Genomic DNA, 113,768 nt, shown 5'->3' on the forward strand with positions numbered 1-113,768 from the left:
TGACGAAGTTCTCGTTCACCGGAGTGTCGGCGTCGCACACCGAGGCCTTCAGTGGTTCACCGGATCGGAACTGGTCTGCGGTGGCCGTCACCGACGTGCGCACCGTCTGCCCGGCGATGGAGACGATGGGGCCGTCGAAGCAGTCGACGGTGATCTCGCGATCGCCGTCGTACGGTGCGCCGATCGGTTCACCACCGGACAGTGGTGTCACTTCTGCGAAGCCGGGCGGCTGAGACTGGATGAAACCCAGAGAGTTTCGGTCCAACACCCCGTCCCAGTCCACGATCGACAGGACGATCCTGTCCGTCACCTGCGGTGCCAGCTCGAGGGTCGTCGAGCCGTCGGTGTCGACGTCGCGCACCATCGGCCCGTTGCCGAGGTTGACCGCGACCCGAGTGGGATGGGCCGGGAGTGCACCCAGGCTCGGGCTGAGCTCGAGCCCGTCCACCAGTGTGGGAGCTGGCAATTCGATGGTCAGGGTCGGGTTGGTCCCTGCTCGGTCGGTGATCGACTTCTCCGGCGCTGTCCAGGACGTGCGCGGATCGCCGTCGGTCGCCGCGAACGCCGAGCCGTGCAGGTCCGCGACGTCGGACGCCCCGCCGGCCAACGGCCGCCCCGGTTGCGCGAGCAGCGCTTCGAGTTCGGGGGACTGCCGCGTACGCACCGTCAGATCGGGGATCACCGCGGTGCCCATCGGCACGTCGATCGTGCGTGAGAAGCGCCCGAGTTCCTCGGGTGACTTGGACAGTCCACTGCTGCAACGGATTCGATCCTCTGTGTCGAGGCACCCGGAGCGGCCTGGGAATTCCTGGCCCAGTTCCCAGGCGTCGACGCTCGCCCCGGCGGGAGTCTCGGGCAGCACCGCGCGGTGCACGATCGGTACCTGCTTCGGGTTGTCCCGGTCGGAGTAGTCGTCCACCGACACCTCGCTGATGCCGAACTGGCTGCCTCGGGTTCCGTCGACCGTCGACTTCGCGGTGATGCGCAGCCACGGCGTCTCACCGCCCGGCAGTGACACCGTCATCGGCTCACCCGGCTCGTCGACGCGCGCCGCCGTCGAGCCGTTCGGGGTGGTGATCTCCACCCATTTCACCGGGTCGCCGATCGTCCCGGGGCTGGTGCGCATGTGCAAGAGCCCGCCGCGCACGGGAGTATCGAAGTCGAGTTGAAGCCATTGCCCCACAGCACGTTCGATGCCGTTGCTGATCCAGCTGGTGGCCAGGTCGCCGTCCACCGCGGCGGCGACACCGCTGCCGGGAGCGCTGCCGCCGATCTGGGTGGCGTCCGACGCCGAGCTAGACGCCGTCAGGGTCGCGCCCTCCCATTCGGCGTCGACGGTCTTCGCCCCGTACACCGGGTAGTCGGGAACCTCGTTGAGCGAACGCCGTGGCTCGTCGGCGGCCCGCAGGGCAGAACTGTGATTGTCGACCTGGCCGAAGTCGGTCTCACGGTTCATCGGGGTGTCGGTCACCGTCACCGAGTCCACGGCAATGCCGGCCGCGGCCGCATCCGAAGCCAGCAGAGTGGGGCCTGACGGCACCGGATTGCGAATCCCGTTGTTCCGCAACTCGTTCGAGCGCAGAATGGACTCCGGCCCACCCTGAACCACCGGGACACGATCGAGATCGACGGTGTAGGGGCCGGACGCGGGAATGCCCGCCGAATCACGCACCGAATAGATTTCCACAGCCGGATACGGCGGTCGAAGATCGCCGTCGAGCACAACGCCGTCGACCTGACCGGGGGCCACGTCCTCACCGAATTCGGCCACCTTCTCGAGTCCCGCGGAACCGTCGAGCACCTGGTGCACCGATGCCGGACGGGTGGACCGGGAGTTCTCGGGATCGAGGTCGTTGCGCACGACGACGTAGCTGATGCCCTGGCCCAGAAGGGTATCGGCCAATCCGGCCGACGGCCGACCGTCGGCGAAGAGTCGTTGCACGGAGTCCAGTGCCCGGATGGCACCCGGCGGGGTGAGGGGTACGGCGTCGCGGACGGCCCAGGGCGTGGTGGCCAGAGCCTGCAGCGGTTCGTCTCGGGTCAATCCCCAGGTCTGCAGAGCGAACGGTGCGCCCGGCACGATCAGGGCCCGCTGCGCGTCGGAACCGTCGGGACTCGATCCCGACGCATTCTCGGTGAGCCAATCCGCCGCGTCGTGCCAGTACTGCGGAACGGCCTCGTACGCACCGCGGGGCGCGAGCTTGCCCGTCCACGCCAGCGAGGTGGACAGCGTCAAGGCGACGAGCACCAACGCGGTCACCGCCATCATCGGGTGCTTCTCGGGATGCGCGACGGCCGTTTTCCACTGCGATCGCGGCGCGGAACCCGGCAGCGGTACCCGGGCCAACAGATGAGCCAGCCCGAGCACCAACGGAATTCGAATGACCGGCTCTAGTTTGTGGATGTTGCGTAGCGGTGCGCCTGCAGAATCGAGAAACACTCGAACGGCGGCAGCGAACGGGCCGTCCAGATCGCCGACGAACCCGGCACCGAGGCCGACAAGACCGATGAACAGCATGATCGTCAACCGACCGCGGGCGGGCATGGACCGCATCGCCAGGCCCGCGATTCCAGCGGCCGCGATCAAGCCCGTTGCGATGACGGCCGCCGGCTGCGTCACCAGAACGGCACCGGCCACTCGCTCGGGAGAGACGAACGGCGTCCAGCTGCCGGTACCGCGCAGCACTTCCGTCAGTGACGTCCACTGCGTGGTGGTGCCGGAGGATTCGATGTAGTCGAGAAACGGCGGAGAGACCTTGCCCAGCAACAGCAGTGGAACGATCCACCACAGCGTCGCAAGCACCAGAAAGCCCGACCACCAGGCACCGAAGACGAACCACCGCTTGTTCGGCCGATGCGTGAGTATCCAGAACACGGCGACCAGAACGGCGGCGGCGGTGGCGACGGCGTTGACCGCGCCCATCAGGGCCACCGCCAGTGCAGACTGCGCGGCCGAGCGCCGAACCGTCTGTTTCGCATCGTCGCCGGCGAGATACCGCACCATCGGGACCAGCACCCACGGTGCCAGCATCATCGGCATCGTCTCGGAGGAGATCGACGCGAGGGTGGTGATCACTCGCGGAGACAGAACGAAGGCCGTCGCTGCGATCAGACGGGAACTACGGCTGCCGACACCGAGAGCTTCGGCGAGCCGCACGATTCCCCAGAACCCGGCGATGAGCAGCAGCGCCCACCAGATGCGTTGAGTGATCCACGGCGGGATCGACAGCAGATCACCGCCGGCGAAGAACGCACCGTGGGGGAAGAAGTAGCCGTAGGCCTGGTTCTGCACCTGGCCGAGCGGGGCTGCGCTGTTCCATTGATGGGAGGCGCGTTCGAGAAATCCGAGAGGGTTCTGTGCCAGGTCGTACTTGGTGTCGGCAACGGTGAAGCCGGGGACCTGCAGAAAGGTGAGGAGGAACGCCAGGATCGAGACGCCGAGAAGCCACTTGCGGCCGAGCGGCTCGGCCGAGATCACCGATTCACGAGAGCGACCAGCGTCAGCGGCTGCCGTACTCAACCTGGTTCAGCAAGGACGAGTCGGCGTTTCCGGAGCGATCGATATCCGGACGAGAGTTGTCGGCTGCAGCTGCGGTGACTCCGAAGACGACGCCCGCACCCAGTACGGCTCCGACGACGGCGGCAATGACACCCGGGACAGCAAACTTCATCTCGGTTCTCCAGTCAGTCGGCTCAGAACGGTAGCGGGCGAGGTGGACCCCCACGCGGGCATCACGGTATCACCTGCGTCACGGAAAACAGCCGTCGGACGCTCTACTTGCCGGGCGGAACGATCAGGACGGGTCGATGGCTGTGCCGAAGAACGTGCTCGGCCACCGAACTCTGGAGCAGCGCACGTAGACCGGTGGTGCCTCGCGTACCGGTGACGATGATGTCGACGTTCATCTCGTCGGCTTTTTCCACGATCGCGGCCCAGATGGCGGTGGTGCATTCGGTGCACTGACCCTCCACTTTCAGGCCTGCGGCCTCGGCCAGCGCGACGCCTTCGCTGTTGGTCACTTTCGCGTCGGTGAGCGCCACGTCCTCGGCCTCGTCGTCGGGCACCCATTCGGGCTGCATCACACCGGAGAGGCCGGACATGCGGGCGGCCTGACGCACCATCGGCTCCCATGCGGTGACGACGATCGCGCGTGAGGTGGTGAGAAACCGTCCGGCATAGTCGATGGCGCGTTTGGCGTTGTCGGATCCGTCGTAGGCAATGAGTATGAGGTCTGCGGTCACGGTCGATCTCCTCCTCATGTCGCGTTCGTCCAGATTACCCTCACCCCTCGTCGGATCGATGTGGGTTTCGGTCGGTCGGAGTGCAACGAAGGCGCATCGATCCGGACCCCGGGTCGGCAGCGACACCGACGATCTGGGCTACCGTCGTATTCCATGCGACTTCGGTTTTCGGTTCGGTCCGCTGCGGTGATGACCGTCGGTGTCGGCTTGTTGGTCTCGTGCTCCACCGAGTCTGCGCCGGTCGCGTCGACGCAGACGGCACCGGCTGCTCCGACGACGACTGCAGTCGACACGACGGTGCCGCAACCGGTACCGCCCGTCGACGGCTGCGTTGCGTTCGTCGACGGATTGTCGGAGCGGCAGCGGCTGGCTCAGTTGCTCACCGTCGGGGTCACCGGAACTGCGGACGCGGTGCAGATCATGTCCACCGAGCAGGTCGGCGGCATCTTCGTCGGCAGTTGGACCGACGAGTCGATGCTCGGCAATCGAGAAGTACCGCAGGTGCTGGCCGCCTCCGCGGTGGCTCCGATGGTCACGATCGACGAGGAAGGTGGACGGGTCTCGCGGGTCGCGGATCTGCTGGGTGCCGCACCGTCGGCGCGGGAACTGGCGCAGACGGTGTCGGTGGACGAGGCGTATTCGATGGCGTTGACGCGCGGCCAGGGGTTGAAGGATCTCGGTGTCACCGTCGACTTCGCTCCGGTGGTCGACGTGAGCGGTCAGCCCGACGATTCCGTCATCGGCGATCGGTCGTTCTCCGACGATCCGCAGGCCGTCATCGACTACGCGGGGGCGTACGCGCGGGGTCTGGAGGACGCGGGTGTGAAGCCCGTCATCAAGCATTTTCCCGGGCACGGTTCGGGTTCGGGCGACTCGCACACCGGCGCGGTGACGACCCCGTCGCTCGACGAGTTGAAAACCAAGGATCTGTTACCGTTCGCGGCCCTGAACAACACCGGCGTCGGTGTCATGGTCGGGCATCTGGATGTGCCCGGACTGACCGAGCCGGGGGTGCCGGCGAGTATCAGCCCGGCGGCGATGGCATTGTTGCGCGATGGCGTCGGATACGGTGCCGCGCCGTTCGACGGCCCCATCTTCACCGACGACCTCAGCGGCATGGCGGCTATCACGGCCAGGCTCGGGATCGTCGACGCGGTCGAGGCGGCGTTGGTCGCGGGAGCCGATGTGGCGCTGTGGCTCACCACCGATCAGGTGCCCGCGGTGTTGGACAATCTCGAGGACGCGGTGGCGACGGGACGTCTGCCGGCGGCTCAGGTGGACGAGGCCGCTGCTACGGTTGCTCGGTTCAAGGGGGCGTGCGGGTCCTGATTGTGCGGTACTGGACCTTACTGTGGAGTAAGGTCTAGTAGTTCGTACGTATTGGAGGATCCATGGCTGGTGGCACGAAGAGATTGCCCCGCGCCGTCCGTGAGCAGCAGATGCTCGACGCGGCGGTGGATGTGTTCTCCGACAACGGTTTTCACGAGACATCGATGGATTCGATCGCCAAGAAGGCGGCCATCTCCAAACCGATGCTCTATCTGTACTACGGGTCCAAGGACGAGTTGTTCGCAGCCTGCATCCACCGCGAGGGCGTCAAGTTCGTCGAGGCCCTGACTCCAGCCGCAGATCCGACGCTGACGCCGCGCGAGCAGTTGCGCAAGGCCCTGATCGGTTTCCTCGGATTCGTCGGCGAGAACCGCAAGTCGTGGATGGTGCTCTACCGTCAGGCCATCGGTCAGCAGGCATTCGCCTCACAGGTGCAGAGCAGCCGAGATCGGTTGATCGAGTTGACGGCCGGCTTGCTCGCGATGAGTACGAGAGATCCGGAGCAGTCCCAGAATTTCGGGCTGATGGCCGTCGCGTTGGTCGGGGCGGGCGAGGCTGTGGCCGACAGAGTGGCAGGCGGCGAAATCGAGGTCGACGCGGCCGCCGACCTACTGGAAAACCTGGCCTGGCGCGGCTTGGCCGGAAAGAAGACCGCCACCACCTGAGCTCCGCGACCAACTCGAAGTTGTGGACGGAAATCCGGAGAAATCCGTCCACAACTTCGAGTTCGAGGGTGAGGCGGTTACCGCAGGGTTCCCGTCAGATGCGGGTAGCCCTTCTTCGGGTTCTTCAGCGACAGGTCCCAGCCGGTGCCGACGGCTTCGGCGTAGGCGTTCACCGTCGCGGGCAGGATGATCGGCTTGCCGAAGCGGATGCTGTAGTTCACAGCCTCCGGAATTCGGCCCTCGACGGTCTGCAGCACGGCTGCCGCGCTCCACATTCCGTGCGCGATGGTCTTCGGGAACCCGAATGCCTTTGCGCCCAGCGAGGATACGTGAATCGGGTTGCGGTCTCCGGAGATGGCCGCGTACCGGCTGATGATCCGCTGGTCGACGCGCAGTGTGCGGGTCGGGGGCGGCGGAACCTCGTCGGCCGGCGGTGCCTCGCGGGGGCCACCGGACAGTGACGTCTTCTGCAGGCTCAGGAAGCTCGAGGTCTGCTTCCAGACCAGTTCGCGTCCTACCTTGACCTCACTGATCAGGTCGACGAGCAACCCCTTGCGGTGCTCGCGCAGATTCTCCGCGTGCACTCGCACGTCCAGCGGCTCGGACGCGGAGATGCCACGGTACTGCTCGATGACGTTCTCGGCGTGTACCGAACCGATGGCGGCGAACGGAAAGCCCTTGGACACCATCAATTTCATCACCGTCGGGAAGACGAGGGTGAAGGGATAGGTCACCGGGAGCTGATCGCCGAATCGCAGCCCCGTCGCCCGGCAGTACCCGGCGAGGTTGTCGGGGTCCACTCGCAGACCCTTGAGCTCGTACACCGTGCTGGGAACCGAGGACGACCTGGATCCGAAGAACGGCAGTGCGCCCAGCGCTGCCGAGGTGTAGATGTCGGAGGTCTTCGGCTGCGCGGTGAGCGTGACGGTGCTCATGCGCCGAGAAGGCTCTGGCCGCACACGCGCACGACCTGGCCGGTGACGGCGTTGGATGCGGGAGAAGCGAAGTACGAGACCAACTCTGCGACGTCGACGGTCTCGCCGCCCTGCAGCAGCGAGCTCATGCGTCGTCCGGCCTCGCGGGTGGCGAACGGAATCGCAGCCGTCATCGCGGTCTCGATGAACCCGGGAGCGACGGCGTTGATGGTGATGTTCTTCTTCGCCAGCACCGGTGCGGACGCGTGCACCAGGCCGATGACGCCTGCCTTGGACGTGCCGTAGTTGGTCTGGCCGCGGTTGCCCGCGATGCCGGCGATGGAGGAGACGTCGACGACGCGGCCGCCTTCCTTCAGTGCACCCGACTTGACTAGCTCATCCGTGATGCGCTGCGGCGCAGCGAGATTGACACCGATGACGGAGTTCCAGCGGCTCTCGTCCATGTTGGCGAGTGTCTTGTCGCGGGTGATGCCTGCGTTGTGCACGATGATGTCTGCGCCGCCGTGACGTTCGAGGAGGTGCTTCGAGAGCACCTCTCCGGCGTCGGGCGAGGTGACGTCGAGCGCGAGCGAGGTGCCGCCCACCTTGTTGGCCGTCTGCGAGAGTGCTTCTCCGGCAGCGGGAATGTCGGCTGCGATGACGGTGGCTCCGTCGCGGGCGAGGACCTCGGCGATGGTGGCACCGATACCGCGTGCGGCTCCGGTGACGACGGCTACCTTGCCTGCGAGCGGCTTGTCCCACGAGGCCGGGGCCTGCGAGTCCGCGTCACCCACGGTGATGACCTGGCCGTCGACGAACGCGGACTTGGCCGAGAGCAGGAAGCGGAGGGTGGATTCGAGTCCGGACAAGCCGGTCGACGCCTTGGGGGAGATGTAGACGAGCTGCGCCGTGGCTCCGCGCTTGACCTCTTTGCCGACGCTGCGGGTGAAGCCTTCGAGAGCGCGCTGAGCGACGTGCTCGTCGACACTCGAGGTCTCCTCCGGCGTCGTACCGATGACGACGACGCGCGCCGACGGTGCCAGGTTGCGGATGACCGGCTGGAAGAACTGGAACAGCTGCTCCAGCTCGGCGACGTTGCCGATGCCGGTGGCGTCGAACACCAGTCCGCCGTGCTTGTCGTCGTGCGGCTGCGACTGCGGGTAGTCCGAGAGCAGCTCACGCAGGGGCTCGACGAGGCGACCGCTACCGCCGATCAGGACCGGTCCGGCCAGCGGCGGCTCGCCCGCCTTGTAGCGGCGCAGCTTCTCGGGCTGCGGCAGGCCGGCCTGCTTGGCGATGAAGGCTCCCGGCGCGGACGCGAGGAACGTTGAGTAGAGATCTGGGGCTCCCTTGGAGGCTGCCACTGTCGTACCTTTCATTCAGCGCTGCTCGCTCGAGGAGCGAGGCGCACGACCGGGTGTCGACAACCAACTTACTCGCCAGTAAGATGAAACTCCACCAGGGCCTTATTCGACGATGTTTGGAGACGTCAGTGACAAGCAAGCAGCTACGACCGGTCGCAATCGTCGGTGGCAACCGCATTCCGTTCGCGCGCTCGGACAAGAAGTACGCGCTGGCGTCCAACCAGGACATGCTCACCGCGACCATCGACGGGCTGGTCTCGCGATTCGGATTGCAGGGCGAGCGCCTGGGCCTCGTCGCCGCCGGTGCCGTGCTCAAGCACTCCCGCGACTTCAACCTCACTCGCGAGGTCGTACTCGGTAGTGCACTGAGCCCGTACACCCCGGCCTTCGACATCCAGCAGGCCTGCGGCACCGGCCTCCAGTCGATCATCGCCGTCGGCGACGCCATCGCGTCGGGCCGTATCGATGCCGGCATCGGTGGTGGTGTCGACACCACGTCCGACGCTCCGATCGGCGTCAACGACGAACTGCGCGAGTTCCTGCTCTCCCTGAACCGGGCCAAGAGCACCACCGACCGCATCAAGCTGCTCGGCAACGTTCGTCCCGGCATGCTCGGCATCGAGATCCCGCGCAACGGTGAGCCGCGAACCGGCCTGTCGATGGGTGACCACGCCGCCATCACGGCCAAGGAATTCGGCATCCGCCGCGAGGACCAGGACGAACTGGCCGCAGCGAGCCACCACAACATGGCAGCGGCCTACGATCGCGGCTTCTTCGACGACCTGGTGACGCCGTTCCTCGGACTCACTCGCGACGACAACCTGCGTCCGGGATCGACCGTGGAGAAGCTCGCGACGCTCAAGCCGGTCTTCGGAACCAAGCTGGGCGACGCCACCATGACGGCAGGCAACTCGACGCCGCTGACCGACGGTGCGTCGGCTGCGCTGCTGTCGAGCGACGAGTGGGCTGCCGAGCGCAACCTGCCGGTGCTGGCGCACCTTGTCGATTCCGAGACCGCCGCCGTCGATTACGTCCACGGCAACAGCTCGTTCAAGGACGGTCTGCTGATGGCACCGACCTACGCGATTCCGCGTCTGCTCGCACGCAACGGCCTGACGTTGCAGGATTTCGACTACTACGAGATCCACGAGGCGTTCGCCTCGGTGGTGCTCGCAACTCTGCAGGCTTTCGAGAGCGACGCGTACTGCAAGGAGCGTCTCGGCCTCGACGGCGCTCTCGGTTCCATCGACCGCAGCAAGCTCAACGTCAACGGATCCTCGCTCGCGGCGGGCCACCCGTTCGCCGCGACCGGTGGACGCATCGTGGCTTCACTGGCGAAGATGTTGGCCGAGAAGGGCTCGGGCCGTGGCCTGATCTCGATCTGCGCGGCCGGTGGCCAGGGCGTCACCGCCATCATCGAGCGCTGATCACTGCAGCTTCGGCTGCTCTCCGACCGGGGGTCATAGGGTCGGTGGATCCGGTAATCGAGGGGTTTTCGGATCTGCCGACCACAACGTGGGAAAGGGCACGCAGAGTTCGCTCTGCGTGCCCTTTCACGTGTGATCAGCCCGGTATGCCGCTTTCCGGTGGTGTGGACTCCTCGCCGGTGTATTCCTCCACCGCCGAATCCCCGATGTCGGTCTGCAGCACCGGAGTCAGGTACTCGGGCACGCCTCCCTGGATCTGGAAGACACTGGCACCGGAGATTCCGAGGTGGCTCGAATCGGAGTATCGGAACGGGGCCAACTGCGGTCCCTCGAAGTCCATTCCGCCTTCCTGGATGGCTGCGACGATGCCCTCACGGGTGGGATTCTCGCCTGCCGCCTGGAGGGCTTGTACGAAGGCGTATGCCTGGCTCAGTCCGTAGATGCGGTAGTTGGTCAACGGGTCACCGGTTCCGTTCTCGGCCCAGACCTTCTGCCACAGTTGGGTCCACGGATTCTCCGGAGAGTCGACGCCCGGGATGTATTCCAGCGAGATCATCCCTTCGAGCGATTGCGCGCCGTCGGTGACCGCGCCCTGAGAGAACCGTCCGAGCAGAGAACCGACGAGGTCGACGTCGGATCCGATGGAGCTGTAGAACCACTCGGGGTCGTAGTTGAGTCGCATCGCGGTCAGCTGGCTCAGTGCGGTGTAGGAGGGGACGTTGAAGCCGAGGACCAGATCCGCTCCGGCACCCTGCAGAGCAGCGATCTGTGGTGCGACGTCGGTGTTGCCCGAGGTGTAGCGCACGACCTCGACGATCTGATCGTCGAGATACTGGCGCACTGCGGCCTCGCTGTCCCGGCCGAGGTCGTCGTCCTGGAGGAAGAGTCCGACCTTGGCGTCGGGCCGGTTCTTGGTAACCCAGTCGCCGATGATCTTGCCCTCGACCTGGTAGTCGGGCTGCCACCCGAAGGTGTTCGGGTACTTCTCCGGATCGTTGCCCCACATGATCGCACCGGAGGAGACGAACAGGTCGGGCACACCTTCCTCGTTGAGGAAGTCGATGACGGCGCTGTGGGTCGCGGTGCCGAGTCCGCCGACGACGGCGAACACCTCGTCCTGGAGAACCAGTTCGTTGACGACCTGGGTCGTGGTCGTCGGATCGTAGGAGTCGTCCCGAACCACGTACTCGATCTGTCGGCCGTTGATGCCACCTGCGGCATTGACGTAGTCGAAGTAGGCCTGTGCGCCCGTGGGGATTTCGCTGTATCCGGGCGCTGCGACCCCGGTCAACGGAAAGTGGGCACCGATCTTCACCGAGGTGTCGGTGATGCCGACCGTCGACCCTTCCGAGGATTCCGTCGTCTCTTCTCGGCCACCTGCACCGCACGCCGCGGCCAACGACACGACGGCGACGAGCGCGGTCGTTCTGAAAGCCACCGATCCGAACTTTTTCATTTCATTCCTTTTCTCGTTGTACGTAACTTGCGATACGTGCCCACCAAACCCAGTGGGGCGAACAGGATGACGAGGACGGTGAAGATTCCGGTCACCAGTGGTGCGAGTTCTGCCGATTGCAGACTGCTCAGACCCAGATCGAGCCCGAAGTTGGTGACCACCGGCGGGATGTAGGTCAGCAGAACCGCCCCGATCAACGCGCCGGAAAGGGTTCCCAGCCCGCCGATGACGACGGCGGAGAGCAAGGTCAGCGAGAGAGTCAGCGTGAATCCGCTCGGTGCCGCGATTCGTGCCGACATCGCCAGGACTGCACCGCCCGCTCCCGCACAGGCCGCACTGACCACGAACGCGAGAATGCGTGCGCGGCCGAGATCGATTCCGGACAACTCGGCGGCCACTTCGTCGTCCCGGACGGCCCGCCAGCGACGGCCGATTCGGCTCGACGAGACGTTCGCCAACAGGAAGAACACGAGCACCAGCAGTATCCAGCTGACATAGGCGACGAATTTGGTTCCGCTGAGCTCGTTTCCGGTGACGAAGAACATCATGTCGTCGATCAGCTCGGGCACCTTCGGTGCCGGTACGACGAGTCCTTGTTCGCCGCCGAGGTAGTCCGAGAAGTACAGGGCGAGGCCCGGTACCGCGACAGCGAGCGCCAGAGTCGCGCCGGCCAGGTACGGCCCGTGCAGTCGGGCGGCCGCCACACCGACCACGACACCCACCACCGCCGAGATCACGGTGGCGGCGAGCAGGACGAGGGGGACCGACCATCCCGAATCGTTGGCCCGCAACATCAATGCCGCGGTGTACGCACCGACCGCCATGAATGCGCCGTGCCCGAGTGACAGCTGGCCGCTCAGCCCGGTCAGCACCGTCAGGCCGCCGGCCGCGATGGCGAGGTAGGCCACCGAGGTGAGTTGGCTCTGACGGAAGGTGCTCAGGGATTCGAGCGCGAGGACGATGACGACCAGCCCGATGACGGCACCGAGCACGTGGCGTCGAACCGGTGTTGCGGTGAGGCGAGTGAGAGTCGCGTTCATGTCACACCCTCCTGGCCGCGGAGCTGGCGAACAACCCGCTCGGTCGCAACAGAAGAACGACGATCAGGATCACCAATGCTGCGCTGGAGACCAGATCCTGACCGAGGTAACCACTGACGAAACTCAGCCCTACGCCCATCAGCAGGCCACCGACGACTGCGCCCGCCGGGCTGTCCAGTCCGCCGAGAACCGCTGCGACGAAACCGAACACGACGATCGAGTCCATGTAGCCCGGGTGCACCAGCGAGCCGCCTGCGATGAGCAGTCCGGCCAGCGAACCGACCACTGCGGCCAGCGCCCAACCGAGAGTGAGCATTCGACTCACGCGCACGCCGAGGAGTTTGGCGACCTCCTGCTCGAAGGCGCTCGCACGCATCTTCAGTCCCAGATCGGTGAACCGGAAGAGCAGGATCAGCAATCCCAGGACCACGAGGACGGCGAGGATCTTGAAGATGTCGTACCCGGTCAACGCCACGTTCACGTCGCCGATCCGCTGGCCGGTGAGGCCGAACGGCGCAGGGAACGAACGGAATTGGTTGCCGAAGACGATGGCGGCCACCGCGTGGATGATGATGAACAACCCGAGCGTGAGAATGACCGGGTTGATGTGCGACGAGCTGTCGACGAATCGGATGACGAGTCGCTCCGTCAAGGCTCCCAGGAGCAGGCCGCACAGGAGCGCGACCCCGAATCCGATCCAGTACGAGTAGCCGGCGTCGATGACGACCAGTGCCACGTACGTGGTGATCATGGCCATCGGGGCCTGTGCGAAGTTGACGATGCGGGTCGATCGCCAGATGAGTACGAGGGCGAGCGCGAACGCGGCGTAGATCATGCCTGTGGTCACGCCGTTGATGAGGATGGTGAGCAGTTGTTGCACTGTGGCTGGCGTCCTTTCGGCTTGCTCTAGAACCCGAGGTAGGCGTGTCGGAGGGCGTCGTCCCCGGCCAAGGTGTCGGCGGGGCCTTCCACCGCGACCTTGCCCAGATCGAGTACGACGGCATGTTCGGCGATCGACAGAGCGCTGCGGGCGTTCTGTTCGACGAGTACGACGGTCATCGACTCGGAGTCGACGAGTCCGCGCAACGTCTCGAATATCTGCGCAGCGACCTTCGGCGCGAGTCCGAGTGACGGCTCGTCGAGCAGAAGTACCGACGGTGTCGCCATCAGCGCCCGGCCGATCACGAGCATCTGCCGCTCGCCGCCGGACAGGGTGTGCGCCGAGGATGTTCGACGACCGGTCAGGGGCGGAAACATGTCGTAGATGCGGTCGAGGGTGACGGCGTCGTGACTTCGGTTGCGTCCCATCGCGCCGAGTCGAAGATTCTCGTCGACGGTCAACTCGGCGATCACGCCCCGACCCTCGGGAACGTGCGCAAGACCTTTGCGGGACATCCGATCCGGTGCAACGCCGACGATGTCGACGCCGGCGAGTTCGATCCTCCCCGATACCGGTTTCAGCAACCCCGAGATGGTGCGCAGCAGGGTCGTCTTCCCTGCTCCGTTCGCGCCGAGCACGGCGGTGACAGCTCCCGCCGTGACGGTCATCGACACCGAGTCGAGGGCGGTGACCGGTCCGTATCGAACGGTCAGATCGGTGATCGTCAGGTGCGCCGCGTCAGTCTTCATGTGCCACTTCGTTTCCGAGATAAGCAGCGAGCACGGCCGGATCCTCGCGAATTTCGTCGGGCGTTCCCTGAGCGATCACCTTGCCGAAATCGAGCACGTAGATCCGGTCGCACACACTCATGACCAGATCCATGTGATGCTCGACGAGCATGACCGATGTTGCGGGTCTTTCCGGTTCGGAGCCGGTGGATGCCGCAGGGGTGGGGCCTGCGGAACGACCCGTCGACGTTGCGAGCGCACGGATCTCGTCGCCGAGTTCGCTCATCTCGTCACTGGACAGTCCCGAGGCGGGTTCGTCGAGCAGGAGCAGTGTCGGTTCGCTCACCAGGGCGCGTGCCAGTGCGACGCGTTTACGCACCGCGTACGGCAGGCTCGGTGGCAATCGGTGCGCGTAGTCGTCGATTCGCAGGCGTTCGAGGGTGGCCATTGCGGTCGAGCGGACCGCGGCATCGTCGGATGCACTCGACGGCAGGCCGAGCAGGCCCGCGAGGATTCCGGTGTGCGCTGTTCGATCTGCACCGACCATGACGTTGTCGAGAACTGTCATCCGATCGAACAGTCCGAGTCCCTGCAGTGTTCGGCTCATACCGAGTCGGGGGAGGTCGTGGGGCCGTAGTCGAGTCAGCGTGTCGCCGTGTCGTCCGAGTGTTCCCGATTGCGGTCGGACGAGTCCGCACGCAACGTTGAACAGCGTCGTCTTGCCTGCGCCGTTGGGTCCGATGACGCCGAGGACTTCGCCGGGTCGCACCTCGAGACTGACTCCGGACAGCGCGACGATTCCGCCGAACGACACTTCGATGTCCGTCATGGTGAGGACCGGGTCCAACGTGTCGAGAGAGTTCAAGTGATCCACCTCACAATCTGTTGCGTTCACTATGGTGCGTTTCGCACAACGGGCGATATGGGCGCTGCGCACAGAATATTTGGGTCCCTGGGCACCAGTAACGGTCAAATCGACCTGCGATGTGGGCTCAGTGCGCAAAACTGTGCAGGTGGGAGCTCCCGATGGTCGACGCGGATCCGCGCGTTCGGCTGCCCGGGGAGCGGTGACGGACGCAGACCAGGAGCAGATTCGCCGTGCTTGGGCAGCCCTGACGTCACGGGCGGATTCGATCGCGGACTCCATCACGCTCGCATTGATCGAGCAGGAACCCGGCTACCTGGCCAGTTCCACTCCGGACATCGCGGGCGAGATTCGTCGCAGCACTCGCGAGCACATCAACCAGGGGCTCCGCACCCTGTCGGGGCTGACCGCCGCGGGTGACAACGCGCGCGAGGTATGGCGCCGTACCGGCAGAGAGCGTGCGCGCCAGGGGATTCCGATGGAGTTGGTGCTCAAGGCGTACACGCTGGGGAGTCGGACGCTGTGGGAGGAGCTGATGCTCGAGCGCGAGCAGTGCCGCACCAGCATCGACGAGCATCTGCTGCTCGTGGCCGGGCAACAGCTGTGGCGCGCGCTCGACAGCCAGTACGAAACACTCGTCGAGGCATACCGGCAGGAAAGCGCCCGGATGCAGCAGCGCGATCTCGCCAACGTGCTGGTGATACTCGACGGCCTTCGATCGGGGCGGGGCGGTGATCCAGCGTTCGTCATGGAAGCGCGTGCCACCCTTGGCCTTTCGGCATCACAGCAAATTGCGTGTGTCGTCGGTCCGCTCGACGATCAAGGGTCGCCGCCGCTCCCGGCACCGGAAGACGCGATGGATCAGATCGGTGCGGTCTCGCATTGGAACACCAGGGACGGCCACCAGTTCGCGCTCGTCGCACTCGGAACGGGATCGTGGCACTCCGTCGTCGACGCACTCGCTGCTCGGGCCGTCGGGCCCGTGGGGGTCGCGCATTCGCCGGAGGGCCTGTCGTCGTTCGCTGCGGCGTATCGCCTCGCGGCATTGACGGCCGAGACCATCACCGAAGACAGTGGCGTGGCGTTGGCGACGGACCGACTGCCCCGCGTGATCATGGCGGCCGATGATCGATCGTCGGAATTGCTGGTCCGCCATGCTCTGGGAAAGCTGTGGACGCACCCGGAGCCGCACCGAGGAACTCTGCTCGACACCCTGGCGCACATGCTCGCGTCGGACGGCTCGCCCACCAACGCCGCCAAGGCGCTCTACTGCCACCGCAACACCGTGATCTACCGGGTCCACCGAATCGAGGAGTTGACCGGTCAGGATCTGACCGATCCGCGAGATCGGCTTCTCCTCACTCTCGCGCTGGTCAGAACCGGACATTGGGCCCGGGCCGTCGGGCAAGGGGACAGCTCGACGACCCCTGGATCATTCAACCGAATGAAATGACGAGACAATTTCGCGGTCGTTGTAACGGCGTGCCGCAGTGGGCCTATATTCCCAGTGGCTCCGTGCTGCTGCCTGACCCCCGACCCGGCAGCAGCACGGGGCCTTTGCTCGTCTCTGTGCCGATGGTCTCCGAAGTGAGCGGCACCGTTCGGTTTGCGTAAGCTCGTGCGAGGGGTACGCCGGGCAGAAGGGCGGAACACAACCAACGGTGGTCCTGGAAGGGTCGAACGTGAGCGAGGGCAACAGTAGGTCGGGTGACGCGCCCAACGGTGCCGAACCGAAACCCGACGTACCGCCGTACGACGCTCCCACCGAGGTCTTCGGTGCGATCCGCGACGAGACCGACGGTCCGAAGCATTCCTCCGAGGCGGAGCAGCCTTCCGACGCGACATCCGATGTCGTCGATCCGGGGTCGGACGATACCGAGTCGGTTGACGCCGAGTCCGTCGATGCTGAGTCGGTCGATCCAGGTTCGGTCGATGCAGACACAGTGGCCGCAGATCCGGTCGTCGACGAGGCCGAGTCCACCGACGCCGATGACGTCGTTCCCGGGGACGCCGCGCCCGACCAGACCCCGGCCCCGCAACCGCCGCCCGCAGCCGACGAATCGCCGACCGTCGCGCAGTCAATCGTTCCTGCGGAGCCTCTTACTGCTGCAGAAGCTGGTGCTCCTCCCGAGACCGTTGTTTCTCCCGAATCGGAGTCGCCGGCCGGACCACCTGTGATTCCGCCGGAGGACGGCTCGCCGCAGGCCGCCGACGGGTCCGGATTCGTGCCGCCGTGGCGGAAGATCGCGATCGGGACCGGCGCGGTGGTCGCCGTTCTCACGCTGCTGTACGCGGCGGATTGGATCACCTCCAGCGACCGAGTGCCCCGCGGCGTCACAGTCGCCGGGATCGAGGTCGGCGGCAAGAGTCACCCCGACGCCGAAGCCCTGTTGCGCTCGGAGCTGGGTGCGCGCGCCGAGCAGCCTGTGTCGGTCGACGTCGGCGATCGACAGGTCGAGATACTCCCGGCCGCCGCCGGCCTCGGTGTGGACTGGAACGCGACGCTCGACCGAGCCGGATCGCAGCCGATCAATCCGATCACTCGGCTGACGTCGTTGTTCGGTAGCCGCGAGATCGGCGTCGTGTCGACCACGGACGAGCAAGCGCTCACCGCTGCCGTCGACGGACTGCGCGTCGAGACCGACCGAGATCCTGTCGAGGGCGACGTGGTGTTCGACGGCAGCACACCGATTGCCGTCGCGGCGCTGTCCGGCCGGGTGCTCGACGCCGACGGCACGCGTCGAAACCTGCAGGCCGAATGGGCCTCGGGCGCAACGGAAGCGGCCTACGAAACAACACCCGTCACGGTGACTCAGGACGCCGTGGATCGCGCCTTCGCCGACATCGCCGTTCCTGCGGTCGAGGCACCGGTGACCGTAGCGGGCCGGCAGAACGTCGACGCGATCCTTCCGACGGATCGTGTGGGCGAGGTTCTGCGTTTCGACCCGGACGGCCAGGGCGGACTGACTCCGATCTACGACACCGACGTCGCCACAGGCATTCTCGCGCCGCAACTCGTGCGCACCGAGACGCCGCCGAAGGACGCGTCGTTCACTTTCTCCGGTGGTGCCCCGACCGTCGTTCCCGGAGAGATGGGCGAGCTGGTCGAGTGGCGCAAGACTCTCGAACAATTGCCCGCGTTGCTGTCCGCCGACGGACCGCGCACCACCGAGGCGATCTACGAACCGGCCCCGCCCGCTCTCACCACCGAGGCCGCTCAGAACCTCGGGGTGCGAGAAGTGATCGCCGAGTACACCACCGGCGGGTTCGAGTACGCGTCGGGCGTCAATATCGGGCTGACGGCGCAGATCGTGAACGGTGCGCTCGTGAAGCCGAAAGAGACGTTCTCGCTCAACGGGTACACCGGTCCGCGAGGAAGCGCGCAGGGTTTCGTGGAGTCGGGGATCATCGACAACGGTCGACCCGATCGCGCAATCGGCGGCGGCATCAGCCAATTCGCGACGACGCTCTACAACGCGTCGTACTTCGCCGGTATGGAAGACACCGATCACACCGAACACAGCTACTACATCAGCCGATACCCCGAGGCGCGCGAAGCGACGGTCTTCGAAGGTGCCATCGACCTGAAGTTCACCAACCCGAACGACACCGGCGTGGTCATCGAATCGTTCGCCGACTCGTCCAGCGTCACCGTCCGACTGTGGGGAACGAAAACGGTCGACGTCGAATCGATCACCGGTTCGCGAACCAATTTCACCTCACCGAATACGGTGACATTGCCTGCAGGCGCAGGCTGCGTCGCGTCTGGCGGGGGCCAGGGATTCACCGCCAGCGATACCAGGGTGATCAGCGATGCAGCGTCGGGAAGGGAAATTTCACGGAACACCAGAACGGTGAAGTACGACCCGATCCCCATCGTGCGGTGCGTTCAGCCTGATCGCCCGGACCCCGCTCCGGCACCCGCAGCGGACCCAGCTCCGGAACCGGACGAAGACGAGTGATGCCGCAACCGCGCGCCGACGGTTCGAATCATGGCGATTCGGACTGTGGCGTCGCCGCCCGATCGGGTGTTTGCTTGCACTAGGTGTTCGCTCGTCAGAATTGCGCCCACGCGGGGGTGCACCACTAGATCGGAAGGGGAGCTTCGTCCAATGTCGCTCACACGTACCGTCCTCGATCAGCAGACGCTTCGCGAGGCGTACGCGCAGTTCCCGAGCGGCGTCGTCGCAATCGCCGCGAAGATCGACGGTGTCATGGTGGGTTTGGCGGCCAGCAGCTTCGTCTCGGTGTCCATCGACCCGCCGCTCGTCGCGGTGTGTATCCAGAACACATCGACGACCTGGCCGAAACTCGAATTGGCACCCAACATAGGTGTCAGCGTTCTCGGCGAGGCACACAACGACGCCGTCCGTACCCTGGCCGCCAAGACCGGTGACCGTTTCGCCGGCCTCGATCTCACCGTCACCGACGGGGGCGCAGCCTTCATCGTCGGTGCCACCGCCTGGCTGGACACCACCATCGAACAGCAGATCCCCGCGGGCGACCACGCAATAGTGTTGCTGCGCATACATTCCCTGGACGTGCAAAGCGAAGTGAACCCAATCGTGTTCCACGGCAGCAAGTTTCGCAAACTGCAGCAATAGTCCTTCGTTTCGCTCGGCCTAGTGGGTTCGGCCTCGCTGTTCTCGCCTCTGCAATTCGCAAACGCGTGCGCATTTGCCGAACGCGCGCGAATTGGTGGCCTGATCGGGGGCTATTGTGCGCGCATCTGACGACTGCGCGCGCGTTTGTTGTGGTCGGCCCCGCGGGTTCGGCCTCGCTGGCCCTGGGTTGCGTACCTGTTCACCTCGGGATTTCGCAAACGCGCGCGCGTTTGCCGAACGCGCGCGAATTGGTGGCCTGATCGGGGGCTATTGTGCGCGCGTCTGACGAATGCGTGCGCGTTTGTTGTGGTCGGCCCCGGGGATTCGGCCTTGCTGGCCCCGGGTTGCGTACCTGTTCGCCTTGGGATTTCGCAAAACGCGCGCGCGTTTACGAGACCAACGGTGGGGCAAACTGGTACCCCCGTACCTGTATTCATCCACAGGTCCGTACTTGTGCACAGGTGGCTACTTTTCTTCTCGAGACGTCGCGCGCGTAGTCGAAACTCGCAGAATGAAGGATGACCGAATGGTGCGACGCTCGGAGGCGCTCGCCGATGGCCACGCCGATCACGAGTTGCGGGCGCTGTACGAACGCGGGGGCTGGGAGCGTCTGGTGAACGGCGTCTACGTTCCGTCGTCCAGGCTTGCCGGCCTCTCGGAGCAGGGACGGCATCGGCTGTTGATCGACGCCGTACTTCCTACAATTGCCGAGGGCAGCGCCGCCAGTCATCGATCTGCAGCACTGCTGCACGAATTACCCTTACCCGCAGGGGGATTCGACAAGGTGCACGTCACTCGACATCGCCGCGGCGGAGGTCGCACGAACGCAGCGGTGATCGTGCACTGTGCGCCGTGGGTGCCGTACGCGACCGTCGACGGAATTTCCGTGACCTCGCTGGCGCGGACGGTTGTCGACCTTGCTCGTACCGAGCCCCTTGTGTCGGCGGTGATTGCCGGTGACGCGGCTCTGAAGCGCTGCGATCCACAGGAGTTCGACGCGGAGTTGCAGCGTGCTCGGGGATGGAAAGGTGTGGCGCAGGCGCGGCGAGCCGTCTCTCTCATGGACGGGCGAAGCGAAAACCCTGGCGAATCTCAGAGTCGAATCATTCTGCGCGAGAACGGATTCGCTGTGGAGTCGCAGGTGGAGATCCTGGATCCGGATGGGCGGGCGCTGGCGCGAATCGACTGGCTGGTCAATGGCGTTGTTGTGTGCGAATTCGATGGTAAAGCCAAGTACACCAAGTACCTACGGGAGGATGAGAACCCCGGCGACGTAGTGTTCAGGGAGAAGGTGCGGGAGGACGCCGTACGCGATCTCGGCTATCCCGTGGTGCGCTGGACCTGGGCAGACCTGGCGAATCCGGCGGAGGTGGTGGCACGCGTTGCTCGAGCCGTGGAGCGGGCCGCTGCCCTGCCGCCACCGCGAGGGAGCGTGCGGAGTACGCCGACTGGCCGGCAAACGCGCGCGCTTTTGCTGAACGCGCGCGAAATTGCCTGAGGATCCTGCAGAATTCGCGTGCATCTGACGAATGCGCGAGCGTTTGCGTCAGCCGGGACCCGTAACTCCGCAACCCGGACGAACGCGCGCGCGTTTGCGGCAGCCGGGACCCGCAACTGCGCAACCCTGACAAACGCGCGCGCTTTTGCTGAACGCGCGCGAAATTGCCTCAGGATCCTGCAGAATTCGCGTGCATCTGACGAATGCGCGCGCGTTTGCGGCAACCGGGCCCCACCCCACCATCCCCACCTCATGGCAACGGCCGCACCCGAGAACAGGTGCGGCCGTTGACGATGTCAGGCAATCAGAATGCTGCTTCGTCGAGTTCCATGATGTCGTTGTCGATGTTGGTGAGGATTGCTCGGGTGGAGGTGAGCTGCGGGAGGATGTTCTTGGCGAAGAACGAGGCCACGGCGACCTTGCCTTCGTAGAACGCCTTGTCCTTGCCCTCTGCACCGTTGTCGAGTGCGGCGATGGCGATTTCGGACTGACGCAGCAGCAGCCAGCCGATGAGCAGGTCACCGAAGCCCATGAGGAAGCGCACCGATGCCAGGCCGACCTTGTACAGCTCGGTGGGTTGGTCCTGTGCGCCCATGAGGTGCTGGGTCATCGAGGTGACGATGGCCTGCACGTCTTCGAGTGCGGTGGCGAGCAGTGCGCGCTCGGCCTTGAGTCGGCCGTTGCCTGCTTCGCTGTCGATGAACGACTTGATCTGTCCGGCAACGTGAGCGAGAGCCACGCCGCGGTCGCGGGCGATCTTGCGGAAGAAGAAGTCCTGCGCCTGGATGGCGGTGGTTCCCTCGTACAGCGAGTCGATCTTGGCGTCACGGATGTACTGCTCGAGCGGGTAGTCCTGGAGGAAGCCGGAGCCGCCCAGGGTCTGCAGGGACTCCGCGAGTACCTGGTAGGCGATTTCGGAGCCGACGCCCTTGACGATGGGCAGCAGGAGGTCGTTGACGCGGTACGCGATGTCGGTGTCTGCGTCCGAGACCTGCTTGGCGGTGATCGGATCCTGGTGTGCGGCGGTGTAGAGGTATACCGCGCGCAGGCCCTCCGAGTACGCCTTCTGCATCATGAGGCTGCGACGCACGTCGGGGTGGTGGGTGATGGTGACGCGAGGGGCGGTCTTGTCGGTCATCTGCGTCAGGTCAGCGCCCTGGACGCGCTCCTTGGCGTACTCGAGTGCGTTGAGGTAGCCGGTGGAGAGAGTGCCGATTGCCTTGGTGCCGACCATCATTCGAGCGTGCTCGATGACGTCGAACATCTGCGCGATGCCCTTGTGGACCTCGCCGACGAGCCAGCCCTTGGCGGGGACGCCATGGCCACCGAAGGTGAGCTCGCAGGTGGCGGAGGCCTTGAGGCCCATCTTGTGCTCGACGCCGGTGACGAATGCGCCGTTGCGCTCGCCCAGTTCGCCCTTCTCGAAGTCGAAGAGGATGGACGGTACGAAGAACAGGCTCAGGCCCTTGGTGCCCGGTCCGGCACCCTCGGGACGCGCGAGCACGAGGTGGAAGATGTTCTCGAACAGGTCGTCGGAGACAGCCGAGGTGATGAAGCGCTTGACGCCTTCGATGTGCCACGAGCCGTCGTCCTGCTTGATGGCCTTGGTGCGGCCTGCGCCGACGTCGGATCCGGCGTCGGGCTCGGTGAGCACCATGGTGGCACCCCAGCCGCGCTCGACGATGACCTTGGCCCATTCCTTCTGCTCATCGGTTCCGTTGTGGAACAGGATGTTCGCGAAGCCGGGGCCTGCGGAGTACATGAATGCTGCGGGCTGCGAGCCGAGGAGCATCTCGTTGATGCCCCACAGGAGGTTGCGAGGGGCTGCCATGCCGCCGACTTCTTCGTCGAGGCCGACACGCCACCACTCACCGTCGTAGAGCGCCTTGAACGACTTCTTGAAGGAGTCGGGCAGCTTCAGGCTGTGGGTTTCGGGGTCGAACACGGGCGGGTTGCGGTCGGCGTCCGCGAAGGACTCGGCCAGCGGTCCCTCGGCCAGGCGAACGACCTCGCGCAGCATGTCGCGGGCAACTTCGCCGTCCATGTCGCCGAAGTTGTCGCCTTCGAGGGTCTCGTCGAGTCCGAAGAGCTCGAAGAGGTTGAACTCGAGGTCCCGAAGGTTGCTCTTGTAATGGCCCATTGCTCGTTCGCTCTCCAGTCGGTGGTGCGGTCTCGTAAGTACCGCCCAAGTTAGCTACTCGTCGGTAACATAGGGGATGTTACCCCCGATCCGCTGTGCTGCCAAGGGGAGACCTACTCGCCAGTAGCAGTGCGTCCACGGCTGTGCCCTCGCTCACGTCGCGGTAGCGGTTCTCGGCAGTGACGATGGTCAATCGCGAGTCGATATCCGCCGTCAAATCCTCAGGCGTATAGAGGATTTCGGATTCCTGTGGTCCACCGGTGCCGGTCTCGATGTTGTCGGTGTGGTGCCCGAGAATCATGAGGATTCCGTCAGGTTTCAGCGCCGAAATTGCGGCGGACACGACCGTGCGACGTGCCTCCGGGGGCAAGTGGAGGTACAACATGAGAACCAGGTCATAGTTCGGTTCGGTTGACAATTGCGTCACATCGGCGTGCACCCAGGTCAGGCGCTCGCGCACCGACCGAGGTGCCGAGGCGGCGACACGGCTGGCCCTGTCCAGTGCCGTCGAGGAGAAGTCGACGGCGTCGACGGTCCAGCCGCGGGTGGCCAACCAGATGGCGTTTCGGCCCTGACCGGACGCGAGATCGAGTGCCCGACCACGCTTCAGCGTCGTCGCGACTTCCACCAGCGTTGCGTTCGGTGCCTCGCCGTACACGAGTTCTCGGCCTTCGTACTTGCGATCCCAGTCTGCGGCGTCCACCCGGGGAAGCCTAGTGGGGGTTTCTACAGCGTCGCGCGCAGCAGCAGCACGTTGTAGTTCTGGTAGACCGTCGCCAGGAAGTACAGGTCGCGGCCGGTCGAGTAGGGGTGGATGTACGGCGCGTAGATGGAGCTGACCTCGCGGGTGTCGACCAGAACCTCCGGCGCGCTCCACGGCCCGACGGGCGACGGCGAGCGTCGCAGCACGATCGAGTTGGCGTTGTCGGTGGTCAGCATCAGGTACTGACCGAGGGTCGCGTTGTACGCGACGGAGAGTTCGCCGACGCCCCCGACGATGGGTGCGGCTGCCGCCGGGTCGCCCTTCTTCCAGTCCTGGCCGGTCCAGTACTCGTACTCGCCGAGCCTGGCGATGTCCTGCTCCTTGACGCGAGCCACGTGACCGAGATTGAAGCGGCCTGGCGGGGTGCCGTACTGGTAGACGTAGCCGCCGTCCTTCAGGTACGCGCTCTGCTGGAAGTTGCGATCGCCGCCGACGCTCGGCCGCTGGGTCTCGGGTAGCGCTGCCCAGTTCTCCCCGTTGTCGTTCGACACTGCCAGGCCGGAGAAGTTGGTGTCCCAGGTTCCTGCGGGTCCCCAGTTCTTCACCGACATCAGGTTCAGGTACTGGCTGTCGCCGACGGCCACTCCTGCCGTCGGGATTCGACTGATCTCGACGAACGGAATCTTGGGGCTGGGGACGACCTCTTTGGTCTGGCCGATCGGGTCGAGTACGACGCTGTCGAAGTTCATGCCGTCGGCGAGGTTTCGGTCGTTGCTCCGCACGATGGCGTTGCTGCGCCACGACCACAGGCTGCCCTGCAGCAGGTTGGGTACGCCGAGTCCGGCGGTATCGCCGAAAGCCGTCAGCACCTCGCCGCGGCCGTTGTCCCACATGATGCCGAGGTCGGTGCCGATCATGTTGACGTTCTGGGTGTTGTTGGGGCTCGACATCCCGGTCACCTGAGCGACGGCTTGTGTGCGGCCGTTCAGTTGCGGCAGCCCGAACGTGCCGTTGAGGCCGGCGATGGGATTGACCGCGTTGGGATTGGCAAGTGCATTGGGGCCGGTGACCAGCAGCGATGTGGCCACGGAAATGACGGCAATGGTCAACATTCTCGAACCCACGCGACTCACGACGTTCTCCCCATTTCGATTCTCTCCCCGACAACCGGGAAGAACCATATCAGCGGTTTGTTCGAGAGGTAATAAGACGAGGTATCCGCTGTTTCGGGAAATCGGGCGATTGCACCTCGGTGTCGTAATCTGGACAACGTGAGTGATCTGCCCGATTCCCGGCTGGCGAGGGATTTGTCCGTCAGCGCGATGCGGCTGAATCGGAGACTCCGGCTGCGCCATTCCAGCGACAGATTGCCCGTCGCTCACCTGTCGATTCTGACGACGTTGCTCCGTGAGGGACCGATGACGACGGGCGAGTTGGCGGCGCGGGAGCGAATCAAGCCACCGTCGGTGTCCAGGTCGTCGCACGCCTTGGTCGAGTCGGGGCTGATCTGCCGGGAGCCCCATCCGACGGATGGCAGGCAGGTGGTTCTGCGGTTGACCGATGCCGGGACTGCGACTGCGCGTCAGGAGGTCGCAGCTCGGGAGATCGCGCTCGCAGAGCAACTGGACGAGTTGACGCCGCAGCAGCGGGAGACACTGGCCGCGGCGGCCCGTATTCTGACGGAGATCGTCGAACGGGTCGACTGACCGTCAGTTCTCGTGGTGAACTTCGTGATCGAGAGCCTCGACGTCCCATTCGATGGTGGACCCCAATTCTTCGGAGTCGCCCCGGCGCGCGACGCGGCCGAGGACGGTCGCGACGACTGTCGCGATCACCATCCATACGGCTACGCCTATCAACAACCCGGTCATGTCACACTTTCTAGCACCTGTGTCTGTGAAATCGCCGTGAAACGGTGGTTCGGATTTGTTGCGATTCGATATTGGTTGTTTACGGTCCGGCAATTCGGGCAGATCGAACGTGCTGTTCCACAACGGATGTGGAGATTTGGTGAAACCGGCCGAGCTCGGGTGGAAACAGACCTCTCGGAACGGATCGAAACCGGATCAATTACCCATTGCCATGACAGCAATACGGAATCTGCTGTTCGGTGCGCACAATTGTGCCACCGGGTCGAGATCGGACTCGAAGTCGACATCGCGCAATTCGGGGAGCATCGTGATCGACGCTCCTGCGGCGGTCAGAGCATCGAGCGTGTCGGTGCCCGTCGAGGGCGCAGACATGGGCACGTCGAGCAGGGACCGTGCCAGGTCGGGGTCACGCAGGCCCAGCGCCCACCAGCCACCGTCCTCGGCCGAGCCCAGTACGTCACTGCTGCCCAGTCGCGCCGCCGCGTCGGAGAGCAGTCGCGCCGTGACCTGGGGGGTGTCCATACCGATCTGCAGTACGGCACCGGAGGTGGCTGCGTCGGCGTGTGCATTCGCCAGTCGTTCGCCCAACCCGTCGCCGCGCTGTGCAATCACGGCGAACGACGCCAGAGCACGGGTGAGTTCGTCCGCGCGGGCGGCGTCGGCGAGGGAGCCGGTGAGGGCCACGACACGACGGTCGACGTCGGCGGCCGCAACGGCGTCGAGGGTGTCCAGCAGCGAGGCTGCGGCCAGCTCGGCGGCAGCTTCGTCGCCGATCGTGGCGGCGAGGCGTGTCTTGGCCAGCCCGGGAACGGGGGCTTTGGCGACGACGAGAGCGGTGACGGTCACGAGAGCACCTTCCAGAAATCTCGCACGGCGACGATCGTCCCCTTCACCGAGCCGGAGACCTTGGACGTACCTGCTGTCCGTGGCCGGTAGACCACGTCGTGTTCGACGACGGTCCAGCCGGCTTCGGCCGCCAGTACGAGCAACTGCAGCGGGTAGCCCGAGCGTCGGTCGGTGACGTCGAGGTCTAGCAGTGCCTGACGGCGTACTGCGCGGATCGCTCCCAGGTCGTGCACTGGCAGCTTGTACTTGGTGCGAAGTCGAAGTGCGAGAACGGCATTGCCGATCCTGGCGTGCAGGGGCGAGCTTCCCCTGTCCGGTCGGCGGCGACCGACGGCGAGGTCCGCGTGATCCAGGGCCGCCACGAGGGTCGGCAGGTCGAGTGGATCCATCGAACCGTCACCGTCGAGGACGCAGACGATGTCGGTGTCGGCCGCGACGACGCCTGCATGAACTGCTGCACCGTAACCGGGCACCGATTCGGAGACCACCGTTGCTCCGTGGGCAGCGGCGACGGCGGCGGTGGCGTCGGTCGAGTTGTTGTCCACCACGATCGTCAGGTAGCCCGCCGGGACCGAATCGAGCACTGCCGGAAGCGATTCGGCCTCGTTCATGCAGGGGATGACGACTGTGACGGACTTCGGTTCAGACACGGGGCGGTCCCGTGCCTTCGGCGTCGCGCAGCGGTGCGTCGGCGAAGGCGGTGAGACCGTCCCTCGGCATGATCGTCGCGCGGAATCCCAGGGTCTGTTCGGCCAACGCGGAACTGGCGACGATGTGCCGTACGTCGCCCGCCCTGTAGCGTCCGGTGATCTCGGGCGTCGGCCCGCCGCGTGCGTCGGCGAGGATGGTGGCGACCTCACCGATGGTGATCGGTTGTCCCGAGCAGACATTGAGGGCGGTGAAGCCGTCCAGCTCCGCCTCGATCGATGCGATGTTCGCGGCCGCCACGTCGTGCACGTGCACGAAATCGCGGGCCTGCTTGCCGTCCTCGTAGACCGTCGGGGCCCGACCGAGCTCGAGCGAAGACCGGAACATCGCCGCCACACCGGAGTACGGGGTGTTTCGCGGCATGTGCGGTCCGTACACGTTGTGGTACCGCAGTGCGATCACCGAGCCGCCCGTGGCGACCGCCCATGCGGAGGCGTAGTTCTCCTGTGCCAGCTTGCTCGCGGCGTAGGTACTTCTGGGCTCGAGCGTCGAATCCTCCTCGACCAGAAGCCAATCGAGAGGCTCGCCTGATATCGGGTCGCGATTGTCGAACAGTCCCGCGTCGAGGTCGGCTCGGGTGCGGGGCCGAGGAATCACCGTCTCACCGGACGAGTTGAGATACCGCCCTTCGCCGTAGACGACCATCGACGACGCGAGAACCAGGCGCGAACACCCCGCCTCGTACATTGCCGCGAGCAGAACCGCCGTCCCGTAGTCGTTGTGACTGGCGTAGGCCGGGGCATCTGCGGCATCGACGCCCGCTCCGACGACTGCGGCCTGGTGACACACGACGTCCACCCCGCGCAATACGTCGACGAGCGAGTCCTTGTCGCGCACATCGAGATCGATGATCCCGTCGGCTCGCGCTCCTGGGCCGTGAGCCGACTCCAGCATGGCGTCGACGGCGACGATCTCGAGATCGGAATCGCGGGCGGCGTCGAGAATGTGGCCACCGATGAATCCGGCTGCGCCGGTGAGCAGTACCCGCGTCATGGCAGTTCGATCGGCAGCGTGAGGCCGGTGTGCACTCGACACGTCGGGCAGTCACCGGTGGGAGCGTCGCGGACGGCCGAGCGCACCAGTGCTTTGAGCGGCTCGATGTTCTTCTGGAATTCGGCGAACACGTCCACTGCCTTGACGCCCTGGCCGGACTCGATCCCTGCGTCGAGGTCGGTCACCAATGCGATCGGCGCGTAGCAGAGTTCGAGTTCGCGAGCCAGGACCGCCTCGGGGTGGCCGGTCATGTTCACCAGCGTCCAACCCTGGCGGGCGAACCATTGGCTCTCGGCGCGCGTGGAGAACCGAGGACCTTCGACGACGACCATGACGCCGCCGTCGATCGCCGAGTCCTGGACAGCGGACTTCCTCAACGTGGGGCAGTAGGGGTCTGCGAATTCGACGTGTATTCCGCCTTCGTCGAAGTAGGTCTGCGCACGCCCGGAGGTTCGGTCGACGAGTTGATCGGGGATCACGACTGTCCCCGGACCGTATTCGGACACCAGGGATCCGACCGCGCATGGGGCGAACACTCGGCTCACCCCGAGCATCCGCAGCGCCCACATGTTGGCGCGATACGGCAACGTGTGCGGTGAGTACTCGTGATTCCGGCCGTGTCTGGGCAGAAACGCGACTCGCCGACCTTCGACCTCACCCAACGTGATCGGGGCGCTCGGAGCGCCGTAGGGGGTGTCGAGCACGACCTCCTCGGCATCGTCGGCGAAGAACGAATAGAAGCCGCTGCCGCCGATGACGGCTATCTCGGCCCGTCCCTTCGCGTCGTTGTTCATCTGCTCATCCTCCATCACCGTCGGTCGATATGCTGGTCCGAAGTCGTGGTCGCCTCGAGTCCGCAGGGAGAAAAGACTATCCGTTACTGGAGAGAAGCCGTCGCCGGCACGTTGGCCGTCGTGCTCGTCGTGGTCGCGTTCGTCGTTCCGTACCTGGGCAACGAACTCGTCACTCCCATCATCAACAGAACTCCGCAGCAGGTGCGTGATTTCGCCGATGCGGCACCGCTGTTCGGCTTCCGTGAGATTCACGTGGGATGGGGGACTCCCGTCGCCGTTCTGATCGCCGTGGCCACCGTGTTGTGGGGGCCGACGGTGGCACGTCGACTGTCGTGGACGCGACTGCTGTTCCTCGTGTGGGGTGCGTCGGCGGCCTGGACGATGTCGCTGGCGATGGTGGACGGTTGGAAGCGCGGCTTCGTCGACCGGCTGGCGTCGACGGACGAGTACCTGCACGAGGTGCCCGGTGTCACCGACATTCCGGCCACGCTCCGCGGGTTCTCCGAGCGGATCCTGGACTACCAGGCCGATTCGTGGACGACGCATGTGTCGGGTCATCCACCGGGCGCATTGCTCACCTTCGTGTGGCTCGATCGTCTCGGCCTCGGCGGTGGAGCCTGGGCGGCGACGCTGTGCGTGCTGGTCGGTACGAGTGCCGCCGTCGCGCTGGTGCTGACACTGAAGGTGCTCGGTGACGAGAACATCGCGCGGCGTGCAGCACCGTTCGTGGCGATCGCCCCGGCGGCGATCTGGATCGCCGTCTCGGCGGATGCGTTCTATGCCGGTGTTGCCGCGTGGGGCGTTGCGTTGCTGGCGATCTCCACGAAGCGGTACCTGTGGCCGGCGTCGATCGGTGCTGGAGTGCTGCTCGGTTTCGGTATCTACCTCAACTACGGGCTGGTGCTGATGGGCCTGCCTGCGGTCGCGGTGTTGATTGCCGGGCGGAGGATTCTGCCGTTGGTGGGCGCGCTGATCGGTGCACTGATCGTCGCGGGGATCTTCACGGCGTACGGATTCTGGTGGTACGACGGCTACTTGCTGGTGCAGGAGCGCTACTACCAGGGCATCGCGAAGGACCGTCCGTTCGAGTACTGGGGTTGGGCGAATTTCGCGGCGCTGTTCTGTGCGCTGGGTGTTGCTGTGCCCGCGGCGTTCCCACGGATTCTCACCCGGCTCGAACCGATCAATCTGTTGGTGATCGGCGGTGTCGCTGCGGTGGTGATGGCGGATCTGAGTCAGTTGAGCAAGGCCGAGACCGAGAGAATCTGGTTGCCCTTCGCAATGTGGATGCTGATCGCGCCCGCTGTGTTGCCGATCAGGACGCATCGCTTCTGGTTGGCGCTGCAGGTGATCGGTGCATTGGCGATCAATCATCTGCTGTTCACGAACTGGTGAGCGGAGCCAGCGTCATCTGAGCGAACCAGCGCCCGTCGATCGGTGCCACGTCGACCACTCGAAGGCCGGCGGCATTGGCGAGATCCGCTGTGGCGTCGGCGCTGACGCTCGACCAGGCGAACCAATCGCCGACCATGGTGTCGGTTTCCCACCGAACGGTGCGGTGACGAATTCCTGTGTCGCTGGGCGCGTCCACTTCCGCGATGACGGCTCCGTGGGGTGCGAGCAGGTCGGCCGCCCGGCGGAGCAGACGCACCGGGTCGCCCCCGATGCCGATGTTGCCGTCCGCGAGGAGGACACACGACCAGTTGCCGGTGTCGGGCAGTGGCTCGAACAGGTCGCGGAGAACGGCGTTGCCGCCGCGCCCGATGGTCAGATCGACTGCTGTTCGGGATGTGTCGACACCGAGTGCCGAGACGCCGCGTCGCGCAAGTGCTTCGGTGAGTCGACCCGGCCCGCAGCCGAGATCGATGGTGGGGCCGGTACATCGGCTGAGCATGGCGTGATCCGCGCGGCGATCCTCGGCTGACGAGGCGCTGCCGCCCATCCACCGCGCGGTGGGAAGTTGCTCCCTGCTGCCGTCGGAATCGCCTATCCAGCAGGGTAGTCCGGCTGCTGCGCGGTTGAAGAGTGTATCGGCGGTGACGCTCATGCTCGGCTCCGTACGAGAGTCCATCGGATGAAGTAGGCGGCGGCGCTCACGGTGAACAACACCGCGGTCAGCGCGAGCCAACGTCCGAGAAAGGGTTCCTGGGTCAAACCGGTTGCGGCCCGATAGGATTCCGCACCCTGGGAGAGTATCCCGGGGAAGAACATCAGAAACGTCAGTGCTGTCCCGAGAGCGGGAACGCGAACGTAGTTCACCGGTGACACGGCCAGGTGGCGGCTCGGAATGCTGGTGAGGAGCCGATCGGCCAGTGAGTAGAGCGGGAACAGTACTGCGTCGTGCAGCAGTACCGATCCGAAGAACCACACGAGAACGGATTTCCACCACACGTCGCTGTTCCACAGAGTCTGCGGCCCTGCGAGTGTGACGACGTAGCCGACGAGGGCGAACGAGAGCAGCAGACCGACCGCATGCAGCGGGTGCCCGCCGTAGATCTTCGTGAACGCTCTCATCGGTCGGCTCCTGGTCCTGCGATGCAAACACCCGTGCGCGAGAGCCACCGTCGTCGACGGTGACGCCTCGCGCACGGGGTCAGGAAACTGTTATGCAGCGGTGTTGATGGTGATGGTCGCAACGCCCACGAGCAGTCCCGGGGTCACAGCATCGGTGTTGAAGGTGCTGTTGAGCAGTCCGGCAGCGGTCTCCGAGATCTTCACCTGGGTGCCCTGCAGGATTGCAGTGTTGTCGGGTCCGGTAGCGAGCGGCTGCAGGGTGCGGCCGTCGAGATCGAACAGCACTGCGTCTGCGGCTGCTTCTTCGCCGTTGACCAAGACGTCACCGGTGAGGAGCGACGTGCCGGGGTCGATGTCGAAGTTGGTGAGCTCGACGACGGTCTCGCCTGCGGTCAGCGAAAGGCCGCTGCCGTCGTGGTTGATCTCGCCCTGGACGTAGGGATCGACGGTGCCAGGCTCCCAGTACTTGACGTCTCCGCCGGTGATCGGGAAGCGGATGGATCCGTCTGCGAGAGTGGCGGTTCCGACGACACCGGGCGTGAGGCCCAGGGTGGTCAGTGCACCGGTGAAGCCGGGATCGAGCGCAACTGCGGTGTCGACACCGGTGAGGTTGTCGACCTCGGCTGCGGGCTCGGGGGTGCTCTCCACTGCTTCTGCTGCCGAAGAGGTGGCTGCGTCGACAGTGTCGGACGCTTCCTCGCTGGAGCATGCGGCAAGCGGGACGATGGTGAGTGCACCGATTGCGGTGGCGGCCAAAGCTTTACGAACAGTGAACATGTCGGTCAACCTTCCGTGCTCGTCTCTCGAGCGTTGTGGGTCATTCGGCGCTGCTTGCCGAGCGGATGGGTTCCATCTCGATCCCCTGCAAGGGAGCGTGTCCACCTGTTACCCGACAAACCGGACTGCCAAACCGGAAATTTTCCGAAGGTTCACTCGCGGATCAACGAAGGATCAAGTCCGCTGCTCGTTCGCCGATCACCACCGACGGCGCGTGCGTGTGTCCGCGGATGATGCTCGGCATGATCGACGCGTCGGCGACGCGAAGGCGGTCGACGCCCCGTACCCGCAACTCGGCATCGACGACACTGTCGGCGTCGTTGCCCATACGGGCAGTGCCCACGGGGTGATACAGCGTGTGCGCATTCTGCTCGAGAGCCTCGGTGAGCAGGTCCGCCGGGGAGATGTTCGACGCCACCCTCGGGCGTACGACGTCGCCGAGCAGTCCCTTCAGAGCGGGTGTTTCGGAGATCGCGATGCATGCCCGAAGGCCTTCGATCATCGCCCGGCGGTCGAGGCCCTCCGGATCGCCGAGGTAGTGCGGTTCGACGATGGGCTTGGCCGTCGGGTCGGACGACCGGAGGGTGATCTCGCCGCGGCTCTCCGGTTTGAGGAGCACCGTTCCGATGACGGCGGCATGGGAGTCCTGCGCGATGAGTCCCTCGTCGAAGAAGGGTGCAGGGCCGAAGATGACTTCGAGATCGGGCAGGGCGAGGTCCTCGCGGCTCTTGACGAAACCGTAGGCCTCGGCGACGTTGGAGGTCAGCATGCCGCGTCGGCGTGCGAGGTAGTTGACCAGCTCCGGGATCTTCTCGGCGTGGAAGAGCGAGTCGGTTTCGGTCTTCCAGCCGATGAGTGCGGCCAGATGGTCGATCAGGTTCTGTCCGACTCCGGGTGAGTGATGCCGGACCGCGATGCCGTGCGACTTCAGCTGTTCCTGGTCGCCGATGCCCGAGAGCATCAGCAGTTGCGGGGTGTTGATCGCTCCGCCGGACAGTACGACTTCTTTGCGTGCACGAACGGTGTGTACTGCGCCGCCCGAGGTGTATTCGACGCCCACCGCGGCACTGCCCTCGAAGAGGACGCGAGTGGCCTGCGCATCGGTGAGGATGGTGAGGTTCTTGCGCTTCTTAGCCGGTCGTAGGTACGCATCGGCGGTGCTCCACCGTGCGCCGCGCTTCTGGTTGACCATCGTGCGGCTGAAGCCCCTGGGTTCGGGCAGGTTTGCCGTCTCCACCGGATAACCGGCCTCCTCGACGGCGTCGAGGAAGGACGACGTCAGGGCACGGGGACTGCGCTGGTGCGAAACGACGAGCGGGCCGTCCGTACCGGAGTCGAGTTCGGTTGTCCCCTCGATGTTCTCGATCTTGCGGAAGTAGCCGACGAGGTTGCGGAACGACCAGGAGTCGTCGGAGACTGCCGCCCAGTCGTCGTAGTCTGCGGCGAATCCGCGCACCCACATCATGGCATTCATGGACGACGAGCCACCGAGCATCTTGCCGCGCGGCCAGTAGATGCTGCGATCGCGCAGTTCCGGTTGCGGTTCGGTGAGGTAGTCCCAATCGACCTCGCTGCGAAAGAGTTTGGAGAATGCAGCGGGAATGTGGGCGAACTTGTTCTTGTCCTCGGGGCCGGCCTCGAGCAGGATCACCTCGTTGCGTGGGTCTGCGCTGAGGCGATTGGCCACCACCGCGCCTGCCGAACCTGCGCCCACCACGATGTAGTCGGCCGTCGTGCGCTGAGAGCTCATGATTGTCCTTCGATCGTCGTCGACGCTGGGTTCTACCCGCGCAGGGCGGAGGCGAAAATTGCCGGCAGCTTGGACCAGGACGGTGCGCCCGCGAATGCGGTGAGCAGCTTGCCGGTCGATGCTGCGGTCTTGTTGGTGACGAACCACGGTGGCTTCGGCGAGATGGAGAGTTCGCCGTTGACCAGCGAGCGCGGCAGTGGCCGGAAAGGCCCGCGCACCACTGTTCGCTCGGCCCCGTCGATCAGTAATGCGTTGTGCACGACGCCGATTCCGCTCTGCACGTCGTCGACGGTGTGGCCGGGGAATGCGCCCCAGGTGGCCGCTGCGGTGAGGAATCCGATGGCCGTCCAGGCGTTGACGGCGATGGTGCCGTACCGGAGGTCGGCGAGCATGGTGTCGAACTTCTCCCCGAGTCCCTTGATGGTGCCGGGGGTGCCGATGATGTTGATGCCGAGTGTTCCGGTGAATTCCTCGTTCGCGGCCTGTACCGCCTTGGCGGCGAATGCTGCTCCGCTGTAAGGCAATTCGATGATACCCATGACCGGTGCGAAGTACTCGGTCTGCAGCAGCGGTGCGTATTCGCCGGGGTTCAGATCGGTGATGAGCACGCGGCCGCCGCGTTCACCGAGGCGTTCGGCGGACGGGTAGGTGGCGGTGGCGTCGGACACTCGCTTGTCGCTGCCGGGGTAGTAGGGCGTTCGTGCCGGAGCGCGGTCGAGGGCGGCGCGCAGGGCGGCGACGAATTGGTCGCGCTGCTTCCATTCCGAGGACAGTACGACGACCTGCGAAGCGACACAGTTGTATCCACTGTTGTGCAGGCGTTGGGTGGCGATGTGTTCGGCCTGGAACTCGATGTCGGCTCGGCTCCACTCACCGGGCAGAACGATGGTGGGCGAGACTCCGCCGAGTTCGCTGGAGATCTCCTTGGTGAGGATCGGGTCGTTGGCCGCCTTGCGCGCAGCTCCGTCCGGGCCGGGACCGAAGACGATCGCGTCGTGCGTGATGGCGCTGCCGGTCATGTGGACGTGGTCGACGGACGAGTGCTGGACCAGGTAGGTGCCCACGTCGGCTCCTCCGGTGAGCAGACGCAGTGCGCCGATGTCGACGAGCGGGGCGAGGATCTTCTCGAACACGGGCAGCAGCGGATCCATGATGGGGTTGAGCTTGAGTGCGACGACCCGGTTGAACGCGATCAGTTCGTACAACGCGTCCAGCGGCGCGATCGAGGTGATGTTGCCTGCGCCGAGAACCACTCCGATGCCTGCGGTGCGGGTGGGATCGAGCTGGGCGAGACCCGCGGTCCGCTGTGCGGTTGCACGGTCGATTCCGGGCTTCAGCCACACCTCGGCGCTGAACCCGTTGAGCAGGAGTCGCTCGAAGATGTTGAGGGGCAGCACCGACACCGTCGTGCGCCCACCGGGTGCCGTGCCGAACTTCGCACCGGCCAGTGGGCTGGTGCCTGCTTCGAGCGCCGCGAGTGTGTGCGCCACGGTGCCGAGTCCGTTGAGGAACGAGTACGGACCCGACAGCCATTCTTCTCCGACGAGGCTGGACGAGGCGTCGAGTCCCTTGATCGACGTTGCCGCCGTCACCCACTCCTGCGCGTGAGCTGTGGTCAGCGCATGCACACGTTCGAGGAGCGCTCGGCGTTCGGCCAGGGTGAGGCGTTCCCAGTTCTTCTCTCCCGCGGACAGATCGGCGAGTGCGGAGTCGACTGCCTCGGTTGGTCCCGTCGTCGGTACGGATTGCAGGTGTGGGGTGACGTCGCTGGTCAACTTCTCGGCTCCACTCGTCGTTCGGGTACACGGCTTCACTGTGATTGTGGTCGCACTCGGGCGCGGGACGCTATGGGCCGGGGGCCTCAATCGGATGCGACAGTTTGTGCCACCGCACAATTTCGCTGTGGCGTGGCTTACACGGGTACGGCTAGAGTTCGGTCATGACCGCGACCGAGTTCGATGTGCATCCGTCACCGACCGATCTGGCCGCGACGATGCTCGACGGCGTCGACGATCTCGCGACCGAGCTGGTGCGACGCATCCTGGGGGCCGAGCACGCCTACCTCGAATCGACGCTGCTCACCACCGAGCAGCTCTACGAGGCGTCGCGGAGCAATCTGGCCTCGATGTTGGGCAAGCTGTCCGGTCGTGCTCCCATGCGGCTCGAGTCGGCGCGGGACGCGGGCCGGCTCAAGGCCGAGCAGGGGGTACCGCTGGCTGCCCTGCTGCACGCCTTTCGGCTGGGCGGCAGGTTGGTCTGGGACGAGTTGATGGAACGCTCGGACGGCCGGGCGAGTCATGCGCTGCTGGACATGGCCGCTCAGGTCTGGGCGTTGGTCGACGTGTACTCCGACGAGGCAGCGGAAGCCTATCGAGAGAGCGCCGACATGCGTGCGCGCGAAAGCGCCGAAGCTCGTGGACGCCTCATCCGCGTGCTCTTCGCCGATCACGGCGCGAATCCGACTGCGGCGGCGGACGCGTTGCGAACGTTCCGCATTCCCGACCACGGCTACTTCGCGGTGGTCTCGCAGGAGCCGTTGACCGCAGCGATGGGGATCGACGGATTGATCGCCCGCCTCCGTACCGCGGGTGCCGAATCGGTGTGGGACGCCGAGGTGGACGGTACCGTCGGGCTCATCTGTGCCGCAACGGAATCGGAGATCGACTCCGCTGTGGTCACGCTGAGCGAGCTGTGTCCGGGGCGGGTCGGGGTGAGCTCGGTGTTCCGGTCGCCGTCGGGTATCGGTGACGCCGTCGGCCAGGCCCGGCTGGCGCGGTCGTGCACCTCGGGCGAGGCATCACCGCCCGCACCGGTGCGCTACGACTCGGTGCCGGTGCCGCTGCTGCTGGTCCGCGATCCGAAATCGGGCCGGATCGCCTCCCGTCAGATACTCGGCGATCTGCTGGCGTTGCCGCGAGCCGAACGGCAGAGCCTGCTCGATACTCTCGACGCCTGGTTCTCCTGCGGCGGTTCCACCCGCGATGCCGCCGAATCGCTGCACTACCACCGGAACACGGTGTTGTATCGGCTACGTCGAATCGCCGAGCTCACCGGTCGCGACTTTCGTGATCCGATCCAGGCCGCCGAACTGTACGTCGGGCTCAGGGCGTATCAGCTCCTGACCTGAGGATCAGTGGCTGGCGAGGACGACGTCGAGGATTCCGGCTCCCAGCGGCACCGGTACGCAGGTCGGGGGACGCGCGTTCGCCGGGTCGAGGGCGTTGAGCGCCAGCCGCAGCGCGGTGGGATCGTAGGTGAACGTGAAGTGCGCTACCTCGGTATCGGGGCACACGTCCTGCACCACGATGTTGTGCGCTCCCGGATCTCGAAGCAGCGCATTGGTGTACGGCTGAATCACTTCGTCGACCCGTGTTGCGATGGAGGTGTACTCCACCCCGGGCACGGTGTCGCCGCCGGCGTTGAGCCGATCGAGAAAGTCGGATCCGGCCATCAGTTGGGCGAGGCCAGGACCGAATTCGCTTGCCAGGACACCGGTTGCACCCGGCACCGCCTGCACGACGGGCGCTACTCCGTACATGGTGCCGCCGTACGTCGGCGATGCGATTCCCACCCATCGATCGACGACGTCGGCGCCGCCCAGTCTGTTGACGAAGTATCGAGCCACCGCGGCACCCTGGGAGTAGCCGACCACGTCGACTGCGGCGGCACCGGTTGCCTGGAGTATCGACGACGTCATCGCCTTCAGTTGCGCTGCACTGTCTTCGATGACGCCGTACCCGTTGGATCTGCCGTCCGGCGACGTGCCGTAGTTGATGGCGAAGACACAGAAGCCTGCTGCTTTCAGGATCGGCGCGAAGCCTGCCCAGTCGGCGTACGCGGTGGCATCGGTGCCGTGCACCAGGACGACAGGATTCGGGTGGGCTGCGGTGGGTGTGCAGCTCATGTCGTTGGCTCCGGGCGGGGCGGCGTCGCGGTTCGATGCCGAGTAGCGGATGGCATCGGCGTGGTCGGGTTGCTCGGGGGCGGCGGCGATGGGCATCACGGGCCCGGCGTGTGCGGAAGGCGCAAGCAGTGCGGTGGCAGCGGCGATGACGAGGGTGATCAGACTCCGCCGTGGCCCGCGCATGAACAGACGATATTCCCCTGACTGTGGAATGTCCCTATGACGAGACGACGTCGCTGAGAAAAGTCACAAGAATTGTTCTGCCGTCGAAACCGTGCCGATTGCGCACACCGCACGGGGCCCAGCCGTGGTGGCTGGGCCCCGTGTGGACAGGAAGTGCTGCTCTGCAGGTCAGAGGCGACTCACGCGTAGCCAGTCGACACTCATCGTCTGCGGGTACGGCGTGCTGTTCGGTGTCTTGCCGACCCAGTTGTTGCCGACGGCGACGTTGAAGAGGATGTAGTGCGGCCACGAGCCCGAGAACGCTTTCCAGTTGCCGCCCTTCGCCTCGTACTGGGCCTGGGTGAGGGAGAACCGAGCGACTCCGTCGACGAACCAGGTGATGCTGTTGGGCAACCAGTCGATTCGGTATGTGTGGAATCCGTTGTTGACCGGATTCATACTTCCGCCGGTCTTCGTATCTTGATTGGAGTTCCACTTGGAGGGGCCGTGCAAATTGAATGACGGCCCGTACAGCCCGGGAATTTCGACGATGTCCACTTCCCCTTGGCTGGGCCATGAATATTCGCCACCGGGTTGGAGACCGAGGGTCCAGAATGCGGGTAGCAGACCCTGGGCGCTCGGCATTTTGATCGATGCTTCGATGCGCACCGGCGGCGTCACCGATTGCTTGCCCATGCTGACCACGCGGGCGCTGGTGAAGTTGTACGGTGCCCGCTTGCGGTCGGGTGCGTTCTCCCGACGCGCGGTGATGTTCAGTGAGCCGTTGAACTGGTTGGCGTTGTTCCAGGAATCTGTATAGTACTGCTGCTCACCGGAACTCGCGCCCCAGCGGCCGGTCTGAAATCCCCATTTGGCGGGGTCGGGTCCACCGTATCCGTTGAATTGATCCTCCCACAGAAGGGTTCCGGCTCCGCCTTGGGTTCTCGGAGGTGTGGCCAGTGACGGGGCGGCGGTCGCCGACGAGACGGCCACGGCCATCGTCGTCAGGGTGACCGCGACAATTGTCGAAAGTGATCGCATGAGGGGGATTCCTGTCAGGTCATTTGTCGGTGAAAAGATGTCGACATTTGATTTCTAGCACGGCGAAGAAGGCGGAAGAAGTTTCTTCGGAAATGCAGGAATTCTTGCGAATACAATGAATGAATTCGCACATGCTACCGGTCGGTAGCAAGGGTATCGACCAATATTGAGCGGTGGTCGGTTTGTTTCAGGAGTGACCGCAGTGACTGTGCAGCGTCTGTGAGTTCAGCGATACGGACGAGACGGGAGCAAATCGGATGGGCAGGAGTGGAGCCTGCAGGAACGACCAGGATGGGCAGGAGTGGAGCCTGCAGGAACGACCGGGATGGGCAGGAGTGGAGCCTGCAGGAGGACGGCCCGAGGTGGGCGGTCGGTGGAGCCGGTGACGGGAATCGAACCCGCCTCTCAACCTTGGGAAGGTCGCGTTCTACCAATGAACTACACCGGCGTGTGGTGCGGATGTCAGGTTATCAGGATGGTCAGATGTCGATGCGCACGCCGTGGAGGAGTTCGAGTGCGTCGTCGGCCGGCACCGGTTTGGAGAACAGGTATCCCTGCGCGCGGGTGCATCCCAGTTCGATCAGGGTTCTTCTGGCGCTCTGTGTTTCGACGCCTTCGGCGATGATGGTCAGCCCGAAGGCGCGGGCGAGTCCGATGATGGACTGAACGATCGCGAGGTCGCCGGTGTTCTCGTTGCCGAGGTCGGTGACGAAGGCACGGTCGATCTTGAGTGCGTCGACGGGGAGTTCCTTGAGGTGTGACAGGGAGCTGTATCCGGTGCCGAAGTCGTCTATCGCCACTTGCACGCCGAGTTCGTGGAGTTCGCTCAGTGTCACGCGGGTGCGGGAAAGGTCCTGTACCACTGCCACTTCGGTGATCTCGAGGCACAGGTCGGGCCCGGCTATCGAGAATTCCGTGAGTGCTCTGGCGACGGCACTGACGAATCCGTTGGTGACGAGTTGGACGGGGGAGATGTTGACGCGCATCGCGATGTCGAGGTGGGGGATCTCGCGTTGCCAGTCGGCGAGGGTGCGGCAGGCGTGGTCGAGGACCCAGCGACCGAGTTCACCGGCGAGGTTGGTCTCCTCGGCGACCGGAATGAATGCGGACGGGGGGAGCAGTCCGCGGGTGGGGTGTTGCCATCGGACCAAGGCTTCGACCGCGGTGATGCGTCCGGTCACCAGGTCCACCTCGGGTTGGAAGTGCAGGGTGAGCGAGTCGCCCGCGATGGCTTCGCGCAGGTGGATCTCGACGTCGTTGCGGAGTTCGGCGTCGGCGTGCATCTCTTCGGTGAACAGGGCGATGTCGTGGCCGCCTGCGCGTTTGGCCACCAGGGCGGCCTGATCTGCCTGCCGCAGAAGCGACTCGGCGGTGTGCTTGCCGGGCTGGCCGAAGGCGATTCCGATGCTCGCGCTTCTGCTGATGCGTTCGACTCCGAGGGTGACGGGGGCGTTCACGGCTTCGGCGATCATCTCGGCGTGGTGTGTTGCGACGCGGGCCGAGCACGGCCCGGCCAGTACCACCAGGAACTCGTCGCCGCCCAGGCGTGCGACGAGACCGGCCGACCTGCCGACGAAGCTCTGCAGTCGATCGGCGATGGTCTCGAGGTAGTGGTCTCCGGCCAGGTGGCCCAGAAAATCGTTCAGTGCTTTGAGTCGATCGAGATCGATGTGCATCACGGCGACGGGGCCGGGCATGGACGGGTCGAGTCGTTCGCGGAGGTGTTGTGCGAGAGCCGTGCGGTTCGGCAGTTTGGTCAGCGGGTCGTGCTGTGCCGAGAATCGGAGTTGCTCCTCGGCGATCACCCGTGCCTGCAGTTGAGAGAGCAGTGCCGCAATTGCTTTGAGCGCGTTGAGTTCTGCCTCGGACCAGCTTCGGTCACCGATCTTGATGAAGCCGAGGATGCCGGTGGTGCGTTCGGAGTGCAGCAGTGGCACGACGGCCATCGAGGTCGCGGAGAATCCCGACCCCTGCTCGACGCGTCGACGGTAGTCCTCCTGTTCCGGATCCGGCCGAAACACTGCCGGTTCGGTCAGTGTCTCGGCCAGGCGGAATACCGAGTCTGCGTCGTCGAAGTAGACCACAGCCAGTGGATCCGGATCGGGCACGCTCAGTCGCGGTGGCCATTCCGCGGTGAGTCTGGTGGCCCTGGCCTCGAAGTCGTTGTGTCGGAGGAAGCTGAAGTCGATGCCGAGGTAGTCCACGAGTTGCCGCAGCACGGATTCGTAGGCCTCGCGCACCGTCGCCGCATCGACTCCCATGAGTTCGGTCGCGACGCCGGTGACGAGGACCTCGAGCGTCCGTTTGTGCTCCAGGGCCCTACTCCCGCCTCTCGTAGACTCAGTGCAGGACTGTTCCCCCTGGTCTTCGCCGGAACTCTACCCCGATACAGACGCTGAAACAGGAAGTCTGCGACTATGTATGGCTGTTTTCGGGGCGCAACTGAGCCGCAACACCAGTGCAACGGATTCGGTGCTTTCCATTTCAAGCAGTGCGCGGAACCGAAAACTCAACTGCTGCAATGCTTCTGCGTGGTGCGTCGACAGTTGCCGATACTCCTCCGCGCTTCGGGCGTAGAGGAACGCAGGGGAAACCGGTTGCACCGCCAATCCACGCAAATGCGCAGTTACCCATACGTTCTCTGTTGCACATCCTCCTCTGATGTAATGTTCCGCGGTCGATCCGGGTACGACCACCACGGCAAGTGCCGAACTCGACAGCACTCGATCCCGCATATCGGTCCCCAGTGCCGCGCCGGCGTCCCAGACTTGCACGAGCTCCATGACGTCCGGCCGCTTGACGATCTCCAGCTTGGACAGGTCTGCGTCGTCGATCCCCAGAGTCGATACCTCGATGCCCCGATCGGGATCGAGATCACCCGGCCAACGCAACTCGGAGAACATGTCTCGATGCAGGTGCGGTGTGAGGTACCGAATGCGATCCGCGGCGGCGAGGACATCCGCGGCCGCGGCAATGGATTCGGGTGTCGTCAGCAGCACTGCCCGTCCACCTTCTGCGGCCGCTGCAGCGGCGATGTCGGCGGCGATGTCCGCGTCCAACGGCGCGCCGGTACCCAACTCCCGGTTGGTGCACCGCTCGAGAACGCCGTCGAGCAGGCGTCGATCGGTGATGGGTTGTGGGTCGCCCGCGCCCAGCGTGATCTCGACTCCGTTCTCGCCGTAGTCGGTGCGGTCGAGCCTGCCCTGCGCGGTGGCCACCACTCGGGCGTTGAAGGCGGCTGCACCGACGGCGACGCAACTGCCGCGGAAGGCGATGTCGAGCGTCGAGGTTCGTGAACGATCGACTTCGATCCGCACGGTGCGTCCGTCGCGGGTGAAGGTCCACGGCTGACTGTTTCCACCGGACGGCGCTCGACGGGCAGCCTCGAGAACGAGCGCGTCGGGATCGACGCAGGCCCGTCGGGCGTCGACGGCGGTATCGACCGAGGTCTCCTGCACCCGACGCGTCGGGTTCGGGGGCACGAGCGCATCGAGATGGGTGTCGAGGTCGATGCGGATTCGTCCGGACGGCAGGTGCGCTCCGGTGCCGAGGCGTCGAACGGCTGCGGCGATGGTGGCACCGCCGAGTTGAACGTCGCCCCCCAGTTGCGGCCAGGTCTCGATGGTTTCGCTCACTTCCACCATCGAAGCGGCCATGCGCGCCGAGAGCAGCGAGGCGTCGAGCTGATCGAGAACGATCGGGATCTTGTCGCGCGTGCCGAGCCCTCGCAGACTCGCAGAGTCGATCTCGCCGAGCACGCCGTGGAACACCGGGCGTTCGGGCGCGAGGTCGAAGCGTTCGACGTCGAGAAGCCCTCGGTCGGAGGTCTCCATCAGTACCGGGATGCGTCGCGACCGGGCCGCCTCGCGGGCCCGGACTTTGACATCGAGGGAGTCGCATTCCTCGACGAGGAGGTCCAGTCCGTCGAAGAACTCGTCGATGGTGTTCTCGGTGATTCCGTCCTCGGCGATTTCGACGCGTAGGTACGGGTCGATTTCGGCAATGCGTCGGGCAGCGACGACCGCTTTGTTGACGCCGAGATCGAGGATGGACGCGGGAATTCTATTGAGGTTAGAAAGTTCGATCTCGTCGAAATCGGCGAGGCGAAGCGTCCCGCAGATTCCTTCGAGTGCGAGGGTGTGGGCAATGGCATGTCCGACGCTGAGCCCGATGATTCCTATCGTGAGATCTCCTAAAGAATTCTGTTCCGCGAGAGTTATCTTGTTTCGGTTTCTGTCGAGCCTCAGGTGTCGGAACGAGTTCGGTCCGAGTACCGCGACGACGGTTTTCCGCCATGGAAAGAAGACCCACCTGTCGTTTTCGTCGAGAAGGCTCTGCTCAGGGCTGGGAAGAAGTGAGAGGAGGCCTTTTCTCTGCGTCTTCCTCTCGTCCAGAAATGTGAGGGTCGGATCGCGTCTGAGTTCGTCGAGAGCGGCGCGCTGTGTGGCGTCCGTCTCGTCGAATATCACAGGCTTCCAGTGGTGGCCGGGTAGGTGTTGATCGTTCATGATGCGACTGCTTCCGGGAGTTCGGCGGCTGCGCGGCGGTGCGCGAGCAGGGTGACGGTGTTCTGCCGCATCCGGCGCCAGGTGGCCAGATCGGCGTTGAATGCGAGTGTGGTTCTGTCCCACCAGAACACCTCGGTTCGATAGCGCTCGTCGGGGTAGGGGATCGGTGCGATCTGGGTGGCGATGACCGCTCCGGTGTCGAGCCATGCGGCGCGCACGTGGGATGCCGCGGTGGCCAACGCGTAGCGCGCGCCGAGAAGCGCGGTGCTGTAGGCGGGTGATTCCGCGATCATCGCGGTGACGGCCCGGCCGTGGGGTGCGCCCTGAGCGACCCACGCAGATTTGAGTTCGACGACTCCGTGGCCGATGCGTTCGTCGAGCATGGTGTGCACGCGCCGGAGCCCGTCGGGGTACTCGGAGAATTCGATCAGTGCGTGAGATTGATCGACCGAGGAATACGGTCCTTGCACTCGTACTCCACCGACTATTTGCCCGGTTCGGTCGAGTGCGGCGAAGAACAGTGAGGTGGTGCTGCCGTCGCGAATGGTCGACATTTCGAGTGCGGTGGTCACACCGTGTCGCATATAGCTTTCCTCTGCGCCGTCCAGGAATTGTTCCCACAAGGTCGGATTCTCGGCGGGAGTGGTGGCCAGAACGAGGCATTGTGATCTGTCGTCCCAGTACGAGGGGACGTCGAACGGAATTGTCATTTCACTCTTCCTGATAGGAGTTGCCCGAATGTGAATGGTCGTGCCGCTCGATTGTCCGGCTTTTCCTTTGTGGAGCTACGTAACGTGATCGGGGTTCGGGTGTGTCGCGAGGGACCGCCCGGGACCAGTAGCCTGCAGAGGTGCTGCTCTCCGACCGTGACATCCGTGCCGAAGTGACCTTGGGAAACCTCGCGATCGAACCGTTCGACCCGTCGATGGTTCAGCCGTCGAGTGTCGATGTGCGGCTCGACAAGCTTTTCCGGGTGTTCAACAACACCCGCTATACCCACATCGACCCGTCGCTACAGCAGGACGAATTGACGACGCTGGTCGAACCTGCCGCAGGTGAGCCGTTCGTTCTTCATCCGGGGGAGTTCGTTCTCGGCTCCACGCTGGAATTGACGACGCTGCCGGACTACTTGGCCGGTCGGCTCGAGGGGAAGAGTTCGCTCGGGCGGCTGGGTCTGCTCACGCACTCGACCGCAGGCTTCATCGATCCGGGCTTCAGTGGCCACATCACGCTGGAGTTGTCCAACGTCGCAAACCTGCCGATCACGTTGTGGCCGGGCATGAAGATCGGGCAGCTGTGTCTCTTCCGGCTGTCTTCGCCGTCCGAGAATCCGTACGGCAGCGCCGCGGTGGGGTCGAAGTATCAGGGCCAGCGTGGGCCGACACCGTCGAAGGCCTACCTGAACTTCGTTCGCTCCAGCGTCGAGTAAACGATCCCGAGGTCTGTTTCTCACCGCGAAACGTGGTGAATGTCCGGTTGTAGCGGTACTCTGGTAACTCGACGTGGGTTGGGGCCTACCAGAGCGAGGTTTCTAGTGTCCGCGGTTCCCGATGTGTCCGTACTCGGCGCTTCGTTGGGGTCGAGTGGTCTGCGCAGCGTGATCAGCGACAACGCTCGCTCCGGTGCTGTCCTGGAAGTACACGAGCCCGTCGCATCCCGGCCGGCACCCAACGGCCTCGCTCCCGATCCGTGGGATGCCGTCATCACGTCGGTTCACAATCTGGCGAGCGAGTATGCGTCCGCGGATTTCCATCCGGTGCTCGCACTGCGCGAAAGCGACCCCAAGACGGCCTACGACCAGGACTTCTCCGATGGCGTTGTGCTCGTCTCCGAACTCGGTGCCCAGTTGGGTGCGCTGCGGGAGACGCGGGTGCTCGCCGGTGAGCGCTGCGTCGCTCTGTTCGACGTCGGTGCATCCGGTACCTCGGTATCCGTGGTGGATGTCGACAGCGGTGATGTCCTCGCGTCGCGTCGTACGGACGCCCTCGGTGGTGACGACTGCGATCGGGTGCTGTGCGATCACCTCATCGCGACGTTCGGTGCGGCCGAGGCGCTGACGGTCGAGGCTCGGCGGCGGCTCGTTCACGACGTCCGCGCCGGGAAACACGAACTGGCACTGCTTCGCAGCGTGTCGATCATCGGACCGTTCGTCGGCGGACGTGCATCGCTGTGGCGTGGCAATCTCGACGAGCTCATCGGCGACGCGGTGCGCCGAGCCGTCTCGATGGCCGTGGACGTGCTCGACGAGGTCGGTGCACAGGGCATCCACGTCGACGCCATCGTCGCTGTCGGTGGTGGTGCCAACATGCAGATAATTCGGCAGGTCCTGTTCGACGCGGTGTCGATGCCGGTCTACGTGCCCGAGCAGCCGGAACTGCTGGCGGCGCACGGCGCTGCCGGGATCGCTCGGACGGTGGGTCGGCGGCCCACCCCGGCACCGCCCGAGGTGCTTACCGATCGGTTCGCTGCCGTGGATCGGGACTCCGCAGACGTGGAGGTGGGTGCGGTCGCCCCGGTGGTCTCCAAGCGCCCACGGCACAGCGACACCTCCTCCAAGCGGATGACCAGGGTCAACAAGTCTCGGCATCTCGGGGGCGCACTCGCGGCGATCGTGGCGGTGTGTGCAGCCGGCACCGTGGTCACTGCGGCCGCACGCACCAGCGGCGACGAGCCGTCTCCGTCGGTGAACAGTTCGCAGGACGCCTCACCGACCGCTCGGTCGCAGTTCGTGGTGCCTGCCGCAGACGGATCACCCGCCGACCCCACCGGGTCGTCGTTGCCGCCCGCGATCACGACGGCGCAGACCTCGCCTCCGGTCGACCCGTCGGCAACGTCGCCCTCGGCCCCAGCGCCGACCACTTCCGACGCGGCGAGCACCACCGCAGCGCGGCGCACCGTGGCCACGACCACTGCCCCGTCCGACATTCAGCAGACGACGGCACCCGACACGCTCACCCCCGATCGGTCGACCATTGTACCGACGGCTGTCCCGCCTGCCACCACGACTCGTCCGACCACGACGAGCCCCGCCACGACGACCCGGGCCACGACGACGACGCGTCCGCCGACCACCACACGGTCCACTCGGACGTTCGATTTTCCGCTGCCGGACTTCGACTTTCCGCGACGCTGACCGGTCTGCAGTTTCGGACTCCATCGGCCCCGGTACTCGAGGCAGGATGACAGGTATGGAGTCGATTCAGACCGAGCGCGAAGACAAGTTCGACGTCGACGCAGATTTCCGATTGCCCACTCTCGCTTCACTGGTGCCCTCCGGCGGCGCTCTGGCGTCGAGCGAGACCGACCTGAGCAGTGAGTACTTCGACACGACCGGCCACGACCTGTTGCGACGCGGAATCACGGTTCGGCGTCGTACCGGTGATTCCGACAACGGCTGGCATGCGAAGGTCCCGGCGGAGAAGGCGCGGACCGAGATTCGGCTCCCTCTCGGCAACGGAGCGCACGGTGCGGTGCCGGACGAGCTGAACGACGTGCTGCGCGGTGCGGTGATGGGCGCGGAGTTGTCTGCGGTCGCGACTCTGACGACGCATCGCACGATTCACACCGTGTCCGACGCCGACGGGGCTGTGGTCGCGGAAGTGGCCGACGACGAGGTCTCCGTCGTCCTGATCGGCGGCGCGACCGGTCCGCGGTGGCGGGAGGTCGAGGTGGAACTCGGACCCGCAGGGTCGGAGTCGTTTCTGAAGAAGGCGGGCAAGGTGCTGCGGGCTGCCGGTGCCCGGCCGTCGGCGCATCCGTCGAAGCTGGATCGGGCGCTGTCGGTGGTGCGTCAGGTACCCGCCGAACCCGGGGTGGTGCTGTTGGCGGACTATCTCGACGCGCAGGCGCAGGCGATCGTCGCAGGCGATGTGTATCTGCGTCGAGGGCTGGATCCGATTCATTCCACGCGGGTGGCGATTCGGCGATACCGCAGTACCCTTCGTGTGTTCGGTAGCCTGTTCGAGGACGAGCCCGCCGCCCAGCTCGAGGCCGAACTGTCCTGGTATGCAAGCATTCTCGGTGAAGTGCGCGATCGTCAGGTGCAACGTGCCCGGTTCGCCGCCGCGTTGCGCGAACTACCGCCCGAACTGGTGCTCGGGCCGGTCGCGTCGCGCATCGAGAACGACCTGCTCGCCGAGCAGATTCGGTACCGCGAGGCGGCGATGACCGAACTCGACGGAGAGCGCTACCGCGCGCTGCTCACGACGCTGGCGGAGTGGTCGCGCGGGCTACCGATCGACGGCGAGGTCACCGACCGCGTGTTGGTCAAGCTGGCACGCAAGGCAGGAAAGAAAGCGATCGATCGGACGAAGAGTGCCGTGCGCGGTACCGACGACGAGGCGCTGCATCGGGCACGAAAGGCATCGAAACGAGCACGGTATGCGGCCGAGTTGGTTGCACCGGTGGTGGACAAGAAGGTCTCGAAAGCGAACATCAAGCACTTCAAGACGATTCAGGAGGTGCTGGGAGAGCATCAGGACGCGGTGATCGCGGCGGACATTCTGCGTACCCTCGGCGCGCGAGCAGGCACGACGGCGGGGGAGAACGGATTCACCTTCGGCCTGCTCTTCGAGCGGGAGCGCCGGGCCGCCGAGACGGCCCGCGACGAGGCGAGCAGGTTGGAGTTCTGATCGAGCAAAACAATTTGTTTCCCCGATTTCGGGCTCGAAGGGTACTCTGAGCCCGAATCGAAGTCGGGGGGAGTCGACGACCATGGCCATTGCGCTCGGGATACACGTCGGTGCCGAGGAAGTGTCGGCCGTGCTGGTCGAGGCCGATCTACCCGAGTTGGGAGCCATCTCCACGCGCACCGTGTCCGTTGCGGCGGTTCCCGGCGGCGTGGGTGACGCCGTCACCACGATGCTCGGAATCATGAGGGTGCAAGCGGCCCAGAACGATCTGCGGATCAGCGGTTCCGGAGTGGTGTGCGACAGCATCGCGCTCTGCGGGATCGTCCGTGCAGCGCTCGCCGCCCATGAGGTTCGCGATGTCGTGGTGGTCGACGCCGGAGATCCGCGGTTGAACGCCGAGGTTCCGCTGGGAGTTGCAGCAGCACTGATCGGCACCGTCGACGCCCTCACTGCATGGGCAGGCGGGCCGGTCGACGTCCCTGCGGAGTCGGTCGACGAGGTCTGGAACGGTTCCGGCAGCGATGCGGCCGGTACTCCACGCGGTGCGCGACTGACGATGATCGGTTTGGGCGTCGCGGTTCTCGCCGCGCTGAGCGGAGCCACGGTGTGGGCGCTGTCGGCGGCCGGTCCGACCCAGAATTCCGTGGTCGACAGCGCGGATCGCACCGAGATGCCGTCGGCCGGGGGCAGCGGGGTCGCGTCGTCGTCGGTGGCGGTGGTCGCGGGTTCGGCGGTCCCCCCGCCTGCGCCGTCGATTGTTCCGTCCATCGAGGCCGGGGTGTTCGAGGCACCTGTGTACGGGCCGGTGCCGGTCGGTACCTGGAGTGAAGCGCTCCCCGCGAGTCCGGTCCCCACGTCGATGAGCTCGTCGGGGGGTGGGGACTCCCGGGCCGGATCGGGTGGCGGCAGACCCGGCGTGGTCTCCGGCGGCGGCAGCAGCGAAGGTCGTGGCGACACGGAGGGCGATGCGGACGGCGGGGCGTCGGGCGGCGGCAACTCGGGTGGCGGTGGTGATTCGGGTGGAGAAGAAACGACGACCGTCGAGCCGGAACCCGACCCCGATCCTCCGACGACCACGAGCCCGATCGAGACCACCACGGAGGTTCCGGTCACCACCGAACCCACGACCGTCGACGAAGAACCGGCGGCGAGTCCGGTCGAGTGAGATCGATTCGTTGATTCCCTTGTGAGCGTGCATTTTTGATACTTGGACAAGTCCTTCTCGTGACGGGTATGTGAATTCGACTCCGACACCTGAACTTCTGCTCATGCGTGGCTACCATCGAGTCATCGACCAGCAGACGGTGAGTATTCGATGACCGAGAATCCCGCAGCAGAACCGTTGACTCGCACCACTATCGACAGGGCGGTGGGTGTTCTCATCGCGCTGCGCGGCTGTAGTCCGGAGGACGCGTTCGCCGAATTGGCGGCGCACAGCTTCCGATTCGATGTCTCCCTCGTGCAGTCGGCTCGGTCCATCGTCGCGGCCGCGCGCGGAATGGACTCGGCCAACGGCGTCGCCTGTGCGGCGATGACCTCGGCGCAGGAGGAGTGGGGTCCGCTGCTGGCGTACCGTCGAGATCCTTTCGATCACGTCGCCTGAGATCGGCCGGCTCAAGTTTCGCTGCTTGTTATATGTCCCAAAACAAACCGAAAGTTCATTCAGATACCGAGATTGCTGTCCAGACGACGGTTCGGCGGTCTACTATCGGCAGGTCGGAGTAGCCAGTCGAGTCGAGGAATCATGAGAACAGTCCTTGGTGTTTCGGTGGGTTCTGCCACTGCCCGAGGGGTCGCAGTCGATGCGATCGACGAGTCGGTGCGGTCGGCCCACATCGTTCACTCGTTCGATCCTGACGATCACCTTCAGGTCGCCATCGACTTGCTGGACTCCATGTCGCGCGATCAGATGGTCGACCGAACGGACATCGTGTTGGCGGTACCCGACGATCCCGGTGCTCGCGCGCGTACGTCCGCCTACTCCACGTACGAGGCCGATCGACTGCTGGTCGCCTCCGAACTCGGAGCTCAGCTGCGGTATCTGCAGGGAACGGGCCAGCTCGAGGGCGCTCGTACGGTCGCGGTCTGCGACATCGGGGCTTCGGGCACCACGGTGTCCGTGGCAGACCCGGCCACCGGTACGGTCTTCAGTTCGGTGCGCACCACGTTGTTCGGAGGCAACAGCTGCAACGAGCAACTCTCCCGCTACCTGCTCTCGACGTACGGAGCGGACGAGTTGGCGTCCGATCGGGCACGGGCAGAATTGACGGTATCGGTCCGAACGGCGCGTGAGCAGCTTTCTCGACTGCGGGTGGCCGAAGTTGCCGGACCCTTCGTCGGTGGTCCGGTCAGGTTGTGGCGCAACACTTTCGATGATGTTCTCGAACGCAGCATTCGGTCGTTGGAGGACTGGGTGGCCAGTGTGATCGTCGACGCGCCCTGTGCCGTTCACGCCCTGGTGATGGTCGGTGGCTGCGCCAACATTCCGACGCTGCGGCGCCTGTTCCGTCGTGATCTGATGCTGCCGGTCGTCGCACCCGCCAATCCGGAGTCTCTCACCGCGCACGGTGCGGCTCTGATGGCCGTCGACGCGGTCGCGTCGCGTCGACACCGCCCGCGGGGTGCCACGATCGCCAACGTCGCGCCGTCGCAACATGCCTCGATGGTAGGCATGGTGGGCTACCACGACTCACCGCGACACCGCTCGGCTTGAACCCGCCGGCCTGGCCAACGAACGCCGTTGTTCGGTAGGTTGCTCGGGTAATGGTGAACAGTGGGGTACGAGACGGTGGGACAACAGTGGCAGAGCAGGTAGCGGAGTCCGGTACGGCAGCAACCGACGGTGAAGCATTCGATCCGGCGGAACATGCTCGGAGCATGGTCGGTTATCACTACCGCACCGAGGACTACTACGAGGTGGGCCGCGAGAAGGTCCGTGAGTACGCCCGCGCCGTCCAGGATTTCCACCCCGCCCACTGGGACGGAGATGCCGCGGCCGCGCTGGGTCACAGTGCCCTCGTCGCGCCTCTGACGTTCATGTCGCTGGTCGGCACCCTTGCGCAGAAGAAGCTTCTCCAGTCCATCGCCGAGGGCTACGACCTGAGCCAGATCCTCCAGACCGATCAGGTGCTGGTGTTCCAGAAGCCGATCCTCGCCGGCGATCAACTGACGTGCGATGTCTCGCTCGACTCGTTCAAGACGGTCATGGGACGCGACATGATGGTCACCAAGAACGTCGTGTCCAACCAGAAGAACGAACTGGTGCAGACCACGTACACCACGCTGCTCGTCGGTCGGTCCGGCGAGATCGATCCGGCCATCGCCGAGTCTGCGAAGAACTTGGTGATGTTCGGCGCGACGACGGACGTCAGCGGTGCCGATTCCGGCGAGAGCGGCACACTGTCCACTCCGCAGGAACACGAACCTCTGGTCGTCGAGGAGTACCGGGGTCGGCCCACACAGAAGTTCGACGAGGTGAACGTCGGAGACGAACTGCCGCCCCGCACGGTGCGCCTGACCCGCGGTGACCTGGTCAACTACGCAGGTGTTGCCGGCGACGCGAACCCGATTCACTGGAGCGAGCAGTTCGCCAAGCTGATCGATCTCGAGAACGTGCTGGCCCACGGGATGCTTACGATGGGCGTAGGCGGCGGGTACATCACCGAGTGGCTCGGCGACCCGGGCGCTGTGAAGGACTACACCGTCCGCTTCACCACCCCCATCCCGGTGGACACCCACAAGGCCGCCGAGATCGTCTTCACCGGCAAGATCAAGTCCAAGGACGAGGCGACGCGTACTGCGGTCATCTCACTGGGTGCCACGTTCGAGGGCAAGCGAATCTTCGGTCACCGCGCCACGGTCACAGTGCAATTGGGCTGAGTGCCTGCGGCAGTGGTGTGGTTGTGTGCCCCGGGCGGCACTCGACCACACCACTCGGATGCTCGGTTGGCGTCCGTAGTCCGCGGATCGGCTCCTCGGTTGTGGATATGTGACTCCGATCGGCGTCGGGTATCCGAATGTGGGGAGCTGATGTGCGGGGCGCGCCGTTTCACGTCCCGACGAAGATGCAGAACGGATGGCCGGCCGGGTCGGCATAGATTCGGATCGGCTCTTCCGGGTCGTCCCGCAGGTCCCGCAATAGTTGCGCACCCAATTCGAGTGCGCGCGTGTGCTCTTCGTCGAGTTGCTCGACGGTGTCGACGCGAAAGTCCAGGTGCAACATCTGAGGGTGCTCGCCGTCCGGCCATGTTGCGGCAGGTAGTGAGTCGATCTGTTGAAACGCGATTCGCCACGAACCGTCCGGCGCGGTGATCGCGAGCCAATCCGGATCGATCGTCTCGGCGTCACCGGGGATGTACTCGAAACCCAGCAGTTGCCGGTAGAACTCGGCGGACTCACGGGCGTCGGTGCAGTCGAGGACCACTTGATGTACCGAAATGTTCATGATCTGCCCTTCTTGACGGCGTGGTGTCGTGCAGCGCGCGCCCGATTGCCGCATGCGCTGCAGCACCATCGATCCTGCAGAAACAGTTGACCGCATCGCGGGGCATCGCACAACGCCAGGCGGTCACGGCCTGAACGTACTCGGCCTCAGCGTCGGTCGGCCCTGTGTTGAACACCCGCGAAAACTGCGCCGATCACGATCGACACTGCCAAGCATTCGATCAGGAACACGAGACTCGATTCTCGGAACAGCGGCGACTCCGACATCTGCGCGGCCATCGAGTCGGGGTGAACCAAGGCAATGGCCGAGACCTGCGGCGGTCCGACGGCGGCGGAGGCCCACAAGGAAGCTCCGAGAAACACCGACGTCGGCAAGGGGCACCAGAACAGCGACTGCCGAGATCCTCGAATCCGTGCTGCCGCAGCGACCACGCACAGTGTCAGTGCGCCGATGACGAGCGACGACGGAAACCATGGTGGCCCCTGTTCGGTGAACAGTTGCGCGTAACCAATGATCGATACGCTTCCGGTCTCGCCGGATACAGCCGCCGGGTCGAAGGGCGCGAGGGGCGCGGCGAAGTGCCACAGCGATGACAGGGCGGCGGCCAGGGTGAGACCGAAAACCAGTGCGGTCCAGGCCCTGTCGGGTCGGCCTCCGGTGCCGCGCTGTAGATCGTTGCCCACGTGCAGCAGGTTACGCGTCGTGCCCGCTGTGTGTGCGTCTCTTCGAGTCGAACACCGGAGGCTAGGCGATGCGCACTCTCAGTTCGTCCACCGGCACTTCCGCACCGTTGTTGTCGGTGATCCGGACGTGCACTGGGTTTCCTTGTCCATCAACCACATCGAGGGGCCCGTCATCATCCTGTAGGTACTCGTCGCCCCATTGCATCAGCCCGAGTACGACGGGCAGCAGGTCTTCCCCCATTTTCGTCAGGATGTACTCGTAGCGTGTTCGTCCTTTGTCGGGGCGGTAGGGCTGTTTGACGAAGATGCCCGCGTCGACGAATTCTTTGAGTCGGGCGGCGCTGCTGGCGTCGGTGATGCCGACGCGTCGGCTGAAGTCGTCGAATCGCGTCGTGCCGTAGAAGGCCTCGCGCAGGATCAGCATGGCGGATCGGGTTCCGACCACGGACAAGGCGCGCGCAATGGAGCAGCGGTCGCCGGCCGTCCAGGAGTCGAGGTCGGACAGTGGGCCGTCCATGTGGAGGGGCATGTCACGATACTACTGACTTTACAAAACTATAGCCAGCTCGTACCGTGGTGTCAGCGATCCGATAGGAACGGGTCGATCGGACAAGGAGCCGTCATGAGAGACGCAGTCATCGTCGAGGCAGTCAGAACCCCGGTCGGACGGGGCAAGGCAAACGGCACTCTGCATCCCGAACATCCAGTGGACCTGATGGCCCACAGTCTTCGGGAAGTTGTGCAGCGCAGTGGAATCGACCCGAACCAGATCGACGACGTCATCGGTGGTGTCGTCACCGCAGTGGGGGATCAGGCGTCGAACATGACTCGACGTGCTGCATTGGCGGCGGGCTATCCCGAATCCGTGCCTGCGACCACGGTGGACCGTCAGTGCGGAAGCAGCCAGCAGGCGATTCACTTCGCCGCTCAGGGCGTCATCTCCGGTGCCTACGATCTGGCGATTGCGGCCGGGTCGGAGTCCATGAGTCGAATCCCGATGGGCTCGAACATGATCGGTACCGAGGACCCGGCAGGTGTCGGTTTCGCCGAGAGGTATCCGGACGGTCTGGTGCCGCAGGGCATCAGTGCCGAACTGATCGCGGCCAGGTGGGGTATCAGCCGGACCGAAATGGACGAATTCGCATTGTCCAGTCACGCGAAGGCCGCGGCGGCAACCGAAGAGGGACGCTTCAAGAGGGAGATCAGCGCCATCCGCGGGCTCGACCGTGACGAGGGGATCCGCACCGGGTCGACGCTGGAGGCCCTGGCAGGGCTGCGTCCGGCGTACTACAGCGACGCCATGGCGCAGCGGTTCCCCGAAATCCAATGGAACATCACCGCGGGCAACGCAAGCCAGATCAACGACGGTAGCGCCGCGGTCATGATCACCACCAGCGAGAAGGCGAAGGAGCTCGGCCTCACGCCGATGGCCAGGCTGCACAGCTTCGCCGTGGTCGGTGACGATCCGCTGATGATGCTCACCGCCGTCATCCCGGCCACGCAGAAGGTGCTCGCCAAGGCGGGGTTGACGATGAGCGACATCGACCTGTTCGAGGTCAACGAGGCATTCGCCTCCGTGGTGCTCGCATGGGCCAAGGAGACCGGGGCCGATCCGAGCAAGGTGAACGTCAACGGCGGAGCCATCGCCATCGGTCACCCCCTCGGCGGCAGCGGTGCGCGCATCATGACGACCATGGTCCACGCCCTCGCCGAACGTGAGCAACGCTTCGGGCTGCAGGTGATGTGCGAGGCGGGCGGCCTGTCGAACGCCACCATCGTCGAACGCCTGTAAATGCCTGCGGCAGTGGTGCGGTCGAGTGCCCCAGGCGGCACATGGGAGTGGAGCCTGCGGAACGACCCGCAGGCCTTGTCACACCGCTGCCGCAGGCACTAGTCCATCGCCGTGTTGTGGAATTCGTTCTCGGCGGCCAACATTCCTGCGAACCACTCGTCCAGCCTTGCATCGTCCACAGCGTTCATGGCGTCGACCTCTCGGGCCAACGCGTCGACCTGCGCCATGAAAGCAGGTCGGGTATGCATTTCTATCCACTCCTGCAGCGCCGGTTCGCGATCGGCTGACGTATGGAGTGCTGCGCGGCACCAGGACAGGTACAGGGTCTCTGCGGCGAACATCGCCACGAGTGCTGCGGCCCTGCCGTCTCGACGGGCAAGTCCCAGTGCGTAGTCGGACAGTACGGACGATCTCTCGATCAACTCGTCGGTATCGCCGTCGTACGGAAACTGCTCACGTAGCCCGGCGAAGTACTCCCGCTGCTCACCGACGAGATTCGACAGTGACACCACATGATCGGTTGCGTCGTCCAAGGACTCGGACTCTGCGACGACGAGTCCCAGGATGCGCACCGCGGTGAGTACGAACGCCTCCTCGATCACCAGGTAACGCCGGAAGTGGTCGTCGCGTAGTGTGCCGTCGATCGATTCGACGATGAAGGGGACGCGCTGCGCTGCAACGAGGTTGCGTTGTTGCCGCGCAATCAGTTCGGCGGAGCGACTCATTCCGCGGACAACCAGGTGATCAGGCCGTCGAACAGATCGGTGTAGCCGAGCCACTGCTCGCAGAACTCCGGCGGTGCCCAGTGCGGTGAGCAGTCCGAGGTGAAGACCGCCGAGCGGCCCTTGCCGTAGGTGCCCGCAGCGACGAGCGGATCTCCGTTGATGGTGGCGGGGACGGCAACTCCGTCCTTGGCGATCACTCGGTTGTAGCCCAGGAGTGCAGGCCACTCGATCCCACTGGCGCTCACGGTGGGGTGCTTGTCGTCGACGACCACGGGGACCATGCCACCTGGGGTCTCCACGCGATCGTCTTCGGCGAGCATCGTCACCGGCAGAGCGTCTGCGAGTGCTGTCTGCCGGAACGCAGCGCGGGCCTGGAACCCGGAGAACGAAAGGTATCCGCCGATCATCAGCAGCGCACCGCCGTCGTGCACCCAGTTCCGGAGCTCGACCAGGCGGTCCTCGCCTGCCTGAAAACGATCGAAGACGCTGGGTGCGAGCTGAATCGAGTTGGCGCCGATGTCCGAGAGGACGATGACGTCGTAGGCGGACAGAGCCTCGGCGTTACCGGGAAATTGTGTCGGCACCAGATGCGCCGGCATGTGCACCACGTCGTGTCCGCGGGAAGCCAGGGCGTCCTTGAGTGGTCCGACACCTTCCACGTAGGAGTGCACGGTGAATTCGTCGACGCCCTTGACGTGCGTCGAGGTGGTCATCCAGCTTTCACCGGCGATCAGAACTTTCTTACCCATGGTGGTTCTCTATCCTTTTCCGGCGCTCTCGAAGAGCGACCTCGGGTTGTCTCGCATGAGCGAGGACACGTGCTGGGGATCGATTCCGCTGCGCACGAGTCGTGCTGCGAAAGAGACTGGTACGTAGGCCAAACCGTTGCCACCGAATGTGCGGAGCATCGACTTGAGAAACAGGTCGTGACTGAGGAGCAATTGCCGTCGGTATCCGCCGCCGATGAGACCGGCGACCGCGAAGGCGGTGTCGGCGGGCGATGGAGACTGACCCTCACCCGGGAACTCGAAGGGCATGCCGATCATGTCGAATTCCAGATACACCCCGCGATCACCCAGAGCGCATTGGTAGTCGGGATCGTTGCCCGACGGGTCCATGTGGCAGAGCACCACAGCACTCGGGTCGACACCCATCTCCTCGACGACGATGTCGAGCACTTCGTGCCCACGCCGCTGCCACCCCGGAAGGTGAACGAACAGTGGTACAGCGACTTCTCGTTGCGCGACGCATGCGGCGCGTAACGCCTTCTTCTCGGCGGCGGTGAACGACGGCGAGACTCCGACCTCCCCGATGACCCCGGGGCGAGGCCCGTCGTTCGAGGAGAACTCGGCAACGAGTCCCGACGCGAGTTGGTCGACGCTCAGCGAGGCGACCTCGGCCGGGTGCGTGGCCTCGAGGTACCAGCCCGAGCCCATGACGACCCGGACCCCCGAGTCTCGGGAGTACCGTTCCAGGATCTCGGGTCGACGACCGATGCCCGGTGGTGTCAGATCGACGACGGTCGTCCCGCCGTGGTCGGCAAAGGTTTTCAGGTCCGCCAACACGGCCGCCGCGTCGTCGATCCGGCAATTGTCGGCGCTGTGATACGGATTGTCGTGCAACAGCCAGGCGTCCGAGGCCGAGATCGGTCCGGAGAGAACCTGCGCCACAGCGGGATCGGGCGATTCCGAGTACGCCACCGAGGCGTCGTTGTGCAGGTGCTCGTGCGGTAACACCAACCCCAGCTCGCTCGAGTCGACCGGACCGGTCACCGTCCGGACGATCACTGTTTGCCCGGTGCGCTCTGCAGGTGCTTGAACAGTGACGCCAACGAGTGCCCACGCATGTTGATCCAGATGGCGACGAGCAGAACGATTCCGGTGATGATGGGCGTGAGGAAGGGGCTCACGCCCAGCAGCGTCAGGCCGTTGGCGATGATGCCGGTGAGGACCGCACCGATCACGGTACCGACCACGGTTCCTCGTCCACCGAACAGGTTGGTTCCGCCGAGCACCACCGCGGTGATGACGGTCAGCTCGAAACCGTTGGCGGAGTTGGCGGAACCCGATCCCAGTCGTGCGGCGATGAGCAGGCCGGCAATGCCGGCGGCGAGACCGGTGAACACCAGCGTCATCATCAACACGCGACGGGTGTTGACGCCGGAGCGTCGGACGGATTCGACGTTGGACCCGATTCCGGTGACGTAGCGGCCGAAGCGGGTGCGACCCAGCGCAACCGCGCCGATGACGACCACGGCGAGGGCGATCCAGGCGCTCGCCGAGAACCCGAGCCACGACGCAGTGCCGAGCTTGGCGAACGCGGTGCCTGGGGTGATGGGAACCGAGAAGCCCTCGGTGCGGTACAGCGCGATGCCGCGGATGATCGAGAGCGTGGCGAGTGTGACGATGAACGGTGGAATGCCCTGGTAGGCAGCGAGCCAGCCGTTGACCAGTCCCCACGCCGCACCCATCAGTGGAGCCGCGACGAACACGACCGAGGAGTCGACGCCTGCCTGGATGAGCTCGGCGCTCATCGCGGCGACGAATGCGACCGTCGCTCCGACGGAGAGGTCGATCTGGCCGGTGGTGATCACGAACGTCATCGCGACGGCGATGATCAGGACCGGTGCGATCTGCGTGGCGAGGTTGGAGATGTTGGTGAACGTCAGGAACGACGACGTGGTCACCGAGAAGACGAGGGCCACCGCGACGGTGACGGCCAGCATGGCCAGTGTCGGCTTGTTGGTCTGTTGCCACAATGTCGGTCGCGCAGCGAGTTTCGCGACGCTGGGCTGTGCGTTCTTGTCGAGAGTGATCATGGGCGGCCTTCCGGCGAGGACGGTGAGCGCTGGGGAACCGGAGTGCGAGTGATCAGTCCGACGAGCGATTCGATGTTCAGCTCGCCGATCGGAACGTCGTCGACGCTCTGTCCCTCGTACATGACGGTGATGCGGTCGCAGACTCGGAACAGATCCTGCAGGCGGTGCGTCACGAGGATGACGCCGACGCCCTGGGCCGCAACGTCCGTGATGAGTTTCAGGACCGATTCCACCTCGGCGACGGCCAGTGCGGCCGTTGGCTCGTCGAGGATCAACACGTCGGGCCGGAACGAGACGGCCCTGGCGATGGCGACGGTCTGCCGCTGCCCGCCCGAGAGTTGGCCGATCTCCTGGTACGTCGACTTCACTTTGACGTGCAGGTCCGCGAGGATCTTCGCGGCGCGTTCGTGCATGCCGTGCCGGTCCAGAAACGGTCCCTTGCGGGGTTCACGGCCGAGGAACAGGTTGCTCGCGACATCGAGGGTGTCGCACAGCGCCAGATCCTGATAGACGATGCCGATCTTCTGCTGCTGCGCATCGAGCGGTGTCGAGAAGCGCACCGGTTCCCCGTTGACTCGCATCTCACCACCGTCGTGTTGAACGGCGCCGGCAAGGATTTTCATGAGCGTCGACTTGCCGGCGCCGTTGTCTCCGACGACTCCGAGTACTTCGCCGCGTGAGAGCCGGAGGTCGACTCCCTGCAACGATTTCACCGGGCCGTACGATTTGGTGATTCCCGATAGTTCGATCAACGGTGTTGTCGGATCATGGTGTGCCATAAGGCTACTTCTCCAGGTAGTACATGTAGTCGCCCACGTTGGCGGGGGTGACGATCTGCGTCGGGACCGGGATGTCCGCGGGTGCGGTGCGGCCGCAACCGAGATCGATCGCGGCGTTCATTGCCTCGTAGCCGAATTCGAAGGTGTTCTGTTGCACGACGCCCTCGAGCCAGCCCGCCTGGAGGGCGGAGACAGCCTGATCCGACAGGTCCCATCCGACGGCCTTGATCCGGTCCTGTGCACTCTGGCTGTTCACTGCCGCGACCAACCCGATGAGTGCGGGTTCGCCGGTGGCGTAGACGTATTCCATGTCCGGGTTGCCGGTGAGCAGGTTCTCTGCGGCGGTCTGCGCGTTCTCCTGAATGTTGCGACCGTCGACGACCGTGCCGACGGTCATGCCAGCGGCGGAGACCGTGTCGGTGAAGCCCTTCTGACGTTCGAGCTGGATCGTGCTGTTGAGTGCGCCGACGATACCGACGGTGCCGGTGTCGTTCGCCAGCTCGGCGAGTGTGTTACCGATCTGAGCGCCGCCCTCGGCGTTCGCTGTTCCCACCTGGGTCGAGATGCCCGGGTCGTCGACGGTGGCGTCGACGGCCACCACCGGGATACCTGCTGCGGCGGCCTTGGACACGGATGGCTTGATGCCGTCGGTGTCGATGGCGTCGACGATGATGGCGTCCACGCCGGAAGCGATGAGGTTGTCGAATGCGTTGGCCTGGGTGACCGAATCGTCGTTGCCGCTGATGATCTGGAGGTCGACACCGGCTTCGTCGGCGACCTTCTGGGCGGCGTTGTTGATCTGGTTGAAGAACAGAGCTTGCAGATTGATGGTCACCAGGCCGACCTTGAGGGTGCCGTTCTTGCCGTCGCAGGTGTCGGCGACGCGGGACGGATCCGGAATGGACGACGCGGAGGCGTCAGTGCCGCCCGTGGTGTCGCTGGGGGCGGCGGAGTCGCATGCGGTGAGACCGAGGGCAAGTGCTGTGCCGAGGACGAGGGGGAGTGCGCGTTTGATCATCGGGTCTCCTGAAGATCGACAGTGGCCAGGGTGGCAGTGAATTCGTTGAGTTCGGTGATGCTGGGGCAGCCGCGTGGTCCGGCCGTGGCGCATGCGAGAGCAGCGGACGCCCCGGCGAGGCGTGCTGCATGAGCCGGGGGTTCGCCTGCGTCGACGAAGGCGATGTAGGTGCCGCAGAAGCAGTCTCCGGCTCCGACGGCGTCGACGACGTCGACCTGTACTGCGGGTTCGGTGATCGTCTCACCCGAGGGTGTCACCAGGGTCCACCCGTGCTCGCCGTCGGTGACGACGAGGTGAGTGTCGTGCTCGGCGGTCATCGTCGACCACCGTTCGGCATCTATGCCGAAGCTGTTCTGCCACAGGCTGCGTCCGACGATGACGTGATCGGCGAGGGCGAACGCATGGAGTGCGGCGTCGAGATCGTCGCAGCCGTCGAGATCGATGGCGAGGCTGACGTTGTCGGGCAGTTCGGCGGGGAGCATCTCTGCTCGGTAGCCGTCGACGAACAGTCGGCCGCCGTCGTAGGAGAGGGCCTCGAGGACTGCTGCCAGCCGTTGTGCGTCGTTGGCGTCGTCCTGGCTGATGATCGATCGATCACCGCCCTCGGCGATGAGAACGACTGCGGTGGAGAGGAAAGCGTCACGCGGGGCCCAGCTGGTGTCTACTCCGTCGTGCTCGAGTCCGGCGAGAAACTCGGTGGACCTGGCGTCGGGGCCCACTGCGCCGGCGAAGGCCACGCGGGCACCCATACGGGCTGCGGAGACCGCGGCGTTGGCGTTCATGCCGCCGTCGATCGTGGCGATCGCCGTTGCCTGCACCCTCTCTCCCAGCACCGGGACATGCGGAACATGCACCGTCACATCGTTGTTGGCGTAGCCGAAGAAGACGATCATCGGCTATTTCCCAGCTGCGCGGGCGACGGCGCGAACCTTCTCGCCTGCGACGCGTCCCCACCAGCGGGCGTTCTCCTTCACCGACGACGCGATGATGGCCCCGTCGCATTCCTTCATCAGCTCGCCCACGTTGGCCGCGGTGATTCCGGAGCCGATGATCACAGGAAGCATCGTGTTGTTCTTGATCACCGAGACCTCGTCCACGGAGGCGGCGTCTCCGGTGCGGGAGCCGGTGGCGATGAGGACGTCGGCGTCGAAGAACTCGGCGTCCTCGGTCTGTTCGGCGATCGTGCGGTCTGCGACGATGGCATGCGCGCCGTGCTTGACGTGCACGTCCGCGAAGATCTTGACCGGGTCGGCACCGATGCGGTGGCGGAAGCGGGTGGTCTTGGCGGCCTGGCCTTCGATGAATCCTTCGTTGGCTATGTACGCGTTGGCCCATTGGTTGACGCGGACGAAGCTCGCGCCCGCTGCCCACGCTGCGGCCACGCCGCATTCGCCGGCATTGGACAGGATGCTCACGCCGACGCGGTCGCCGAAGTCGCCGACGACGGCGGCGGTGACGACGCCCATGCTGGCCGCGGTTTCGTATCCGTGTTCACCCGGCTTGAGAAAGGGTATGTCCCAATGGTTCTCGACGATGACTCCGTCGAAACCATTGTCGATGTATGCGTGCGCCTCGGCCAGGGCGAACTCGGAGATCTCCGAGACGGGCCGGCCCTTGTAGTGCGGGCTGCCGGGGAGGGCGGGCAGGTGGATGGCACCGATGAGTGCTGGTGCCGAGGTGAACATCGCGGCCAGGGCCGACGGCTTGGTCGGAAAGACTCCCAGCGACTGCTCTGGGTGCTGGTCCGACAGGGACGTACTCACGTAGGGAACTCCTCGGGTGATCGTCGGGCGAGATGATGTAATCGATTACCTCGCATGTATGCACCGTAAGGGGTCGGTACCCGTTCGTGTCAAGGAATTTCGGAGTCGTTTATGTAAACGATTGCCTCTACTGTGTAAACAGCAACGCAAGCGACCGCGCGGTTCGATAGCCTCGGGTCCACACGTGAGAGTAGGAGTTGGATGCGTAAAGCAACCATTCGCGACGTTGCCGAGCGCGCAGGCGTCTCGACAGCCACGGTGTCTCGAGCGCTCTCGGGTTCACGTCCGGTCTCGGAAGACGTTGCTGCCACCATCCGACGGGCGGCCGAGGATCTGGGATATTCGGGCAACATCATCGCCAGTTCCCTGCGCCGCAACAGAACGGACACCGTCGGCATGGTGGTGCCGAGTATTGCCAATCCCTTCTTCACCTCGCTGGTGGTCAACGTCGAGCATGTGCTGTCACAGCGCGGCTTGCAGTTGTTTCTGTGCGACTCCCGATCCGACCCTGACGTCGAAGCGCAGAGGCTGCGCAGCTTGGTCTCGCGTCAGGTCGACGGCATCATCATCAGCCCGTGCCATGGCGAGCGGTCCGCAGAGGCCGTGCGCACCACGGCTCGCGCGATCCCTGTCGTTCAACTCGACCGGTTCGCGCTCGACACCCACACCGACTGGGTCGGGGTCGACGACGATGCCGCACAGGCGCTGGTGATGGACCACCTGGCCGGTCTCGGTGTTCGGAGCGCGGCATTCATCAGTTCCGAACTCACCAATTCGTCGACCGAGCTACGTCGAGCCGGCTTCTTCCGCCACGCGGAGCGAGTGGGTATCGAGACGCGAGAGGAGTGGACGCTGTTGGGCGACTACTCGATCGACTGGGGCCGTGAGTCGTCTCGGCCCATACTCGAAGCAGCCTCTCGTCCCGACGCGGTGGTGTGTGCCGACGATCTGATCGCGCTCGGTGTGTTGCAGAGTTGCCAGGCTCTCGGACTGTCGGTTCCGACCGATGTCATGGTGACCGGGTTCGACGACATTCCGTTCTCCGCGTTGAGCAATCCGCCGCTGACGACCGTCCGGCAGCCGCAGGAACGGATTGCCGCCGAGGCCACGCGGCTGTTGGATCAGGCGATGAACAGCGACGAGACGGGCACCGCGCACATCGCTCTGCAGCCAGAGTTGGTGGTCCGTCAGTCGACGGTCGGCCAGGCGCGTGTCACTGCGGTGTAGGCGGTGATGGCCGCATCGAGTTCGTCGAGCGTGACGGTTTCGTCGGCGGCATGCATCAGGGCCGGCGTCCCCGGTCCCCACACGACGATCGGCGCACCGGGAGCCGCCGCGGCGATGATGGACGCGTCGGTGAAGTACGTGACCGGTTCTCTCGCAACGGAATGCGGCAGCTCGTCGATCCAGCTGTTGCCACCGGCCGTCCGCACACCGGGCAGGTCGATCCGTGCCTCGATGTGATCGACCTCGGGTTGATCCCGCCACCACGACAGCAGTGCCGAGCCGTCACCGACGGTCCGGTGATCGACGACGACGTGTGCGGTGTCCGGGACGATGTTGGGGGCCGAACCCCCGTCGATCAGCCCGACGTTGAACGTCTCGGCACCGAGGAACGGATCCGTCGACAGCGGGAGCTCGTCGCGTGCCCGTGCCAGGACGTCGACGAGCTTCATGATTGCACTCTCGCCTCGCTGGGGTGTACTACCATGTGCTGCAATGCCTTTGGTGGTGACATCGACCCACAATGCTCCGCGGTGGCCCAGATGCACCTGGTTTCCGGTCGCCTCGGGCACCACCACGGCACCCACCGAACATTCGGCGACGGCGTGACGGGCGGCGAGCGCTCCGAGTGAGCCGATCTCTTCGTCGCTCGTGAGCAACAGTGCTGCAGGAACACCGTTCTCGAAGGCGGCGAGCACAGCGGCCGTGGCGGCCACCAGGCCTGCCTTCATATCGGACGTACCCCGGCCTCGCATCACTCCGCCCTCGACGTCCGCGGCGAACGGATCGAACTGCCAGTTCGAAAGATCGCCCGCGGGAACGGTATCGACGTGGCAGGCGAACATCAGTCGCGTGGTCGTGGGAGGGGCGTCGTTGGTGATCAGCAGCCACGGGTGCGCGCCGTCTCGATCGCCTTCGACCGCAACTCCGGTCGTCCGCGCCCTCAGAAGGGATACGACGGCGTCCATCGAGGAACGTTGGGGCGCAGGGTCGCCGGACACGGTGCGTTGCGTGACCAGTTCGGTGAGCATGCCGACGGCAGTGGTGCGGTCAAGTGCCATGGGGAGCACTCGATCGCATCACTGCAGCGGCAGCCGCATCGGGTGCCTGTGTCGGAATCCAGTGCGAGACGCCGGGCAACACGGTCAGTGTGTAGGCCGCATCGACGTACCGTTGGGCACTCTCGACGGTGGAGCGTCCGATGAAGGTGTCACCGTCACTCCAGACCATCGACGTCGGCACGGTGATGCGCAGGCGGCCGATGCCCGGGCTCGAGAACGGTAGGCCCCGATACCAGTCGACGGCGAAGGGCAGCGCGCCGTAGTCGACGATCTCCGTCTGCGTGCGTTCGAGATCGGCTTCGGTCATTCCGCTTTTCTCGTACCATCTTTCGGCCCTGCGGCCGGGTTGCGTCATCCACTTCTCGGGCAGCACCGGCAGTTGGAAGAACGCGAAGTACCAGGAATGCAGTATCTGTTTCGAGCTGAGCAGGCCGGTCATGAATGCGCCGGGGTGGGGTACCGAGAGCGCCGTCAGAGACGAGACCAGGTCGGGACGACGACCGGCGGTGACCCAGGCTATGTTCGCTCCCCAATCGTGTCCCACCAGGTGAACCGGCGTTCCGATGAGGTCGATCAGGGCGACCACATCGCCCACCAGTGCGCCGACGCGATAGTCTCGTCGCCTCGTGGGCCGGGCGCGTGGGGAGTATCCGCGCTGATCCGGTGCGATCGTGCGCATCCCGTGCTCGTTGAGTATCTCCATCACCGCGGACCACGACGATGCACGTTCGGGAAATCCGTGCAGCAACAACACGACCGGGCCGTCGAGCGGTCCCTGGTCGAGGACGTCGAACACGAGACCGGCGTGGGTGTACTCGGTGATTCGTTCGGGTGCAGAGTCGCTCGTCAGCATGTGCTGGGTACCGTCTGTCCTGCGAACCGGGCGGCCAGGAATTGCATTGCCGCTTCGTCGCTGACGTCATGGCCCTGTTCGGGCTGTTCCTGGGCGACGACCGAATCGCCGAGGGCGCAGGCCTTCTCGACACCGCCGGCAGTCCACTGCGGCAGAACGACGTCGTCTTTCGCGCCGTACGCCACGAACAGCGGTACCTCCGTTCGCACCTGCGGGAGCGTGTAGCGATCGACCACGTCGATCAGCTTCTGCTCGGATTCGGTGGAGTCGGCTGCGAACTCGTCGGGTGCCATCGCCTGGACGGCTCGCTCCTTGCCTGCGGTGTCGCCGCCCGAGCAGGTGAGCAGCAGTTCGTTGTTGGCCTCGGCGACACTGCCGCTGTAGTCCGTCGGATCGATCGAGGGGTCGACCTGCTCAGCGCCGTAGAGCAGGTACGGCAACAGCTCCTTCTGCGGCCTGGTCAGGGTGCCGTCGTTACTGGATCGAATCAACGGCTTCAGATCTGTCGGGGGCGAGAGCGACACCGATCCCACCAGGTCCAGGCCCTGACCGTAGGAAGCGGCGAGTTCGTTTGCAGCCCAGGCGGCTTGGCCACCCTGCGACAGGCCGACGGCAGCCCAGCGCGTGGAGACGTCGGGCAGCGCGGTGTGCGCCGCGCGAGCCGCGTCGATCATGTTGTTTCCGGTGGTTCGCGGCTCCAGATACGGGTGGGTGCCACCGCCGGTGCCCAGGCCCTGGTAATCGGGTAGCACGGTGACGTACCCGAGTGCGGTGAAGTCCTGCACCGCAAATTGGTATCCGAGCAGATCGGGATACAGGGTCGGTCCGCAATCGGCCTGCACACCGGTGGTGCCGTGCCCGTAGACGATGATCGGCCACCCGCCCTCGGGCGGCGTGCCCGCCGGAACGGCTGCCACCCCGGAGACCGCGGTGGGGGAATTGTCGACGCCCGATGTCGATTCGTAGACGAATCGGTAGAGCGTGGCACCGGTCGCGGCGAGGGCGGGGGATCGATCACCGAAGTCCGCGGAATCGAGAACGGTGCCGGGCACTCCTGTGAACTCGTACTGCGGTTCCGGAGCAGACGTCGATTCCGTGGGAGCGGGCTCCGGCGTGGAACTGCATCCGGCGGTCACGGCCACCGCGAGGCAGCAGACGGCAGCAGAGATCGAACGCGAGTAGGAATGCACACCGCGTGTCTACCAGAACCGGGCTGCTGCTGTGTTTGCACTGCACGTCGATCGGGGATCAACTCGACTGTGAAAATCGGCGTCGTTCTCAGTGCGGTCGTGGCCGTTGTCGTGTCTTTTCTCGGGTCGGGCGCATGGATCGGGACGCCCATCGCCGAAGCGGCGGACGGAGCGCTCAGTGCCACGTCGACTCTGGTGGCACCCGCGGGGCCCGCGTTCTCGATCTGGTCGGTGATCTACGCGGGGTTGATCGTCTATGCCGTCTGGCAGCTCCTGCCCGGGCGCACTGCACGCCACGATGCGCTGCGGGCACCGATCATCGCGTCGATGTTGCTCAATCCGGCCTGGATTCTCGCGGTCCAGTTCGGCCAGGTGTGGTTGAGCGTGCTGGTCATCGTGGCGCTGTTGGCGGCGCTCGTGCGCGTGTTCGTACTGATGCAGCAGCTCCGGCCCGAGGGCGTCGCCGACGCAGTGATCACCGACGGCACGATGGGCCTCTACCTCGGTTGGGTGTGTGTCGCGACGATCGCGAACATCTCTGCCTGGTTGGTGAGCCTCGGGTTCACCGGCGGTGCAGGTGCAACCGTCTGGGCGATCGTGGTGCTCGTCGTTGCAGCGGCAGTAGGGCTGCTGCTCGCCCGCTACTCGCGCGGAGCGATCGCTCCGATGCTGTCGATCGGGTGGGGACTGGGATGGCTGGCGCAGGGTCGCCTGTCCGGCGAGCTGACCAATTCCACGGTGGGATACACCGCAATTCTCGCAGCCCTCGTGGTCGTCGTATCGACTGTGGTGACCAGGGTTCGCGGGCGTCGGTCGGTAACCTAGCCGCGTCCGAGGATTGCCTCGACAGCGTCGTCGACGTTCAGGGTCGGGTCCAGGACGGGTGCGGTACGCAGGCACGCGACGATGATGTGCACCAACCATTCGACCATCTGCTCGACGTCGATTCTGGCGTCCTGTTCGAGCCATCGGGCCGTCGCGCCGTCGATTGCCGCGACGATGCTGTGCCCGACGAGTCCGACGCTTGCGTTCTCCGCGTCGAGTCCGAGTTGCGTGGCCGCCGCCTCCAGCACTGCGGTTCGCGCGTTCTCGAACACTTCCCAGGCTTCGGGGTCTGCGCCTCTGCCGCCCAACACCATTCGTAACGCCAGTCCTCGGTGCCGGCTGAGATAGTTCAGGTGGCTGGTCAGCGCAGCCCGAATCTGGATGTCGGGTGTCGAATCGGGAATGTCCGCGAAGGCCTCCGACATGGCCGCGGCGGTGGCCCGCATCGCCTCGAGGTAGATGCCCCTCTTGTTGCCGAAGTAGTGGAACAGGAGGCCGTGGGCAACGTCGGCCGACTCGACGATGTCCGAGACGGCGACCTTGTCGTAGTCGGCCTCGGCGAACAGGCTCGCCGCTGCGTCGACGATTCGCTGCCGGGTCTCGGCCGCTCGGGCGGTGGCCCGGTTGGCTCGGGCAACCGGTTTGGCGGAACGATCTGGCACCGAAAGTCCTATCTGCCTTGGCCTGCCCGTCCGGCTGTCACCGAGGGCTCGGTACGAGCCTAGGACGTCATCAGATGATCGGGGTGATGTGGTCGTGCAGATCGAAACCGAGCAGCGCCTTGCCGTAGGTCTCGATCGACACTCGTGGCAGCATGACGGCATGGCGAGCACCGACATTGGAGTCGCGCCAAATGCGCTGCAGAGCATTGACTTCGGCGAAGGCTCCGGCACCGGTGGCGTCGACGAGCATGTTCAGCGCCTCGTTGATGCTCCGTAGTGCAACGGCTGCGTCGCCGCGAACACGCGCACGGGAGAGCAGGTCCGGGTACTCGCCGGCCTCGGCCCACCGCTTGACGTCCTCTGCTGCGCGGTAGGCGTGCAGGTGCGCGGTGTCGACCTTCAGCGCTGCTTCGGCGAGCAGCATCTGGAATGCCACCGAATCGGCCTGACGGTCGAACACGGTGTAGGCGAGGGCCTTCTCTGCGGCCTTCTTTCGTACCAGTTCCACTGCAGCGCGGCCCATTCCGAGCTGTGGACCGACGAGGACCATGACGAGCATGGGTCCGAAGGCCGAACGGGCGAAGGCGGAGTCGGTACGTTCGGCAACGTTGGCACCGCTGAATGCCGGGATCATCGACAGCATCCGGTGTTCGGGGACGAAGACGTCCTCGGCGACGACGGTGTTGCTCCCGGATGCACGCATGCCTGCCACGTACCAGGTGTCGTCGATGCGGTAGTCCGTGCGCGGGAGCAGCGCCATACCCTGGTCGAGCATGTCGCCGTCGTCGTCGTTGACGATGATTCCGCCGGTGAACCACTGCGAGTGCAGGCTGGCCGAGGCGTAGGGCCATGTTCCGGTCAGTCGGTAGCCGCCCTCGACCTTCCGGGCGGTGCCGCCCGGGGTGACGACGCCGGAAATGATGGCGTCGGGGCCGTCGGCGTAGATCTCGGCCTGAGCCGCGTCACTGTAAAGGCCTGCAGCCCAGTTGTTCACGTTGGACAGGGTGGTCACCCAGGAGGCACCGGCGTCACCTTCGGCGATGATCGCGGACACGTCGAGCATGGTGCGCAGGTCGGTTTCGAGTCCGCCGAACTTCGCCGGTGCTGCGACTCGAAATGCGCCAGCGCGGCGGAGGGCGTCGACGGTGTCCTCGGAGAGGCGTCGTGCCTTCTCGTTCTCGGCGGCTCCGGCCTTCAGGTCGGGCACGAGGGCTCGAAGGTTGGCGATCACATCGGTGGCGGTTGCAATGGGCAGCGCTTCGGTCGTCGTCATGGCTCGTCTTCCGGTTCGGCCCCGTGGCTGTGAGGCGTGTGTCACGAAACTAAACGGTACTTGACTTGAGGTCAATATTGACTTCCGATCAATCCTATGGCGTAGTGGTGAAACACCGTCCTCGAGCGAAGGAACCTCCGATGCTGAACATCACCATGACGCAGGAACTGCCTGCCTCGCAGAACGACGTGTGGGCAACTCTGTCCGACGTCAGCACCTTCGAGAAGTGGCATGCCCTGCACGAGGAGTGGGTGGAGACGCCCCCGAGGGACCTCGAAGTCGGGTCGACGATGGTCGAGAAGATCAAGATCGCGAGCATCATCGACACCATCGAGTTCCAGGTCGAAAGTCTGCGTGCGCCGGAGGAATTGGTCCTGGTGGGTGCCGGGTCGACCGGATCGAAGATTCGGCTGACGATGAACTGCGCCGCTCGCGGAGGCGGCTCCGCCGTCACCCTCGAGCTGGAGGTGACCAGTCCGTTGTTGTTCGGAGTGGTGGGCAAGGCGCTGCAGGGCACGTTCAGGAAGAAGCTTACCGCCACCCTGAACGGACTCGCGGAGTACCTCGCGTGAAACGCCGATCGCCCCGCACGTGCGAGCGGGGCGATCGAGATGTTCGCTGATCAGTCGAGACGATGTGCTGTGTAACCCTTTTCGAGCAAACCCGACATCGCCGAGGTGGCGAGCGGCACCGTCGACGATGCGGTCATGGCTGCGTTCTCTGTCGAAGGAGCCCTGTCACCGACCGGTCACATCGAGAGCTGCGCCCACGATGGAATCGGTGTCGATTCGGTGGTGCTTGTACACCTCGTCGAGTGAGCCCACCTGTCCGAAGTTGCTCACGCCCAACGATGTCGACGCAACCCTGTTGACGGTGGCGAGGAACGCGAGGGTGTGTGGATGCCCGTCGAGCACCGTCACCATCGGGGTCGCCCGGTCGGCGGGCAGCAGCTGATCGAGAATCCAGGATTCGCCGACGTGGTGTCCTTGCCGCGCCTGGAGCGCGCGGTAGAGCTCGCCAGGGCTGGTGATGCACAGAACGTCGGCGATGACACCGATTCGCTCCAAACGCTCTGCGGCGTCCAGGGCTTCGGTCATCAACGCGCCCATGGCGGCGATGGTCACCGTTGCTCCGTCTCGACGCACCAGCGGATAGCCGCCCGCGACGACCTGCCGACGCCTGCGTTCCCGGGCAGCCGGATCGCTGGGGACGTCCGCCTTCGACTGATCGACGGGACGCGTCGACAGACGCAGGTATGCCGAGGAGCCGTCGGGGCGTCCGAGTCGGCCGATGCTGGCAAGCAGTGTCCATTCGACGTCGATGGCGAATGCGGGCTCGTAGGTGATGCAGCCGGGCTGCTCCAGTCCGATGGACGGGGTCTTGATCGACTGGTGCGCACCACCTTCCGCGGCCAGGGTGACTCCCGACGGCGTGCCGACCAGAATCGATTGACCACCCGCGTAGATGCCGTACGACCACGGCTCGAGTGCGCGCTCGACGAAGGGGTCGTACATGACACCGATCGGGAACAGCGGCTCTCCCCACCGGCTCCACGTGGCACCGAGCTCGCCCATCAGGCCGACCAGGTTGGTCTCTGCGATACCGAGTTCCATGTGCTGACCGGACGGCCCTTCGCGCCAGTGCATGATCGTCTCGGCGTCGTCGCCGAACCAGTCGTGTCGATCCGACGACGACCAGACGCCGACCTTGTTGACCCAACCGCCGAGGTTGGTGGTCGAACTGACGTCGGGACTGACCGTGACGACACGACGAGCCGCGTCGGGGGCTTCTCGGGTGAGGTCGATCAGGGTGCGTCCCAGCGCGGCCTGCGTGGTGGCCGTGCCCTTGGGGGTGCGTCCGATGTCGGTGGGGACGGCAGGTGGCGTCGACGCCGGAATCGGTTCGCGGCGTAGCCGTTCGGCGGTGGCAGTGCACAGCCGGCCGGGTCCGCTGTCGGAATCGAAGCGTCCCCAGGGCTGTTCGGGATCGGTGCCGAGGGTACGTGCGAGTTCTGCGTATTCCTCGACGGTCAACAGCGAGGAGTGGTTCTGCGGATGCCCCTGGGTCGGCAGGCCGAATCCCTTGACCGTGTACGCGACGATCACGGTGGGTCGGGTGTCGTCGATGCGAGAGTAGGCCTCGCGCAACGCATCCAGATCGTGTCCACCCAGGTTGCGAATGGACTCGGTCAGTAGTGTGTCGTCGAGATCGGCGATCAGGTCGGCAATGGCGGTGGCGTCGGGACCCGATCCCGGAAGTCTGGTGCGCACCTCCTCGGCGGTGCAGCGCAGCAGACGTTGGTATTCCGGGTTCGGCATGTCCAGAATGCGCGTGCGCAATGCGTCGCCGCCCGGCTTGGCGAACAGGTCTTCGAGCAACCGGCCGAACTTGACGGTGATGACCTGCCAGCCGGCGGCGTCGAACATCTTCTCGAGGCGACGGGCGGCGATGTTGGGGACCACTCGGTCCAGCGACTGACGATTGAGGTCGACGATCCAGACGATCTCGCCGAGTTCGGCTATGCCCGGGTCGATGATCGCCTCCCAGACCGCGCCTTCGTCGAGTTCCGCATCGCCGACCAACGAGTACTGCCGTCCGCTGAATCCGGGCGTCTTCGGTGTGGATTCCTCCGGGCCGAACCGGTCCTCGACGAAGCGTCGGGACATCGCTCCCCAGATCGGTGCCGTGGCACCGATGCCGACCGATCCGGTGGAGTAGTCGACGGTGTCCGGGTCCTTGGCCCGCGAAGGGTAGGACTGCAGACCGCCGTATGCGCGCAGTGTCGTCAGGTACTTCTGGTCCAGCTCACCCAGCAGGTAGTTGATCGCGTGCAGCACCGGCGAGGCATGAGGCTTGACCGACACGCGGTCGCCTGGCTGCAGCTGCTCGAACCACAGCGAGGTCATGATCGAGACCATCGACGCGCAGGAGGCTTGGTGGCCGCCGACCTTGAGTCCGGTCGGGTTGGGCCGAATTCGATTGGCATGGTGAATCATCGACGTCGACAGCCACAGCACCCGCTGGGCGAGCTCGTGCAGATCGTGGTGATCACCGGTGGGTGAGCGGTGATCGGCGGGACTGATGCTGGTCATGACAGGTGCTCCTGAATCGACGTCGAATGTGCCGGGGGCACGAAAAAAGTAGAGCGGACGAGGGAGAACCGAGTGCGGTTCTGCGGTCCGGGCGGGCGTTCGGGTTTCGAATCGCCGAGAGGATGCAACTGAGCTGCGATGGGAGACAGTGCACCAGCAGCCTGCGTTGTTGCGCAAGTGCTGAGCCCCGCAGGGTGCATATTGCTCAATATCAGGTGCAGGAGCGTGGGCAAATATGGTCGTTCTGACCTCTTCCGAGACGCCGGTGGGTCTACTTCGATGCGTCGACGACCGCTTCGAAGGCGTCGACCACCAGCGCCACGATCGCATCGAGTTCGAGCCCTGGAGTGTCGAAGTAGGCGTCTGCTGTGCGGTCGAGAAAGCCGGTCCATCCGGAGATCGCGGCCGCCTGGAGTGGGGACAGTGGATCGGGCAGCTCGGCCAGGGCTGCGACCTGACGTGCGCCTTCGGCCCGTGCCTCTCGGACGGCATGTTCGACGACGGAATCGCCCAATTCACCTTCCCGGACCACTCGGACGTAGAGGGCACGGTGGCGCTCGAGAAATTCGATGTGGCGTCGCACGAAACCTTCCATGCGTGCGCGCACGGATGTCTCGTCGGCGGCGGGCTCCTGAAATTCGGCCAGCTTCGACAGCACGTCGGCGAGGGCGGCCGCGACCAGGCCTTGTTTGTCGGTGAAGTAGTAGAACAGCAGTCCGTGTGCGACGCCCGCTCGACGGGAGATCGCGGCCGCGCTGATGTCGGCGCTGTTGCCCTCGGCCAGCAGCTCGATGGCGGCGTCGATCAAGGCCTGCCGACGGTCCAGTCGGGGGCGGGCACGGCGAGACCGCTCGGCACCGGTGGGCGAGTTGTTCGACACCGATCCGACATTAGCCCACGCGGCGCGATCTCTCCTGACGGTCGATCAATTTCTTGACTACCAGTCAAAGTGGTCGTAGCGTAGGTCACAACAGGTGACCCGAGGAAAGGCTCGTTCGATGAGTGCGACGCAGGATGCAGGGAGTCGGAAAGCGCCGAGGGTTGCGCCCGATCTCATCGCCCACTGGGTGGTCAAGTCGGCTCGCACCGAGGAGATGGTGCGCTGGTACGGAGCGGTGTTCGGTGCCGAGATCGTCTACCAGGACGAGGGAATCACGTTCTTGACCTGGGACGACGAGTCGCATCGACTGGCGATCATCGCCGTTCCGAAGCCCGTCAGGTTCCTTTTCCCGTTCTCCAAGTTCAAGCGCAAGGCATACGGGATCGATCACATCGCGTTGACGTTCGTTTCGCTCGAGCGGTTGTTGGAGAACTACGTGCGGCTCAAGCGGTTGGGCATCCTCCCCGTCTGGTCGATCAATCACGGACCGACGATCTCGCTCTACTACGAGGATCCCGACGGGGTGCGCCTCGAGTTCCAGGTCGAGAACTTCGACGCCGAGAACACCGCGGCGTTCTTCTTCACAGAGGAGTTCGCCCAGAACCCGATCGGCGTCAACATCGACCCCGATTACCTGCTCAGCCAGCTGCGCAACGGCGTGCCGCACGAGGAGCTTCGCCGACGCGAGGCCGGAACTCGGCCGGGCCATCCGGTGGTCGCGAACAAGAAGACCATCACACCGAAAACATTGTGACCGCGCCGATTTCGATCGAACCAGGGGGATAGAGACTCACATGTCAGTCAACGTAGTCCGGACCATCGACGGTTGGTGGCGCCTCGACGGCGACCGTGCAATTCGTATCGAGACGACGGCCGAGACCACCCGCGAACTTCTTGCCGACCGCGAGGCCATCACCGGCGCGTCGGGTGCGGGGTCGAGTGTCGACGAGCTGGAGCTCGTATCTCCGGTCACCACACCGTGCCGGGTGGTGGCGCAGCTGCTCAACTATCGGTCGCACGCGATCGATGCGGGTTCCGATCCGAACACGTTGCAGCCGACGTTCTTTCGTAAGTCCTCGGCGTCGATCAGTGGTCCGTTCGATCCCATCCGCCAGCCACCCGAGGTGGCGCTGTTGGACTACGAGATCGAACTGGGGATCGTCGTCGGTGCCGAGATTCCCATCGGTACGACGGTCACCGACGAGAACCTCTCGGATTACGTAGCCGGGGTGATCGTAGCGAACGATGTGTCCGCGCGGGAGATCCAGTTGACGAAAGTTCAGGTGTACGAGAGCAAGTCGTATCCCACGTTCACCCCGTTGGGGCCTCGGTTGGTGCTGTTGGACAACGACGAGCTCCGCCGCATCCCCGAGCTGCACATGACGCTGGCGGTCAACGGCGAGACGCGCCAGGACCAGACGATCGGCAACGACCTGATCACTCCGCCGGCCGAGGCGCTCACCAGGCTGGCCCGCTTCCAGAACATGACTGCCGGCGACGTACTCCTCACCGGAACACCGATCGGCACCGCCATTTCCGCGCCGCCCAAGATCGTGCAGAAGATCGGTGAGTTGATTCCGCCGGCGCTGAAGTGGAAGTTCTTCTTCGCCCGGCAGGCGAAGAATCCCGATTACCTTTCGGTCGACGATGTGATCACTGCCGGTATCAGGACCGCCGACGGAGCCATCGATCTGGGGATGCAGGAGACGGTGGTCCGATGACCGTGCCGATCGCCGTGGTCGGAGCCGGACCGGCCGGTTGTACCGCCGCGTTGCTGTTGGCACGCAGAGGGATTCGCAGTGTCGTTCTCGAGCGCCGCAACGCGCCGCTGTTTCATCCCGCCGCGCACGTGATCAACGCCCGCACTCTCGAGATCTGGAACGAATACAGCTCCGAGTTGGCGCGCTCGATCGCTGCGATGTCGCCGCCGCACGAGACCGTCAATCTCATCAGCTGGTTCGGGAATCTCGCGGACGAGGCCATCGGTTCGATCGACCTGCTCTCGGATCCCGAGCGCAAGGCAATCGTCGAGAGTCAGAGTCCGTTCCTGGTCTCGCACATCGGTCAGCATCTGTTGATGCCGGCACTGTGGAATGCGCTCGACGCCGAACCGCTGATCGAGTTTCGCCGCGGATGCGCTGTCGAGTCCGTCGACACCGACTCGTCCGGTGCACGTGTGCGTGGGCGTTGCGCAAGCGGAGTGGCCGAGATCGAGGCCGAGTACGTGCTGGCATGCGATGGTGCGAACAGCGCGACAAGAGACGGCACCGGTGTGGGCTTGACCGGACCGGTCCTTGCGAACATGGGTAGTGCCTTCTTCACCTCGAAGACACTCTTTCCCGATGACGCTCGGCCGCTGCTCAGTTGGATCTTCACACCGGAGTTGTGCGGAGTGATGATCGCGCACGCCGACCATCGATACATCCTGATGACCGCGTACCTGCACCCCGAACAGGAGATCGCCAAGGACAGTCGAGCCTACTGGTCACGCACGCTGCCGAAGGTGTTGGGAAACCACGAGTTCGATCTGGAGTCGACCGGGACGTGGGTGATGACCTCACAGACCGCCGATGCGTTCCGCCGTGGCCGTCTGCTCCTGCTCGGCGATGCGGCGCACCGGTTTCCGCACACCGGTGGTTTCGGGCTGAACTCGGGTGTTCAGGATGCCCACAATCTGGCCTGGAAGCTCGACGCCGTTCTGTCCGGCACCGCGTCCCCGTCTCTGTTGGACACCTACGAGACCGAGCGTCGTCCGGTGGTGGAGAAGTTCGCCGAGCAGAGTGTGGCGAACCACTTCCGGATGGACGACATCGGGAAGAGGGTGGGCATCACCAACAAGATGTTGGCGAAAGCGACTCAGGTGGTGGGTCGGCCGCCGCTGAACAAGGTTCCGGGAAAGCTGATCGCGCCACTGGCTGCCGCTGCCACCCGGAAGCAGATGGCGCGATCGCACAAAGTCGATCCCGACGCACCCGGGTCCGCCCAGCTTCGTCGCGAGATCGCCGACGCCATCCCGCTTCAGGTCGAGCATTTCGTGTCGATCGGCTTGCAGTTCGGTTACCTCTACGCCAGTCCGTTGATCGCACGGGACCCGTCGGCAAAGCCAGCCGAAGACGTGGTGGATTACCTGCCCACGACCTACCCGGGGGCAAGACTCCCCCACGCGATGGTCTCGGTGGGTGGAGAGCAGGTGCCGGTGCACGAGACACTCGCCCCGAACAAGTTGTCGCTGTTCACCTTTGCCGGCGACAGTTGGGCAGGCGTGGTGTCGGAACTCGAGAATGTCGGGCCCGGCGTCACTCTGATCTCTGCCGAAGTACCGGCCGGTGCCGATCGTGACGAGCTGATTCGCCTGTACGAGGTGGGTGAGACCGGGGCGGTGCTCGTTCGCCCCGACGGTCACACTGCCTGGCGCTCATCGGCATCGGGTGCGGATGCCACGCGCGAGCTGAGCGAGTTCGTGAACCGGCAATGGGGGCACTACTTCGCGGTGTCCGCGGGCGTGTAAGCCTTCCACGACACGGCCGAATGGTGTCCCACCGACGGTGGGGCACCATTCGGCCGTGCTCGAAGAGGTCAGGGCTGCTTGACCGGAATGTCCAGGAATGCAATCAGTTCGGCCAGGAACTCGACCGGCTTCTCGATGTGCGGCCAATGTCCGGTGCCCTCGATCTCGACCGCGATCGCGGCGGGAACGGCGTCGAGGAACCGCTGAACGTCGGTGGGTGGCGACAGGGGATCACCCGGTCCACGAATTATCCGCGTCGGGCAGGTGATGCGCTCCAGACCGGCACTCGGGTCGGCGGATGCGGTGGACAGCAGCGCCGGGAACGATCCGGGTGCGCCCAGTGTGGACATCACCTGGTCCATGAGCTCGGGGTCGAGTCGGTCGGTCCGGTTCACGAACGGTCCGAGGGCGGCCTTGAGGAGCAGGGGTGATCGTGCGGCCCTGTGCGCCAACCAGTTCGGCATGGGGAGGCCGATCGTGACCAACTCTGCCAACAGGGTCGCCACCGCGCGTGGTTGATCACGGATGGTGCTGATCGGACGTCGTGTGAGGCCGGTGAGCGAGAGGATCGGTCCGCCGGTGACGACGAGCCGCTCGACCAGCCCGGGGTGATCCGCCGCCAGCCGCGTCGCCACGATCGAACCCATGGAGTGTCCGACGAACGTTGCGCGCGTGATACCGAGGCTCGCGCACGCTGCGGCGACAGAGTCGGCGAGTGCGGCGAAGCTGCTGTGCCCTCGTGAGAATTGCGAGCCACCGAAGCCTGGGAGGTCGATGCCGATGGCTCGACGCGACCGCGCGACCTCGGGCAGGATCTCGATGAACCAGCGCCAGCTAGCCGAAATGCCGTGCAGAAAGATCACCACCTCGTCTGCGGTCGGATTCAGGTCGACGAGGTGGATACGCGATCCGTCCACGTCTAAGTCACGAGTGTGGTTGTTCCACTTCATGTCTTGCCATCGTTGGATTTCGGAATCGGTCACTTCGCTACTTTCTAGTCGAGGGTGTCGTCGGATGCAGTACTCGATCCAGGCTCCGGTGCGTCGCGTCGTGAGCTCGCGGGCCACTTCGTCGCCGCCGGCTGGTCCGAACTCCGATGGATCCAACCCGGAAATGCGTGGGCGCCCGCTAGAGTGCGCGCATGCACAAAGTACCTCGCGCGATTCGGGCCATGGGAATCAATGCGGTCCGTCTCTACAACCGCCTCGAAGTGTCCGTCGCGCAACCGGTTCCCGATGAGCCGGTGTTGTTCGTGTGTAATCACGGGTTCGGGGGCGTGATCGATCTGAACGTGTTCGCGTTCGCGGCAGCGTACGACGATCTGGGCCTGTCCAGGGAAGTGATCGCGTTGACGCACCAGATCGCGTGGACACTGCGTGCAGGAAAGTTGCTCGAGCCCTTCGGTGCGCGGCCGGCCGCTCGAGAGAATGCTCTCGACGCATTCGAAGAGGGGCACAATGTCCTGGTCTTTCCGGGCGGTGACCTCGATGCGCTGAAGTCGTGGCGGCACCGAAACGAAATCGTCTTCGCCGGACGCAGTGGTTACGCGCGTCTCGCAATGGAAGCCGGGGTGCCGATAGTTCCGGTCGTGACCGCGGGCGCGGGTGAGTCACTCCTCGTCCTCAGCAGTGGACGTCGTATCGCCAAGGCGCTCCGATTGGACAAGACGGCATTTCGGGTCAAGACGCTGCCGCTGTCGGTATCCATTCCCTGGGGCGTGAATGTGGGGGTGGTCGGGTTGCTTCCGTATCTACCTCTACCGACGAAGCTTCAGACGTCGGTTCTGGCGCCGATGCGTCCCGAGCCCGACGAGTCCGCAGAGGATTTCGCGCACCGAGTTCACTCGGCGATGCAGGCAGAGCTCGACGAATTGACGAAGGACCGCAAGCCGGTGATCGGCTGAGCCGTCAGCCAGGTCCTTCCCATCCGCAGGCGTCACAGAAGGCATAGATGCGGCTGTTGGTCGGTCCGACCGCCTGCGAATCGATGACGTTCTCTCCCAACGTGATCTGCTCACAGATCGGGCATATGCCGCGGTAATCGAGGTTGAAACTGTAGGTGAGCACTTGGACTCGATCCTGTACGTCGAATGCCGCTGCCGCACGTGCGCCGGGCCAACAGCATGTGTCCTCGGTAGGAAGGTTTGCCGAGGTTCGAGTCGCCGCTACCGTCCGCCGTGTACGGAGGGTCGGCCATCGACTGCCGCTTCTTCGCGATCGACCTAGTCGACGTGTTAACGACAGTAGACTCCGAGCCCCTCGCTCGTCGATAGCAACGGAGTTCCGGTCGACGATGTTCGGCGCAGCGTGGACCGAGTTGGAGGAAAGGCCGTAGGGTCGGTGTCACGCCGCTCGTTCAGCGCACACAATGGTTCAGCGAAACCGAACCGACCTGCGCAACGTAGGTCGAGAAGGTCGAGTCTCATGACCGACACACCTATCCACGACGAACTGCAGAACTTCATGAAGATGAGCACGCGAGGTAGTGATCGTGAGGTCGAACGCGGAGCCGCACCGTTGCCTGTCGAGATGCCTGCACACGTCCCCGCGCGACACCACCGGGCCTGACGTCGTGGCCACCGCACGAGAGAAGCAGGACGAGGCCCTTGCCGACTATCGGCGAGCAAAGGATCGGGAGCACGTACTGGCCGATCTACGTGGACAGTCCGACACCGATGTCCCGTTGTCGGTCGACCTCGACGATGCCGAGTTGCGCAGTGCGATCGACGCGGACATATCGGCGCAAGAGGCGCTGAGCGTCGCGCTCAGGGCCGTGGACGACTGACTCTGGTCGGCTATGTGATCGGCTGGCCCGAGGGGTCGATCGCTGCGTGAACTCCGCCGCTGTACGACGTCGGAAGTTCTCGGCTGCAGAGGATTTCGGCTTCGTCTGCAGAGATTCCGAGTGCCCGTAGAACGCGCTGTGTCGTGCCGTCCACGGTTGCCGCTTCGTCGCGCTCGGGTTGGGCGAGCAGCAGTCGGCCCATCGACAGCAGAGAACCGGCCACGATGGCAAGTGCGACATCCGCGTCGTCCACATCGAATCGTCCTTGTGCGGCGGCTGATTCGATATCACGACGCGAACGCGGGGCCAGGCCCCCGGCTGCGGCGAACGCCGCGGCCTCGGAGTTGAGCAGGACACGGCTCAGTTCCGGTTCGAGGCGGAAGAGCCGTCCGGACAATCGAAAGGACTGGGTGAACTTTTCGACCGGGTCGTCCAGGTCGACGGTGAGCGAGTCGAGATAGTCACCTGCCGATTCGAGGGCGGAGTCGATGGCCGCTTGCCACAGCTCTTCCTTGCTCTCGAAGTAGTTGTAGAACGATCCGTTGCTGACGTCGGCTGCCTGTGTGATCTCGAGGACCGGTGCGTTGGTGTTTCCGCTGGCGAGAAGCCCTTGAGCTGCGCGGACCAGCGCGGCTCTGGTGCGTGCCTTGCGGCGCTCGACGCGGTTGCCTTCGGTCACGGTCTGCTCCTGCTCTGCGGTGTGCGTGAGGGTAGCCTATCGCGTTCGAATCATGACGAATTCGTCAAAAAGCTTGACGGGCGGCTGTGTCATGGGTGACGATATCGTCAATAACCCGTTTGGGCAGCGCGAACTTACTCTTCCTGGCGAAGGACCCCATGACAACGAACGCAACGATCCCGGAGTACCGCACCGACATCTACTCCACCGATGCGATCCTCGATCCGTACCCGCATTACGCGAGGCTCCGGGCGCTCGGCCCAGTGGTGTGGTTACCACGGCAGCAGGCGTTCGCCATCTCACGCTATGCAGAGTGCAAGGCAGTGCTGCTCGACGACGAGACCTTCATTTCGGGCGACGGAGTCGCACTCAATCCGGTTGCCAACAGGCTCGGACGCGGCACGACGCTCAACAGCGACGGTGAGGAGCACGCGACCAAGCGTGCGGTCCTCGCGCACCGCTTGACGCCGAAGGCCGTGCGAAAGATGTCGGCCGCAGTGGAGGAGAAGGCGGAGAGCATCGTCGATGCGGCCCTGAGCAAGACGTTCGTCGACGGTGTCGACGATCTCGCCACGGCGTTGCCGATGTCCGTCGTGCCCGACCTCGTGGGGTGGCCCGAAGACGGTCGCGAGGAGCTTCTCCGCTGGGCTGGAGCAACATTCGACTCGCTCGGGCCCGTCAATCGTCACTCCGTCACGGCCGTGAAGGCCGCCACCGAGATGCTCGCGTTTTCCAAGAAGGTGGTGCGGCAGAGATCGGTGCTCCCCGGGAGCATGGGCGACGACGTGCTGAAAGCCGCCGACGAGAACAGGATCGGCAAGTCCGCATGTCCGGCATTGATGATCGACTACCTCGGTCCATCGCTCGATACGACGATCGGAGCGATCTCCGGCGCACTCGCTCTGTTCGCTCGCCACCCCGAGCAGTGGCAGGCCATCCGACAGGACCCGGACCTGATCCCCAACGCCGTCAACGAGGTCGTCCGATACGAGTCACCCATCCGAGCGTTCTCACGTCGGGCCGTGCGCGACGTCGAGATCGATGGATCGCGAATCCCGAAAGGTGCACGCGTGCTGGTCATCTACGCGTCGGCAAACCGGGACGAACGCGAGTGGGACAACCCCGATGCATTCGACGTCACCCGTGACGCCGCTCGGCAACTCGGATTCGGATCCGGAGTGCACGGGTGTGCAGGTCAGGGTCTGGCTCGGCTCGAGGCGCAGACCATGCTTCGGGTACTGGCGCGCAGGGTCGAAAGATTCGTCCCCTCGGGAACACCGAAACGGGCCGTCAACAACGTCATTCACCGATACGAACGCCTGCCGCTGAAATTGGTGGCTGCAGAAGGGACACCGCAATGAGAATCGACGTCGACTGGGATCGATGTGAAGGTCATGGAATCTGTGCCGATCAAGCTCCGAAGGTCTTCAGCCTCGATGACGAGGGCGAGCTTCATTATGCCTTCGACGACAACGACATTCCGGACGACCTTGCTTCCGGGGCACGTTCTGCGATCGGCGTCTGTCCGGTAGCGGCCCTCCGAGAGAGCAAGTGAGCACCGCTGAACGTCGGATCGTCATCGTCGGTGACTCCATCGCAGGCTGCACCGCGGCCCGTGAGCTCCGCGCGCGGGGTCACGATGGCGCGCTCACCATGATCGGTGCGGACCCCGACGGCTACTACGCCAGGCCGCCGTTGTCGAAGCACGTCCTCAAAGGTGATGTGGCCGAGGCCGAGACGTGGGATCTGTCCGATCTCGGTATCACCTCGATCGGCGATCGCGCTGTATCGGTCGACACCGATCGCCGCACCGTGACAACGGCCGATGGCACCGACGTTCCCTATGACGCCCTCATCGTGGCGACAGGGGCGTCGGCCCGACGGATAGCCGATCCGCAGCAAGCGGGCGAGAACGTGTTGCGGACCTTCGCCGACGTCCGGGCGCTGCGTACGAAACTGGACACGGCTCGAACAGCAGTCGTCGTCGGGGCAGGCTTCCTCGGCTTGGAAGTTGCGAGTGCATGCATTGCTCGCGATATCGAGGTGACCGTCGTCGATGTCGATCCCCCGTTGCATCGGCTGCTGGGGCCCTACCTGTCCGACGCGATCACTGCCCGCGCCGAGGCGGCGTCGGTTCGGTTTGTCCGTGCCGACAGCCCGGTCTCGTTGGTGGGCAGCCCCGTCTGCGGGATCGAGTGCGCGGGTCGCACCCTCGAGTCGGATGTGGTGGTCACCTGCGCAGGCGATGTGCCCGAGACCGGTTGGCTGACTGGCGCCGGTATCGCTGATGCTCGGGGTGTCGCTGTCGACGAATGCTGCGCCACAGCACTTCCCGACGTGTTCGCGGCAGGCGACGTTGCCTACTCCCGAACTGGGTCCGGTCGGTGCCCGTTCTGGTCCAACGCCGTCGCGCAGGGCAAAGTGGCGGCTGCGTCCGTGCTCGGCCTCGACCCGGCGTGTGCACCCAGCGACGACTACTTCTGGACCGAGATCCTCGGGCTGTCCATCAAAGTTGTGGGCCCCCTTCCGCTCGACGGAGAACCGACCGTTCTCGAAGGGTCCGTGGACGAGGGATCGGCCCTTCTGCAATGGAGTCATGACGACGGCCGTACCACCATCGTGGCCTTCGGCATCAAGAAACCCGTCGGCCTGCTCCGGCGGCTGGCCCGCGAGAACACTCACTCCACTACCTGAGGAACGTATTCATGGCTACTGGCTCCACACTCGTACGACGCCTTCCCGAGATCGTCGGGTTGGGCCGCGCCGCAATCGGCGTCGCCCACATGATCGCCCCCACGCGGGCCAACGAACTCCTCGCCGGTCCCGACGCCGCAGTGGCGACCACGCGAGCGGCCGCCCGCACCTTCGGGATTCGAGAAATCTACATCGGCGGTGGGCTGTATGCGGCTACCAAGTACGCCCCGAAACTGGTGCGTCCCTTGCTGCGAGCCGGTGTGGCTGTCGATGTCTGGGACACCGGTGCATTCGCGCTGACCGCGTACCTCCCGCAGAGGACACGCGTGGCAGGCTGCGCCATCGCTGGAGGTTTCGTTGTTGCCGGTGTGCTTGCCGACGTGCAGCTCTGACGCCGGAGAAGGTGGCCGGTCAGAACACCAGCGCGCGCTCGGGCAGCCCGGCCACTCCCTCTCGGGCGAACGCGGCCCACGTGCGACGGACCCTGGCGGCCAACGCCGTCGGCGGTGTGTGGCCGGCCAGCATCGGCGCGTCCGACCACGCGTCGCCGAACAGCAGTGGCAGTTCCATGCAGTGACATGCCCCCAGTGGCGCACCTTTCGGTGCCCAGTCCACCCGGTAGCTGGCGACCCGACCGCCAGCGCGGTGCCACATCTTCACCATCCCGTCGACGCCGAACAGCATGCTGGTGACGAGACGGACCACCGGCGCGGTGAGCGTCGAGCTCACGACGCCGAACCTGTTGAGCCACAGCATGTTCGTCACGATGTCCACGAACGGGGCGGCGTCGTCCCTGGTGTGACCGATCAGAAGTTCGACTCGGGTGGCGCTTCGGCGTAGGGCGTCATCGGGGTCGCCGGACAGTGGTTCGAGGTGAGCGACCGGACCGAACGGCATTCCGCCTGCGGCACCGAACCTGCGCACCGCTCGCGTCACGGCATTCTCTGCGTCGAGCACATCCGACGCGGGAGCGGTGGCCGGGTCGGTACGAAAGTGACGTGCGAACGCCGTTCGTGCCGTGTCGTACAGAGCCGAACGTCCCGACCGCAATCCGAGAGGCGCACTCTGCACTATTGCTCTCGAGAACAGCCCTGCGGCCGACTCGCACGCCATGAGCGTGAGGACGGCATCGCCGCCTGCGGACTGGCCGAACAGAGTCACGTTGTGCGGGTCACCACCGAATCGCACGATGTTGGTCGACACCCAGTGCAGTGCTGCGATCTGATCTCGAACACCGATGTTGCTCTCTCCCGAGTCTTTCGGAGTCAGGTAACCGAACCCACCGAGCCGGAAGGTGACGCTGACGACCACGACACCCTCCCGAGCGAGATGGTCGGCGTCGTACTTCTCGGCCTCCCCGCCGCCGGAGACGTAGCCACCGCCGTGCAGCCACACCATGACCGGAAGTCCCTCCGCCGCAGCGGGAGCGGTCACCGACAACACCAGGCAGTTCTCGCTCTGTTCGAGCCCGTCGATCATGGGGCCGGTGACATTGTCTATCCGGGACGGCAGTTGAATGCAGACCGGTCCGCGGCGGGTGGCATCGCGCGTCGTATCCGGGGTGTCGATCGGTTCGGGCCGACGAAATCGCGTGGCGGTGGCATAGGGAATTCCCCGGGCGTGGATCAGCCCGTCGAATTCGACTGCTTCGAGGTCTCCGCTGGTGGTGCCGGTGATCGTGCGCAGTGTTGCCCCGGCCGTCGTCTCGTCGTTCACGTGTGAACCCCCATTCGATGAACAGGATCGAGCTTATCGTCTTCGGCTCGTCATCGGATGCGGCCGCAACGCCGGGTTGCCGTCATACTCGGACGGTGCGGTCCAAGCAGAAGATTCTCGATGCCACCCTCGGGTTGATCGCCGAGACCGGCTTCGAGGGTGTCACGATCGCTGCGGCGGCGCGCGCTGCGGGCGTCACGCGCCAGACTGTCTATTCGATCTTCACCACCCGCGAGGACATGGTCTCCGAGGCGATGGTGGGAATGATCGTGGACGTGCTGGGCGGTATCACGGAGAAGGCCGATCAGGCGGAAACTCCGACGGAGTTCATCGTCGAGACCGTGGTCGCTGCGCGCAATCTCATTCGGCGCGAACCGGTTCTGAACTCGTTGTTGCGCTCGGGCAACGCGAACCCACTGTTCGACCCGGACATGATGGATCGCGCACAACCGGTGGTACGCCAGTTTCTCGACGGTTACATCGAGCGCAATCCGGGCTTCGATTCCGCGCTGTTCCACGGCATCGACGGCGTCATCGTGCGTGTGGGGCTGTCGGTGATTCTGTTCGACGACCCCACCATTCACCACGACGACGGGTTGCGGCGCTACCTCGAACGATGGTTGATCCCGGTTCTGCCCTTTTCATAGCGTCGAAAACTTGACACCCAAGTCCCCTTCTGTCTAGTTTTGCACGACGCGTACACGTAACTCGGGTTTCGATGTACGTTGCCGCAATCTCTTGGGGGGAACGTGTCGACACTGAATCGCCGGTCATTTCTGGGCGCGACCGCGATGGCCGGGATTGCTGCCGTGGCGTCGGGTACCGGTGCAGCGCAGGCCGCCCCGCGTTCGAGGGTTCAGGTCCCGCTCACCCGTGAGGACCATCGAGTCGTCGTGATCGGATCGGGGTTCGGGGGCGGTGTCGCGGCGCTGCGCTTGGCGGAGGCAGGCGTCCCGGTTCTGGTGCTCGAACGCGGAAAGCGTTGGCCCACAGGGCCGAATGCCGATACCTTCCCCAATGCGACCGCGCCGGACAAGCGGATGCTCTGGTACGGCTCCAGCCCGAACCTGTTCGGGAGACCGGTTCCGTTCGATCCGTACGTCGGCCTGCTCGAGGCAGTCTCCGGCGACAACATGACCGCTCTGTGTGCAGCCGGAGTGGGCGGCGGGTCGCTGATCTACCAGGGAATGACGCTGCAGCCCTCGCAGGCCGTCTTCGAGACTCACTTTCCGATCGACCTCGACTGGGCCACGTTGAACGCGGTCCACTACCCCCGCGTCGCGCGGATGCTGCAGCTCGCGCAGGCCCCTGACGAGTTGATTGCAACGCCCAATTATCGAGCGGCACGGGTGTTCGCGGACAGTGCGCGGCGGGCGGGTCTGCCGGTGTCGAAGATTCCGATGCCGATCGACTGGAACTACGCCCTCGACGAAACCCGCGGGGTGATGAAGCCGTCGTACACCAACGGTGCGGGCGCATTCGGAGTGAACAACGGCGGCAAGCATTCCGTCGACGTCACCTACATCGCCGCTGCCGAGGCAACCGGGCTGGCCACCGTGGCAACGCAGCACAACGTCACGCACGTCGAGCGCGCCACCGACGGTCGCTGGATCGTCCATGTCGACCGAATCGATTCCGACGGAACGGTGTTGGAGAACAAGATCCTCACTACCGGTGCGCTGATCATGGCCGCAGGCAGTCTGAACACCACAAAGCTGCTGGTCCGCGCCGGGGCCACCGGTGCCATCCCGGATCTACCGGACCAGCTCGGGCAGGGCTGGGGTACCAACGCCGATCGCATCTACGTGTGGTCGAGTATCGAGCAGCAGTTCGGTACGCCGCAGGGCGGTCCGGTGGTGTTCGGCAGCTTGAACTGGGACGATCCGCGCACCGCGCACACGGTCATTCAGGCATCCATTCCGCCGTTGGGTGTGGATGCCCACAGCACGATGATCGTCGGCTACGGAGTCAGTGACGGTCGCGGCCACGTCGCCTACGATTCCACGCGCGACCGAGCCCAGCTGTACTGGCCGGCCAACGGCGACTCCGTCATTCAGGACGGTTCCATCGATCCGACGGTGCGTCGCATCGCAGGTTCGGGCAGCATCCTCACCGATACCAATGCCGTGTTCCCCTCCACCTGGCATCCGTTGGGCGGGGCGAACATGGGCCCGGTGTGCGACCTCGACGGCCGTGTTCACGGTCAACGCGGACTGTACGTTCTCGACGGTGCGTTGATGCCGGGCAACACTGCGGCCTGCAACCCGTCCATGACGATCGCGGCGCTGGCCGAACGAGCGCTGGACAACATCGTCGCCCGCGACCTCGACACGATTGTCTGACCCCTCAGCAGAAAGAGCCCAATGCATCTGTATCGCAGCATGATCGGTGTTGTCGTCACCGCCGTACTCGCGTCCTCGGTGACCGCACTCGGTGCCTCGGCCGCGCACGCCGATCCCGTCGACGACTTCTACGTCCCGCCTGCCCAGCCGACCGACAGCCCTGGATCCGTCGACCGAACCCAGCCGATGTCGTTGTTCGCTGCACTGCCGGGTAACGACGGCTCGTATCCGGCCCAGGCGCAGCGGGTGTTGTACACCTCGCGTAAGCAGGACGATACGCCGGTGGCCGTGTCGGGCACGTTCGTCGAGACCGAGGTGCCGTGGCGTGGAGCAGGCCCGCGACCGACCATCGTCGTCGCCCCGGGAACCGTCGGGCAGGGCGATCAATGTGCCCCGTCGAGAGCGTTTCCCACCTCCATCAACGCTGTGACACAACCACCGTCGATCTCGTTCAATCAGGAACTGCTGTCGTCGACGCTGTGGGGGTCGATGGGGGCGAACGTGTTCGTCACCGACTACATCGGATTGGGAACGCCCGGCCTGCACACGTACGTGAACAGGGTGGAGGAGGCGCATGCAGTTCTCGACGGTGCCCGGGCTGCAGTCGAATTGGGCGGCGACGCGAATGCACCGATCGGCATCTGGGGTTACTCGCAGGGCGGTGGGGCTGCCGCGGCCGCCGCGGAACTCGCCGGCGAGTACGCGCCGGAGCTGAATCTGAAGGGGACGTGGGCCGGGGCTCCGACGGCCGATCTGCTCGAGGTGTTGAAGACCGTCGACGGAACACTGATCGGTGGTGTGATCGGTTATGCCCTCAACGGATTCGTCGAACGCGACCCGAGTCTGCGCCCGCTCGTGGACGAGCGACTCACCGATCAGGGCAAGGCGGTGCTGAACGAGCTGTCGACGGAATGCATCGGCGACACGATTCTCGAGCACCCGTTCCTGCGCACGGAGACGCTGACGAAGGACGGAAAGTCCATGTTGGAGAACCTGCGTGGGATCCCGCAGGCCGGAGCGATCTTCGACGAGCAACGAATCGGCCGCAGTACGCCGAATGCTCCGGTGATGATCACCAGCGGAATCAATGACGACACGGTGCCGTACGGCCAGGCCAGGCAACTGGCGTACGACTGGTGTGCGCTCGGTGCCCGGGTGGAGTTCCGAACCAATTCGCTGCCGCCGATCCTGCAGGGTGCTGTGTTGCCCAACCACTTCGGACCGCAGCTGATCGACGGCTACGGCGGCGAGGCTGCCCAGTTCCTGATGGACCGATTCGCCGATCTTCCTCTGGCAGCATGCAGCGTCGACTGACCGAGGTCGCGGCCGAACTGCTTTCTCCGATGTATTCGACGACCCGTGTCGTCGACTAGAGGTGCCTCGACGCCGCTGCATTCGACACTGTTGCGTGCGAGGCGTCGGGTGGAGGCCGTGATTGCGTGCGGTGGTCCGCAGATCGTCTTTCAGCCGATCGTTCGAGCCGATGACGGTGCGATCGAGGGATACGAGGCTCTTTCTCGTTTTCCGGCCGGCGGCGGTGACACCGAAGCATGGTTTGCCGATGCTGCGCACTGTGGCTTGGGTCCTGCGCTCGACAGGTCGGCGGCGGTCAGAGCACTGGAGGAATCCGTTCGTCTGCCGAGTGGGCCTTTCGTTGCGGTGAATCTCAGCGCTGCAACGCTGTTGGTCGACTCGGCTCTGGTCGACGTACTGCTCGATGTCGGGCGACGTCGGCCATTGGTTGTCGAGATCACCGAGCATGCCGCCCTCGTCGACGAGGACGCGGTGGTGTCCGTCCTGGCCGAGCTTCGACGCGGCGGGGTGGCCGTGGCGGTCGACGATCTGGGATCGGGGTACGCGGGAATGCGGCATCTCGTCCTGCTCGAACCCGAGATCGTCAAACTCGATGCCTTCGTCGTCCACGAGATGAGGGCGAATCGGGCGAAGCTGGCTTTGGCGGAACTGGTGCTCGAGTTCGCGCGCAAGACCAGCGCCCGATGCGTGTTCGAGGGTGTGGAGACCGACGAGGACCTCGCGGCGGCCATGTCGATCGGGGCGGACTTGCTGCAGGGCTACCGACTGGGCCGCCCTGCGCAGCCGTAGTCGTCCGCGTGATCTATCGGGGGTCTGCATCCCGGGTGAGCATCTTCACGTGCGGGATTCCCGCTTCCAGGTACTGCTCTCCCACTCGAACGAATCCGAAGCGCTCGTACCATTTCTCGAGGTGCGCTTGCGCGGAGATTTCGACTACCCCGGGGTAGGCCGTCAGTGCGGCATCGACGAGTTCGCCTGCGTAGCCGCTACCGCGCGCATGAGCTGCGGTCGCGACCCGTCCGATGTGAACCGTGTCGTCGACGAGGACGCGAAGAGTGGCCAACACCTCGCCGTGGTCGTCCTGGATCCAGAACAACTCCGTCGTCGGAAGTAGGTCCGCGCCATCGAGTTCCGCCTCGTCGACGATCTTCTGCTCGTGGACGAACACCGCGACCCGGAGCGCCATGATGCGATAGAGGGTATTCGGGGCCACGCCCGCAAGCGGCGCATGTCGAAGATTCGACTCCATCATCCGAGTTCTCACCGACCGAGCATATTGGAGGCCGGGCCACACTGGTCCCGCGGTCCGTGCCGGAGATGCGCAACTCGGCTGTTCGTCAGGAAGTGCGGGTTCGTACCACCACGCGCGACGCGAGATACAACTCGACCAGGTCGTTGAAGACCAGCGGATTTCGACCGGTCAGTTCCTGTATTCGTTTCGACCGTGCAGACACGGTGTTGACGTGTACGTAAAGCCTTTTGGCGGTGGCGGATTGCGACATGTTGGATTCGGCCAGAGCGGTGATCGTGTCCATCAGGTGCGCCGCGTCACGGATGGGTCCGACGCGGTCGATCTCGAACTTTTCTCGTGCTTCCACATCGCTGTTGATGAGGATGTCGAGCAGTACGTCGGCGTAGTGCACCAGGGTTCTCGACGTCAGGTCGGGGTTGGAAGCGTTGCGAACCGCACTCGCCTGTGTGAAGGACCGATGGACGGTTCTCAAGGAGGACGTGCTTTCGCCCACGGATACCGCCAGACAGTCGGCGGTATGCCTCAGCAATGTTGTCAGCACGGTGTCGAGCGCTCCGAGCGAGGACGGCCCGTCGGGAAGCGGTACGAAGACGATCAGGCTGCCGTCTGCTTCCCCGAATATCGAGGGGCCGAGGCGTGCGGTGGTCAGCGCACTGCTCACCTGACGTCGAAGTCGTTGGCCGGCAAGAGGATCTGCACTGTCGGCCATCGTGAGTATCGCGCACACGTGCGCGGCGTTCGGATCGACCCCGAGCACGCTGGTCCACCGGTTCAGCTCCTGAGTGTCCACGTCCCAGCCGTTCGTCAGTGCTGTCGCCAGTTCGTCCTCGGCTCGGCGCGTCACTGCGTCGATCACGGACGAGGCCTCACGGTAGGCGTCGATCATCGAATTGGTGAGCGCGTCGAAGCAGGAGAGGGCGAGTTCGGTCGGTGTCGTCCCCGTCGCGCTGTCCTGGCTACGGAGTACATGCAGCAGCAGTACTCGCTCGGTCGAGCGAAACGCTTGAATAACCGACTCGAGCGGTACACCCTCTTGCGCCCGCGAGATACCCAGTTCGCGTGCATGGCCCAGTTCCTCGCCGGACGGCGTGACACCGCGTCCTACGCAGTCCAGCACCACCTCGATGTTGCGACGGACGAAATAGTCGAGTTCGCTCCGGCTGAGCACGTCGTTCGTATAACCGCGGTACGTGTTCCAGATGAGCCCGACTGCCTCGTCGACCAGTTCGTCGATCGATCGGTGGTAACTCGGCATTCCATCACCCTACTGTGGGAAACCCACACACTTTCGGCTCTTCGGGTAGCGATATGACCGGTGTTGCGTGGGTTGATTGTGGGTCACGATGTATGTCACAGGTCACAACGAGAGGACAACACGTGAGCATCACGCAAGAAACCCGGCAACAGGACACCGAGTTCGACGGAGTCGACGCCATCGAAGAGGCGCTCGCAACACCGTCGCAGGAACTGATCGACGCAATGCGGACCATCGAGGGTGACATTGCAGTGCTGGGCGTGGGTGGCAAGGTCGGCCCGAGCGTGGCGGTGATGGCCAAGCGCGCCGCGGAGGCAGCGGGTACCGACAAGCGGATCTTCGGCGTCGCTCGGTTCTCGGACGTGCGTACCCGTGCGTATCTCGAGCGCAACGGCGTCGAGTGCGTTGCCGCGAATCTGACCGACGACGACCAGCTACAGGCCCTACCCGAGGCCGCGAACGTAATCTTCATGGCAGGCAACAAGTTCGGCACGACAGGCAACGAGTCGTTCACATGGGCGATGAATGCGTATCTGCCGGGTCGGGTCGCCACCAAGTATCGCGACAGCAGAATCGTTGCGTTCTCCACCCTGGTGACGTACCCGCTGGCGGATGTCGCCACGGGCGGTTCGCGCGAAGACGATCCGGTCGACCCCATCGGTGAATACGCGGCCTCCTGCGTCGGACGCGAGCGCGTGTTCGAGTACCACTCCCTCCAGTTCGGGACGCCCTTGCTGATCTTCCGGCTCGGATACTCGATCGAGACCCGGTACGGAGTGCTCCAGGAGATTGCGCAGGCAGTTCAGGATGGATCCGAGATCCCACTCGAGATGGGCCATGCCAGCGTCATCTGGCAACGCGATGTCGCGGACTACGCGATTCGATCGCTGACGCTTGCCAGCTCGCCGCCACGGAGGCTGAACATCACCGGGCCGGAGATCGTGTCCATTCGATGGCTTGCGCACCGATTCGGCGAAATCCTGGGCAAAGAACCGAGATTCGTGGGGACCGAGACGGGTACCTCGTACGTGATGGATGGAACGGCACTGCAGAAGGAGTTCGGATATCCCTCCACTACTTTGTCCTTCATGATCGACGCTGTCGCAGCGTGGGTCGGCCGCGATGGCGAGACGTTGGGCAAGCCCACCAAATTTCAACAGCGGCAGGGTCTGTTCTGATGACCGGCGCATTGATGAACGTAATTGCCGTCGACCGCGACGATGTTCCGGAATTCGACGACTGGTACTCACGTGAGCACTTCCCGGAAAGGCTCGCTGTCACCGGTTTCCGCAACGCCCGTCGATTCGTCGAGGATCCCGACAGAGGGGCTGCCCGAGTCGAGTACTTCTCCATCTACGAGACGGACTCGGTCGAGGTACTGACGAGCCCGGAGTATCTCGCCGCCTTGGATTCACCGACACCGCGCACGAAAAATGCGGTAGCGCTGTTCCGCCAGAACGAGAGAACGGTGGGAACTCGACGCTTCCGCGGAGGGCTGGGCCGAACCGGCCGAATTCTGTTGGGCCGGATCACCGGTGGGGTGGGCATGAACGGGTCGCTCGTCGAGGCGGTGGAGGACATCGCGAGGGCGACGATCGAGAGCGGTCTGGCCGAGGGAGTCGCGGTCTACGAAACGGACGCGGTCGCCGCGTCGGCGAAAGACAGCACCGCGGAGGGAAAAGCGGCCGGCAGCGCCGCCGCGGCCGACGAGCGACCGTCCGTGTTCGTGGTCATCGAGCAGTACGGATCGCTGGCGGTGTCCCCGACAGGTTCGGTATCGGCGGCGGTCGACAGGATCGGTGCACACGCGCGCTGGTCCACCTACCGACTCGTCAGCGACCAATCGTCCCAATCATAGTGTTGCCCAACGACAGTCTCAGAACAGGATTCGACAATGCGTATCGCCAATCATGCGGGTCGGCTCACCTTGCTGCACGGTGGGGCCGAGATCGACGTTGCTCGGCTCAGCGGTGAGAGGTTCGGCCACCGTATCGAAGACATCTTCGAGCGCTGGGAGGAGTTCACAGCGTGGGCCGCGGCGGTGAACCCCGATCACCCGGCCGCGTCTTCGGGCACTGCCGACGTGGGTCCGGTGAGCCCCCGACCACGTCAGGTGATCGGGGTAGGGCTCAACTACGTCGACCATGCCCGCGAGGCAGGATCACCGCTGCCGACGGTCCCGCTGTTGTTCACCAAGTTCCCGTCGGCGATCGCCGGACCGGACGCCGACGTCGAATTGTCGGGCGACTCCGTCGATTGGGAGGTCGAATTGGTGGCGGTCATCGGACGCGAAGCAGCCAGGGTCTCGAAGGACGACGCATGGAGTTGCATCGCGGGGTTGACTGTGGGGCAGGATATCTCGGACAGAGAGGTCCAGCTGCAGGGAAGCACTCCGCAGTACAGCTTCGGCAAGTCGTTTCGGAACTACGCGCCGATCGGGCCGGTGCTGGTGACTTCCGACGAGTTCGAGGACCTCGATCGGCTGTCGTTGAAGTGTTGGATCGGCGATGAACTCGTCCAGGACGGAACGTCCGGGGACCTGGTCTTCTCGATTCCGGAGTTGATCGAGTACATATCGGCGGAAGTCACCCTCTACCCCGGCGATCTGATCTTCACCGGGACACCCGCGGGTGTCGGCCTGGGTATGACGCCTCAGCGGTTCCTCACCGACGGCGATGTCATCACCAGCAGCATCACGGGAATCGGGTCGATGACCAACAAGGTCAGGGCTCGCGCAGGGAAGGTCGGAGCACTGTGAAGTCGACCAGCGCAGTGGGGGAGAGCCGGCTCAACGCCGAGAACGCGTACACGCCGAAGGAACGAAAGATAGTTCTCGGCTTCGCCATCACCGGTGCCCTCATCGAGAGCATGGAACTGAACCTGTTGAGCTATCCGTTGAGGGATCTCGCCGATTCGTTCGCGGTATCGACTCAGGCTGTGGTCGGCGTCATCACGGCTCAGAGCATCGCGTCGATTGCCGGCGGCTTTCTGTTCGGTTGGACCGCCGATCGTTGGGGCCGTCGGCCGACCTACGTCGCGTTCACCGCCATCTACGGCGTGCTGGCGATCGTCGGAGCCTTCCTCGACAGCTTCGAGCTCTTCACCCTGACCCGCGTATTGGCGGGTGTGGCGATGGGCGGTGCCTTCGGCGTCATCTTCGCGATGTTCACCGAGACGTGGAAGACGCGAAACCGAGGACTGATGGGGAGTGTTCTGCAGGGGATGTTCATCTGCGGAACTCTTATCACTCAGGCAATTCTGTTCGGCACCATCACCACGCTTGGATCGGAATCCGGTTGGCGTACCGGCTTCGTCATCATCGGAGCCATGAGCGTCGCAGTGGGGCTGTTCGCTTTCCGGATGCTGCCGGAATCCAAGGTGTGGCGCGCAGTCAAGGACGCACCGCCGTTGGTCGCCGTGGAACCTACCGAAGCGCAGCAGCTGACGAGCGCGGCCGACAAGCGTCGAACGATCGTCGGTGGACTGTTCCTGACCCTTGCCACCACCGGAATTTTCGCCGCCAGCTATTGCTACATCACGTTCGGTCCCACCTACCTGCGCGAATACGCCGGGTTGTCGTTGGGCTGGGCGACGATCGTGCTTTCGATCGGAACTGTGCTCGGCATCGCTTCGTACATCACGTTCGGAGCGTTGTCGGACAGGATCGGTCGCCGCGGATCCACATTCTGGTCCTGTGCAGTAGGTGTGGTCGGATTCGGGCTGTTTCTGTCGATCGGGTCGGACACCGAGATGCCTGCCGGTACGGGCAGTGTGTGGACCGCCGCCACAGCAGCTCTGGCCGGCTGTGCCATCGGCTATGCGGGATTCGGTGTGATCGGCACCTGGATATCGGAGTTCTACCCCACGCGCTACCGAGCCCTCGGTTCGGGTGCCACGTACTACGTGGCACGCGGTATCGGGTCGGGACTGTTTCCGCTGTTCGCGATCATGCTGGCCGACGGAAACATCCATCGTGCAATGGGGTTCGGAGTCATCGGAGCGGTCGTGGGAATGCTCGGGTGCCTTCTGGTTCCCGAAACTCGAGGGAAAGTCATCACCACGGACTGATCGATCGGCCCCGAGGCAGGACGCCTCGGGGGCCATCGTGCGCAGTGAAAGAAGACTGGGTCGAAAGCAATGAACAGCGGGAATCGGAAAGTGCTGGTGCCACTGGTCGAACAGTGGGTATGGCAGGCAGACGCGCACTGTCGCGGCTTCGGGTATCTGTTCTACGGCGACGGAAACGAGAGCAGTCGCGAACAGTCCGAGCGCGAACGCGCCGCCAAGCTGATCTGCACGGCGTGTCCGGTCATCGACTCGTGTTACGACCATTGCATGACGTTCGAGGAACGTCACGGCGTATGGGCGGGGTTGTCCGAGAGAGATCGATGACCACACCGAGAGAAGTACAAGTCGAGGTAGCAGGTCCAGCTCGAGATGATTTTCGTTCGCGGGCGTAGTGCGACCGGCCCTTCACCGAACCGTAATTCCGTTGTTGTGCTCAGGTATTCGACTCGTACTTGATGTCAGCGAGGTGGGACCAACAAGTGAACCCTGTCGACGAGGCTCAATGCGGTGGCAGCGTCCGTGCCCTCGAATACTGCTGTGTGAATCCCTCGCATGGCGCCGGTGAGGAGGTGCGCGGTCGCGACGATGTCCGTGTCGCCGCGGATCTGTCGTGCTTCCGCCGCGGCCCTCAGTAGTTGTGCGATCGCATCGACGAAGCTGTCGTGCCAGCGTTCTGCCGAGCCCTCGGATCTCGGTACTCCGAGATTGCGGAACAGCACATGGGTACGCGGGGTGTCGTAGATGCTCGCTGCCGCGATGTGTAGAAACGTCTGCAGTTGCTCGAGGGGCGAGTCGGGCCACGTCGCGGCGATCGAGCCCTCGTGAATGCGGCCGATCAGTACGGTGGCGGCGTCGTCGACCGCCGCTTGGAACAGCTCACGTTTGGTGGGGAAGTGGTGGAACGCCGTTCTCGGTGCGAGACCGCATCGGGCAGCAACGCTTTCGATCGTGATGTCCGAGTAGTCGGCGTGACGCAACAGCTCCTGGGTGGCCTCGATCAGTCGGGCCGCTGCGGGCCCGGGCTCGTCGGTGGTCGACGATCCGGCCCAGCGATAGAGCGTGGTGGTGTGGATACCCAGCGAGGTCGCCACGCTCGCTGGGCTTTCGGCACCGCCGAAGGCGCGCGCGACCGCTTCCTGCCGATCGGCGAGTGTGAATCTGGAGACCCTGGCCATGTTCGTGACACTACATTTCGGTGGGGGAGTCGGGAGAACGCCGCGTTCGGAACCGTACTAGTGAAGCATGCGCGCGAGGGCGGGCAACAGAATTCGCGCGGGGACCAGACCCGCCGCGATGGCCTGAGCGGTATTTCGTCGGCCCGAGATCACCTGCGGCCGAGATCTTCTGGCGTCGAGTGCGCGCATGGCAGTGTCCACGACTTCGTTCGGTGTTTGGTAGGTACCGGTCGCTGCGGCGGAGTCTCCGATGACATCGAAGAATTCGGTGCGGGTCGGCCCGGGATTGAGTGCGAACACCCTGACTCCGTTCTTGGCAGACTCGTACCACAGGGACTGGCTGAAGCTCAGAACGAATGCTTTGGCGGCCGCATACACCGCGAGCGACGGAACGGGCTGGAACGCAGTCGTGCTGGCCACGTTGACGATGGTCCCGTCCCTGCGGTCGATCATGTCCGGCAGGAACGCCGAACAGATGTCGACGACCCCGCGAATGTCTACGGCGACGAGGCGCTCGAAGTCGTCGGCATCGCCGTCTGCGAACGGTCCCTGTACGGCGAACCCTGCATTGTTGACGACGAGATCGACCCGCTCGGGCACCAGCTCACGCAGTCGGCGTCCGCTCGACTTTTCCGACAGGTCCCAGGCCACTGTGCGGCAACGGATTCCGTGCTTCTGCTCGAGCTCCTCCGCGAGAGCGGTCAGTCGCTCTTCTCGTCGTGCGACGAGTACGAGATCGGATCCTCGTGCCGCCAGCGCTCGGGCGAATTCGGCACCGATTCCGGAACTCGCGCCGGTGACCAACGACCGGCCGGGACGGTAGTGGGGCCCTCGGCGGATCATCGGTCCGACCGCCCGAGCTCAGCGGCCGAACGCCGTGCGAACTGTTCGTACGATGTGGGAGCACGGCCGAGCAGCGTCGGAAGAACCTTCAGGTCTCCTGCCGGTAGGCCGTAGCCGTCGTAGTGGGTCATCATCGTTCGGTACGCCGTGCGAGCGTCGGCGGGCCAGTTCTTCATGTCACGCGGGTTGGACGCAGCCTTGGCACCACGAACGAGGTGGCCGATGGATTTCAGTTTGGTCGAGACCAACGCATGTCCGATGACCGGGGCAAGCGCAGGCAGCACCGTCAGTGAGTTCGTCAGCGACGACGGCGGGATTCGAAGAGCAGTCACCTTGTGGCCGAGCACATCGGACCAGATCTCTGCCATCTCGTGACGCGTGAGTTCCACGGTGGACAGGTCGTAGACGCGACCCTTGTGCGGCGATGGGTCGATCAGGATGTTCGCGGCGGCTTCGGCCACGTCGGCTACGTCGACAACGCCCATGACGCTGTCCGGAGAAACCGGGTAGGGCATCACTCCGGCCTGCAGAAATTCCCACACTTCCAAGTAGTTCTGCATGTAGTGCGACGGTCTGAGCACCGTGGTGGGAATTCCGCAGTCGCGCAGCATCCCTTCGGCGATGTCCTTCTGGTGATGGTGCGTCAGTTGGTGCAGGTTCGGATGGATCACGGAATGAAAAACTATGTGCTGCAATCCGCTTGCCGGTCCCACTGCGATCAGGTGATCGATGATCGGCTTCTCGTCGATGATCTGCGTCGGTGCAGCGTGGTAGAGGACGTCGGTCCCTGCCAGGGCGGTATGGAGCGTGTCCTGAGATCGGAGATCACCCACGACGACCTCGATGGCTCCGTCCCCGCGCGTGGTCTCGGCTTGCGTCGTGTTCTTGACCACCGCCCGAACCGGCACGTTCTGCGCAGCGAGCTGTCGAACGAGCAAGCGGCCGACACCACCCGCGGCGCTGGTCACTGTGATCATGGGGCCTCCTCGACGTCGAGCTCGGCGGACACTGAGTATAATGCATATATTGCATAATGAATGCAGATAACGCAAGGAAGGTGCGGAGCAGAACCGAAAAATCCGGTGCAACCGACCGCGCTCAGCGCGGTCGGTTGCACCGGATTCTGTGTCGAAATCCAGCGTGCGGGTTCTACTCGGTCGTCATACGTGTCGACTCCGGCGTGCGCTCGGCCGGCCGCGGTTCGATCGATCGCCTGGACCAGTAGCTGGCCAGAAGTGAGCCGGAGACGTTGTGCCACACGGAGAAGATGGCGGCGGGCAGAGCCGCCGCGGGACTGAAATGGACCGACGCGAGTGCTGCGGCCAGGCCGGAGTTCTGCATACCCACCTCGATGCTGATCGCGCGTCGGCTGGCGACATCGAGTCCGCACGCCTTGCCGATGGCGTACCCCACCGCGAGTCCGAGCGAATTGTGCAGAACCACGGCCACGACGATGAGAGCGCCGATGGACAGCAAAGTCGGGGCGCTGGCGGCCACCACGAGGACGACAACGGCGGTGATTCCGGCGACGGAAATGAGCGGCAGGGCGTCGAGCATGCGGTCGATGATCGCCGGAAACAGCAGGCGCAGAACAACTCCCAGCACAACTGGTACCAGCACGATCTGCAGGATCGAGACGAACAGTCCACCGGCGTCGACCGGCAGATACTCACCGGCGAGCCAGAGCACCAGCAGCGGCGTGAGTATCGGTGCGAGCAGGGTGGACACCGACGTCATCGCCACCGACAGTGCGGTATCGCCTTTGGCCAGATAGACCATCACGTTGGATGCGGTACCGCCCGGTGTGGAGCCGACCAACACCATGCCTGCGGTCAGTGCCGCCGACAGTCCGAGTGCGTTGGCAATGCCGAGTCCGAGGAGCGGCATCGCGATGAACTGCGCGGCGACCCCGAGCAACAGTGCCCACGGTCGCCGGGCGACGACAGCGAAGTCGGAGAGCCGCAACGTCATTCCCATGCCGAGCATGATGATCGACAGCAGCCACGGAACGGCCGGTGTGCCGCCGCTGAACGTGTCGGGAGTGATCAGGGCCAGCGCTCCTGCGGCCACGACGATCAGGGCGAACCACTTGCCGGTGAATTCGCTGACGGTCTTCAGCCGGGGCATGTGGAGACTCCAAAGGTGGTTGGCACGGCGTCGGGAAGTCTAGCTCTTTCGCTGAGCTCACTGTTCCGGGTTGTGTTCCTCCCGCAGTTTGCGACCCTGCTCCACGGCTTGCGCATCCTTCTCGTCGTTCTTGTCCGCCCGTCGGGATCTGCCGCGGTTGGCGCGGGATCGGTAGCGTGTTCGGCCGTCAAGGGCGCATACCTGGGCAATTCCGATGAGAACAGAGGTGTTCGGAGGAGGTCGGCCGTCAACGCACTTTTCGACCCTGAGTCAGGTGTAGATTCGCGCCATGGCATGTCGAATCAGTGAACTCGTGCTCGATTGTCGCGATCCGGAGGCCTTGGCCACGTTCTGGTGTGAGGTGTTGGACTTCGTCGTATTGGACAGGGAGGACGACGGTTCCGTGGAGATCGGTGCGCGCGACGGGTTCGGAGGGTCGCAGCCGACCATCATCCTCAGTCGTAACGAGAATCCCGAAAAGGCGAAGCCTCGCTTGCATATCGACGTCAGCGCAACCGATCGGGATCAGGACGCCGAATTGGAACGACTTCTCGCGCTCGGCGCACGACGAGTGGACATCGGTCAGACCGGCCAGGAGTCGTGGCACGTGCTCGCCGATCCTGAAGGTAACGAATTCTGTTTGCTGCGAGCACGACTCAGTCCTGTGTGACACGGTATCGCCACCCTCGACGCGGTTGTTCGAGCTGCCAACGCGGTGACTTAGCTTTCGGGAGTCGAAAGCGATTGGGCGAACATCAGAAGAATGCCGCTCGGCCCGCGGAGGTAGGTGAGCTTGTAGACGCCCTCGTAATCGGCCACGCCTCGCAGGGGTAAGTAACCGTGGCGGGCTGCAATCGCCAGAGCGGCGTCGATGTCGTCGACCGAGAACGCGATGCGGTGCATGCCGATCTCGTTGGGCAGCGTCGGCGTCGTCTCGATGGCGTCGGGGTGGATGTACTCGAAAAGCTCGATACGGCCGAGGCCGTCCGGGGTCTGCAGCACTGCGATCTTGGCGTGGTTGCCGTCGAGACCGACGGCGGTGTCCGCCCACTCACCGCTGACCGTGTCGCGGCCGAGGACCGTGAGGCCGAGCTCGGTGAAGAAGTCGATCGTGGCTTCGATGTCGCGGACGGCGATGCCGACGTTTTCGAGCTTGATGCTCATACGCTGAGTCTCGCATAGTGCTTTCTCGGATAGAACAAGACCGAGCGGCCTCCTTCTGGCAGGATCAACAGCTACGCCGGGGTGCGGCGGCCACGACCGAAGGACGACCAACTCATGACGCGACCGTGAACAAGCTCTCGACGGTGGCATTGCTGATCGTGCTCGGTGCAGCCGGGATGTTCAACGGACTGTCCTTGACCTCCGACCCCAGTGGGCGGTCGCTCGGGTTGAACGTCGGAATGCTCCCTTCGTGGCACACCTGGGACTACCGCGTATCCGGGTTGTTCGTGCTGTTCTTTCTCGGCCTCGGGCCGTTGATCTGCGTGGCCGCGGTGCTCGTCGATGCGTCCGAAGCGGCGGTGTACGTCGCGTGTGTGGGACTGGTGACCATCGGGTGGGTGGTGTGGCAGCTCGTCGTACTCGACATCTACGCTCCCCTCGCCCACATTCCCCTCACCCTGTTGGGGGTCGCGTTGATCGTCCTCGCACTCGGCCAATTCCGTGCCCGTGCCCGCGATCGCAGCCGGCAATAGAGTCAGAAACCGACCGCGCCGAGCAGGGCTGCTCCAGGATCGACGACGGCAACGACGGCCGCAATGAACAGCAGCGCCATCGCGATCGTCATCACTGCACCAAGTGATCCGAGGATGACGAACATCCGACGGTGAGCACGGTCCGACGACCGGTGGCGTCGGTAGGCGATGACGGTGCCGGTACCGACGACCGCGATCACGACGGCGGTAGCGACGATCACCGCCCAGTTGTAGTGCTCGACCTGTGTGAGCAACTCGAGCAGAGGCGGCCTGGTGTCTCCGCTCTGCACGCCGTTCTCGATCAGAGACTGCGCCGCTCGCCCGTCCGCATTGTCAGCGGAGAGCATCGGAAGCAGGGCGATCACGGGTGCGACCGTCGACTGGATGTTGAGCACAGCCACGAACACCGAAAACAACGACAGCACAGTCGTAGTGGCCGCAGCGACCATGTAACCTACGCCTGCCGTCAGAGATCGCCGCCACAGAGTCGCCGCGAGCAGACCCAGAACCACGGTCAGCAGCACCGAGATGACGATCTTGATCGCGTGCCACTCGAACCAGTAGTCCACCATCTCCGCCAAGCCGGGCGGATAGGTGCGGACGCCGCTGCCCCAGTACTCGACCAAGCCGCGGCCGAGCAGCTCACTCATGACGGATCGATCCTGGAACTGCGGATAGCGTCCGCGTAGCAACGCAGCTGGGCCGAGTACGAACGCGGCCACCAACGCCGCCCCGCCGCATGCCAATACGACGATCGACCAGCGACTTCGGGTGACGGACACACTCATCGGACGACTCACGGGAAGAGTCAATCACCGGGTACTCGACTGCGCATCCATCTACAGGACTACATCTGACCGACGAGGTACCAGCTCAGGAGTCGACGTCCGGTCGGCGGCCGCGACGGACTCTGGCAACAGTCACCCCAGCCAGGATCACCCCGGCAACAGTGAGGAAGTCGGATTCGGTCAACCCTCTGTCCGCGTCGACCACGTACAACACTGCGCCTTCGATGGGGGCGTTGAAGAACAACCACAGGATGGAGGCAACACCCAGTGATATCGCTGCGAGCCACGAGGGCTTGGCGAGACTCCATGCGGCAGAGGCGAACACTGCGTTCATCAGAACGAGGGCATGGAACGGATCGGTAGTCGGCACCGGTACATCATGACCGACATGGAGGCGGTCGGGTCCCACCCTCGCACTCGACACCGCGGCGGAGAGCGAATGTGCTACTGCGCGAGGCGATCACCGGAGCTGCCGGTGGTGACGCCGGTGATCAGGTCGATCAGCCCGAACGGTGATCGTTCCCCGAGACACAGGTCGAGCGTTTCGTGTGCCTGGACGGCCACCGCTTCACTTCGGGTGAACATGGCCTTCTCGAAGACCGACAGAGCTGTGTCGAGGTCGCCGCGGTGATCGGCGATCGCGCGAGCGAGTTCGGCACCGTCGAACATCGCCAGATTCGCGCCGTCGCCGGATGGCGGCATCAGGTGTGCGGCGTCGCCCAGGAGTGTCACTCCGGATGTGTGATCCCAGTGGTGGTCGTTGGGCAGCGTGAAGATCCTGCGGGGAACCAGCGCGGTCTCCCCGTCGGTGATCAACGCCGTCAATTCCGTTGCCCACCCGTCGAACTCGGCTGCGATCGTTGCTTTGGCGGAAGCGGCGTCGGAGAAATCGATCGAGTCGAGCCACTCGGGGCTGCGGTTGAGCTGAACGTAGGTGTGCAGGATGCCGCCGACCTCTCGGTGCACGGTGACTCCCTTACCCGGGCTGACGGCGAACATTGCACCACCACCGACTGCCCGGGCGGTGGCGGGGTGACGCGCATCGACGTCGTGCAGGTAGGTCTCGATGAAGACCGTGCCCACATATTCGGGCACGGCGGCGGAGAGCAGAGATCGGACTCGTGACCACGCGCCGTCGGCGCCGACGAGTAGATCACTGACCGTGGTTGTTCCGTTCTCGAACTCGATGTCGTGTTGCCCATTGCCCAGCGGGCGCACGGAGGCGAGCTTGTGGCCCCACTGAACGGTGTCGGCGGGCAGTGAGTCGAGCAGAATGCGTCGCAGGTCGCCGCGCAGCACCTCCGGTCGACCCCCGGTGCCGTCGTCGGATTCGTCGAACAGAGCCTCGCCGTTCGGGCGTAGTACGCGAGTCGCTTCGCCTCCCTCGTGAATGATGGCCCGAAACTGCTCGGTGAGCCCGGCTGCGGCCAGGGCGACTTGCCCGTCCCCCTCGTGGATGTCGAGCTGCCCGCCCTGGGTGCGCACGTCAGGCGTGGCGTCGGCCTCGTACACCGTGGCGGCGATTCCGTGCACGTGCAGTACTCGTGCCAGCACCAGGCCGCCGAGGCCTGCACCGATGATCGAGATGGATAAACCCATGACTGTCTCCGCTTCTTGGTTGGAACGTCGTTCCAACCAAGAATGGAACACTGTTCCAAGCTTGTCAAGCGGGGGTGTCGGCTGGCGGTCGGTTCAACCTCGGTCGATGCCGGCCAGGATGATGTCGACTCCGGCCTGGAACTGCTCTCGGTCGTCGTGGCTTGCGAACTGCGACGCGATCCGAGTCAGGAACGGATAGTCGCCGGTGTCCGTCACTGCTGTGCGCGTGGAGTCGAGAAATGCCGCGCGGTCCGTCACCGTGGCGGCCAGTTCCCTCCCGGCATCGCGCTGACTCGCAACCCCGATAGCGTGGTACAGAAGGACGGACGCGGCGTCGAACTGCGCATCGTTCGGAACTCCGCGTGCGTCGAGTTCGGTTCCGATGCGGTCGAACAGATGCAAGACGGCCGGCTGCCAGGGAGCTGCGGCGAGTTGCGTTGCCACCCATGGGCGAGTGGTGATCACGTCGAACACTCTCATCATCAGGCCTCGAACATCATGTTCTGCCGCACCGTTCTCCGACGATGATTCGAAGGCCGATGCCATGACGGTTTCGGCCGCTGCCGCCAGCAGATCGTCTCTGTTGCCGAGGTGGTGGTACAGCGCTCCGGGGCCTGTCGACAAACGTGCGGCCAGCGTGCGGAACGTCAACGCGTCGGTTCCGCCCTCATCGAGCATCTCGATCGCCACCGTCACGATGCGCTCTTTCGACAGGGCATCCGAACGTCGAGCTGATGTCGGCTTCGTGTTCGTCATGGCCAGATCCTGCCACAACTGGAACGTTGTTCCATACCGCTCGGCATCGGCCGGTGGGTCAGGTCCGCGTCACAGCACGAGAGGCCCCAGGATCGACAGAGTCAACACCACCAGTCCGCCACCGATGCGTGACGAGATGGACAGGAAGGGAAGCAGTTCCAGTCGATTCGCGGCACCCAGTACGGCCAGGTCGCCGCTCGAGCCGAAGTCGGCCAGACCGAGTCCGCCCGAGATGGCCGATTCGATGAAGTGCAGATGTACCAGCCATCCCACGAATCCGGCGGCGAACAGGGCGACGAAAACGACTGCGATGGTGGAGAACATGTACACGGGATCGTTGAGCAGGGTCAGCACCTGCTTGAAGTCGATCGCCACGATGCTCACTGCCACCAGGATGGCCGGGATGAAGGCGCTTGCGACGAGTTTGTACCAGATGTCCGCACCCTGGACCAGGAAGTCCGGGATGGGCAGGAAGATTTTCGCGATGGCGCACAACACGATCAGGAAGACGTAGCTGTGGATCGAGGGGAGGTAGAACGACATGGCGTCGGCGATCATGAACAGCATTCCGGCAGTGAACAATCCGATGATGGAGCTGCGAACGGCGTCTGCCGAGGACACTGCTCTGCCCACCGGCACGATCATCTTCGACTTCGTGACGGCAAGTTCGCCGTTGCCGTTGAAGCGGGGGAACAGGTTCGGCTTTCGCCTGCCGAGCCACGCCAGCGCACCCGCCACGACGATGCAGACGGTGTTGGCCACGACGACTGCGGGCACGAGCATCGACAGGTAGTCGGTCGAGGCTCCGCCGGTGTTCTGCGCGATGATCTCGGAGATCGGAATGGCCCCTGCCGCAACGCCTCCACCGAGAACTGGCCCGACGACGTAGAACAACATCTTGCCGAGCCGTATCCGGTGAGATACCCGATGAATCCGAACAGAGCGAAACACACCGCGATGGTGGCGACGATCGGCACGATGATGCGCGAACCCGCCTTGATCAGCAGTGAGCGGTCCATTCCGAGGATGCTGCCGACTATCAATGCGGCGACGACGAATTCACCGAACGCCGACAGGGTGTAGAAGTCGTCGATCGCCGTAGCGGTGCGCTCGGGCATCAGGTTGTAGCTGAACAGCACGGCCGGAACCAGGATGGCGAGGATGACGCCACCGCCGATGCGGTTGAACCACGGGATCGCGTTACCGATCACCATCAGCAGGCCGCCGAGGGCCATCGTGGTGGCGAAGCCCGCCGTCATTCCCTTCGCGGGGGTGAACAGGTACGCCAGCACGACGATCGCCAGCGCCATGGGTACGAACCAGCGCATCGGCAAACCGAGGGTCGAATTCATGTCCGACGCGCGTTCACCGTCCTGGGTGTCGACTTCGGATTCGGTCGGGCGGGTTGACGTCAACGAACTCTCCTGAAATCTCGGTGCGCGATGAGGGGATCGGGCTGCCGCAACGGTATGTGTTGCGGATCACTACGTCAACCTGATTGTATGCAAAAGAGCACCGATTACTGGTAGAACTGGGCCAGGGCCGGGAACGAAACATTGATTGCATGCAATAGAGGAGAAGCTGTGACTGTTGACGATCGAGCCACGGATGAGACGAGTACACCTCGGCCGGCGTCAACCGGCCCCCTCGAGGGCCTGCGCGTCATCGAGATGGGTCAGCTGATCGCCGGGCCGTTCTGCGGGCAGATTCTCGGCGATCTCGGTGCCGAGGTGATCAAGCTCGAGCAGCCGGGAACCGGAGACCCATTGCGTGAATGGGGTCGGACGCGTCCGCAGGGCGAATCGCTGTGGTGGTCGGTTGTCGGTCGCAACAAGAAATCGGTGACGGTCGACCTGCGCACCCCCGAGGGGCAGGGCATCGCGCGGACGTTGATCTCGCGGTCCGACATCGTCGTCGAGAATTTTCGCCCGGGAACCTTGGAGCGGTGGGGGATGGACTACGACACGCTCTCGGCCGACAACCCGGGCCTGGTTCTGGCTCGGGTCTCGGGATTCGGTCAGAGCGGCCCGTACTCCTCGCGCGCAGGCTACGGCTCCATCGGCGAGGCGATGGGCGGACTGCGCTACGTGGTGGGAGATCCCTCGACGCCGCCGTCACGGGTCGGAATCTCGATCGGTGACACCCTGGCTGCGGTGTTCGCCGCCATCGGGACACTCGGAGCGGTGTACGAACGAACCCGCAGTGGCCGTGGACAAGTGGTGGATTCGGCCATCTACGAGGCCGTACTCGGCATCATGGAATCGATTGTGCCGGAGTGGGTCATCTCGGGCTATCAGCGCGAACGCAGCGGTGCCATTCTGCCGAATGTCGCGCCCAGCAACGTCTACCCCACTGCGGACGGCGGATGGGTCCTGATCGCAGCCAACCAGAACACGGTGTTCGCACGTCTCGCCGAGGCGATGGGTATGCCGGAGTTGGCCACCGACCCACAGTTCAGCACGCACGGTGCGCGTGGAGAGCGGCAGGAACAACTCGATGCGATGGTCGGGAAGTTCACCATCGAGCACGATGCGCGTGCGCTCGAAGAGCTGCTGCTCGCGCATTCGGTTCCGGTCGGCAAGATCTACCGACCCGAGGACATGTTGGGCGACGAGCAGTTCATCGCCCGCAAGTCCATCATCACCACCCCGCACCCGACCCTGGGCGAGGTGCCGATGCAGAACACGTTCCCCCGGCTCAGTCGAACCGACGGGTCGGTGCGCTGGCCCGGCCCGAAGCTCAGCGAGCACACCGACGAAATCCTCAGCACCGTCGGCGAATTCACGCGCGAGGCCATCGACGGCTTCCGTGCCGCAGGGACCATCTGATGGTGTTCGACGGGCTGCCCACGAGCGCGAGATTGGTCGAGGTCGGCCTACGAGACGGTCTGCAGGCGGTATCGCAGTTCGTGGACACCGACCACAAACTCGAGCTGCTGCACGGAATCGTCGATTCCGGTGTGACCACCGTCGAGATCACGTCCTTCGCGCACCCGAAAGTGTTGCCGCAGTTCAGCGATGCCGAACGCATCATCGAGCAGGCACCGCGACGAGACGGCGTCCACTACAAGGCGCTGGTACCCAATGTTCGCGGCGCACAACGGGCTTGCGATACCCGGATCGAGGAGATCGTCGCGATCATCCCGGTCGATCGCGAGATGGCCGCGAAGAACCAGAATTCGACGCCCGAGCAGTTGCTGCACGATTTCACTGCGATCGTCGACCAGGGCCATCGCTCGGGAAAGAAAGTCAGCGCGGCGGTGGCGACCGCCTTCTTCGCTCCGTGCCGCGGCGCGGTCGACGCTGCCCAACTCGATGCGGTGATCGAGCGCGTGGTCGATGCCGGAGCGGACTCCTTGTACCTGGCGGGCACGAGCGGAGTGGAAACTCCCCACGAGTTCTACGACGGTGTTCGACGCGTCAAGGGCCGTCACCCCGGGATCCCGGTGGGGGTTCATCTGCACAACCGCAACGGCTTCGGCACCGTCAACGCGTTGGCGAGCCTGTCCGCGGGAGCCGATTGGATCGAGGCGTCCTTCGGGGGCCTAGGCGGAGACATGTGGTTTCCCGGCGCCCCGTCCGTTCTCGGCAACGCCCCGATGGAGGACGTGGTGGCACTGTTGGATTCGCTCGGCATCGAGACGGGCATCGACCTCGATGCCTATCTGGCAATGGTGCGGGCCGGTGAGAGGTTCACCGGAACGCCGTCGTACTCGTTCGTCTCCCGAGGTGGCACCAGGCAACAGCTCGCTGATGCACAATGGCCCGTGTGAGAACACCTCCGACGGCCGGGCACACACAGTGTCCGAGCTGAGCGACAAGATCCTGGACCTGCTCGTCTCGGGTCTGTACAGCCCGGGCGAGAAGCTGAACGAGGCCGAACTCGCCGGGCGGCTCGGCGTCAGCCGGACTCCGGTGCGTGAAGCGCTTCTCACTCTGGCCACCACGGGCGTGGTCACGGTGGAGAAGAACAAGGGGGCCAGGGTCACCGAGTTCACCCGCGAGACGGTCGAGGCGATCTACTCGTCTCGGTCGCTCCTGGAACCGCACGCCGCCAAGCTTGCCACGGGCCATTTCTCGGTCGAGGAACTGGCGGAGCTACGTCGTACGGCGCAGCGGATGCACGACATCGTCGTCGAGGCCGAGGACCTGCCGGAGATCGCGCGTCTGAACAACGCCTTCCACACCGCCGTGCTGTCGAAGTGTCCGAACGCGCGAATGGCGGAGATGGCCATCGCGTTGCTGAAACCTCTTGTTGCAGCGCGAACTTTTCGCAAGTACAGCGCCAAGGAGATCTCGCGCAGCGCAGCGCATCACCTCGAGATCGTCGACGCGTTGGAATGCGAGGACGCCGAGTGGGTGGAGGCCATCATGCGTGCACACATTCGCGCCGGCTGTCACAGCGCGACCGCAGAAGACTGATCGTCCGCTACGAACCCCGCACCACGTCGTAGGCCGGCTTGGCGCTGAAGTCGCTGCGCAGCAGTCCGTAGTTCTGTTCGGTGTCGGCGAGGCTGGTTCCCGAGTCCCGCAGGGAGTGCACGAACACCGGGCCGACGTAGGGGAGCGACGACGCCTTGGCCAGGCTCGAGCCGATGATGGCGGCCTGCAGATCCTCGGGAACAGCTCCCACGCCGGTGCCGGTGGGTGCGCCGAGCTCGGTGATCCAGATCTTCTTGCCACCGTCTCCGTTGGCCGCCATCGTGCCGTAGGCCTGATCCACCTGTGCCCATTGGCCGTTGGGGTCGTTCTCGACGGTGAAGGGGAAGGTGTAGGGGTGCATGGCGACGGCGTCCATGAATCCGGCTGCTCCGGCGGCGTACATCTGCTGCAGGAAGGTCACCGGCGCGACGGTCCAGGCTCCGGCGTTGATGGTGGTCGCCAGGCCGGCGCTCAGCACGGTGGCTCCGGCGTCGGCGTTGTGGATCGCGGGGTAGGCCGCGCGCAGCATGTTCGTGTAGCGGACTGCATCGACGGGTGCGAAGAAGGTGGGGATGTTGGGCTCGTTCCACACCTCGTAGTGGTCCACGCGATCACCGAGGTGTGCAGCGGCTGCGCCGGCGAATGCGCCGAAGGTGTTGGGATCGAGCGGAACTGCGCCGGGCAGTGGTGAGGCGATGCCGCCCTGCGCCCATCCGGGGGTTCCGCCCAGCACGGCCAGTACCGAATAGCCCTGCGCTCTCGCAGCGTTGATCACGCGATCGGTGTTGCCCCAGTCGAAGACTCCCGGGGCCGTCTCGATCGCGGCCCAGTTCACGACCACCCGTACCCACGAGGCACCGATGTCGCGTCCGGCACCGAGTTCGTTGTTCAGCGTGGCGTCGTCGAGCGTCAGAAACGGTGCGCCACCGGTGAAGCCCAGGTCGGCCGGGGCCGCCTGCGCGACGGGCGAGGAGAGTCCGACAGCGATCGCGGCGGCTGCGGCAACGGTGAGCAGGCGTGAGCGGAAGGTCATGGCGGTCATCCTAAGTGCTCGTCAACGGGGCGCTGATCAGTGCTTCGACGGTCGAATGGGGCACACGGTCGTTCCACCGCGCGGTGTTCAGCTCGTAGATTCGCTCCCCCGCTTTGACGGCGGCGGTGCGGTCGAGCAGGTAGCGGCGGCACTCGGCGACGAACTGCTCCTTGTCGTCGAACGTGGGCAGCTCGAAGATCGAATCCAGTGATCCGACGGCCGCCGAGGTACCGACGACGGGAAGTCCCTTGCTGGCTGCGTCGAGGATCTTGACGCGCACGCCGCCGCCGGTGGCGACCGGGGCGATCAGTGCCCGGCAGGTGCCGAGGAATTCCTGCAGATCGTCGACGAAGCCCAGATCGCGAACGCCGGCGGGGTAGACGGGATCCTTGGCACCAGGAGCCTTGGCACCGATGATGCACAGTTCGGCACCCTCGATTCCCGCCGAGATCGCCGGCCAGTATTCGAGCGCGATCTTGAAGGCCTCCTGGTTCGGTGGCCAATCGCGAGTCCCCATGAACACCAAGCGCTTCGCGGTCTGGGACAGGTCGAGTTGCGGCGCGGGTTCGAGGGTGAGGTCGATCCACCGAGCGTCGCGGACTCCGTTGTCTCGGTACATCTGGGCCTCGTCGGCGTCGTAGGTCCCGACGGCATGGGCCGCGCGGGCGACGCGGATCTCGTCCCGCAGGATGCGGGGTGCCTCGATACGGCCGATCAGTCCACGGGTCACCTTCCACACCTGCGATTCGGTGTTGACGGTGTTGATCGCGAACGGTGACCCCATCTTGGCCGAGCGGAGGAACGATTCGGCCATGTAACTGTGTTCGGCCACATACACATCGGAGGTGGATGCGTCGATGGCGTCGCGGAAGGCGTCGACGTCGTAGCGTCCGTGTACCACCGAGCGCGTCGGCCGCACCGACTTCAGGAGCAGAGCGACGTCGACGGTCGGCTTGGGGACGCGCACCACGTCGGGGACGACGTCGGTCTCCTTGGACAGGCAGATCGATCGCACCTCGAACGCCTCACGGGCGAGCTGCATCATCAACCGGGACAGTGCGATGTCGCCGCCGTGTTCGGTGACGGGGTCCTTGGACAGCAGGAACGTCGCGCGTCTCATTGCGGCACCTCTTCTTTCACCGAATTGTCTTTCACCGCAGTGCGGTACAGGGCGCGCATGAACCAGACGAGCAGTACGGCGTCGGTGATCACCGAGGCGACGGCTGCGCCGACGGCACCGAACGGGAACAGACACAGGACGAGGACCATTTTCAGCGGTGCCAGGGTTGCGGCCGCCAGCACTCGCGTGCGGTCGCGGTGCTGGAGGTAGAGCACGGTGGTGAACACGTGATTCATCACCCGCATCACCACGAACAGCGACATCACCACCAGGGCGCCCGCGACCTGATCCGACGCGGGCGTGAAGAAGAGCAGGAGGCCGGCCACCAGCAGCAGTGAGCCCGCGGCGGTGCCGAGAGCCGCGGTGTGCTTCAAGGCCGGGCCGGCGCTGACGAGTCCGTCCGCTGCACGGAGCTTCTCGTGGAATGTGTTGCCGAAGGCCTGTCCGATGAAGGCCACCGCCCAGGCGGTCACCGCGGCAACGGAGTAGTAGCCGGCGATGGTGGAATCGGTGAGGAAGCCGAGCAGCAGCACGTCGCCTTGGATGTAGACCGCGTTGGCGAGGTTCTCAGAGAACAGCATCGACATCTCGCGCCACGAGCCGGGAACGCGCGGCGCGGCTACCCGGGCCTGCAGGGCTGCGAGCAGTGCGATCACGAAATACGGTGCGGCGTAGAGCAGGCTGGCGATTGTCAACGTGGGGTCGGGGACGGCGAACAAGTACGCCGTCGCCAGCGCGATGGACGTTGCCTGCCTCGTGGTGTCCAGTCGTTGTGTGAGGTCGGGACGGCCGTCGCGCAGTGCCCTGCTCTTGTATGCGTTGAAGACCAGCTCACCACCGCCGATGACGAGGGCGAACCAGGCGATGTAACTGACCTGAACCAGACACAGCCCAGCGACGACGAGCACGGCACCGACGAGTACGCGGGTAGTGCGCTCGCCCAGGAAATCGCGTTCGGTCACGCGAATCGAGCGCACGGTGAACGGATGATCCAGTGGCGCAGCCAGAATCGCGGCGAGGGCGAAGGCCATCGCGTACTGGCCGTAATCGGAGATCCCCAGCTTGGCGATCAGCGCGACGGTCCACAGCAGGCCGATGCCGCGGCCGCCGTAGGTCCACAGGGCCGCGATCCCGGCCTTGATCAGGTTGCCGTTCATTCGCACCACCGCATCATCGGGACCACCGCATCATTTGGACCACACAGCCACGAAGTTCTGAGCCACCATGTCGGGGGAGTTGGCGCGGCGCAGGGTCTCCACTTCGCGGCGCAGCCTCGTCAGTGCCGCCCGGTCGGTGACGAGGGCTGCGGTGGCGTCGGCGATCTCGTTCGTTCCTCCCGCGACGACTAGTGCACCGCCGTCGGTTTCGGACAGTGCGCCTTCCTGAAGGCACACTACCGGGGTCTGATAAGCGATGGCGCGACTGACCGAACCGGAGGCGGGGAAGGCGTCACCGTAGATGGATCGTTTGCCGTAGGGCACCACGAGTGCACGGATGGAATCGAAGAAGGCGTCCTCGTCCGGTCCGTTGACCTCACCGAGGATCTCGACGCCGTCGACGGGGTCGAGTAGTTCGGTTCCGCGGCCGGCGATGCGAATGGCGATGTCGTTCGGCATACGATCCCGGAGCTGCTGGAGCTGGTCGAATCCTTTTCCGCGGTAGACGAATCCGAACAGGCCGACGGCCAAGGGACGATCCTCGGCGGGGGTGATGTCGGGGCGCTCGGGCACGAAGTGCATCACGGCCTCGGCCGTCACCTCGGGGTAGCTGCGCTCGAGGGAGTCGGCACCGGAACGGGTGAGCGCGAACAGCGTCCGGTTGCCCACCACGGTGCGCTCGAGGCGACGCCAGGCCGCTCGAAGTGGGTAGTGCAGGCCGTGATTGAGGACCTTCTTGCCCGCGAGGAACTTGGTGCGGGCGGGCCACCAGACGATTCCGGGTGGGTCGTGCACCGTCGCGGTCACCATCGGGTTCCCGGTGAGCCGAGCTGTGGCCCAGAACGGCATCACCGAGCCGCCGCTGAGTTCGCAGTGCACGATGACACGGCCCGGATCGGCGTCGACGAGCTCCTGAATCGCTGTGCGGTGTCGCACGATATCGCGCACCGAGTGAGATCCGGGTCCGTCGTGGCGGTACTCGATCACCTCGGCGAAGTGTGGCCGCACGGCGTCGGCGAAGTCGTCGGCGTAGTCGCCCACGCCGCCGACCCCGGATCGGGGGGCGACGTAGACGAGTCGGCAGTCACGCAGGATCATCAGTAGAACAGCGGCCGATACTTGGGGCGGTAGGCGAGTGCCTTAGGGTCACGCATCGCTCGCACCTTCGCGGGCACTCCGGCAACCACTTCGAGTTCGCCGACGTCTCCGCGCACCATCGAGCAACCACCGACGACGGCGCCGCGACCGAGGGTCACCCCGCTGAGAAGGGTACTGCGGCTGGCGATCCAGACGTAGTCGTTGATGACGCAGGGTTCGAGGATCGGAGTGAATTCCGGTGAGTTGTGATCGTGGTAGCCGGCGATGATGTGTGTATCGCTGGCGATGACGACGTTACTGCCGATCGTGATTCCGCCGCGGGCGTCGAGCATGCAGCGGAATCCGATGGAGCAGGCGTCGCCGATGGTCAGGCCCTCGGGGTCGAGGACGGTGGTGCCGCGGAAGATCGAGACGTCCTTGCCGATCGTCGCCCCGAACGCGCGCAGGAAGTTCTGCCGAATCCAGTGCGACGGGATGAAGGTGACGATCATGTTGAAGCCGAGGGTGCCGATACGGTTGCGCAGCTTCCGCTTGAACGTGATGTCCTGCATCTTGTAGTTCGACACGTCGTAGATCTCGGGCTCCGCTTCGCCCACAGGCCGTTCCACCGCTGTCATGCTGCCATCTCCTCGGTCATGTCGAATTGGACCATCGCGTCGACGATCTGGTCGAAATCCTTCGTCGGTGCCCAGCCCAACAGATCACGGGCTTTGGTGGCGTCACCGACCATTCTTGCCGAGTCGGCGGGCCTGAGCATCTCGGAATCGCTGCGCACGTAGTCACGCCAGTTCTCGATACCTACGGCTGCGAAGGCGGCGGCCACGAAGTCGGCGACGCTGTGGGCCTGACCGGTGGCGACCACGAAGTCGTCGCCCTTGCCGTAGTCGGCCATGGCGGCGATCGCAT

General features: G+C 64.7%; 112 protein-coding genes, 1 tRNA gene and 1 pseudogene (2 of these 114 cut by a window edge). 45 read left to right on the forward strand and 69 right to left on the reverse strand.

The genetic code is table 11. The annotated features are described in order from the left end of the window. The 3 genes from CH249_RS10975 to CH249_RS10985 all read right to left on the reverse strand — a co-directional run. Positions 1-3,478 carry the 5' portion of an alpha-(1->3)-arabinofuranosyltransferase gene (locus tag CH249_RS10975; RefSeq protein WP_094683416.1) on the reverse strand. 770 nt of this gene lie to the left of the window's left edge, so only the first 3,478 of its 4,248 coding nucleotides appear in the window; the start codon lies at positions 3,476-3,478; its stop codon lies off the left edge, out of view. A gap of 22 nt (positions 3,479-3,500) precedes the next feature. After that, on the reverse strand, positions 3,501-3,671 hold the full coding sequence (locus CH249_RS10980; protein ID WP_082073827.1) for a DUF2613 domain-containing protein: 171 nt from the start codon (positions 3,669-3,671) through the stop codon (positions 3,501-3,503). Between the two features lie 103 nt (positions 3,672-3,774). Continuing rightward, positions 3,775-4,260 carry a universal stress protein gene (locus CH249_RS10985; RefSeq protein ID WP_373453549.1) on the reverse strand — a complete coding sequence of 162 codons (486 nt, stop codon included), beginning with the start codon at positions 4,258-4,260 and terminating at the stop codon, positions 3,775-3,777. Positions 4,261-4,395: 135 nt separating this feature from the next. Between CH249_RS10985 and CH249_RS10990 the strand changes: the two genes are divergently transcribed. Continuing rightward, positions 4,396-5,571, forward strand: coding sequence for a glycoside hydrolase family 3 N-terminal domain-containing protein (locus tag CH249_RS10990; RefSeq protein ID WP_094646048.1), 1,176 nt, complete (start codon positions 4,396-4,398; stop codon positions 5,569-5,571). 62 nt (positions 5,572-5,633) lie between these two features. Further along, complete coding sequence (locus tag CH249_RS10995; RefSeq protein ID WP_032396646.1) at positions 5,634-6,236, forward strand: TetR/AcrR family transcriptional regulator; 603 nt, start codon at positions 5,634-5,636, stop codon at positions 6,234-6,236. A gap of 77 nt (positions 6,237-6,313) precedes the next feature. Here CH249_RS10995 and CH249_RS11000 read toward each other — a convergent pair whose 3' ends face one another. Further along, positions 6,314-7,171, reverse strand: a complete 858-nt coding sequence (locus CH249_RS11000) for a MaoC/PaaZ C-terminal domain-containing protein (RefSeq protein WP_032396645.1) — start codon at positions 7,169-7,171, stop codon at positions 6,314-6,316. Further along, a complete protein-coding gene (locus tag CH249_RS11005; RefSeq protein ID WP_094646403.1) occupies positions 7,168-8,514 on the reverse strand; it encodes a 3-oxoacyl-ACP reductase in 1,347 nt (448 codons plus the stop codon). The genes CH249_RS11000 and CH249_RS11005 overlap by 4 nt, the downstream gene beginning before the upstream one ends. 83 nt (positions 8,515-8,597) lie before the next feature. Between CH249_RS11005 and CH249_RS11010 the strand changes: the two genes are divergently transcribed. Beyond that, positions 8,598-9,941, forward strand: coding sequence for an acetyl-CoA C-acetyltransferase (locus tag CH249_RS11010; RefSeq protein ID WP_094683417.1), 1,344 nt, complete (start codon positions 8,598-8,600; stop codon positions 9,939-9,941). 136 nt (positions 9,942-10,077) lie between these two features. Here the strand turns inward: CH249_RS11010 and CH249_RS11015 are convergent, their stop codons facing one another. Genes CH249_RS11015 through CH249_RS11035 form a run of 5 tightly spaced genes read right to left on the reverse strand, consistent with a single transcriptional unit; the run spans position 10,078 to position 14,910 of the window. Next, entirely contained in the window at positions 10,078-11,379 is a 1,302-nt protein-coding gene (locus tag CH249_RS11015) for an ABC transporter substrate-binding protein (RefSeq protein WP_235386923.1), read from the reverse strand. Between the two features lie 14 nt (positions 11,380-11,393). Next, the gene (locus tag CH249_RS11020) at positions 11,394-12,437 is read right to left on the reverse strand and encodes a branched-chain amino acid ABC transporter permease (protein ID WP_032396641.1); all 1,044 of its coding nucleotides are present in this window, start codon (positions 12,435-12,437) and stop codon (positions 11,394-11,396) included. Position 12,438: 1 nt separating this feature from the next. Continuing rightward, positions 12,439-13,317, reverse strand: coding sequence for a branched-chain amino acid ABC transporter permease (locus CH249_RS11025; RefSeq protein ID WP_032396640.1), 879 nt, complete (start codon positions 13,315-13,317; stop codon positions 12,439-12,441). 26 nt (positions 13,318-13,343) lie between these two features. Then, entirely contained in the window at positions 13,344-14,066 is a 723-nt protein-coding gene (locus tag CH249_RS11030) for an ABC transporter ATP-binding protein (RefSeq protein ID WP_032396639.1), read from the reverse strand. Beyond that, positions 14,056-14,910, reverse strand: coding sequence for an ABC transporter ATP-binding protein (locus tag CH249_RS11035; protein ID WP_256980375.1), 855 nt, complete (start codon positions 14,908-14,910; stop codon positions 14,056-14,058). The genes CH249_RS11030 and CH249_RS11035 overlap by 11 nt, the downstream gene beginning before the upstream one ends. A gap of 148 nt (positions 14,911-15,058) precedes the next feature. Between CH249_RS11035 and CH249_RS11040 the strand changes: the two genes are divergently transcribed. The 4 genes from CH249_RS11040 to CH249_RS11055 all read left to right on the forward strand — a co-directional run bounded on the left by CH249_RS11040 (position 15,059) and on the right by CH249_RS11055 (position 21,012). Beyond that, entirely contained in the window at positions 15,059-16,363 is a 1,305-nt protein-coding gene (locus tag CH249_RS11040) for a CdaR family transcriptional regulator (RefSeq protein ID WP_303396049.1), read from the forward strand. Between the two features lie 229 nt (positions 16,364-16,592). Then, positions 16,593-18,872 carry a VanW family protein gene (locus tag CH249_RS11045; protein WP_094683418.1) on the forward strand — a complete coding sequence of 760 codons (2,280 nt, stop codon included), beginning with the start codon at positions 16,593-16,595 and terminating at the stop codon, positions 18,870-18,872. Positions 18,873-19,022: 150 nt separating this feature from the next. Then, on the forward strand, positions 19,023-19,514 hold the full coding sequence (locus CH249_RS11050; RefSeq protein WP_045197252.1) for a flavin reductase family protein: 492 nt from the start codon (positions 19,023-19,025) through the stop codon (positions 19,512-19,514). A 511-nt stretch (positions 19,515-20,025) separates the two neighbouring features. Then, entirely contained in the window at positions 20,026-21,012 is a 987-nt protein-coding gene (locus CH249_RS11055; protein WP_094698922.1) for a hypothetical protein, read from the forward strand. A 304-nt stretch (positions 21,013-21,316) separates the two neighbouring features. Here the strand turns inward: CH249_RS11055 and CH249_RS11060 are convergent, their stop codons facing one another. From CH249_RS11060 to CH249_RS11070, 3 genes are all read right to left on the reverse strand, one after another. Then, positions 21,317-23,152 (reverse strand): acyl-CoA dehydrogenase, encoded by a 1,836-nt coding sequence (locus tag CH249_RS11060; protein WP_032396636.1) that lies wholly within the window; start codon positions 23,150-23,152, stop codon positions 21,317-21,319. Between the two features lie 79 nt (positions 23,153-23,231). Continuing rightward, positions 23,232-23,855 carry a bifunctional 2-polyprenyl-6-hydroxyphenol methylase/3-demethylubiquinol 3-O-methyltransferase UbiG gene (locus CH249_RS11065; protein WP_094683420.1) on the reverse strand — a complete coding sequence of 208 codons (624 nt, stop codon included), beginning with the start codon at positions 23,853-23,855 and terminating at the stop codon, positions 23,232-23,234. A 23-nt stretch (positions 23,856-23,878) separates the two neighbouring features. Beyond that, a complete protein-coding gene (locus CH249_RS11070) occupies positions 23,879-24,967 on the reverse strand; it encodes a DUF4185 domain-containing protein (protein WP_094683523.1) in 1,089 nt (362 codons plus the stop codon). Between the two features lie 159 nt (positions 24,968-25,126). Here CH249_RS11070 and CH249_RS11075 point away from each other — a divergent pair, with 159 nt between their 5' ends. Beyond that, on the forward strand, positions 25,127-25,561 hold the full coding sequence (locus CH249_RS11075) for a MarR family winged helix-turn-helix transcriptional regulator (protein WP_094646043.1): 435 nt from the start codon (positions 25,127-25,129) through the stop codon (positions 25,559-25,561). A 3-nt stretch (positions 25,562-25,564) separates the two neighbouring features. Here CH249_RS11075 and CH249_RS27860 read toward each other — a convergent pair whose 3' ends face one another. The 5 genes from CH249_RS27860 to CH249_RS11095 form a co-directional block, all read right to left on the reverse strand. Continuing rightward, entirely contained in the window at positions 25,565-25,726 is a 162-nt protein-coding gene (locus tag CH249_RS27860; RefSeq protein ID WP_179273289.1) for a hypothetical protein, read from the reverse strand. Between the two features lie 195 nt (positions 25,727-25,921). Continuing rightward, a complete protein-coding gene (locus CH249_RS11080) occupies positions 25,922-26,572 on the reverse strand; it encodes a DUF2064 domain-containing protein (RefSeq protein ID WP_045197245.1) in 651 nt (216 codons plus the stop codon). Beyond that, complete coding sequence (locus CH249_RS11085; protein WP_032396632.1) at positions 26,569-27,222, reverse strand: glycosyltransferase; 654 nt, start codon at positions 27,220-27,222, stop codon at positions 26,569-26,571. The genes CH249_RS11080 and CH249_RS11085 overlap by 4 nt, the downstream gene beginning before the upstream one ends. Continuing rightward, complete coding sequence (locus CH249_RS11090; protein ID WP_045197241.1) at positions 27,215-28,273, reverse strand: NAD(P)-dependent oxidoreductase; 1,059 nt, start codon at positions 28,271-28,273, stop codon at positions 27,215-27,217. Before CH249_RS11090 ends, CH249_RS11085 begins: the two co-directional genes overlap by 8 nt. Then, positions 28,270-29,067, reverse strand: a complete 798-nt coding sequence (locus CH249_RS11095; RefSeq protein ID WP_032397237.1) for an S-methyl-5'-thioadenosine phosphorylase — start codon at positions 29,065-29,067, stop codon at positions 28,270-28,272. Before CH249_RS11095 ends, CH249_RS11090 begins: the two co-directional genes overlap by 4 nt. Positions 29,068-29,145: 78 nt before the next feature. Between CH249_RS11095 and CH249_RS11100 the strand changes: the two genes are divergently transcribed. Further along, complete coding sequence (locus CH249_RS11100; RefSeq protein ID WP_052050023.1) at positions 29,146-30,462, forward strand: hypothetical protein; 1,317 nt, start codon at positions 29,146-29,148, stop codon at positions 30,460-30,462. Here CH249_RS11100 and CH249_RS11105 read toward each other — a convergent pair. From CH249_RS11105 to CH249_RS11125, 5 genes are all read right to left on the reverse strand, one after another. Continuing rightward, on the reverse strand, positions 30,449-31,114 hold the full coding sequence (locus CH249_RS11105; protein WP_094630529.1) for a methyltransferase domain-containing protein: 666 nt from the start codon (positions 31,112-31,114) through the stop codon (positions 30,449-30,451). The two genes, CH249_RS11100 and CH249_RS11105, sit on opposite strands and share 14 nt — an antisense overlap. Further along, positions 31,111-31,581 carry a hypothetical protein gene (locus CH249_RS11110; protein ID WP_032396629.1) on the reverse strand — a complete coding sequence of 157 codons (471 nt, stop codon included), beginning with the start codon at positions 31,579-31,581 and terminating at the stop codon, positions 31,111-31,113. Before CH249_RS11110 ends, CH249_RS11105 begins: the two co-directional genes overlap by 4 nt. Positions 31,582-31,671: 90 nt before the next feature. Continuing rightward, entirely contained in the window at positions 31,672-32,358 is a 687-nt protein-coding gene (locus tag CH249_RS11115; RefSeq protein WP_045197236.1) for a hypothetical protein, read from the reverse strand. A 163-nt stretch (positions 32,359-32,521) separates the two neighbouring features. Next, positions 32,522-34,108 carry a GMC family oxidoreductase gene (locus CH249_RS11120; RefSeq protein ID WP_094683421.1) on the reverse strand — a complete coding sequence of 529 codons (1,587 nt, stop codon included), beginning with the start codon at positions 34,106-34,108 and terminating at the stop codon, positions 32,522-32,524. Positions 34,109-34,140: 32 nt separating this feature from the next. Continuing rightward, a complete protein-coding gene (locus CH249_RS11125) occupies positions 34,141-35,859 on the reverse strand; it encodes an aldehyde dehydrogenase family protein (protein WP_045200508.1) in 1,719 nt (572 codons plus the stop codon). A 188-nt stretch (positions 35,860-36,047) separates the two neighbouring features. On the opposite strand from CH249_RS11125, the gene CH249_RS11130 reads away from it, so the two are divergent. After that, on the forward strand, positions 36,048-37,235 hold the full coding sequence (locus tag CH249_RS11130; protein ID WP_032396626.1) for a CdaR family transcriptional regulator: 1,188 nt from the start codon (positions 36,048-36,050) through the stop codon (positions 37,233-37,235). Positions 37,236-37,238: 3 nt separating this feature from the next. Here the strand turns inward: CH249_RS11130 and CH249_RS11135 are convergent, their stop codons facing one another. The 6 genes from CH249_RS11135 to CH249_RS11160 all read right to left on the reverse strand — a co-directional run bounded on the left by CH249_RS11135 (position 37,239) and on the right by CH249_RS11160 (position 44,433). Next, the gene (locus CH249_RS11135; protein WP_094646038.1) at positions 37,239-38,195 is read right to left on the reverse strand and encodes a triacylglycerol lipase; all 957 of its coding nucleotides are present in this window, start codon (positions 38,193-38,195) and stop codon (positions 37,239-37,241) included. 168 nt (positions 38,196-38,363) lie between these two features. Further along, positions 38,364-39,215, reverse strand: coding sequence for a glycoside hydrolase family 16 protein (locus CH249_RS11140; protein WP_032396624.1), 852 nt, complete (start codon positions 39,213-39,215; stop codon positions 38,364-38,366). A gap of 374 nt (positions 39,216-39,589) precedes the next feature. After that, positions 39,590-39,663: transfer RNA gene (locus tag CH249_RS11145), tRNA-Gly, on the reverse strand. Positions 39,664-39,694: 31 nt separating this feature from the next. Then, the gene (locus tag CH249_RS11150; protein WP_094646037.1) at positions 39,695-41,476 is read right to left on the reverse strand and encodes a bifunctional diguanylate cyclase/phosphodiesterase; all 1,782 of its coding nucleotides are present in this window, start codon (positions 41,474-41,476) and stop codon (positions 39,695-39,697) included. A gap of 117 nt (positions 41,477-41,593) precedes the next feature. Further along, positions 41,594-43,723, reverse strand: coding sequence for an Rv1355c family protein (locus CH249_RS11155; RefSeq protein ID WP_094683422.1), 2,130 nt, complete (start codon positions 43,721-43,723; stop codon positions 41,594-41,596). After that, entirely contained in the window at positions 43,720-44,433 is a 714-nt protein-coding gene (locus tag CH249_RS11160; RefSeq protein WP_094683423.1) for a hypothetical protein, read from the reverse strand. The genes CH249_RS11155 and CH249_RS11160 overlap by 4 nt, the downstream gene beginning before the upstream one ends. A gap of 140 nt (positions 44,434-44,573) precedes the next feature. Between CH249_RS11160 and dcd the strand changes: the two genes are divergently transcribed. The 7 genes from dcd to CH249_RS11195 all read left to right on the forward strand — a co-directional run bounded on the left by dcd (position 44,574) and on the right by CH249_RS11195 (position 52,233). After that, entirely contained in the window at positions 44,574-45,152 is a 579-nt protein-coding gene (gene dcd, locus CH249_RS11165) for a dCTP deaminase (protein ID WP_032396620.1), read from the forward strand. A gap of 168 nt (positions 45,153-45,320) precedes the next feature. Then, the gene (locus CH249_RS11170) at positions 45,321-46,856 is read left to right on the forward strand and encodes an Hsp70 family protein (protein WP_179273288.1); all 1,536 of its coding nucleotides are present in this window, start codon (positions 45,321-45,323) and stop codon (positions 46,854-46,856) included. A 55-nt stretch (positions 46,857-46,911) separates the two neighbouring features. Next, on the forward strand, positions 46,912-48,354 hold the full coding sequence (locus CH249_RS11175; protein WP_045197225.1) for a CYTH and CHAD domain-containing protein: 1,443 nt from the start codon (positions 46,912-46,914) through the stop codon (positions 48,352-48,354). 82 nt (positions 48,355-48,436) lie between these two features. Continuing rightward, positions 48,437-49,519 carry a hypothetical protein gene (locus CH249_RS11180; protein ID WP_094646034.1) on the forward strand — a complete coding sequence of 361 codons (1,083 nt, stop codon included), beginning with the start codon at positions 48,437-48,439 and terminating at the stop codon, positions 49,517-49,519. A gap of 150 nt (positions 49,520-49,669) precedes the next feature. After that, complete coding sequence (locus CH249_RS11185; RefSeq protein ID WP_032396616.1) at positions 49,670-49,957, forward strand: ANTAR domain-containing protein; 288 nt, start codon at positions 49,670-49,672, stop codon at positions 49,955-49,957. Positions 49,958-50,098: 141 nt separating this feature from the next. Then, positions 50,099-51,067, forward strand: a complete 969-nt coding sequence (locus CH249_RS11190; protein ID WP_256988267.1) for an Hsp70 family protein — start codon at positions 50,099-50,101, stop codon at positions 51,065-51,067. Positions 51,068-51,117: 50 nt separating this feature from the next. Next, positions 51,118-52,233 carry a fused (3R)-hydroxyacyl-ACP dehydratase subunits HadA/HadB gene (locus CH249_RS11195; RefSeq protein ID WP_032396614.1) on the forward strand — a complete coding sequence of 372 codons (1,116 nt, stop codon included), beginning with the start codon at positions 51,118-51,120 and terminating at the stop codon, positions 52,231-52,233. A gap of 169 nt (positions 52,234-52,402) precedes the next feature. Here CH249_RS11195 and CH249_RS11200 read toward each other — a convergent pair whose 3' ends face one another. The 4 genes from CH249_RS11200 to CH249_RS11215 form a co-directional block, all read right to left on the reverse strand. Then, positions 52,403-52,798, reverse strand: coding sequence for a VOC family protein (locus CH249_RS11200; protein WP_045200503.1), 396 nt, complete (start codon positions 52,796-52,798; stop codon positions 52,403-52,405). Then, a complete protein-coding gene (locus CH249_RS28730) occupies positions 52,795-52,911 on the reverse strand; it encodes a CGNR zinc finger domain-containing protein (protein WP_217901388.1) in 117 nt (38 codons plus the stop codon). The genes CH249_RS11200 and CH249_RS28730 overlap by 4 nt, the downstream gene beginning before the upstream one ends. A gap of 33 nt (positions 52,912-52,944) precedes the next feature. Then, positions 52,945-53,481 (reverse strand): hypothetical protein, encoded by a 537-nt coding sequence (locus CH249_RS11210; RefSeq protein WP_094683425.1) that lies wholly within the window; start codon positions 53,479-53,481, stop codon positions 52,945-52,947. Positions 53,482-53,542: 61 nt separating this feature from the next. After that, complete coding sequence (locus tag CH249_RS11215) at positions 53,543-54,010, reverse strand: helix-turn-helix domain-containing protein (protein ID WP_094646032.1); 468 nt, start codon at positions 54,008-54,010, stop codon at positions 53,543-53,545. 93 nt (positions 54,011-54,103) lie between these two features. On the opposite strand from CH249_RS11215, the gene CH249_RS11220 reads away from it, so the two are divergent. Further along, a complete protein-coding gene (locus tag CH249_RS11220; RefSeq protein WP_094646031.1) occupies positions 54,104-55,273 on the forward strand; it encodes a thiolase family protein in 1,170 nt (389 codons plus the stop codon). A gap of 98 nt (positions 55,274-55,371) precedes the next feature. On the opposite strand, the gene CH249_RS11225 is transcribed toward CH249_RS11220, so the two are convergent. From CH249_RS11225 to CH249_RS11260, 8 genes are read right to left on the reverse strand one after another with little or no spacing between them, the layout of a single operon-like run. Next, a complete protein-coding gene (locus CH249_RS11225; RefSeq protein ID WP_094646030.1) occupies positions 55,372-55,998 on the reverse strand; it encodes a TenA family protein in 627 nt (208 codons plus the stop codon). Further along, positions 55,995-56,747 (reverse strand): glutamine amidotransferase, encoded by a 753-nt coding sequence (locus CH249_RS11230; protein ID WP_094630515.1) that lies wholly within the window; start codon positions 56,745-56,747, stop codon positions 55,995-55,997. The genes CH249_RS11225 and CH249_RS11230 overlap by 4 nt, the downstream gene beginning before the upstream one ends. Positions 56,748-56,756: 9 nt before the next feature. Then, positions 56,757-57,770, reverse strand: coding sequence for a phosphotriesterase (locus CH249_RS11235; protein WP_256981065.1), 1,014 nt, complete (start codon positions 57,768-57,770; stop codon positions 56,757-56,759). An 11-nt stretch (positions 57,771-57,781) separates the two neighbouring features. After that, the gene (locus tag CH249_RS11240) at positions 57,782-58,816 is read right to left on the reverse strand and encodes an ABC transporter permease (RefSeq protein ID WP_045197205.1); all 1,035 of its coding nucleotides are present in this window, start codon (positions 58,814-58,816) and stop codon (positions 57,782-57,784) included. After that, positions 58,813-59,595 carry an ATP-binding cassette domain-containing protein gene (locus CH249_RS11245; protein WP_094630512.1) on the reverse strand — a complete coding sequence of 261 codons (783 nt, stop codon included), beginning with the start codon at positions 59,593-59,595 and terminating at the stop codon, positions 58,813-58,815. The genes CH249_RS11240 and CH249_RS11245 overlap by 4 nt, the downstream gene beginning before the upstream one ends. Positions 59,596-59,599: 4 nt before the next feature. Next, positions 59,600-60,613, reverse strand: coding sequence for a substrate-binding domain-containing protein (locus tag CH249_RS11250; RefSeq protein ID WP_094646027.1), 1,014 nt, complete (start codon positions 60,611-60,613; stop codon positions 59,600-59,602). Next, entirely contained in the window at positions 60,610-61,506 is an 897-nt protein-coding gene (locus tag CH249_RS11255; protein ID WP_094683426.1) for a carbohydrate kinase family protein, read from the reverse strand. Before CH249_RS11255 ends, CH249_RS11250 begins: the two co-directional genes overlap by 4 nt. 3 nt (positions 61,507-61,509) lie before the next feature. Further along, entirely contained in the window at positions 61,510-62,376 is an 867-nt protein-coding gene (locus CH249_RS11260) for a BtpA/SgcQ family protein (RefSeq protein WP_230596918.1), read from the reverse strand. Positions 62,377-62,577: 201 nt separating this feature from the next. On the opposite strand from CH249_RS11260, the gene CH249_RS11265 reads away from it, so the two are divergent. After that, on the forward strand, positions 62,578-63,603 hold the full coding sequence (locus CH249_RS11265) for a LacI family DNA-binding transcriptional regulator (protein ID WP_045197198.1): 1,026 nt from the start codon (positions 62,578-62,580) through the stop codon (positions 63,601-63,603). Here the strand turns inward: CH249_RS11265 and CH249_RS11270 are convergent. From CH249_RS11270 to CH249_RS11280, 3 genes are read right to left on the reverse strand one after another with little or no spacing between them, the layout of a single operon-like run. Beyond that, positions 63,564-64,661: a M20 family metallopeptidase gene (locus CH249_RS11270; RefSeq protein ID WP_094657471.1), complete on the reverse strand. Its 1,098-nt coding sequence runs from the start codon at positions 64,659-64,661 to the stop codon at positions 63,564-63,566. The genes CH249_RS11265 and CH249_RS11270 overlap by 40 nt on opposite strands. After that, the gene (locus CH249_RS11275) at positions 64,651-65,514 is read right to left on the reverse strand and encodes an alpha/beta fold hydrolase (protein WP_094683427.1); all 864 of its coding nucleotides are present in this window, start codon (positions 65,512-65,514) and stop codon (positions 64,651-64,653) included. The genes CH249_RS11270 and CH249_RS11275 overlap by 11 nt, the downstream gene beginning before the upstream one ends. Continuing rightward, entirely contained in the window at positions 65,508-66,704 is a 1,197-nt protein-coding gene (locus CH249_RS11280) for a S9 family peptidase (RefSeq protein ID WP_094683428.1), read from the reverse strand. The genes CH249_RS11275 and CH249_RS11280 overlap by 7 nt, the downstream gene beginning before the upstream one ends. 69 nt (positions 66,705-66,773) lie before the next feature. Here CH249_RS11280 and CH249_RS11285 point away from each other — a divergent pair, with 69 nt between their 5' ends. Next, positions 66,774-67,529 (forward strand): TspO/MBR family protein, encoded by a 756-nt coding sequence (locus CH249_RS11285; RefSeq protein WP_094683429.1) that lies wholly within the window; start codon positions 66,774-66,776, stop codon positions 67,527-67,529. Here the strand turns inward: CH249_RS11285 and CH249_RS11290 are convergent. Both CH249_RS11290 and CH249_RS11295 read right to left on the reverse strand, forming a co-directional pair. Beyond that, positions 67,526-68,191 (reverse strand): TetR/AcrR family transcriptional regulator, encoded by a 666-nt coding sequence (locus tag CH249_RS11290; protein WP_179273287.1) that lies wholly within the window; start codon positions 68,189-68,191, stop codon positions 67,526-67,528. The genes CH249_RS11285 and CH249_RS11290 overlap by 4 nt on opposite strands. Positions 68,192-68,261: 70 nt before the next feature. Then, positions 68,262-69,464: an oxidoreductase gene (locus tag CH249_RS11295; protein WP_094646020.1), complete on the reverse strand. Its 1,203-nt coding sequence runs from the start codon at positions 69,462-69,464 to the stop codon at positions 68,262-68,264. Positions 69,465-69,604: 140 nt separating this feature from the next. Here CH249_RS11295 and CH249_RS11300 point away from each other — a divergent pair, with 140 nt between their 5' ends. Continuing rightward, entirely contained in the window at positions 69,605-70,036 is a 432-nt protein-coding gene (locus CH249_RS11300; protein ID WP_032396598.1) for an SRPBCC family protein, read from the forward strand. 165 nt (positions 70,037-70,201) lie between these two features. Here the strand turns inward: CH249_RS11300 and CH249_RS11305 are convergent, their stop codons facing one another. Together CH249_RS11305 and CH249_RS11310 are read right to left on the reverse strand one after the other, a co-directional pair. Beyond that, entirely contained in the window at positions 70,202-72,556 is a 2,355-nt protein-coding gene (locus tag CH249_RS11305; protein WP_094683431.1) for a pyruvate dehydrogenase, read from the reverse strand. Positions 72,557-72,827: 271 nt separating this feature from the next. Continuing rightward, positions 72,828-73,436 carry a TetR/AcrR family transcriptional regulator gene (locus CH249_RS11310; protein WP_032396596.1) on the reverse strand — a complete coding sequence of 203 codons (609 nt, stop codon included), beginning with the start codon at positions 73,434-73,436 and terminating at the stop codon, positions 72,828-72,830. A 118-nt stretch (positions 73,437-73,554) separates the two neighbouring features. Between CH249_RS11310 and CH249_RS11315 the strand changes: the two genes are divergently transcribed. From CH249_RS11315 to CH249_RS11325, 3 genes are read left to right on the forward strand one after another with little or no spacing between them, the layout of a single operon-like run. Next, positions 73,555-74,190, forward strand: a complete 636-nt coding sequence (locus CH249_RS11315; protein WP_032397229.1) for a VOC family protein — start codon at positions 73,555-73,557, stop codon at positions 74,188-74,190. A 40-nt stretch (positions 74,191-74,230) separates the two neighbouring features. Beyond that, positions 74,231-75,157 carry a fumarylacetoacetate hydrolase family protein gene (locus CH249_RS11320; protein WP_094646018.1) on the forward strand — a complete coding sequence of 309 codons (927 nt, stop codon included), beginning with the start codon at positions 74,231-74,233 and terminating at the stop codon, positions 75,155-75,157. After that, entirely contained in the window at positions 75,154-76,944 is a 1,791-nt protein-coding gene (locus CH249_RS11325; protein ID WP_094683432.1) for an FAD-dependent monooxygenase, read from the forward strand. The genes CH249_RS11320 and CH249_RS11325 overlap by 4 nt, the downstream gene beginning before the upstream one ends. A gap of 68 nt (positions 76,945-77,012) precedes the next feature. On the opposite strand, the gene CH249_RS11330 is transcribed toward CH249_RS11325, so the two are convergent. Continuing rightward, complete coding sequence (locus CH249_RS11330; protein WP_094683433.1) at positions 77,013-77,927, reverse strand: alpha/beta fold hydrolase; 915 nt, start codon at positions 77,925-77,927, stop codon at positions 77,013-77,015. 158 nt (positions 77,928-78,085) lie between these two features. On the opposite strand from CH249_RS11330, the gene CH249_RS11335 reads away from it, so the two are divergent. From CH249_RS11335 to CH249_RS11340, 3 genes are all read left to right on the forward strand, one after another. Further along, the gene (locus CH249_RS11335) at positions 78,086-78,847 is read left to right on the forward strand and encodes a lysophospholipid acyltransferase family protein (protein WP_094646015.1); all 762 of its coding nucleotides are present in this window, start codon (positions 78,086-78,088) and stop codon (positions 78,845-78,847) included. Between the two features lie 520 nt (positions 78,848-79,367). Beyond that, entirely contained in the window at positions 79,368-79,511 is a 144-nt protein-coding gene (locus tag CH249_RS27865) for a hypothetical protein (RefSeq protein ID WP_179272789.1), read from the forward strand. A 4-nt stretch (positions 79,512-79,515) separates the two neighbouring features. Further along, positions 79,516-79,728, forward strand: coding sequence for a hypothetical protein (locus CH249_RS11340; protein WP_032405338.1), 213 nt, complete (start codon positions 79,516-79,518; stop codon positions 79,726-79,728). A gap of 10 nt (positions 79,729-79,738) precedes the next feature. On the opposite strand, the gene CH249_RS11345 is transcribed toward CH249_RS11340, so the two are convergent. After that, positions 79,739-80,407 (reverse strand): TetR/AcrR family transcriptional regulator, encoded by a 669-nt coding sequence (locus tag CH249_RS11345; RefSeq protein WP_094630495.1) that lies wholly within the window; start codon positions 80,405-80,407, stop codon positions 79,739-79,741. A gap of 158 nt (positions 80,408-80,565) precedes the next feature. Here CH249_RS11345 and CH249_RS11350 point away from each other — a divergent pair, with 158 nt between their 5' ends. From CH249_RS11350 to CH249_RS11365, 4 genes are read left to right on the forward strand one after another with little or no spacing between them, the layout of a single operon-like run. Then, on the forward strand, positions 80,566-81,768 hold the full coding sequence (locus tag CH249_RS11350; RefSeq protein ID WP_094683524.1) for a cytochrome P450: 1,203 nt from the start codon (positions 80,566-80,568) through the stop codon (positions 81,766-81,768). Next, a complete protein-coding gene (locus tag CH249_RS11355) occupies positions 81,765-81,962 on the forward strand; it encodes a ferredoxin (protein WP_032405340.1) in 198 nt (65 codons plus the stop codon). The genes CH249_RS11350 and CH249_RS11355 overlap by 4 nt, the downstream gene beginning before the upstream one ends. Then, a complete protein-coding gene (locus CH249_RS11360) occupies positions 81,959-83,101 on the forward strand; it encodes an NAD(P)/FAD-dependent oxidoreductase (RefSeq protein WP_094683434.1) in 1,143 nt (380 codons plus the stop codon). Before CH249_RS11355 ends, CH249_RS11360 begins: the two co-directional genes overlap by 4 nt. 11 nt (positions 83,102-83,112) lie before the next feature. Further along, positions 83,113-83,493, forward strand: coding sequence for a hypothetical protein (locus tag CH249_RS11365; RefSeq protein ID WP_094683435.1), 381 nt, complete (start codon positions 83,113-83,115; stop codon positions 83,491-83,493). Positions 83,494-83,512: 19 nt separating this feature from the next. Here CH249_RS11365 and CH249_RS11370 read toward each other — a convergent pair whose 3' ends face one another. Next, a complete protein-coding gene (locus CH249_RS11370) occupies positions 83,513-84,817 on the reverse strand; it encodes a carboxylesterase family protein (protein WP_254924199.1) in 1,305 nt (434 codons plus the stop codon). 95 nt (positions 84,818-84,912) lie between these two features. On the opposite strand from CH249_RS11370, the gene CH249_RS11375 reads away from it, so the two are divergent. From CH249_RS11375 to CH249_RS11390, 4 genes are all read left to right on the forward strand, one after another. Beyond that, positions 84,913-85,464, forward strand: a complete 552-nt coding sequence (locus tag CH249_RS11375; RefSeq protein ID WP_254924198.1) for a TetR/AcrR family transcriptional regulator — start codon at positions 84,913-84,915, stop codon at positions 85,462-85,464. Between the two features lie 102 nt (positions 85,465-85,566). Then, positions 85,567-87,159 (forward strand): GMC oxidoreductase, encoded by a 1,593-nt coding sequence (locus CH249_RS11380; protein ID WP_094683436.1) that lies wholly within the window; start codon positions 85,567-85,569, stop codon positions 87,157-87,159. Positions 87,160-87,180: 21 nt separating this feature from the next. Beyond that, positions 87,181-88,473 carry a lipase family protein gene (locus CH249_RS11385; RefSeq protein ID WP_256988268.1) on the forward strand — a complete coding sequence of 431 codons (1,293 nt, stop codon included), beginning with the start codon at positions 87,181-87,183 and terminating at the stop codon, positions 88,471-88,473. 45 nt (positions 88,474-88,518) lie between these two features. Further along, positions 88,519-89,262 (forward strand): EAL domain-containing protein, encoded by a 744-nt coding sequence (locus tag CH249_RS11390; protein WP_176459100.1) that lies wholly within the window; start codon positions 88,519-88,521, stop codon positions 89,260-89,262. Positions 89,263-89,275: 13 nt separating this feature from the next. Here the strand turns inward: CH249_RS11390 and CH249_RS11395 are convergent, their stop codons facing one another. Continuing rightward, positions 89,276-89,722 carry a GNAT family N-acetyltransferase gene (locus CH249_RS11395; RefSeq protein WP_094630664.1) on the reverse strand — a complete coding sequence of 149 codons (447 nt, stop codon included), beginning with the start codon at positions 89,720-89,722 and terminating at the stop codon, positions 89,276-89,278. 88 nt (positions 89,723-89,810) lie between these two features. Further along, positions 89,811-90,980, reverse strand: a complete 1,170-nt coding sequence (locus tag CH249_RS11400) for a CdaR family transcriptional regulator (protein WP_094683437.1) — start codon at positions 90,978-90,980, stop codon at positions 89,811-89,813. A gap of 122 nt (positions 90,981-91,102) precedes the next feature. Between CH249_RS11400 and CH249_RS11405 the strand changes: the two genes are divergently transcribed. From CH249_RS11405 to CH249_RS11425, 5 genes are all read left to right on the forward strand, one after another. Beyond that, positions 91,103-92,158, forward strand: coding sequence for an NAD(P)-dependent oxidoreductase (locus CH249_RS11405; protein WP_217901387.1), 1,056 nt, complete (start codon positions 91,103-91,105; stop codon positions 92,156-92,158). Continuing rightward, positions 92,158-92,838 (forward strand): DUF4286 family protein, encoded by a 681-nt coding sequence (locus CH249_RS11410; protein ID WP_094683438.1) that lies wholly within the window; start codon positions 92,158-92,160, stop codon positions 92,836-92,838. The genes CH249_RS11405 and CH249_RS11410 overlap by 1 nt, the downstream gene beginning before the upstream one ends. A gap of 36 nt (positions 92,839-92,874) precedes the next feature. Then, complete coding sequence (locus CH249_RS11415; protein WP_094683439.1) at positions 92,875-93,738, forward strand: fumarylacetoacetate hydrolase family protein; 864 nt, start codon at positions 92,875-92,877, stop codon at positions 93,736-93,738. Beyond that, a complete protein-coding gene (locus CH249_RS11420; RefSeq protein ID WP_094683440.1) occupies positions 93,735-95,048 on the forward strand; it encodes an MFS transporter in 1,314 nt (437 codons plus the stop codon). The genes CH249_RS11415 and CH249_RS11420 overlap by 4 nt, the downstream gene beginning before the upstream one ends. Before the next feature lie 69 nt (positions 95,049-95,117). Beyond that, positions 95,118-95,372, forward strand: coding sequence for a WhiB family transcriptional regulator (locus CH249_RS11425; RefSeq protein WP_094630485.1), 255 nt, complete (start codon positions 95,118-95,120; stop codon positions 95,370-95,372). Between the two features lie 134 nt (positions 95,373-95,506). Here CH249_RS11425 and CH249_RS11430 read toward each other — a convergent pair whose 3' ends face one another. From CH249_RS11430 to CH249_RS11445, 4 genes are all read right to left on the reverse strand, one after another. Continuing rightward, on the reverse strand, positions 95,507-96,223 hold the full coding sequence (locus CH249_RS11430; RefSeq protein WP_094683441.1) for a TetR family transcriptional regulator: 717 nt from the start codon (positions 96,221-96,223) through the stop codon (positions 95,507-95,509). Between the two features lie 57 nt (positions 96,224-96,280). Next, the gene (locus CH249_RS11435; protein ID WP_094683442.1) at positions 96,281-97,066 is read right to left on the reverse strand and encodes an SDR family oxidoreductase; all 786 of its coding nucleotides are present in this window, start codon (positions 97,064-97,066) and stop codon (positions 96,281-96,283) included. Then, a complete protein-coding gene (locus tag CH249_RS11440) occupies positions 97,063-98,043 on the reverse strand; it encodes an SDR family oxidoreductase (RefSeq protein WP_094646007.1) in 981 nt (326 codons plus the stop codon). Before CH249_RS11440 ends, CH249_RS11435 begins: the two co-directional genes overlap by 4 nt. Positions 98,044-98,215: 172 nt before the next feature. Further along, positions 98,216-99,193, reverse strand: a complete 978-nt coding sequence (locus tag CH249_RS11445; protein WP_094683443.1) for a bile acid:sodium symporter family protein — start codon at positions 99,191-99,193, stop codon at positions 98,216-98,218. Positions 99,194-99,482: 289 nt separating this feature from the next. Here CH249_RS11445 and CH249_RS11450 point away from each other — a divergent pair, with 289 nt between their 5' ends. After that, entirely contained in the window at positions 99,483-99,863 is a 381-nt protein-coding gene (locus CH249_RS11450) for a VOC family protein (RefSeq protein ID WP_094630479.1), read from the forward strand. A 50-nt stretch (positions 99,864-99,913) separates the two neighbouring features. Here the strand turns inward: CH249_RS11450 and CH249_RS11455 are convergent, their stop codons facing one another. Then, a complete protein-coding gene (locus tag CH249_RS11455; protein WP_094646002.1) occupies positions 99,914-100,357 on the reverse strand; it encodes a VOC family protein in 444 nt (147 codons plus the stop codon). 125 nt (positions 100,358-100,482) lie between these two features. Between CH249_RS11455 and CH249_RS11460 the strand changes: the two genes are divergently transcribed. Next, positions 100,483-100,890: a hypothetical protein gene (locus CH249_RS11460; protein WP_094683444.1), complete on the forward strand. Its 408-nt coding sequence runs from the start codon at positions 100,483-100,485 to the stop codon at positions 100,888-100,890. A gap of 2 nt (positions 100,891-100,892) precedes the next feature. Here the strand turns inward: CH249_RS11460 and CH249_RS11465 are convergent, their stop codons facing one another. The 5 genes and pseudogenes from CH249_RS11465 to CH249_RS28735 all read right to left on the reverse strand — a co-directional run bounded on the left by CH249_RS11465 (position 100,893) and on the right by CH249_RS28735 (position 105,385). Then, on the reverse strand, positions 100,893-101,678 hold the full coding sequence (locus CH249_RS11465) for a hypothetical protein (RefSeq protein ID WP_094683445.1): 786 nt from the start codon (positions 101,676-101,678) through the stop codon (positions 100,893-100,895). A gap of 85 nt (positions 101,679-101,763) precedes the next feature. After that, on the reverse strand, positions 101,764-102,048 hold the full coding sequence (locus CH249_RS11470; RefSeq protein WP_094683526.1) for a hypothetical protein: 285 nt from the start codon (positions 102,046-102,048) through the stop codon (positions 101,764-101,766). 74 nt (positions 102,049-102,122) lie between these two features. Then, on the reverse strand, positions 102,123-103,277 hold the full coding sequence (locus CH249_RS11475) for an NAD(P)/FAD-dependent oxidoreductase (protein WP_094683446.1): 1,155 nt from the start codon (positions 103,275-103,277) through the stop codon (positions 102,123-102,125). A gap of 93 nt (positions 103,278-103,370) precedes the next feature. Beyond that, positions 103,371-104,033: a TetR/AcrR family transcriptional regulator gene (locus CH249_RS11480; protein WP_094683527.1), complete on the reverse strand. Its 663-nt coding sequence runs from the start codon at positions 104,031-104,033 to the stop codon at positions 103,371-103,373. Between the two features lie 69 nt (positions 104,034-104,102). Then, a pseudogene (locus tag CH249_RS28735) lies at positions 104,103-105,385 on the reverse strand (2-hydroxycarboxylate transporter family protein). 231 nt (positions 105,386-105,616) lie between these two features. Here CH249_RS28735 and CH249_RS11490 point away from each other — a divergent pair. Genes CH249_RS11490 through CH249_RS11500 form a run of 3 tightly spaced genes read left to right on the forward strand, consistent with a single transcriptional unit; the run spans position 105,617 to position 108,454 of the window. Beyond that, complete coding sequence (locus CH249_RS11490; RefSeq protein ID WP_045197130.1) at positions 105,617-106,861, forward strand: CaiB/BaiF CoA-transferase family protein; 1,245 nt, start codon at positions 105,617-105,619, stop codon at positions 106,859-106,861. Next, positions 106,861-107,805, forward strand: a complete 945-nt coding sequence (locus tag CH249_RS11495) for a pyruvate carboxyltransferase (RefSeq protein ID WP_094683447.1) — start codon at positions 106,861-106,863, stop codon at positions 107,803-107,805. Before CH249_RS11490 ends, CH249_RS11495 begins: the two co-directional genes overlap by 1 nt. Positions 107,806-107,833: 28 nt before the next feature. Next, entirely contained in the window at positions 107,834-108,454 is a 621-nt protein-coding gene (locus tag CH249_RS11500; protein ID WP_032396563.1) for a GntR family transcriptional regulator, read from the forward strand. Between the two features lie 7 nt (positions 108,455-108,461). Here the strand turns inward: CH249_RS11500 and CH249_RS11505 are convergent, their stop codons facing one another. The 6 genes in view from CH249_RS11505 to CH249_RS11530 are tightly spaced (at most 30 nt apart) and all read right to left on the reverse strand, a layout consistent with a single transcriptional unit that may run on beyond the window. Then, on the reverse strand, positions 108,462-109,496 hold the full coding sequence (locus tag CH249_RS11505; RefSeq protein ID WP_256988271.1) for a hypothetical protein: 1,035 nt from the start codon (positions 109,494-109,496) through the stop codon (positions 108,462-108,464). A 1-nt stretch (position 109,497) separates the two neighbouring features. Continuing rightward, the gene (locus CH249_RS11510) at positions 109,498-110,607 is read right to left on the reverse strand and encodes a glycosyltransferase family 4 protein (RefSeq protein ID WP_094645998.1); all 1,110 of its coding nucleotides are present in this window, start codon (positions 110,605-110,607) and stop codon (positions 109,498-109,500) included. Beyond that, positions 110,604-111,764 carry a lipopolysaccharide biosynthesis protein gene (locus tag CH249_RS11515; protein ID WP_094683448.1) on the reverse strand — a complete coding sequence of 387 codons (1,161 nt, stop codon included), beginning with the start codon at positions 111,762-111,764 and terminating at the stop codon, positions 110,604-110,606. The genes CH249_RS11510 and CH249_RS11515 overlap by 4 nt, the downstream gene beginning before the upstream one ends. A 30-nt stretch (positions 111,765-111,794) precedes the next feature. Then, a complete protein-coding gene (locus tag CH249_RS11520; RefSeq protein WP_256988272.1) occupies positions 111,795-112,862 on the reverse strand; it encodes a glycosyltransferase in 1,068 nt (355 codons plus the stop codon). Beyond that, positions 112,862-113,479 carry an acyltransferase gene (locus CH249_RS11525; RefSeq protein WP_032396559.1) on the reverse strand — a complete coding sequence of 206 codons (618 nt, stop codon included), beginning with the start codon at positions 113,477-113,479 and terminating at the stop codon, positions 112,862-112,864. The genes CH249_RS11520 and CH249_RS11525 overlap by 1 nt, the downstream gene beginning before the upstream one ends. Continuing rightward, positions 113,476-113,768, reverse strand: the final stretch of a protein-coding gene (locus CH249_RS11530; protein ID WP_256980365.1) for a GDP-mannose 4,6-dehydratase. It continues 682 nt past the right edge of the window; the window shows 293 of its 975 coding nt (coding positions 683-975); its start codon lies beyond the right edge, outside the window — the gene reads right to left on this strand; it ends in the stop codon at positions 113,476-113,478. The genes CH249_RS11525 and CH249_RS11530 overlap by 4 nt, the downstream gene beginning before the upstream one ends.

It is taken from the genome of Rhodococcus sp. 05-2255-3B1, assembly GCF_002258545.1.
Lineage (GTDB): Bacteria > Actinomycetota > Actinomycetes > Mycobacteriales > Mycobacteriaceae > Rhodococcoides.

What these genes read in the sequence shown, in the direction of transcription:
- CH249_RS10980 (WP_082073827.1), bottom strand. Translation starts at nt 3,671, where the DNA reads ATGAAGTTTGCTGTCCCGGGTGTCATTGCCGCCGTCGTCGGAGCCGTA.
- CH249_RS10985 (WP_373453549.1), bottom strand. Translation starts at nt 4,260, where the DNA reads ATGAGGAGGAGATCGACCGTGACCGCAGACCTCATACTCATTGCCTAC.
- CH249_RS10990 (WP_094646048.1), top strand. Translation starts at nt 4,396, where the DNA reads ATGCGACTTCGGTTTTCGGTTCGGTCCGCTGCGGTGATGACCGTCGGT.
- CH249_RS10995 (WP_032396646.1), top strand. Translation starts at nt 5,634, where the DNA reads ATGGCTGGTGGCACGAAGAGATTGCCCCGCGCCGTCCGTGAGCAGCAG.
- CH249_RS11000 (WP_032396645.1), bottom strand. Translation starts at nt 7,171, where the DNA reads ATGAGCACCGTCACGCTCACCGCGCAGCCGAAGACCTCCGACATCTAC.
- CH249_RS11010 (WP_094683417.1), top strand. Translation starts at nt 8,598, where the DNA reads ATGAAACTCCACCAGGGCCTTATTCGACGATGTTTGGAGACGTCAGTG.
- CH249_RS11020 (WP_032396641.1), bottom strand. Translation starts at nt 12,437, where the DNA reads ATGAACGCGACTCTCACTCGCCTCACCGCAACACCGGTTCGACGCCAC.
- CH249_RS11030 (WP_032396639.1), bottom strand. Translation starts at nt 14,066, where the DNA reads ATGAAGACTGACGCGGCGCACCTGACGATCACCGATCTGACCGTTCGA.
- CH249_RS11050 (WP_045197252.1), top strand. Translation starts at nt 19,023, where the DNA reads ATGTCGCTCACACGTACCGTCCTCGATCAGCAGACGCTTCGCGAGGCG.
- CH249_RS11055 (WP_094698922.1), top strand. Translation starts at nt 20,026, where the DNA reads ATGAAGGATGACCGAATGGTGCGACGCTCGGAGGCGCTCGCCGATGGC.
- CH249_RS11060 (WP_032396636.1), bottom strand. Translation starts at nt 23,152, where the DNA reads ATGGGCCATTACAAGAGCAACCTTCGGGACCTCGAGTTCAACCTCTTC.
- CH249_RS11070 (WP_094683523.1), bottom strand. Translation starts at nt 24,967, where the DNA reads ATGTTGACCATTGCCGTCATTTCCGTGGCCACATCGCTGCTGGTCACC.
- CH249_RS27860 (WP_179273289.1), bottom strand. Translation starts at nt 25,726, where the DNA reads ATGACCGGGTTGTTGATAGGCGTAGCCGTATGGATGGTGATCGCGACA.
- CH249_RS11090 (WP_045197241.1), bottom strand. Translation starts at nt 28,273, where the DNA reads ATGACGCGGGTACTGCTCACCGGCGCAGCCGGATTCATCGGTGGCCAC.
- CH249_RS11095 (WP_032397237.1), bottom strand. Translation starts at nt 29,067, where the DNA reads ATGAACAACGACGCGAAGGGACGGGCCGAGATAGCCGTCATCGGCGGC.
- CH249_RS11105 (WP_094630529.1), bottom strand. Translation starts at nt 31,114, where the DNA reads ATGAGCGTCACCGCCGATACACTCTTCAACCGCGCAGCAGCCGGACTA.
- CH249_RS11110 (WP_032396629.1), bottom strand. Translation starts at nt 31,581, where the DNA reads ATGAGAGCGTTCACGAAGATCTACGGCGGGCACCCGCTGCATGCGGTC.
- CH249_RS11115 (WP_045197236.1), bottom strand. Translation starts at nt 32,358, where the DNA reads ATGTTCACTGTTCGTAAAGCTTTGGCCGCCACCGCAATCGGTGCACTC.
- CH249_RS11120 (WP_094683421.1), bottom strand. Translation starts at nt 34,108, where the DNA reads ATGAGCTCTCAGCGCACGACGGCCGACTACATCGTGGTGGGCGCAGGT.
- CH249_RS11130 (WP_032396626.1), top strand. Translation starts at nt 36,048, where the DNA reads ATGACCGCGACCGAGTTCGATGTGCATCCGTCACCGACCGATCTGGCC.
- CH249_RS11135 (WP_094646038.1), bottom strand. Translation starts at nt 38,195, where the DNA reads ATGCGCGGGCCACGGCGGAGTCTGATCACCCTCGTCATCGCCGCTGCC.
- CH249_RS11140 (WP_032396624.1), bottom strand. Translation starts at nt 39,215, where the DNA reads ATGCGATCACTTTCGACAATTGTCGCGGTCACCCTGACGACGATGGCC.
- CH249_RS11150 (WP_094646037.1), bottom strand. Translation starts at nt 41,476, where the DNA reads ATGGGAGTCGATGCGGCGACGGTGCGCGAGGCCTACGAATCCGTGCTG.
- CH249_RS11155 (WP_094683422.1), bottom strand. Translation starts at nt 43,723, where the DNA reads ATGAACGATCAACACCTACCCGGCCACCACTGGAAGCCTGTGATATTC.
- CH249_RS11160 (WP_094683423.1), bottom strand. Translation starts at nt 44,433, where the DNA reads ATGACAATTCCGTTCGACGTCCCCTCGTACTGGGACGACAGATCACAA.
- CH249_RS11175 (WP_045197225.1), top strand. Translation starts at nt 46,912, where the DNA reads ATGGAGTCGATTCAGACCGAGCGCGAAGACAAGTTCGACGTCGACGCA.
- CH249_RS11180 (WP_094646034.1), top strand. Translation starts at nt 48,437, where the DNA reads ATGGCCATTGCGCTCGGGATACACGTCGGTGCCGAGGAAGTGTCGGCC.
- CH249_RS11185 (WP_032396616.1), top strand. Translation starts at nt 49,670, where the DNA reads ATGACCGAGAATCCCGCAGCAGAACCGTTGACTCGCACCACTATCGAC.
- CH249_RS11190 (WP_256988267.1), top strand. Translation starts at nt 50,099, where the DNA reads ATGAGAACAGTCCTTGGTGTTTCGGTGGGTTCTGCCACTGCCCGAGGG.
- CH249_RS11195 (WP_032396614.1), top strand. Translation starts at nt 51,118, where the DNA reads ATGGTGAACAGTGGGGTACGAGACGGTGGGACAACAGTGGCAGAGCAG.
- CH249_RS11200 (WP_045200503.1), bottom strand. Translation starts at nt 52,798, where the DNA reads ATGAACATTTCGGTACATCAAGTGGTCCTCGACTGCACCGACGCCCGT.
- CH249_RS11215 (WP_094646032.1), bottom strand. Translation starts at nt 54,010, where the DNA reads ATGCCCCTCCACATGGACGGCCCACTGTCCGACCTCGACTCCTGGACG.
- CH249_RS11220 (WP_094646031.1), top strand. Translation starts at nt 54,104, where the DNA reads ATGAGAGACGCAGTCATCGTCGAGGCAGTCAGAACCCCGGTCGGACGG.
- CH249_RS11225 (WP_094646030.1), bottom strand. Translation starts at nt 55,998, where the DNA reads ATGAGTCGCTCCGCCGAACTGATTGCGCGGCAACAACGCAACCTCGTT.
- CH249_RS11230 (WP_094630515.1), bottom strand. Translation starts at nt 56,747, where the DNA reads ATGGGTAAGAAAGTTCTGATCGCCGGTGAAAGCTGGATGACCACCTCG.
- CH249_RS11240 (WP_045197205.1), bottom strand. Translation starts at nt 58,816, where the DNA reads ATGATCACTCTCGACAAGAACGCACAGCCCAGCGTCGCGAAACTCGCT.
- CH249_RS11245 (WP_094630512.1), bottom strand. Translation starts at nt 59,595, where the DNA reads ATGGCACACCATGATCCGACAACACCGTTGATCGAACTATCGGGAATC.
- CH249_RS11250 (WP_094646027.1), bottom strand. Translation starts at nt 60,613, where the DNA reads ATGATCAAACGCGCACTCCCCCTCGTCCTCGGCACAGCACTTGCCCTC.
- CH249_RS11255 (WP_094683426.1), bottom strand. Translation starts at nt 61,506, where the DNA reads ATGATCGTCTTCTTCGGCTACGCCAACAACGATGTGACGGTGCATGTT.
- CH249_RS11265 (WP_045197198.1), top strand. Translation starts at nt 62,578, where the DNA reads ATGCGTAAAGCAACCATTCGCGACGTTGCCGAGCGCGCAGGCGTCTCG.
- CH249_RS11270 (WP_094657471.1), bottom strand. Translation starts at nt 64,661, where the DNA reads ATGGCACTTGACCGCACCACTGCCGTCGGCATGCTCACCGAACTGGTC.
- CH249_RS11275 (WP_094683427.1), bottom strand. Translation starts at nt 65,514, where the DNA reads ATGCTGACGAGCGACTCTGCACCCGAACGAATCACCGAGTACACCCAC.
- CH249_RS11295 (WP_094646020.1), bottom strand. Translation starts at nt 69,464, where the DNA reads ATGACGACGACCGAAGCGCTGCCCATTGCAACCGCCACCGATGTGATC.
- CH249_RS11300 (WP_032396598.1), top strand. Translation starts at nt 69,605, where the DNA reads ATGCTGAACATCACCATGACGCAGGAACTGCCTGCCTCGCAGAACGAC.
- CH249_RS11305 (WP_094683431.1), bottom strand. Translation starts at nt 72,556, where the DNA reads ATGACCAGCATCAGTCCCGCCGATCACCGCTCACCCACCGGTGATCAC.
- CH249_RS11315 (WP_032397229.1), top strand. Translation starts at nt 73,555, where the DNA reads ATGAGTGCGACGCAGGATGCAGGGAGTCGGAAAGCGCCGAGGGTTGCG.
- CH249_RS11320 (WP_094646018.1), top strand. Translation starts at nt 74,231, where the DNA reads ATGTCAGTCAACGTAGTCCGGACCATCGACGGTTGGTGGCGCCTCGAC.
- CH249_RS11325 (WP_094683432.1), top strand. Translation starts at nt 75,154, where the DNA reads ATGACCGTGCCGATCGCCGTGGTCGGAGCCGGACCGGCCGGTTGTACC.
- CH249_RS11335 (WP_094646015.1), top strand. Translation starts at nt 78,086, where the DNA reads ATGCACAAAGTACCTCGCGCGATTCGGGCCATGGGAATCAATGCGGTC.
- CH249_RS27865 (WP_179272789.1), top strand. Translation starts at nt 79,368, where the DNA reads ATGACCGACACACCTATCCACGACGAACTGCAGAACTTCATGAAGATG.
- CH249_RS11350 (WP_094683524.1), top strand. Translation starts at nt 80,566, where the DNA reads ATGACAACGAACGCAACGATCCCGGAGTACCGCACCGACATCTACTCC.
- CH249_RS11355 (WP_032405340.1), top strand. Translation starts at nt 81,765, where the DNA reads ATGAGAATCGACGTCGACTGGGATCGATGTGAAGGTCATGGAATCTGT.
- CH249_RS11365 (WP_094683435.1), top strand. Translation starts at nt 83,113, where the DNA reads ATGGCTACTGGCTCCACACTCGTACGACGCCTTCCCGAGATCGTCGGG.
- CH249_RS11385 (WP_256988268.1), top strand. Translation starts at nt 87,181, where the DNA reads ATGCATCTGTATCGCAGCATGATCGGTGTTGTCGTCACCGCCGTACTC.
- CH249_RS11395 (WP_094630664.1), bottom strand. Translation starts at nt 89,722, where the DNA reads ATGGAGTCGAATCTTCGACATGCGCCGCTTGCGGGCGTGGCCCCGAAT.
- CH249_RS11400 (WP_094683437.1), bottom strand. Translation starts at nt 90,980, where the DNA reads ATGCCGAGTTACCACCGATCGATCGACGAACTGGTCGACGAGGCAGTC.
- CH249_RS11410 (WP_094683438.1), top strand. Translation starts at nt 92,158, where the DNA reads ATGACCGGCGCATTGATGAACGTAATTGCCGTCGACCGCGACGATGTT.
- CH249_RS11415 (WP_094683439.1), top strand. Translation starts at nt 92,875, where the DNA reads ATGCGTATCGCCAATCATGCGGGTCGGCTCACCTTGCTGCACGGTGGG.
- CH249_RS11425 (WP_094630485.1), top strand. Translation starts at nt 95,118, where the DNA reads ATGAACAGCGGGAATCGGAAAGTGCTGGTGCCACTGGTCGAACAGTGG.
- CH249_RS11430 (WP_094683441.1), bottom strand. Translation starts at nt 96,223, where the DNA reads ATGGCCAGGGTCTCCAGATTCACACTCGCCGATCGGCAGGAAGCGGTC.
- CH249_RS11435 (WP_094683442.1), bottom strand. Translation starts at nt 97,066, where the DNA reads ATGATCCGCCGAGGGCCCCACTACCGTCCCGGCCGGTCGTTGGTCACC.
- CH249_RS11440 (WP_094646007.1), bottom strand. Translation starts at nt 98,043, where the DNA reads ATGATCACAGTGACCAGCGCCGCGGGTGGTGTCGGCCGCTTGCTCGTT.
- CH249_RS11445 (WP_094683443.1), bottom strand. Translation starts at nt 99,193, where the DNA reads ATGCCCCGGCTGAAGACCGTCAGCGAATTCACCGGCAAGTGGTTCGCC.
- CH249_RS11450 (WP_094630479.1), top strand. Translation starts at nt 99,483, where the DNA reads ATGGCATGTCGAATCAGTGAACTCGTGCTCGATTGTCGCGATCCGGAG.
- CH249_RS11455 (WP_094646002.1), bottom strand. Translation starts at nt 100,357, where the DNA reads ATGAGCATCAAGCTCGAAAACGTCGGCATCGCCGTCCGCGACATCGAA.
- CH249_RS11465 (WP_094683445.1), bottom strand. Translation starts at nt 101,678, where the DNA reads ATGAGTGTGTCCGTCACCCGAAGTCGCTGGTCGATCGTCGTATTGGCA.
- CH249_RS11475 (WP_094683446.1), bottom strand. Translation starts at nt 103,277, where the DNA reads ATGGGTTTATCCATCTCGATCATCGGTGCAGGCCTCGGCGGCCTGGTG.
- CH249_RS11480 (WP_094683527.1), bottom strand. Translation starts at nt 104,033, where the DNA reads ATGACGAACACGAAGCCGACATCAGCTCGACGTTCGGATGCCCTGTCG.
- CH249_RS11495 (WP_094683447.1), top strand. Translation starts at nt 106,861, where the DNA reads ATGGTGTTCGACGGGCTGCCCACGAGCGCGAGATTGGTCGAGGTCGGC.
- CH249_RS11505 (WP_256988271.1), bottom strand. Translation starts at nt 109,496, where the DNA reads ATGACCGCCATGACCTTCCGCTCACGCCTGCTCACCGTTGCCGCAGCC.
- CH249_RS11510 (WP_094645998.1), bottom strand. Translation starts at nt 110,607, where the DNA reads ATGAGACGCGCGACGTTCCTGCTGTCCAAGGACCCCGTCACCGAACAC.
- CH249_RS11515 (WP_094683448.1), bottom strand. Translation starts at nt 111,764, where the DNA reads ATGAACGGCAACCTGATCAAGGCCGGGATCGCGGCCCTGTGGACCTAC.
- CH249_RS11520 (WP_256988272.1), bottom strand. Translation starts at nt 112,862, where the DNA reads ATGATCCTGCGTGACTGCCGACTCGTCTACGTCGCCCCCCGATCCGGG.
- CH249_RS11525 (WP_032396559.1), bottom strand. Translation starts at nt 113,479, where the DNA reads ATGACAGCGGTGGAACGGCCTGTGGGCGAAGCGGAGCCCGAGATCTAC.